The sequence below is a fragment of the Plantibacter sp. 2H11-2 genome, from assembly GCF_050031945.1.
Lineage (GTDB): Bacteria > Actinomycetota > Actinomycetes > Actinomycetales > Microbacteriaceae > Plantibacter > Plantibacter auratus.
Genome location: NZ_JBNBBL010000001.1, coordinates 400,972 through 514,582 on the forward strand (window position 1 = coordinate 400,972; position 113,611 = coordinate 514,582).

103 protein-coding genes, 3 tRNA genes, 1 other RNA gene and 2 riboswitches (2 of these 109 running past the window's edge) are annotated in these 113,611 nt (G+C 69.1%); of the genes, 40 read left to right on the forward strand and 67 right to left on the reverse strand.

The genetic code is table 11. The features are described from left to right. The 3 genes from ACQG07_RS01825 to ACQG07_RS01835 form a co-directional block, all read left to right on the forward strand. Positions 1-416, forward strand: partial view of a sugar phosphate isomerase/epimerase family protein gene (locus ACQG07_RS01825; RefSeq protein ID WP_241160861.1) — the 3' end only. Its footprint begins 418 nt before the window's first position; 416 of the gene's 834 nt are visible here — the last part of the coding sequence; the start codon falls outside the window, past its left edge; its stop codon occupies positions 414-416. A 4-nt stretch (positions 417-420) separates the two neighbouring features. After that, the gene (locus ACQG07_RS01830; RefSeq protein WP_079705603.1) at positions 421-609 is read left to right on the forward strand and encodes a hypothetical protein; all 189 of its coding nucleotides are present in this window, start codon (positions 421-423) and stop codon (positions 607-609) included. A 147-nt stretch (positions 610-756) separates the two neighbouring features. After that, a complete protein-coding gene (locus tag ACQG07_RS01835) occupies positions 757-1,326 on the forward strand; it encodes a hypothetical protein (RefSeq protein WP_426736993.1) in 570 nt (189 codons plus the stop codon). Positions 1,327-1,708: 382 nt separating this feature from the next. On the opposite strand, the gene ACQG07_RS01840 is transcribed toward ACQG07_RS01835, so the two are convergent. Then, positions 1,709-1,784, reverse strand: a tRNA-Lys gene (locus ACQG07_RS01840). A gap of 147 nt (positions 1,785-1,931) precedes the next feature. On the opposite strand from ACQG07_RS01840, the gene ACQG07_RS01845 reads away from it, so the two are divergent. Both ACQG07_RS01845 and ACQG07_RS01850 read left to right on the forward strand, forming a co-directional pair. Next, on the forward strand, positions 1,932-2,735 hold the full coding sequence (locus ACQG07_RS01845; RefSeq protein WP_274499708.1) for an inositol monophosphatase family protein: 804 nt from the start codon (positions 1,932-1,934) through the stop codon (positions 2,733-2,735). 63 nt (positions 2,736-2,798) lie between these two features. Continuing rightward, positions 2,799-3,782, forward strand: coding sequence for a DNA topoisomerase IB (locus ACQG07_RS01850; RefSeq protein WP_192018166.1), 984 nt, complete (start codon positions 2,799-2,801; stop codon positions 3,780-3,782). Here the strand turns inward: ACQG07_RS01850 and ACQG07_RS01855 are convergent. From ACQG07_RS01855 to prfB, 12 genes are all read right to left on the reverse strand, one after another. Beyond that, the gene (locus ACQG07_RS01855; RefSeq protein WP_138946774.1) at positions 3,779-4,147 is read right to left on the reverse strand and encodes a hypothetical protein; all 369 of its coding nucleotides are present in this window, start codon (positions 4,145-4,147) and stop codon (positions 3,779-3,781) included. The genes ACQG07_RS01850 and ACQG07_RS01855 overlap by 4 nt on opposite strands. Before the next feature lie 15 nt (positions 4,148-4,162). After that, positions 4,163-4,540, reverse strand: coding sequence for a monovalent cation/H(+) antiporter subunit G (mnhG, locus tag ACQG07_RS01860; RefSeq protein ID WP_285027589.1), 378 nt, complete (start codon positions 4,538-4,540; stop codon positions 4,163-4,165). Continuing rightward, positions 4,537-4,800: a monovalent cation/H+ antiporter complex subunit F gene (locus ACQG07_RS01865; RefSeq protein ID WP_064296237.1), complete on the reverse strand. Its 264-nt coding sequence runs from the start codon at positions 4,798-4,800 to the stop codon at positions 4,537-4,539. The genes mnhG and ACQG07_RS01865 overlap by 4 nt, the downstream gene beginning before the upstream one ends. Further along, on the reverse strand, positions 4,800-5,369 hold the full coding sequence (locus ACQG07_RS01870; protein WP_274499707.1) for a Na+/H+ antiporter subunit E: 570 nt from the start codon (positions 5,367-5,369) through the stop codon (positions 4,800-4,802). The genes ACQG07_RS01865 and ACQG07_RS01870 overlap by 1 nt, the downstream gene beginning before the upstream one ends. Beyond that, entirely contained in the window at positions 5,369-6,937 is a 1,569-nt protein-coding gene (locus tag ACQG07_RS01875) for a Na+/H+ antiporter subunit D (RefSeq protein WP_079705597.1), read from the reverse strand. Before ACQG07_RS01875 ends, ACQG07_RS01870 begins: the two co-directional genes overlap by 1 nt. Continuing rightward, positions 6,934-7,413 (reverse strand): NADH-quinone oxidoreductase subunit K, encoded by a 480-nt coding sequence (locus ACQG07_RS01880; RefSeq protein ID WP_079705596.1) that lies wholly within the window; start codon positions 7,411-7,413, stop codon positions 6,934-6,936. Before ACQG07_RS01880 ends, ACQG07_RS01875 begins: the two co-directional genes overlap by 4 nt. Further along, a complete protein-coding gene (locus ACQG07_RS01885) occupies positions 7,410-10,340 on the reverse strand; it encodes a Na+/H+ antiporter subunit A (RefSeq protein WP_426736994.1) in 2,931 nt (976 codons plus the stop codon). The genes ACQG07_RS01880 and ACQG07_RS01885 overlap by 4 nt, the downstream gene beginning before the upstream one ends. A 137-nt stretch (positions 10,341-10,477) precedes the next feature. Next, positions 10,478-10,846, reverse strand: a transfer-messenger RNA (tmRNA) gene (ssrA, locus tag ACQG07_RS01890). Between the two features lie 137 nt (positions 10,847-10,983). Then, positions 10,984-11,460, reverse strand: a complete 477-nt coding sequence (gene smpB / locus ACQG07_RS01895; RefSeq protein WP_056007115.1) for an SsrA-binding protein SmpB — start codon at positions 11,458-11,460, stop codon at positions 10,984-10,986. A gap of 111 nt (positions 11,461-11,571) precedes the next feature. Beyond that, complete coding sequence (gene ftsX / locus ACQG07_RS01900; RefSeq protein WP_064296231.1) at positions 11,572-12,486, reverse strand: permease-like cell division protein FtsX; 915 nt, start codon at positions 12,484-12,486, stop codon at positions 11,572-11,574. After that, a complete protein-coding gene (gene ftsE / locus ACQG07_RS01905) occupies positions 12,483-13,793 on the reverse strand; it encodes a cell division ATP-binding protein FtsE (protein ID WP_426736995.1) in 1,311 nt (436 codons plus the stop codon). The genes ftsX and ftsE overlap by 4 nt, the downstream gene beginning before the upstream one ends. A gap of 99 nt (positions 13,794-13,892) precedes the next feature. Next, positions 13,893-15,002, reverse strand: coding sequence for a peptide chain release factor 2 (gene prfB, locus ACQG07_RS01910; RefSeq protein ID WP_079705593.1), 1,110 nt, complete (start codon positions 15,000-15,002; stop codon positions 13,893-13,895). A 46-nt stretch (positions 15,003-15,048) separates the two neighbouring features. Here prfB and ACQG07_RS01915 point away from each other — a divergent pair, with 46 nt between their 5' ends. Beyond that, positions 15,049-16,317, forward strand: coding sequence for an MFS transporter (locus ACQG07_RS01915; RefSeq protein WP_426736996.1), 1,269 nt, complete (start codon positions 15,049-15,051; stop codon positions 16,315-16,317). 22 nt (positions 16,318-16,339) lie between these two features. Here the strand turns inward: ACQG07_RS01915 and ACQG07_RS01920 are convergent, their stop codons facing one another. From ACQG07_RS01920 to ACQG07_RS01950, 7 genes are read right to left on the reverse strand one after another with little or no spacing between them, the layout of a single operon-like run. Next, positions 16,340-16,744: a hypothetical protein gene (locus ACQG07_RS01920; protein ID WP_426736997.1), complete on the reverse strand. Its 405-nt coding sequence runs from the start codon at positions 16,742-16,744 to the stop codon at positions 16,340-16,342. A 53-nt stretch (positions 16,745-16,797) separates the two neighbouring features. After that, positions 16,798-17,286: a TadE family protein gene (locus ACQG07_RS01925; protein WP_426736998.1), complete on the reverse strand. Its 489-nt coding sequence runs from the start codon at positions 17,284-17,286 to the stop codon at positions 16,798-16,800. Further along, a complete protein-coding gene (locus ACQG07_RS01930) occupies positions 17,261-17,686 on the reverse strand; it encodes a TadE family protein (protein ID WP_426736999.1) in 426 nt (141 codons plus the stop codon). The genes ACQG07_RS01925 and ACQG07_RS01930 overlap by 26 nt, the downstream gene beginning before the upstream one ends. Beyond that, on the reverse strand, positions 17,670-17,864 hold the full coding sequence (locus ACQG07_RS01935) for a hypothetical protein (RefSeq protein WP_426737000.1): 195 nt from the start codon (positions 17,862-17,864) through the stop codon (positions 17,670-17,672). Before ACQG07_RS01935 ends, ACQG07_RS01930 begins: the two co-directional genes overlap by 17 nt. A gap of 13 nt (positions 17,865-17,877) precedes the next feature. Continuing rightward, the gene (locus tag ACQG07_RS01940; RefSeq protein ID WP_426737001.1) at positions 17,878-18,816 is read right to left on the reverse strand and encodes a type II secretion system F family protein; all 939 of its coding nucleotides are present in this window, start codon (positions 18,814-18,816) and stop codon (positions 17,878-17,880) included. After that, on the reverse strand, positions 18,813-19,682 hold the full coding sequence (locus ACQG07_RS01945; protein ID WP_426737002.1) for a type II secretion system F family protein: 870 nt from the start codon (positions 19,680-19,682) through the stop codon (positions 18,813-18,815). The genes ACQG07_RS01940 and ACQG07_RS01945 overlap by 4 nt, the downstream gene beginning before the upstream one ends. Beyond that, positions 19,679-20,908 carry a CpaF family protein gene (locus ACQG07_RS01950; RefSeq protein ID WP_426737003.1) on the reverse strand — a complete coding sequence of 410 codons (1,230 nt, stop codon included), beginning with the start codon at positions 20,906-20,908 and terminating at the stop codon, positions 19,679-19,681. The genes ACQG07_RS01945 and ACQG07_RS01950 overlap by 4 nt, the downstream gene beginning before the upstream one ends. A 96-nt stretch (positions 20,909-21,004) precedes the next feature. On the opposite strand from ACQG07_RS01950, the gene ACQG07_RS01955 reads away from it, so the two are divergent. Next, positions 21,005-21,397 (forward strand): ribonuclease inhibitor, encoded by a 393-nt coding sequence (locus ACQG07_RS01955; protein ID WP_426737004.1) that lies wholly within the window; start codon positions 21,005-21,007, stop codon positions 21,395-21,397. 39 nt (positions 21,398-21,436) lie between these two features. On the opposite strand, the gene ACQG07_RS01960 is transcribed toward ACQG07_RS01955, so the two are convergent. Then, positions 21,437-21,709 carry a DUF2277 domain-containing protein gene (locus ACQG07_RS01960; RefSeq protein WP_159878298.1) on the reverse strand — a complete coding sequence of 91 codons (273 nt, stop codon included), beginning with the start codon at positions 21,707-21,709 and terminating at the stop codon, positions 21,437-21,439. Between the two features lie 107 nt (positions 21,710-21,816). Between ACQG07_RS01960 and ACQG07_RS01965 the strand changes: the two genes are divergently transcribed. After that, positions 21,817-22,560: an NAD(P)H-hydrate epimerase gene (locus ACQG07_RS01965; RefSeq protein ID WP_426737005.1), complete on the forward strand. Its 744-nt coding sequence runs from the start codon at positions 21,817-21,819 to the stop codon at positions 22,558-22,560. A 68-nt stretch (positions 22,561-22,628) separates the two neighbouring features. On the opposite strand, the gene ACQG07_RS01970 is transcribed toward ACQG07_RS01965, so the two are convergent. After that, positions 22,629-24,542 carry an anthranilate synthase family protein gene (locus ACQG07_RS01970; RefSeq protein ID WP_426737006.1) on the reverse strand — a complete coding sequence of 638 codons (1,914 nt, stop codon included), beginning with the start codon at positions 24,540-24,542 and terminating at the stop codon, positions 22,629-22,631. Between the two features lie 243 nt (positions 24,543-24,785). Here ACQG07_RS01970 and ACQG07_RS01975 point away from each other — a divergent pair. Further along, positions 24,786-24,867 (forward strand) — tRNA-Leu (locus ACQG07_RS01975). Positions 24,868-24,919: 52 nt separating this feature from the next. Then, positions 24,920-25,666: a DedA family protein gene (locus ACQG07_RS01980; RefSeq protein WP_085510558.1), complete on the forward strand. Its 747-nt coding sequence runs from the start codon at positions 24,920-24,922 to the stop codon at positions 25,664-25,666. Positions 25,667-25,721: 55 nt separating this feature from the next. Here the strand turns inward: ACQG07_RS01980 and ACQG07_RS01985 are convergent, their stop codons facing one another. The 4 genes from ACQG07_RS01985 to murI form a co-directional block, all read right to left on the reverse strand. Then, entirely contained in the window at positions 25,722-26,633 is a 912-nt protein-coding gene (locus ACQG07_RS01985) for a cation diffusion facilitator family transporter (RefSeq protein ID WP_086473624.1), read from the reverse strand. A 77-nt stretch (positions 26,634-26,710) separates the two neighbouring features. After that, positions 26,711-27,346 (reverse strand): RdgB/HAM1 family non-canonical purine NTP pyrophosphatase, encoded by a 636-nt coding sequence (gene rdgB / locus ACQG07_RS01990; RefSeq protein ID WP_274499685.1) that lies wholly within the window; start codon positions 27,344-27,346, stop codon positions 26,711-26,713. Next, positions 27,346-28,080, reverse strand: a complete 735-nt coding sequence (gene rph, locus ACQG07_RS01995; RefSeq protein WP_064296204.1) for a ribonuclease PH — start codon at positions 28,078-28,080, stop codon at positions 27,346-27,348. The genes rdgB and rph overlap by 1 nt, the downstream gene beginning before the upstream one ends. Beyond that, complete coding sequence (gene murI, locus ACQG07_RS02000) at positions 28,073-28,918, reverse strand: glutamate racemase (protein ID WP_071260977.1); 846 nt, start codon at positions 28,916-28,918, stop codon at positions 28,073-28,075. Before murI ends, rph begins: the two co-directional genes overlap by 8 nt. Positions 28,919-29,005: 87 nt before the next feature. Here murI and ACQG07_RS02005 point away from each other — a divergent pair, with 87 nt between their 5' ends. Beyond that, positions 29,006-30,334 carry a nicotinate phosphoribosyltransferase gene (locus tag ACQG07_RS02005; protein ID WP_274499684.1) on the forward strand — a complete coding sequence of 443 codons (1,329 nt, stop codon included), beginning with the start codon at positions 29,006-29,008 and terminating at the stop codon, positions 30,332-30,334. Between the two features lie 43 nt (positions 30,335-30,377). Here the strand turns inward: ACQG07_RS02005 and ACQG07_RS02010 are convergent, their stop codons facing one another. From ACQG07_RS02010 to ACQG07_RS02020, 3 genes are all read right to left on the reverse strand, one after another. Next, entirely contained in the window at positions 30,378-30,653 is a 276-nt protein-coding gene (locus ACQG07_RS02010; RefSeq protein WP_064296346.1) for a DUF3039 domain-containing protein, read from the reverse strand. Between the two features lie 95 nt (positions 30,654-30,748). Next, on the reverse strand, positions 30,749-32,320 hold the full coding sequence (locus tag ACQG07_RS02015; protein ID WP_192005207.1) for a hypothetical protein: 1,572 nt from the start codon (positions 32,318-32,320) through the stop codon (positions 30,749-30,751). Beyond that, positions 32,296-33,498: an ATP-binding cassette domain-containing protein gene (locus ACQG07_RS02020; RefSeq protein ID WP_426737008.1), complete on the reverse strand. Its 1,203-nt coding sequence runs from the start codon at positions 33,496-33,498 to the stop codon at positions 32,296-32,298. Before ACQG07_RS02020 ends, ACQG07_RS02015 begins: the two co-directional genes overlap by 25 nt. On the opposite strand from ACQG07_RS02020, the gene ACQG07_RS02025 reads away from it, so the two are divergent. The 6 genes from ACQG07_RS02025 (at position 33,488) to ACQG07_RS02050 (ending at position 39,200) form a co-directional block, all read left to right on the forward strand. Beyond that, entirely contained in the window at positions 33,488-33,949 is a 462-nt protein-coding gene (locus ACQG07_RS02025; RefSeq protein WP_426737009.1) for a hypothetical protein, read from the forward strand. The two genes, ACQG07_RS02020 and ACQG07_RS02025, sit on opposite strands and share 11 nt — an antisense overlap. Positions 33,950-34,348: 399 nt before the next feature. Then, entirely contained in the window at positions 34,349-35,041 is a 693-nt protein-coding gene (locus ACQG07_RS02030; protein WP_064296200.1) for an NTP transferase domain-containing protein, read from the forward strand. Between the two features lie 117 nt (positions 35,042-35,158). After that, positions 35,159-35,926, forward strand: a complete 768-nt coding sequence (locus ACQG07_RS02035) for an ABC transporter permease (RefSeq protein ID WP_079705574.1) — start codon at positions 35,159-35,161, stop codon at positions 35,924-35,926. Then, positions 35,926-36,684, forward strand: coding sequence for an ABC transporter ATP-binding protein (locus ACQG07_RS02040; protein ID WP_426737010.1), 759 nt, complete (start codon positions 35,926-35,928; stop codon positions 36,682-36,684). The genes ACQG07_RS02035 and ACQG07_RS02040 overlap by 1 nt, the downstream gene beginning before the upstream one ends. Before the next feature lie 74 nt (positions 36,685-36,758). Continuing rightward, positions 36,759-37,640, forward strand: a complete 882-nt coding sequence (locus ACQG07_RS02045) for a hypothetical protein (protein ID WP_124769034.1) — start codon at positions 36,759-36,761, stop codon at positions 37,638-37,640. A gap of 84 nt (positions 37,641-37,724) precedes the next feature. Further along, on the forward strand, positions 37,725-39,200 hold the full coding sequence (locus tag ACQG07_RS02050; RefSeq protein ID WP_411558151.1) for a glycosyltransferase: 1,476 nt from the start codon (positions 37,725-37,727) through the stop codon (positions 39,198-39,200). Here the strand turns inward: ACQG07_RS02050 and ACQG07_RS02055 are convergent. From ACQG07_RS02055 to ACQG07_RS02080, 6 genes are all read right to left on the reverse strand, one after another. Then, complete coding sequence (locus tag ACQG07_RS02055; protein ID WP_426737011.1) at positions 39,121-40,329, reverse strand: acyltransferase family protein; 1,209 nt, start codon at positions 40,327-40,329, stop codon at positions 39,121-39,123. The genes ACQG07_RS02050 and ACQG07_RS02055 overlap by 80 nt on opposite strands. A gap of 53 nt (positions 40,330-40,382) precedes the next feature. After that, positions 40,383-41,684, reverse strand: coding sequence for a CDP-glycerol glycerophosphotransferase family protein (locus ACQG07_RS02060; RefSeq protein WP_274499680.1), 1,302 nt, complete (start codon positions 41,682-41,684; stop codon positions 40,383-40,385). A gap of 68 nt (positions 41,685-41,752) precedes the next feature. Beyond that, positions 41,753-42,637, reverse strand: a complete 885-nt coding sequence (locus tag ACQG07_RS02065) for a glycosyltransferase family 2 protein (protein WP_079705568.1) — start codon at positions 42,635-42,637, stop codon at positions 41,753-41,755. Next, complete coding sequence (locus ACQG07_RS02070; RefSeq protein ID WP_426737013.1) at positions 42,637-43,464, reverse strand: CDP-alcohol phosphatidyltransferase family protein; 828 nt, start codon at positions 43,462-43,464, stop codon at positions 42,637-42,639. The genes ACQG07_RS02065 and ACQG07_RS02070 overlap by 1 nt, the downstream gene beginning before the upstream one ends. Then, a complete protein-coding gene (locus ACQG07_RS02075) occupies positions 43,465-44,532 on the reverse strand; it encodes a glycosyltransferase family 2 protein (RefSeq protein ID WP_079705566.1) in 1,068 nt (355 codons plus the stop codon). A gap of 121 nt (positions 44,533-44,653) precedes the next feature. Further along, positions 44,654-46,315, reverse strand: a complete 1,662-nt coding sequence (locus ACQG07_RS02080) for a trypsin-like peptidase domain-containing protein (RefSeq protein WP_426737014.1) — start codon at positions 46,313-46,315, stop codon at positions 44,654-44,656. A gap of 158 nt (positions 46,316-46,473) precedes the next feature. On the opposite strand from ACQG07_RS02080, the gene ACQG07_RS02085 reads away from it, so the two are divergent. After that, positions 46,474-47,670, forward strand: a complete 1,197-nt coding sequence (locus ACQG07_RS02085; RefSeq protein WP_426737015.1) for an aminotransferase class I/II-fold pyridoxal phosphate-dependent enzyme — start codon at positions 46,474-46,476, stop codon at positions 47,668-47,670. A gap of 62 nt (positions 47,671-47,732) precedes the next feature. Here ACQG07_RS02085 and ACQG07_RS02090 read toward each other — a convergent pair whose 3' ends face one another. The 4 genes from ACQG07_RS02090 to ACQG07_RS02105 all read right to left on the reverse strand — a co-directional run bounded on the left by ACQG07_RS02090 (position 47,733) and on the right by ACQG07_RS02105 (position 51,946). Continuing rightward, complete coding sequence (locus ACQG07_RS02090) at positions 47,733-48,629, reverse strand: glycine betaine ABC transporter substrate-binding protein (RefSeq protein ID WP_079705563.1); 897 nt, start codon at positions 48,627-48,629, stop codon at positions 47,733-47,735. 71 nt (positions 48,630-48,700) lie between these two features. After that, the gene (locus tag ACQG07_RS02095; protein WP_426737016.1) at positions 48,701-49,708 is read right to left on the reverse strand and encodes an ABC transporter permease; all 1,008 of its coding nucleotides are present in this window, start codon (positions 49,706-49,708) and stop codon (positions 48,701-48,703) included. Then, complete coding sequence (locus ACQG07_RS02100) at positions 49,705-51,066, reverse strand: quaternary amine ABC transporter ATP-binding protein (RefSeq protein WP_079705561.1); 1,362 nt, start codon at positions 51,064-51,066, stop codon at positions 49,705-49,707. The genes ACQG07_RS02095 and ACQG07_RS02100 overlap by 4 nt, the downstream gene beginning before the upstream one ends. 397 nt (positions 51,067-51,463) lie before the next feature. Beyond that, positions 51,464-51,946, reverse strand: coding sequence for an Lrp/AsnC family transcriptional regulator (locus ACQG07_RS02105; RefSeq protein ID WP_079705560.1), 483 nt, complete (start codon positions 51,944-51,946; stop codon positions 51,464-51,466). 169 nt (positions 51,947-52,115) lie between these two features. Between ACQG07_RS02105 and ald the strand changes: the two genes are divergently transcribed. Beyond that, positions 52,116-53,219, forward strand: a complete 1,104-nt coding sequence (gene ald, locus ACQG07_RS02110; protein WP_426737017.1) for an alanine dehydrogenase — start codon at positions 52,116-52,118, stop codon at positions 53,217-53,219. A gap of 83 nt (positions 53,220-53,302) precedes the next feature. Here the strand turns inward: ald and ACQG07_RS02115 are convergent. From ACQG07_RS02115 to ACQG07_RS02125, 3 genes are all read right to left on the reverse strand, one after another. Beyond that, positions 53,303-53,376 (reverse strand) — tRNA-Met (locus ACQG07_RS02115). 144 nt (positions 53,377-53,520) lie between these two features. Then, positions 53,521-56,445, reverse strand: a complete 2,925-nt coding sequence (locus ACQG07_RS02120; RefSeq protein ID WP_124769026.1) for a UPF0182 family protein — start codon at positions 56,443-56,445, stop codon at positions 53,521-53,523. Positions 56,446-56,516: 71 nt separating this feature from the next. Next, complete coding sequence (locus ACQG07_RS02125; protein WP_426737018.1) at positions 56,517-57,647, reverse strand: YlbL family protein; 1,131 nt, start codon at positions 57,645-57,647, stop codon at positions 56,517-56,519. A 165-nt stretch (positions 57,648-57,812) separates the two neighbouring features. On the opposite strand from ACQG07_RS02125, the gene ACQG07_RS02130 reads away from it, so the two are divergent. After that, complete coding sequence (locus ACQG07_RS02130; protein WP_082916189.1) at positions 57,813-59,165, forward strand: zinc-dependent metalloprotease; 1,353 nt, start codon at positions 57,813-57,815, stop codon at positions 59,163-59,165. An 87-nt stretch (positions 59,166-59,252) separates the two neighbouring features. After that, on the forward strand, positions 59,253-60,122 hold the full coding sequence (locus ACQG07_RS02135) for a TOMM precursor leader peptide-binding protein (protein WP_137241948.1): 870 nt from the start codon (positions 59,253-59,255) through the stop codon (positions 60,120-60,122). On the opposite strand, the gene ACQG07_RS02140 is transcribed toward ACQG07_RS02135, so the two are convergent. Both ACQG07_RS02140 and nudC read right to left on the reverse strand, forming a co-directional pair. Further along, entirely contained in the window at positions 60,010-61,743 is a 1,734-nt protein-coding gene (locus tag ACQG07_RS02140) for an ATP-dependent helicase (protein ID WP_192005220.1), read from the reverse strand. The two genes, ACQG07_RS02135 and ACQG07_RS02140, sit on opposite strands and share 113 nt — an antisense overlap. Before the next feature lie 25 nt (positions 61,744-61,768). Next, positions 61,769-62,707 (reverse strand): NAD(+) diphosphatase, encoded by a 939-nt coding sequence (gene nudC, locus ACQG07_RS02145; protein ID WP_079705555.1) that lies wholly within the window; start codon positions 62,705-62,707, stop codon positions 61,769-61,771. 63 nt (positions 62,708-62,770) lie between these two features. On the opposite strand from nudC, the gene ACQG07_RS02150 reads away from it, so the two are divergent. After that, the gene (locus ACQG07_RS02150) at positions 62,771-64,030 is read left to right on the forward strand and encodes a phosphotransferase (RefSeq protein ID WP_229938656.1); all 1,260 of its coding nucleotides are present in this window, start codon (positions 62,771-62,773) and stop codon (positions 64,028-64,030) included. Here the strand turns inward: ACQG07_RS02150 and ACQG07_RS02155 are convergent. Then, positions 63,940-67,215, reverse strand: a complete 3,276-nt coding sequence (locus tag ACQG07_RS02155) for an ATP-dependent DNA helicase (RefSeq protein ID WP_426737019.1) — start codon at positions 67,213-67,215, stop codon at positions 63,940-63,942. The genes ACQG07_RS02150 and ACQG07_RS02155 overlap by 91 nt on opposite strands. Beyond that, positions 67,212-70,397 carry a PD-(D/E)XK nuclease family protein gene (locus tag ACQG07_RS02160; RefSeq protein WP_426737020.1) on the reverse strand — a complete coding sequence of 1,062 codons (3,186 nt, stop codon included), beginning with the start codon at positions 70,395-70,397 and terminating at the stop codon, positions 67,212-67,214. The genes ACQG07_RS02155 and ACQG07_RS02160 overlap by 4 nt, the downstream gene beginning before the upstream one ends. Positions 70,398-70,538: 141 nt before the next feature. Between ACQG07_RS02160 and ACQG07_RS02165 the strand changes: the two genes are divergently transcribed. Next, entirely contained in the window at positions 70,539-70,763 is a 225-nt protein-coding gene (locus ACQG07_RS02165) for a DUF3107 domain-containing protein (RefSeq protein ID WP_064296179.1), read from the forward strand. 2 nt (positions 70,764-70,765) lie between these two features. Beyond that, a complete protein-coding gene (locus ACQG07_RS02170) occupies positions 70,766-71,065 on the forward strand; it encodes a hypothetical protein (RefSeq protein WP_079705552.1) in 300 nt (99 codons plus the stop codon). A 75-nt stretch (positions 71,066-71,140) separates the two neighbouring features. Here the strand turns inward: ACQG07_RS02170 and ACQG07_RS02175 are convergent, their stop codons facing one another. Continuing rightward, positions 71,141-71,860 carry a ferritin-like fold-containing protein gene (locus ACQG07_RS02175; protein WP_079705551.1) on the reverse strand — a complete coding sequence of 240 codons (720 nt, stop codon included), beginning with the start codon at positions 71,858-71,860 and terminating at the stop codon, positions 71,141-71,143. 136 nt (positions 71,861-71,996) lie between these two features. Between ACQG07_RS02175 and ACQG07_RS02180 the strand changes: the two genes are divergently transcribed. Further along, positions 71,997-73,529: a DEAD/DEAH box helicase gene (locus ACQG07_RS02180; RefSeq protein ID WP_426737021.1), complete on the forward strand. Its 1,533-nt coding sequence runs from the start codon at positions 71,997-71,999 to the stop codon at positions 73,527-73,529. A gap of 237 nt (positions 73,530-73,766) precedes the next feature. Here ACQG07_RS02180 and ACQG07_RS02185 read toward each other — a convergent pair whose 3' ends face one another. Next, a complete protein-coding gene (locus tag ACQG07_RS02185; RefSeq protein ID WP_426737337.1) occupies positions 73,767-74,621 on the reverse strand; it encodes a PHP domain-containing protein in 855 nt (284 codons plus the stop codon). Between the two features lie 82 nt (positions 74,622-74,703). Between ACQG07_RS02185 and ACQG07_RS02190 the strand changes: the two genes are divergently transcribed. Beyond that, entirely contained in the window at positions 74,704-75,741 is a 1,038-nt protein-coding gene (locus tag ACQG07_RS02190) for an endonuclease/exonuclease/phosphatase family protein (protein ID WP_274499669.1), read from the forward strand. Positions 75,742-75,782: 41 nt separating this feature from the next. Next, positions 75,783-77,180 carry an aminopeptidase P family protein gene (locus tag ACQG07_RS02195; RefSeq protein WP_274499668.1) on the forward strand — a complete coding sequence of 466 codons (1,398 nt, stop codon included), beginning with the start codon at positions 75,783-75,785 and terminating at the stop codon, positions 77,178-77,180. Between the two features lie 42 nt (positions 77,181-77,222). Here the strand turns inward: ACQG07_RS02195 and ACQG07_RS02200 are convergent, their stop codons facing one another. Beyond that, positions 77,223-77,726, reverse strand: coding sequence for a general stress protein (locus tag ACQG07_RS02200; RefSeq protein ID WP_079705546.1), 504 nt, complete (start codon positions 77,724-77,726; stop codon positions 77,223-77,225). A 68-nt stretch (positions 77,727-77,794) separates the two neighbouring features. On the opposite strand from ACQG07_RS02200, the gene ACQG07_RS02205 reads away from it, so the two are divergent. Genes ACQG07_RS02205 through ACQG07_RS02215 form a run of 3 tightly spaced genes read left to right on the forward strand, consistent with a single transcriptional unit; the run spans position 77,795 to position 80,796 of the window. Further along, positions 77,795-79,108 (forward strand): magnesium transporter MgtE N-terminal domain-containing protein, encoded by a 1,314-nt coding sequence (locus ACQG07_RS02205; RefSeq protein ID WP_079705545.1) that lies wholly within the window; start codon positions 77,795-77,797, stop codon positions 79,106-79,108. Further along, positions 79,086-79,628, forward strand: coding sequence for a DUF1003 domain-containing protein (locus ACQG07_RS02210; RefSeq protein WP_071261025.1), 543 nt, complete (start codon positions 79,086-79,088; stop codon positions 79,626-79,628). Before ACQG07_RS02205 ends, ACQG07_RS02210 begins: the two co-directional genes overlap by 23 nt. Then, positions 79,621-80,796 carry an Mrp/NBP35 family ATP-binding protein gene (locus ACQG07_RS02215; protein ID WP_426737022.1) on the forward strand — a complete coding sequence of 392 codons (1,176 nt, stop codon included), beginning with the start codon at positions 79,621-79,623 and terminating at the stop codon, positions 80,794-80,796. The genes ACQG07_RS02210 and ACQG07_RS02215 overlap by 8 nt, the downstream gene beginning before the upstream one ends. 35 nt (positions 80,797-80,831) lie before the next feature. Here the strand turns inward: ACQG07_RS02215 and ACQG07_RS02220 are convergent, their stop codons facing one another. Beyond that, the gene (locus ACQG07_RS02220; protein WP_079705542.1) at positions 80,832-81,272 is read right to left on the reverse strand and encodes a Sec-independent protein translocase TatB; all 441 of its coding nucleotides are present in this window, start codon (positions 81,270-81,272) and stop codon (positions 80,832-80,834) included. 71 nt (positions 81,273-81,343) lie between these two features. Here ACQG07_RS02220 and ACQG07_RS02225 point away from each other — a divergent pair, with 71 nt between their 5' ends. Beyond that, positions 81,344-81,976: an O-methyltransferase gene (locus ACQG07_RS02225; protein WP_064296167.1), complete on the forward strand. Its 633-nt coding sequence runs from the start codon at positions 81,344-81,346 to the stop codon at positions 81,974-81,976. Positions 81,977-82,068: 92 nt separating this feature from the next. Here the strand turns inward: ACQG07_RS02225 and ACQG07_RS02230 are convergent, their stop codons facing one another. From ACQG07_RS02230 to dapE, 3 genes are all read right to left on the reverse strand, one after another. Beyond that, a complete protein-coding gene (locus ACQG07_RS02230; protein WP_079002123.1) occupies positions 82,069-82,242 on the reverse strand; it encodes a DUF3117 domain-containing protein in 174 nt (57 codons plus the stop codon). Positions 82,243-82,345: 103 nt separating this feature from the next. After that, positions 82,346-83,569, reverse strand: coding sequence for a hypothetical protein (locus ACQG07_RS02235; protein WP_426737023.1), 1,224 nt, complete (start codon positions 83,567-83,569; stop codon positions 82,346-82,348). Next, complete coding sequence (gene dapE / locus ACQG07_RS02240; RefSeq protein ID WP_086473657.1) at positions 83,559-84,656, reverse strand: succinyl-diaminopimelate desuccinylase; 1,098 nt, start codon at positions 84,654-84,656, stop codon at positions 83,559-83,561. The genes ACQG07_RS02235 and dapE overlap by 11 nt, the downstream gene beginning before the upstream one ends. 51 nt (positions 84,657-84,707) lie before the next feature. On the opposite strand from dapE, the gene dapD reads away from it, so the two are divergent. Further along, positions 84,708-85,685 (forward strand): 2,3,4,5-tetrahydropyridine-2,6-dicarboxylate N-succinyltransferase, encoded by a 978-nt coding sequence (dapD, locus tag ACQG07_RS02245; RefSeq protein ID WP_426737024.1) that lies wholly within the window; start codon positions 84,708-84,710, stop codon positions 85,683-85,685. 83 nt (positions 85,686-85,768) lie between these two features. On the opposite strand, the gene ACQG07_RS02250 is transcribed toward dapD, so the two are convergent. The 4 genes from ACQG07_RS02250 to ACQG07_RS02265 all read right to left on the reverse strand — a co-directional run bounded on the left by ACQG07_RS02250 (position 85,769) and on the right by ACQG07_RS02265 (position 89,230). Beyond that, positions 85,769-87,028: a citrate synthase gene (locus ACQG07_RS02250; protein ID WP_064296340.1), complete on the reverse strand. Its 1,260-nt coding sequence runs from the start codon at positions 87,026-87,028 to the stop codon at positions 85,769-85,771. A 179-nt stretch (positions 87,029-87,207) separates the two neighbouring features. Further along, complete coding sequence (gene dapC, locus ACQG07_RS02255; protein WP_426737025.1) at positions 87,208-88,329, reverse strand: succinyldiaminopimelate transaminase; 1,122 nt, start codon at positions 88,327-88,329, stop codon at positions 87,208-87,210. Between the two features lie 4 nt (positions 88,330-88,333). Beyond that, positions 88,334-88,657: a ferredoxin gene (gene fdxA / locus ACQG07_RS02260; RefSeq protein WP_079705538.1), complete on the reverse strand. Its 324-nt coding sequence runs from the start codon at positions 88,655-88,657 to the stop codon at positions 88,334-88,336. A 39-nt stretch (positions 88,658-88,696) separates the two neighbouring features. Further along, positions 88,697-89,230 carry a hypothetical protein gene (locus ACQG07_RS02265; RefSeq protein WP_274499662.1) on the reverse strand — a complete coding sequence of 178 codons (534 nt, stop codon included), beginning with the start codon at positions 89,228-89,230 and terminating at the stop codon, positions 88,697-88,699. 203 nt (positions 89,231-89,433) lie between these two features. Between ACQG07_RS02265 and efeU the strand changes: the two genes are divergently transcribed. The 3 genes from efeU (at position 89,434) to efeB (ending at position 93,026) form a co-directional block, all read left to right on the forward strand. After that, positions 89,434-90,282: an iron uptake transporter permease EfeU gene (gene efeU / locus ACQG07_RS02270; RefSeq protein ID WP_085510519.1), complete on the forward strand. Its 849-nt coding sequence runs from the start codon at positions 89,434-89,436 to the stop codon at positions 90,280-90,282. Positions 90,283-90,336: 54 nt separating this feature from the next. After that, a complete protein-coding gene (gene efeO / locus ACQG07_RS02275) occupies positions 90,337-91,548 on the forward strand; it encodes an iron uptake system protein EfeO (RefSeq protein ID WP_426737026.1) in 1,212 nt (403 codons plus the stop codon). 113 nt (positions 91,549-91,661) lie between these two features. Further along, positions 91,662-93,026: an iron uptake transporter deferrochelatase/peroxidase subunit gene (efeB, locus tag ACQG07_RS02280; protein WP_426737027.1), complete on the forward strand. Its 1,365-nt coding sequence runs from the start codon at positions 91,662-91,664 to the stop codon at positions 93,024-93,026. 45 nt (positions 93,027-93,071) lie between these two features. On the opposite strand, the gene ACQG07_RS02285 is transcribed toward efeB, so the two are convergent. The 3 genes from ACQG07_RS02285 to ACQG07_RS02295 form a co-directional block, all read right to left on the reverse strand. Then, complete coding sequence (locus ACQG07_RS02285; RefSeq protein ID WP_121289998.1) at positions 93,072-93,503, reverse strand: hypothetical protein; 432 nt, start codon at positions 93,501-93,503, stop codon at positions 93,072-93,074. Positions 93,504-93,574: 71 nt separating this feature from the next. Next, positions 93,575-95,482 (reverse strand): translational GTPase TypA, encoded by a 1,908-nt coding sequence (gene typA, locus ACQG07_RS02290; protein WP_056007297.1) that lies wholly within the window; start codon positions 95,480-95,482, stop codon positions 93,575-93,577. Between the two features lie 161 nt (positions 95,483-95,643). Beyond that, positions 95,644-97,368 (reverse strand): ABC transporter family substrate-binding protein, encoded by a 1,725-nt coding sequence (locus ACQG07_RS02295; RefSeq protein WP_426737028.1) that lies wholly within the window; start codon positions 97,366-97,368, stop codon positions 95,644-95,646. 296 nt (positions 97,369-97,664) lie between these two features. Between ACQG07_RS02295 and ACQG07_RS02300 the strand changes: the two genes are divergently transcribed. From ACQG07_RS02300 to ACQG07_RS02315, 4 genes are read left to right on the forward strand one after another with little or no spacing between them, the layout of a single operon-like run. Then, a complete protein-coding gene (locus ACQG07_RS02300; protein WP_079705532.1) occupies positions 97,665-98,648 on the forward strand; it encodes an ABC transporter permease in 984 nt (327 codons plus the stop codon). Positions 98,649-98,652: 4 nt separating this feature from the next. After that, positions 98,653-99,576 (forward strand): ABC transporter permease, encoded by a 924-nt coding sequence (locus ACQG07_RS02305; RefSeq protein WP_079705531.1) that lies wholly within the window; start codon positions 98,653-98,655, stop codon positions 99,574-99,576. Next, entirely contained in the window at positions 99,569-101,674 is a 2,106-nt protein-coding gene (locus tag ACQG07_RS02310) for an ABC transporter ATP-binding protein (protein ID WP_202939683.1), read from the forward strand. Before ACQG07_RS02305 ends, ACQG07_RS02310 begins: the two co-directional genes overlap by 8 nt. A gap of 47 nt (positions 101,675-101,721) precedes the next feature. Continuing rightward, complete coding sequence (locus tag ACQG07_RS02315) at positions 101,722-102,339, forward strand: hypothetical protein (RefSeq protein WP_192005234.1); 618 nt, start codon at positions 101,722-101,724, stop codon at positions 102,337-102,339. A gap of 82 nt (positions 102,340-102,421) precedes the next feature. Here ACQG07_RS02315 and ACQG07_RS02320 read toward each other — a convergent pair whose 3' ends face one another. The 4 genes from ACQG07_RS02320 to ACQG07_RS02335 all read right to left on the reverse strand — a co-directional run bounded on the left by ACQG07_RS02320 (position 102,422) and on the right by ACQG07_RS02335 (position 107,731). Then, positions 102,422-104,146 (reverse strand): dipeptide ABC transporter ATP-binding protein, encoded by a 1,725-nt coding sequence (locus ACQG07_RS02320; protein ID WP_079705528.1) that lies wholly within the window; start codon positions 104,144-104,146, stop codon positions 102,422-102,424. An 11-nt stretch (positions 104,147-104,157) separates the two neighbouring features. Further along, positions 104,158-105,126, reverse strand: coding sequence for an ABC transporter permease (locus tag ACQG07_RS02325; RefSeq protein ID WP_064296417.1), 969 nt, complete (start codon positions 105,124-105,126; stop codon positions 104,158-104,160). Further along, on the reverse strand, positions 105,116-106,045 hold the full coding sequence (locus tag ACQG07_RS02330; RefSeq protein WP_064296418.1) for an ABC transporter permease: 930 nt from the start codon (positions 106,043-106,045) through the stop codon (positions 105,116-105,118). The genes ACQG07_RS02325 and ACQG07_RS02330 overlap by 11 nt, the downstream gene beginning before the upstream one ends. Positions 106,046-106,120: 75 nt before the next feature. Next, positions 106,121-107,731, reverse strand: a complete 1,611-nt coding sequence (locus ACQG07_RS02335) for a peptide ABC transporter substrate-binding protein (RefSeq protein WP_241160856.1) — start codon at positions 107,729-107,731, stop codon at positions 106,121-106,123. Positions 107,732-108,067: 336 nt separating this feature from the next. Between ACQG07_RS02335 and ACQG07_RS02340 the strand changes: the two genes are divergently transcribed. After that, entirely contained in the window at positions 108,068-108,880 is an 813-nt protein-coding gene (locus tag ACQG07_RS02340) for a CPBP family intramembrane glutamic endopeptidase (protein WP_426737029.1), read from the forward strand. 75 nt (positions 108,881-108,955) lie between these two features. Here ACQG07_RS02340 and gcvP read toward each other — a convergent pair whose 3' ends face one another. Genes gcvP through gcvT form a run of 3 tightly spaced genes read right to left on the reverse strand, consistent with a single transcriptional unit; the run spans position 108,956 to position 113,379 of the window. Continuing rightward, positions 108,956-111,877, reverse strand: coding sequence for an aminomethyl-transferring glycine dehydrogenase (gcvP, locus tag ACQG07_RS02345; RefSeq protein ID WP_426737030.1), 2,922 nt, complete (start codon positions 111,875-111,877; stop codon positions 108,956-108,958). Next, a complete protein-coding gene (gcvH, locus tag ACQG07_RS02350) occupies positions 111,877-112,251 on the reverse strand; it encodes a glycine cleavage system protein GcvH (RefSeq protein ID WP_064296422.1) in 375 nt (124 codons plus the stop codon). The genes gcvP and gcvH overlap by 1 nt, the downstream gene beginning before the upstream one ends. Positions 112,252-112,254: 3 nt before the next feature. Beyond that, positions 112,255-113,379: a glycine cleavage system aminomethyltransferase GcvT gene (gene gcvT, locus ACQG07_RS02355; protein WP_426737031.1), complete on the reverse strand. Its 1,125-nt coding sequence runs from the start codon at positions 113,377-113,379 to the stop codon at positions 112,255-112,257. Positions 113,380-113,435: 56 nt separating this feature from the next. Further along, positions 113,436-113,539, reverse strand: a riboswitch (glycine riboswitch). A 1-nt stretch (position 113,540) separates the two neighbouring features. Further along, positions 113,541-113,611: riboswitch (glycine riboswitch) on the reverse strand (it continues 15 nt past the right edge of the window).

Below are 113,611 nucleotides of genomic sequence, written 5' to 3' on the forward strand. Positions count from 1 at the left end.
TCGCCTTCGGCTACGACCCGGCCCCGCTCGCCTGCGCCGCCCTGACGCTCGACTTCTCCCATGCGGCCCTCGCGGGTGAGGACTCGCTCGAGATCGCGACCCGCTACGGCGGCCGCCTCCGCCACGTGCACCTGTGCGACGGGACCGCACCGTCGCCGCGGGGTGCCTTCCTCGACGAGCACCTCCTCCCGGGCGACGGTGAGCAGCCGGTCGCCGAGGTCCTCGAGCTGCTGCGCGCGGCGGACTGGTCGGGAAGCATCGTCGCGGAGGTGCACCTGCCCGCGACCGGCGGCGACGCGCTCCGCCTCAGCCAGCTGCGCGCCTCACTGGCCTTCGCGAAGCGTGCATTCGCTAGCACAGGCGAGAACCCGAAGGAAAGCCCGGATGCGGGGGGCCTCCCCTACCGGCTAGCGTGAAGTCATGCGCAAATTCCTCTTCAACGGCAGCATGATCTCCACGGTCTTCGGCGGAATCTCCGCTCTCCAGGCGACCCGACAGGGACCGCGGGACTGGAAGCTCGCCCTCCTCTGGGTGAGCTGGGGCATCTCGCTCGCCCTCGCGATCAGCTCGGTGCTCGACGACAGCAAGCAGGCGGAGATCGGCCGCTGAGGTCACACCACCGCGCTACCACGACCGCCCGGAAAACCCGAGAATTGGGGCGCTCACCCGCGTGTCTCCGCGTCGTTCCGCGCCTCGTGATCGACAATGAAGGCAGTCCAGCCTCACGGATGATCCGCTTTCGATGAAGGGCCCGCCATGTTCGGTCGCCGACGCCACGCAGCACCAGTCTCCGCATCGAAGCTGACCGAGAAGCAGCTGTTCGACCTCGTCCACGCTCGACTGGCGAGCGAACTCGGCGCCAACGGCGCCTGGGTGCTGTCGCGCCGCACCCCGAGCTCCGGCGATGAGATCTTCCACGAGGTGTACGCCCAGCAGCTCGCCCACGACATCGCTACGGACATCGACCTCGAGCAGGCTGCGGTGACGGTCCGTGCCGAGGCCGCTCCGGCGCGCGGATGGCGGTTGTGGTCTCGTGGCCAGGAAGAAGCCGCAGTGGATGTCGCCGACGAGGTCGAGACCGTCGAGGTCATCGAGCCGACCGTCGCCGAGGAACCTGCCGCCCTCACCGAGACGATCGACGCGCCGTCCGAGGCGCATGCCGATGACGACCACCCCGAGGCGGCGGCTGACGAAACTGAGCCGACGCTCGTCGAGCGAACCCTCCTCGAGCCGCAGCACTACCCCATCACCGTCTGGGCCGAACCCGAGTTCATCGACGCGAGTCTCGTCAACCCGGTGCCGGCGCGCCGCAGCTCGGTCGCCTGACCGGCCACGCACGTCGACAACGGCCGTCCACTCCGGTGGGCGGCCGTTTCGTCGTACCAGGCCGTTGAGCGGGCATGACGCCCCATCGAACCCGAATCGATGAGGCGTCACGGCGCTGGTGGGCACGAATGCCCGACCGTCGCTCTGCTCCGCACGGTGGGGTGACCACGCGGAGGCTTTCGTCGGCAAGGGTAGGACCCGATCCCGCCATGCTGCCGACCCTTCCAGGGTCTCATGCCTGCGCTCTACTCGGTTCCGATGACGCGAATCGGACGGGAGCTGTCGCGAAACGTCACCGGAGCGTTTCGTCGGGCCGCAAGCTCGAACGCGAGTCGAGCCGAAACGCAGAACGGCCCCGTCCGAAGACGAGGCCGTTCTGGTGTGGTGCACCCCCCCGGACTTGAACCGGGAACCCACTGATTAAGAGTCAGTTGCTCTGCCAATTGAGCTAGAGGTGCGTGGTTTCGGAGTGTTCCGAACCGAGATATGACACTAGCACCCAACTGGGCCGAGTGCGAAATCGAGCCGGTCGGCGTGTCGCGGAGGCACGTCGCCGGCCCCTCGAGCGTCGTTCGATCAGGCCCGCGCGACCCTATCCTGGAGAGGTGACCGAACCCGTGACCGCCTCCCCCGCCGACCTCGATCTCGCGCTCCGGCTCGCCGACGCGGCCGACCGCATCGCGATGGACCGCTTCGAGGCTCGCGACCTCGAAGTGTCCACCAAGCCGGACCGCTCGCACGTCACCGACGCCGACCTCGCCGTCGAACGCGCCATCCGCGGCATTCTCGAGACCGAGCGCCCGGACGACGGCGTGTTCGGCGAGGAGTACGGCGCGCAAGGCCCGACGGATCGACAGTGGATCATCGACCCGATCGACGGGACGGCGAACTTCCTCCGCGGTGTCTCGAACTGGGCGACGCTCATCTCCCTCGCCGTCGACGGCGTGCCTGTCGTCGGCGTCGTGAGCGCACCCGCCATGCACGCCCGCTGGTGGGGTGCCATCGGACACGGCGCGTGGGGCGTCCGGTTCGGCGAGACCACCCCGCGCCGGCTGTCCGTCTCGGGGGTCTCCGACCTCGCCGACGCGTCCTTCAGCTTCCAGAGCATCGCGCAGTGGGCCTCGGTCGGGCGGATCCCCCAGCTGCTGGCCCTGTGCGGCTCCCTGTGGCGCGATCGGGCCATCGGGGACATGTGGCCCTACATGCTCCTCGCCGAGGGCTCGATCGACGCCGTGGCCGAATTCGGCGTGCAGGAGTACGACCTGGGCGCCCACGTGCCGATCGTCCTCGAGGCCGGCGGTCGCTTCACGGACATCGACGGCATCGAGACCATCTCCACGCGGAGCTCCCTCGCGACGAACGGGCGCCTGCACGACGCCTTCCTCGCCGAGCTGCCACCCGTCGGCTGACACGAGCGCACGGCACCGCGCAAGCCCGCCGAGCGGGATCCGGCCGCGTCGTACGCTGGGCGGATGGTACGACTGAGGCGCAGCGACGTGAACGGACAGGGCATCCGACGGGTTCGATCCGGGCGCGGTTTCAGCTATCGGTTGCCGGACGGTTCACTCCTCGACGATCAGGAGATCCGGGCCCGGATCGACGGCCTGGTGGTCCCTCCCGCGTGGAACGAGGTCTGGATCACCCCCTATGCGAACGGGCACATCCAGGCGACCGGGATCGATGCGGCCGGGCGACGGCAGTACCTCTATCACCCGTCGTGGCGCGAGCGTCAGGACCGCAGCAAGTTCGACCGAGCCCTGGCCCTCGCCGAGGCGCTCCCTGCCGCGCGAGGTCGGGTCACCCGGGACCTCCGGCTCGAGGGGTACCCGCTCGCACGGGTGTCGGCCGGCGCGTTCCGCATGCTCGATACCGGCTCCCTGCGCGTGGGCGGTGAGCAGTACGCGGAGGCCAACGGCAGTCACGGCTTGTCGACCCTCGAGGGTGCGCACGCTCGCGTGAGCGGCGACACCGTCGCGCTGAAGTTCCCGGCGAAGAGCGGACAGCCCTGGGAGTCCGACATCGTCGACGCCGACCTGGCCTCGCTCATCCGCTCCTTGAAGCGCCGTGGACCGCACGCCCGCCTCCTGGCCTGGAAGGACGGGAACCGGTGGCGCCACCTCCAGGCGAGCCAGATCAATGACTACGTCCGGGCGCAGACGAACGGCGAGTTCACCGCGAAGGACTTCCGGACGCTGCACGGCACCGTCGCGGCCGCGGAGAGCCTGGCGAAGGCCGGACCCGTGCAGAGCAAAACAGCACGCTCGAAGGTCCTCGCACAGGCCATGCGCGACGCCGCAGCGGTCCTCGGCAACACCCCGGCGATCGCGAAGTCCAGCTACGTCGACCCACGGGTCGTCGATCGCTACACGCACGGCGAGACGATCCCACCGGACGGTCGCGGCTCACCGGAGACGGCGCTCCGTGTCCTGCTCGTGGGGACGGACGACCCGTCCTAGCCGTGGTCCTGGTCGTGAGGCTCGGTGCCCGCGTCGCGGGACGCCCCGTTCCCCGCGAGGTGCCCCTCGACCTCGGACTCCGGGATGAGCTGCAGCCCTCGCGGGGTGTGCGATGAATCCGAGAGGACCTCGAGCCACGCACGGTTGAGTTCCGGCGGACGGCTCCCGAAGAAGCGGAACTGCAGTGGGATGCTCGGGGACAACCAGAGCGAGCGTCGTCCCGAACCGTGTTCGGGATCGTTCGCCCAGCTGAGGAAGAAGCTCTCCTGCCGGCGCAGCTTCGCCCCGATGACGGCCTTCAGGTGCGCGAGCGCGCGGTCTTCGATCTCGTACTCGTCGCCGGACCCGTAGATGAGCATTCCCATGGGGACATTGTGCCGCTATTCGGGCGTGTGGCCGGGATGTCGTTCCTCGCCGAGTTCTTCGCGTCCCGCGAGCTCGTCGCGGACGAGGATGGCCTCGTCGAAGTTGCCGCTCCGGTAGGCCGCCCGGGCGACCATGTGTGCGGAGATCGGCGCGGTGAGGCTCTGGAACACGATGATCGCGATCGCGATCGTGATGGTCCCGACCGTCGGGCTCGAGACGGCGACGTCCGCCATGATCGCGATGAGTCCGAGGATCTGCGGCTTGGTCGCCGCGTGCAGGCGGGACAACACGTCGGGGAAGCGCAGGAGGCCGACGCCGGCGGCGAAGCACATGATCGCCCCGACGAGCACGAGGGCTCCGGTGACGATGTCGCGGATCAGCTCGCCGGTCATGCGTCGTCCTGCTTCGACATGAAGCGCGCGACGCTGACCGAGCCGACGATCGCGAACATCGCGAGCGCCAGGAGGACCGGCAGGCCGTCCGTGTGACGGTTGATCGCCATCTCGGCCCCGATCGCGCACATGACGGTGGCGACGAGCACGTCGGAGGCGATCACGCGGTCGAGGAGGCTCGGCCCGCGGATGATCCGGTAGACCGCGGCGAGGGCCGCGGCACCGAACAGCACGGAGACGATGATGATCACGACGAGCATCACTGCCCCCTTCCGATCGAGACGTGGTCATGGTCGTGGCGGAGGGCGTCCGCCTCGGCGCGGGAACCGATCGCGAGGATGAGCCGTCGCTCCGTTCCGAGGACCTCGGCGACGACCTCGTCGATGTCGGCGTCGTCATGCACGTTCAACGCGTGCAGGTAGAGCGTCGAGGCCGTGCGGTCGAGGTCGACCACGATCGAGCCTGGGACGATCGAGACCGCCTCGGCCGTCCAGCTCATGATGAGGTCGGAGGTCGTCCGCAGACGGACCGCGATCACCGCGTTACTGGAGTGGAACCTCGGCTTGAGGACGAGCCACGCGATCTCCGCACTCGCCCGCACGATGTCGACGAGGAGCTTGCCCAGGAAGATCGCGGTCCGCCAGAGGTTGATGCGGCCGCTCAGCTCGACGGCCGGCAGGTAGAACAGGAACGACACCAGCAACGCGACCCCGAGGCCGGTCACGAGGGTGAGCAGGTCGAACATCCCCCAGAGGAGACACCAGAGCAGGATGAGTCCGGCCAGGAGGAGGGCCTGGCTGAACAGTGCGCGACGACGTGACGGTTGCATTACTTCAGGTGCTCCGTTCCGTCGGGGAAGACCGCGGTGATGTAGTTGTCCGGGTCCTCGATGTTCTCAGCGGCCCGCGTGGCCAGTCCGAAGAGCGGCCCCGCGAAGACCGTCAGGGCGAGGGTCAACGCGACCATGCCGGTCGTGGCACCGATCATCGGGCGCGAGATGGTCTTGGTGTCGACCGACCCCGAGTCCTCGGGGCTCTCCGCGAGCTGGTCGAGCAACGGCGAGGAGTATCCGGCGACCTCGTCCTTCCCACGCCAGAAGCCCATGTTCCACACGCGCGCCAGGGCGTACAGGGTCAGGAGCGAGGTCGCGGCTCCGGCGGCGATGAGGATGTACGACAGCGGGTCGCCCAGGGCGACACCCGCCTGGAACAGCCCGATCTTGCCGAGGAAGCCCGAGAACGGCGGGATGCCGCCGAGGTTCATCGCTCCGATGAAGAAGAGCACGCCGACGATCGGCGAGGCCTTCAGGATCCCGCCGAGGCGGGAGATGGAGGTCGTCCCGCCGATCCGCTCGACGAGACCGGTGGTGAGGAACAGCGTGGTCTGGACGACGATGTGGTGGACGATGTAGTAGATCGTCGCGGCGGTCCCGGCGACCCCGCCGACGGCGATGCCGAAGATCATGTAGCCGATATGGCTCACCAGAGTGAACGACAACAGTCGTTTGATGTCGGCCTGGGCGACCGCGCCGAAGATGCCGATGAGCAGGGTCAGGAAGGCGATGACCATCAACGGTGTCGCCAGCGGCACGTCCTTGAAGATGAGCGTGTCGGTCCGGATGATCGCGTACACACCGACCTTCGTCAGCAGGCCGGCGAAGACCGCCGTGACCGGCGCCGGCGCGGTCGGGTAGGAGTCGGGCAGCCAGAACGACAGCGGGAACACCGCCGCCTTCACCGCGAACCCGAGCAGCAGTGCGGCGCAGAGGATCGCCTGCACCTCCATCGGCAGGTCGCGCACGCGGTCTGCCACAAGGGCGATCGTCACCGTGCCCGTCGCGCCGTAGATGAGGGCGATCGCGGCGACGAAGAGCAGCGACGACATGAGGCTGATGACGATGTAGGTGACGCCGGCGCGGATCCGTGCTCCGGTGCCGCCCAGGGTGAGGAGCACGTAGCTGGAGGCGAGGAGCATCTCGAAGCCGACGTACATGTTGAAGAGGTCGCCCGCGACGAAGGCGTCGAACAGCCCGGCCGCCAGGACCAGGTAGGTCGGGTGGAAGATCGACACCGGCGTCTCGCGGTCGCCGTCGACGATGCCCTGACCGATGGCGAAGATGAGGACGCCCAGCAGCATCAGGGCCGCGACGAGCAGCATGATCGCCGACAGCCGGTCGACGACGAGCACGATGCCCCACGGCGGGGACCAGCCGCCCAGCTCCACGACGATCGTGCCGCTCTGGTCGACTGCCGCGAGCAGGATCGCGCTGATCACGGTCACCGCGGTGAGCGCGACGACGCTGATCGCCACCTGCGTCTTGCGGCGGTTGCGGAACATGAGCGCGATCGCCGAGCCGATCAGCGGGATCATGACCACGAGCGGGACGAGTGCGTTCATTCGCCTGCCCCCTTCCTGGTCGTGTGACTGTCGTCGCCGTGCTCGTTGCTCTCGTCGAGGACCCGTTGGATGGCCTCGTCGTCCAGGTCGACCTGGTTGAAGACCGCCTCCGTCGCCGCCTCGGTGTCGTCGGCGTGCTCATCGCTGAGGGTGTCACCCTCGTCGCCGAGCTGTGCCAACCACCAGGTCCGGTAGATGAGCGCCAGGATGAAGGCGGTCACACCGAAGTTGATGACGATGGCCGTGAGCATGAGCACCTGCGGCACCGGATCGACCATGCGGTCGTCGGAGGCGGTGCCCGTGACGAGCGGTGCGGTGCCGCTCGGGCCGCTCATGATCAGGATGAGGAGGTTCGTCGCGTTGCCGACGAGCACGAACCCGATGAGGAACCTGGTGAGGCTCCGCTCGAGCATGACGTACACCCCGGTGCCGTACATGACGGCCATCAGGACGACGAGGGTCAGTGAGGCGCTCATTGCTCGGCCTCACTCGCCGAGAACTCGTCCGTACTCTGCTCGTCGATGTCGGCTTCCTCCTGTTGACGGTCGACTTCGGCCCCGAGGCTGCGCAGGATGTCGAGCGCCAGTCCGACGACGACGAGGTAGACGCCGATGTCGAAGATGCTGGACGTGCCGAACGAGAGGTGTCCGAGGATCGGGACGTCGGCCGAGAAGTACGCGGACTGGAGCGCCTCACCGCCGAAGAACAGGGAACCGACGGCCGTCCCCACAGCGAGCAGCAGTCCGACGCCGAGCACCTTGCCCGCATCGATCGGCACGGCTTCGCCGAGCTCGTAGCGTCCGCCGGCGAGATACCGCATCACAAGCGCGAGGCCGGCGAGCAGACCGCCGGCGAAGCCACCGCCCGGCTCGTTGTGGCCGACGAAGAGCAGGAACACGGAGACGACGATCGCCGGGTGGAAGAGGAGCCGCACGAGGACTTCGAGGAGGATCGAACGGTTCGCCTCGGCGATCGCCCGGCCACCGATGAGCCATGAGTGCCGCCCCACCGCGTCGCGAGGTGCTTCCATCTCGCTGTCCGCGAGGTGGGGGTCCGACACGACCTGGGATCGGAGGCCCGGGATCCGTCGACGCCGCGCACCGCTGAGGCGCGGGACCTCGGCGCCCCGCTGTGAGACGAAGAGCAGGCTCGCGATGCCGGTGGCCACCACGACGAGCACGGAGATCTCGCCCATGGTGTCCCAGGCCCGGATGTCGACGAGCATGACGTTGACGATGTTCTTGCCGTGGCCCTCCTCGACGGCGAGCCTGGGCAGCTCGGTCGCGATGCTCTCGGCCTGTCGGGCGCCCAGGGCGATGATCCCGATGAGCCCCATGACCAGGCCGGTCAGCGTGCCGATGACGACCCGACGGACGTGGTGGACCGGGGCGTTGCGCTGGGCGATCTTGGCCGGGAGTCGGCGGAGCACGAGGACGAACACCACGATCGTGATCGTCTCGACGAGGGCCTGGGTCAGCGCGAGGTCGGGAGCGCCGTGCAGGGCGAACAGCGCGACGAGCCCGAACCCGGTGACGCCGACGAGCAGCACGGCGGCCATGCGCTGCTTCGCCCGGGCGGCCGCGATCGCCGCGGTCGCCATGATGAAGGCGATGGCCACCTGGGCGGGGTAGTCCCACAGCCGGATCTCACTCGGCCAGGCGCGCCCGAGGAGGGCGATCGTGCCGAGGGTCAGGACGAAGACCACGAGGATGGTGGACAGGTACTGGACGAGCCCGCCGCGCTGGGCGAACAGGGTGACCTTCGCGGAGAGCCGGTCGATGCCCTGGGTCGCCGCCCAGTACCCCTTCGAGGAGTCGATGAGGGGTGGCAGGCGGTCCTGCAGACGCGCGACCGGGAGCCTCCAGCGGAAGAGCAGCAGACCGAGCAGCACGACGACGGCCGAGATGCCGAGCGCCGGCTCGAGGCCGTGCCAGAGCGCGAGGTGGTAGTCGCCCTCCCCCACGGAGTCCGCGTAGGGCGCGAGCACCGTATCGATGGGCTTCGTCGCGAAGCCGAGAGCGATGGTCGCGACGGCGAGGATGCCCGGCGCGATCATGATCGTTCCGGATTTGGCATGCAGTTCGGTCGGCGCGGCGCCGCGCCGGTCTCCGAAGGCGCCCCAGAGGAACCGGGCGCTGTACGCGACGGTCAACACGGACCCGACGGCGGTCCCGATGATCGCGACCCAACCCCACACGTCGCCCTCGAGCGCGCCCTCCAGCAGCGAGGTGAAGACGGCCTCCTTCGCGACGAACCCGAAGAGCGGTGGGATGCCGGCCATCGACGCGACCGCGATCGCCGCGATGACGGCGAGCACCGGCGTCTGACGCCCGAGACCGGAGAGATGCCTCCAGTCACGCGTCCCAGCGCGGTGGTCGATGATGCCGACGACGAGGAAGAGCGCCGCCTTGTAGATGGCGTGGGCGAGCAGAAGCGCGACGGCGGCCAGGGCCGAATCGCGGGTGCCGTACCCCGAGATGACCATGAGGAATCCGAGTTGGCTCACCGTCCCGTAGGCCAGGACCAGCTTGAGGTCGTACTGACGCAGCGACCGCCAGGCACCGGCGACCATGGTGAGGACGCCCAGGCCGACGAGCATCGCGTCCCAACCCGGGGTGTCGGCGTAACCGGGAGCGAGTCTCGCGACGAGGTATATCCCGGCCTTCACCATCGCCGCAGCGTGCAGATATGCGCTCACGGGCGTCGGTGCGGCCATCGCGGCCGGCAGCCAGAAGTGGAACGGCACGAGCGCCGACTTCGAGATCGCGCCGACGAGGATGAGGAGGATGGCGACGGTGGTCGCGGGGCCGGTCAGACCCTGCTCGACGATCGAGGCGAGCGAGGTGCTCTGCGCCTGCACGGAGATCATGATGACGCCCACGAGCATGACGAGCCCGCCGAAGGTCGTCACCAGGAGCGCCTGGAGCGCGGCACCGCGACTCTCCTTGCGATCGGTGTAGTGCCCGATGAGCAGGTAGGAGAGCACACTCGTGATCTCCCAGAACATGAACATGACGATGATGTCGTCGGCGGTCACGAGACCGAACATCGTGCCGGCGAAGGCGAAGAGGAGCGCGGCGAAGCGACCGAGGCCGGGCTCGGTCGAGGAGAAGTAGCGGCCGCAGTAGAGCAATACGAGAGCACCGACGCCGGTGACCACGAGGGACAGCAGCCAGGCGAGCGTGTCCATCCGGAACGAGAGCGCGATGCTCAGTTGCGGGATCCACTCGATCGTCTCGACGACCGTGCCGCCGGCCGTGACCGTGCCGGTTTGGAAGAGCGTCCAGACGAATGCCGCCGCGGGCATACACGCGATGACGTAGAAGACCTTCGTCGACAGCACTCGAGTGAGTGTGGGCGTGGCGACGGCGATCGCAGCAAAAACAAGCAGGATTGTCGCCATGCAGGTCTCCCGGGTGGTGGCGGCCTCTGGACTCCCAGGCTAGCAGCCCGTCGGTACCCCTCCGACCCCAGGAACGACGACAGGCCCCCGCCGAAGCGGGGGCCTGTCGTCGACTCGGCAGCGTGTGACAACGTCCGGAGTGGAGATGGGGGGAATTGAACCCCCGTCCACTGCTGTGATTCTGCGCCTTCTACGGGCGTATCCCTTAATGCGTTCTACTCGGCCCCGACCATTGACAAGGGCATCTTGGTCGACGGGCCCAGCCGAAGAAAAGTCCCGGATGACGTCGCGGCTCCGTCATCCAGCAAGTCCCCTAGATGACGCCAGGATCCGAGACGGGGACACGCTCGGTCTGACGGACTATCGGGCTCGCTTAAGCAGCGAGGGCGAAGTCAGTGCGCTTAGAGTTGGCACTTGTTGTTTTGCAGAGATCGTTAACGAGATAACCCTGCATCCTCGACCCGCTTCTCGCAGTTTCGCAGGCAATGTCGAAACCGATCATCCCCATGGACTCAGCGCCTCGGAGTACGAGGCGAAGAGGGTCGTTGTCACACGCTGTCGAATTGTCAATCCACCGCGAGCGGTGGACGAGCACCTTGCGGTGCAGCTTTCAAGTGTACCGCGCCGAGGTGGCGCCTGTCACCTATTCGCCGAGACGGTTCCTGGTGGCCATCGCACGCGCGGCCTCACGGGTGTCCTGCTTCTCGCGCAGGGCATGCCGCTTGTCGTATTCCTTCTTGCCCTTCGCCACGGCGATCTCCACCTTGGCCTTGCCGTCCTTGAAGTAGATCTTCAACGGCACGAGGGTGAAACCACCGGGGGCGATCTTGTGGGCGATCTTGTCGATCTGCTCGCGGTGCAGCAGCAGCTTGCGCTTGCGCCGCGGCGGGTGGTTCGTCCACGTGCCCTGGCCGTACTCGGGGATGTGTACCGCGTCGAGCCACGCCTCACGGCGGTCGATGAAGGCGTACCCGTCGACGAGCGACGCCCGCCCGGCTCGCAGCGACTTCACCTCGGTACCCGTCAAGACCATGCCGGCCTCGTAGGTGTCCTCGATCGTGTAGTCGTGGCGGGCCTTGCGGTTCGTGGCCACGACGTTCTCGCCCCGTTCCCTCGGCACGGTGTACTCCTGACGTTCTGGTTCGGATCCATCGGAACGGACCGGCCGCGATCGCGGCAGCCTGTCAGTCTAACGCAGAGCGAGCGGTGCGGTGGCCGCACTGCCTCCCCGCTAGACCTTGAGGTACCGCGAGATCGCGAAGTTGGCCGAGATCGCCGCCAACAGCACGCCGACGAGCAGCAGGATCGGGAGGACCACGAAGGCGTCACCGAGATCGACGAAGTTGACGTACCGCATGCGGTCCGCCAGGTATCCCTGGACGAACACCTGGACGATGGTGATCACCGCCCCGGCCGCGAGGATGGAGCCGATGAGCGCGGCGAACACACCCTCGAGGATGAACGGTGTCTGGATGAACCGGTTCGATGCACCGACCAATCGCATGATGCCGAGTTCTCGGCGTCTCGAGTACGCCGACAATCGGATGGTCGTCGCGATCAGCAGGGCTGCGGCGACCAGCATGAGTGCTGCGATCCCGATCGCCGTGTAACTGGCGATGTTCAGGACCGAGAAGATCTGGTCGAGGTACTGGCGTTGATCCGTCACCTGCTCCACGCCCGCGACGCCGGAGAACGCCTCGACGAGCACGTCGGACTGCGAGGCGTCCTTCATGTTCACCCAGAAGGTCTCGGGCAGCTGGTCCGCCGTGACGAACTGTGCGATGTCGTTGCCCTTGAACTGCTCTTGGAAGTTCGTGAACGCCTGCGCCTGGTCCTCGAAGTAGAACTTGTCCACGAAGGGCGCGAGGGTCGACGACTCCAGGGCGCTCTGGACGGCGGCGCGCTGCTCCTCGGTCGCGGCGCCGGCGGCGCAGGTGTCGCCCGCGCTGTCGGCGGTGCAGAGGTAGATCGCGACCTGTGCGCGGTCGTACCAGTAGTTCTTCATCTGGCCGATCTGCATCTGCAGCAGGACGGCCGTACCGACGAAGGTGAGCGAGATGAACGTCACGAGCACGACGGAGACGACCATCGAGACGTTGCGACGCAGGCCGTTCCAGACCTCGGACCAGATCAGTGCGAGTCTCACTTGGTCGGCCCCACGTTCTGCTCTCCGTCTTCAGTGCCGCGCGCCGCGGCACGCAGGCCGAGCCGCTCGGCGAGCGACAGGTGTTCGACCTCGATCGGGTCGATCTCGTTGCGTGCCGGAAGCCCGATGGGGCCTGTGGCGTTGCTCAGGCGTTGCGGAGGCGCGACCTCCGGGACCGCAGCAGCCGGTGGCACGGCGGGCTCCGATTCCGGCGTCGTCGACTCGGCCTCGGGCGCTTCCGGGTTCGATTCCTCGGCTCGCATCACCGGCGTCTCAGGCTCGGCGACAGGTGCTACGGCCGGTTCCTGGATCGGCGTCGAGCCGGACACCCGGGTGACGACCTCGTCGGTGTCGGCCCGCGGCATGGTCTCGCGCGAGACCGCGGCAGGCGCGGTCGGTGTCGCTGGAGCGGTCGGCGTGGCGGCGGTGGCGGCGACCGCGGCTGCGGCCACGGCACTCGTCGTGGGCTCGGAGCTGGCAGCGACGGACGACGTCGTGGTCGTCACCGGAACCGAGGAGGTCTCGACGGCGGGCGCGACCGGGGTCGAGGCCGTAGCGGGAGCGGTCTGTGCCGACGGGACGGCAGCCTTGGAGGATCCTCTGACGAGACCCGGGATGGCCGCAGTCGTGCCGTATCCACCGTGGCGTTCGTCACGGACGATCTGGCCGTCCTGCAGCTCGATCACACGACGCTGCATCTGGTCGACGAAGCCGGCCTCGTGCGTGGCCATGACGACCGTCGTCCCACCGGCGTTGATGCGCTCCAGCAACTGCATGATGCCGGCGCTGGTGGCGGGGTCGAGGTTACCGGTCGGTTCGTCGGCGAGCAGGATCTGCGGCTTGTTGACGATCGCGCGGGCGATGGCGACGCGCTGCTGCTCACCACCGGAAAGCTCGTGCGGCAGGCGCTGCGCCTTGCCGTCGAGTCCGACCATCTTGAGGACGTCGGGGACGGCCTCCTGGACGAAGCCGCGCGACTTGCCGATCACCTGGAGGGTGAAGGCGACGTTCTGGTAGACCGTCTTGCTCGGCAGCAGTCGGAAGTCCTGGAACACGACCCCGAGGCTGCGCCGGAAGTACGGCACCTTGCGGTTCGAGATGGAACCGAGGTCGTGGCCGAGCACATGAATCTTGCCCTTGCTCGGCTTGTCCTCCTTGAGCATCAGGCGGAGGCAGCTCGACTTCCCCGACCCCGAGGCACCGACGAGGAAGATGAACTCTCCCCGCAGGATCTCGAAATCGACGTCGTTGAGCGCGGGACGCGAGGTTCCCGGATACTTCTTGGAGATGTGATCAAACCGAATCATGGCTCCTTGAGCTTAAGGAGCGACCTGCCGATTACGGGCAGGACACGCCCGCGATCCGTACCCTGTACGAGGGCTGGGCGAACACTATGCCGCGCTGCGCTACTCCGGCTTCGACATCGACCGCCAGCGGATACCCGCGGCGATGAACCCGTCGAGATCGCCGTCGAACACCGCTGCGGGGTTCCCCTGCTCGTGCTCCGTGCGTAGGTCCTTGACCATCTGGTACGGCGCGAGCACGTAGGAACGCATCTGGTCGCCCCAGCTCGCCGTGATGGTGCCGGCCAGCTCCTTCTTCGTCGCGGCCTCCTGCTCCTTCTGGATGAGGAGGAGTCGCGACTGGAGCACGCGCATCGCCGCGGCGCGGTTCTGGATCTGGCTCTTCTCGTTCTGCATCGAGACGACCGTGCCGGTCGGCAGGTGGGTGATGCGAACGGCGGAGTCGGTCGTGTTGACCGACTGTCCCCCGGGGCCGCTGGACCGGAAGACGTCGACACGGATGTCCGACTCCGGGATCTCGACGATCTCCGTCTCCTCCATGAGCGGGATGACCTCGACGGCGGCGAAGCTCGTCTGACGCTTGCCGGCGGCACCGAAGGGGCTCATGCGCACCAGACGGTGCGTGCCCGCCTCGACGCTCAACGTGCCGAAGGCGTACGGTGCGTCGACCTCGAAGGTGGCCGACTTGATGCCGGCCTCCTCCGCGTAGCTCGTGTCCATGACGGTGACCGGGTACTTGTGCTGCTCGGCCCACCGCAGGTACATGCGGAACAGCATGTCGGCGAAGTCGGCGGCGTCCACACCGCCGGCACCGGCGCGGATGGTGACGACGGCGGGGCGCGGGTCGTACTCGCCGCTCAGCAGCGTCTGCACCTCGAGGTCGCCGAGCACCTTCTGCAGGCTGATGAGCTCCTGGCGCGCCTCTTCGGCCGACTCCTCGTCCTGGGCGTCGGTCGCGAGTTCGATGAGCACCTCGAGGTCGTCGAGCCGGTTCGCGATGCTGGTGATGCGGGCGAGTTCGGACTGACGGTGACTGAGGGCGCTCGTCACCTTCTGCGCGTTCGTCGTGTCGTCCCAGAGATCCTGGGCACCCGCCTGCTCGCTCAGCGTCGCGATCTCGGCTTCGAGACGGTCGACGTCGACGACGGTGCGGATGTCGTCGAAGGTCGAGCGGAGGGTACTGATCTGTGTGGAGAGGTCCAAGTCAAACATTTGGCTTCAGCCTACCGCGCAGGGCCGCGGGCGTACGATCGAGAGGATGACTTCCGACGAACGCCCGTTCCAGCTGCGCTCCGTGGCCGTCTCGGTCTTCCTCCCCACACTGTTGTTCTCGATCGGTGAAGGCGCCATCATCCCGATCATCCCGGCCGTCGCCGGGAACCTGGGGGCGACGCTCGCCGTCGCCGGAGTCATCTCCTCGCTCATCATGCTCGGCGAACTCGTCGGCGACGTCCCGTCCGGATGGATCGTCAGTCGGATCGGCGAACGCTTCGCGATGATGTGGGCGGCGCTGCTCGCGGTCGTCGGGGTCGCGACGGCTGCCATCTCCCCCAATCCGTTCGTCCTCGCCCTGGGCATCTTCTGTATCGGGCTCGCGACCGCCGTGTTCGGTCTGGCACGGCACGCGTTCATGACGACGTACGTGCCGATGCGGTACCGGGCGAGGGCGCTCTCCTCCCTCGGCGGTGTCTTCCGCGCCGGCACGTTCATCGGACCGTTCCTGGCCGCAGGCGTCATCCACCTCACCGGGACGTCGCAGGCGGCGTTCTGGGTGATGGTGATCTGCTGTGCCGGGTCGGCGGTCACCCTGCTCGTCCTCCCCGACCCGGCGGAGATGTTCGGGCGACCGCCGTCGACGCGCACCGTCGACGGCGAGGAGCGCACCGAGGGTGAGGAGCTCGCGTCCGAGGAGTCGAGCGGCCTCATCGCTTCGATCCGCGCGCACGGCGCCGTCCTCACCCGGATGGGCACCACCGCCGCGCTCGTCGGCGCCCTGCGGTCGTGTCGGGCGGTCCTGCTCCCCCTGTGGGCCGTGAGCATCGGCGTCTCGGAGACGGACACGGCGCTCATCATCGGCGTCGTCGGCGCGGTGGAGTTCGCCCTCTTCTACGCCAGCGGTCAGGTCATGGACCGTTGGGGACGGATCTGGACCGCCGTCCCGTCGATGATCGGGCTGGGCTCCGGGTTCATCGTCCTGGCCTTCACGCACGACCTCGATGAGGCGCGAGTCTGGTTCATCGCCGTCGCGCTCGTGCTGGCACTGTCCAACGGGCTCGGTAGCGGCATCCTCATGACCCTCGGCTCCGACCTCGCGCCACCGGACCGTCCCGCGCCGTTCCTCGGCGCCTATCGCTTCCTGGGCGACGCGGGCACCGCCGCTGCTCCCCTGGCGATGTCCGGGATCACCGCGGCTGCGTCGATCTCCCTCGCCGCCGGCACCATCGGCGGCGTTGGGCTCATCGGCGCGTTCCTCCTCTTCCGGTTCATCCCCCGCTTCATCGATCGCGGCACCCGCCCCTTCCCCTGATCGTCGGGAGGCCCGTCCGCCGTTACCAGAAGACACTGCGAGCACTCGCGGTCGCCTCGATCCGGAGGCCCTGCGGGACGAACAGCGTCAGCATCGGTGGCCGCCAATCCGACGCCAGCGAGACCTCCGCGCTCCGGCCGTCCGGGGTCCGTGCCGCGACGATCTCGACGCCGGTGAGCGCACCCGCACCGCCGGTGATGAGGTCGTCGCGTGCACTCGAACGGACCGAGTGGTCATCGAGGGCGGGTCGGAAGGTCCCGTCGGGCTGGATCGTGACGTCGTCGATGGAGAAGGACTCCGCGGCGGTCGCGGCCAGGCGGTCGGCGAGGTCGAGGAGCCGCTTGTGCTCCACGTATAGAGATGTGGCAGCGCTCCCGACGAGGACCAAGGCGAGCGCCACGACGGCGAATCCGATGGTCAGGAGCATGGTGGACCCGTCCTCCTCTCCGACGTCCAGATGTCGTCGTCCGCCCGGCTCCCTCATTCCGCCTCGCCGAACCGGTCATCGAACCGCGAGATCGGTGCCGTGGCGGTGCCGGTCACGGGGACCGCGGCCTGGACGCCGATGATCTCGGGTATCAGCGGCAGGACGACGAGGATGTCGACGGTGACGGTTACGGCACCGCCGCGCTGCCCGCATGGGAGACCGGCTGGTGTGCAGTCGAGCGTGACGGACGACTGGGACCGGTCGAGCCCGAAGTCGTCGAGCGCGAGTGCGAGCGAGTCCTCGACGCGGTCGCGACCCGTGGCGTCGTCGTCGGCCCGCGCGTAGAGTTTCGCCGCCTGCGCTGCGGCCCCGCCGGCCGCGAGCACTGCCGCCTGCACCTCGGCGAGCGCGACGATGAGATAGACGACGGGCACGAGGAGGACCAGACCGACGGTGATGAACTCGAGGGAGGCCGATCCGTCGTCGTCCCGTGCGGTCGATCGGTGACGCAGCTCATCACTCGAGTGTCTCGAGGACCGCATGACCCTCCACCTCCAAGACGCCGGGCAGTCCGATCAAGCCCACGACCGGAAGCGGTGCGCGAACGGTCACGGTGACGATGCCGGCTCCGCGATGTTCGGCCAGCGTCGTGCTGACGTCACCCGTGTAGCCCTCCCCCACGGCGACGGCGATGAGCTGGCGTGCTCGGTCGGCGCCGTCGACCAGCTCGGTGTCGGCCAGTGCGCCGAACCGGGCACCCTCCGCCGCCGCGTCGATGAGCGTGTTCCGGACGTGGAGGGCGAGCGCGAGCTGGACCACGGACATCATCAGGACGGTGAGGATCGCTCCGACGAACACGAACTCGGCGACGGCTGATCCGTCCTCGCCGCGCACGAGCCTCGTCCGCCATCCGCCGATCTCGGGCTCAGATGCCGGAGACACGATCGATGGCCTGTTCGAACACCTGCGTGAGTGCCGGGCCGGCGACACCCCAGATGAGGAGGACGAGCCCGGCCGTCATGAGGGTGATGAGGACCCAGCCGGGGACGTCGCCGCGCTCCTCGGCGAGGAGGGAACGACTCCGGTGGAGCGTGCGATCGAGGAAGGAGGGGGAGGACATGTGGAACCTTTCGTCAGAAGCCGGTCCGGAGCACGAAGACTCCGGGGAAGACGGCGATGATGATGGACAGGGGCAGGATCAGGAAGACGAGGGGCACGAGCATCGCGACCTCCTTCTTCCCGGCGGATTCGAGGAGACGGCGTTTGGCGGTGTCGCGTCCGTCGTGTGCGTGATCGAGGAGCACAGCTGCGACCGGTGTGCCGCGTTCGAGCGCACCGAGGATCTGGTCGACGCATCGCGACAGCATCGGCATCGCGAGTCGTGCCTCGAACTGCCGGAGTGCGGTGGCGAACGGGATACCGGTGGAGACGTCCGCCATCACCCGGCGGAACTCCCTACCGAGCTCCCCGCTGGACCCGATGCGCGCCACGCGGTCCATCGCATCCGTGATCGCTTCGCCCGCCGCGAGACTCAGGCTGAGGAACTCGAGCACCGTCGGCAGCTCCTCTTCGATCCGCGCGAGGCGGCGACTGGCGGCGAGCGCCAGCAGTTGGTCGCGGAGGACGATTCCGGCCACCGCCCCGACCGCGGGAAGCGGTGCTGCGAACGGGAGCGGGAGCCGACCGTTGCTGAAGGAGAACACGGCGAGCGCCGCGGCGACCGCGAAGCCGCCGAGCCCCCAGAGGAGTTGCAGCAGTCGGTACCGTTCGAGCGTCGGTCCCCCGGCTTGGCCCAATCGACGGATGACGAGTTCCTGATCGGCGCCGACCAGCCCGAGCGACCATCGAACGGCGCGGAGGACCGGGACCAGCAGGGTCCCGAGGACCGGTAGCGGGTCGGTCGAGCGGCGCGCGGCTTGCGAGCGGGCGTCGCTGGAGAGGTCGGCGACATAGGGGGCGATGCGGCCCGCGAGCCGTGGTCGCCCGAGTGCCGGCAGGAGCATCGCGAGCGCCCAAAGGCCGACCCCGAGGATCGCTCCGAGGCTGACGGCCCACGCTCCGTCTGCACTCACCGGAACCACCGTCGTTCGGGCTGGAGGCGTCCGACACGGAGCATCGCCTGGTAGGCGAGAGCGGAGACCACGACGCCGGCGATGATCAGGACCGCTCCCTCCCGGGAGTTGTAGGCGGCCGAGGCCTCCGGCCGGGACGACAGGAGCAGGAGGATCGCCCAGGGTGCCGCGACGCCCAGCCTGGCGGCGTTCACCACCCAGGACTGTCGCGCCTCGGCCTCGGCTCGGATGGCCGACTCCTCACGGAGCCCCGCGGACAGCGCTCGGAGCACCGCCGGCAGTTCCGTGCCTCCCACGTCGCGGGCCATGCGCACCGTCTCGAGGATGCGGTCGGCGACCGGGTCTGCGAGCGAGGTCTTCAGGTCGTCGATGCCGTCGGCGAAGCGGCCGGCAGCACGGTAGTCGGCGCTGAACGCGGCGAACGCCGGGCGGAGCGGTGCGGGTCCGACGGTGTCGAGCGCGGCCACCGCGTCCGGGAGCGAGAGCCCTGATCGGATCGCGGACAACAGGTGGTCCACGACATCCGGCCACAGTCCCCGCTGCAGGCGACGTCGAGAGGTGGCGCGGGCCCGGAGCACGATCACCGGGGCGACGAGTCCGGCGACGGCGACGACGGCGCTCAACGGCAGGACACGGCAGAGCGCCTGGACCACCGCGCCGGAGACGAGACCGGCGAGGACGGAGACCACGATGGCGGCCGCCCAGTACCGACCGGGCAGACCGGCCAGGATCAGGAGTTCGCGGAGCGCAGCGACCGGCCTCCACCGCTCCAGGGTGTCGCGCAGCGGCTCCGGGTCCGGCCACCACCAGGGTGCGACGGTGAGGAGGAGGCCTGCGGCGAGGACCGCTCCGACGACGAGACTCATCGCTCGCCGACGGCGAGGATCGAGGCGAGCGAGATCCCGGCCGCACGATACTTCGCGTCGTTCAACGGGAAGCGACCGGTGGCGCGGAGCTCTCCGTCTCGCTGCTCGAAGAGGGTGGAGGCCTCGATCGTGTGGGACTCCCCGCTCCCGCCGACCGCGATGATCTCCGCCACCCGTCGGCGTCCGGCTCGGTCGAGCTCGCAGTGCACGACGAGGTCGACACATGATGCGACGGCCGGGCGCACGAACCCCGAGTCGATGTTCCGGCCCGCCAGCAGTGGCAGCGTGCAGAGCTTGCCGATCGCGTCGCGCGCGGAGTTCGCGTGGATACTGCAGAGCCCGGGCAATCCGCTGTTGAGGGCGATCAGGAGGTCGAGGCTCTCCGCCTCCCGGACCTCGCCGACGACGATGCGGTCCGGCCGCATCCGAAGCGCCTCCTTGATGAGCCGTCGGAGGGTGATCTCTCCCGTGCCCTCGAGGCTGGCCTGCCGGCACTGCATCGCGACGACGTCGCGGTTGCCCGGCGCGAGCTCGAAGGTCTCCTCGACGGTGACGATGCGGAGGGCTGGGTCCAGCGCGGCGATGAGGGCGCCGAGCATCGTGGTCTTGCCTGCCTGGGTCGCGCCCGACACGAGCAGGTTCGCCCCCGCGGTCATGCTCGCGCGCAGGAACTCGGCGGCCTGATAGCTGATCGACCCTGCGGCCACCAGCTGACCGAGATCACGGATCCGTGCGGAGAACTTGCGGATGTTGATGGACATGTGCCGACGCGTGACGTCGGGGATGACGACGTGCAAGCGCGAGCCGTCCGGAAGGGACGCGTCGACGAATGGGTTCGCGAGATCGACCCGTCGACCGGTGGCACGCAGCATCCGCTCCACGAGGTCGCGGACATCACCCTCGCCGAGGACCACGTCCGTCAGCTCCGACACCCCACCACGGGCGACGAACACCTTCGTCGGCTCGTTGATCCAGATCTCCTCGACACTCGGATCCTCGAGCAGCGGCTGGATCGCCCCGAACCCCGTCACCGCGGCGAGCACCTCGCTCGTCATCCCGTGCTCATCGTCGATGAGCGGCGTCGTGTCGTTCAACGCCCGCTCGTTGTATCGACGCACCTCCTCACGGGCGATCCGCCCCGCTCCCCCACGCCGACCCGGCTCCCCAAACTCCTCACGCACCCGGTCACGCACGCGCGCCGTGATGATCTCCGCCGCTGTCCCCATGCCGCCATCCTGACGAACACCGGCCACACCCCGCAGAAGTTATCCACAGCACCCTCCACTCGACGCCTCCCCGACCGGTCACTAGGCTCGGGGACCGTGCCGACCACCTTCCGCATCGACGGCTCCCGCATCCACGACATCTCCTCGTTCTACGAGGTGATGAACGAGCTCGTGATGCAGGACGAGGACTGGGATCTGGGTCCGAGCCTCGACGCCCTCGACGACGTCCTCTACGGCGGGATCGGCTCGCTCCGCGATCTCGACGACGTGCACTTCGTCTGGGCGGAGCATGACGCGAGCCGCACCGCACTCGGCGTCACGGCGACCCGCGCCTGGTTGCAGGAGAAGCTCGAGCGGGGTGCACCGTTCGACACGGCCCGGATCACCGCGCAGCTCGACGACCTCGACGCCGGCCGCGGCAAGACCTACTTCGACCTCCTCCTCGAGGTCTTCGCCGGCCACCCGGATATCCGTCTCGAACTCGCCTGACCAGGTCGGGACCCGGCGGTCGCGCTCGACCCGTCGCGCTCAGACCGTGGCGAACCGCTTCGCCGAGCGCTCCTTCGCCTTCTGCGCCTCGACCTCGCGGTCCTTCGGCGGGGCGGTCGTCACGAGGTCTTCGAGCAGATGGCGGGTGATGTGGGCGATCTCCGCGACCGCTCGATCGAACGCCTCAGCGTTCGCCTGGGACGGCTTCGTCGACCCGCTGATCTTCCGCACGTACTGGAGCGCCGCGGCCTCGACCTCGTCATCGGTCGCGGCCGGCTCGAAATTGTGAAGGGTGTGGATGTTCCGGCACATGCAGGCATGGTAGCCCCGGCGCACGCCAGGAGCCAGAGGTGATTCGGGAGCTGGCGCCGCGCCGCAACCGCTTGCGGCGGTCGACACGAGCCGGAAGAGTGGGCGCCATGATCAACGGCTACACCGCAGACCAGGTCCGAGCCGCAGAGGCACCACTCTTGGACGCAGGGGAACCACTCATGGCGCGAGCCGCCCACGGACTCGCCGAAGAACTGCGGACGGTCCTCGCCGATCGCGCTGAGGGCCTCGAGGGCGAGGCACCCGACGTCTGGAAGATCCTGCTGCTCGTCGGCTCAGGCGACAACGGCGGTGATGCCCTCTTCGCGGCGGCGGAGCTCGCCGGCACGACCGGTCCGGACGACGTCCCGCTCGACCTCGTCGTGGCCAGGACGGGTGACCACGCCCACGAGGCGGGCTACGCCGCGGCGGTCGAGGCCGGTGTCCGCTTCCTCATGAACTCCCCCGCCGAACCGGACGACACCGCCGACGAGGCCAAGGGCGCCGCGATCGTCGTCGATGCCGTGTTCGGCATCGGGGCAAGCCGGAACCCCACCCTGCGCGGTGCGCCGAAGGCGATCGTCGAGGCGGTCCTCCCAGTCGTGCAGAACTCCGACGGACCGACGGTCGTCGCCGTGGACGTCCCGAGCGGCATCGACCCCGACGAGGGAAGCGTCCCCGAGGGTGCCGTCCTCCCGGCGGAGGTCACGGTCACCTTCGGCGCGGTGAAGGCCGGGCTCCTCATCCCGCCCGGCTCGGCCTACGCCGGCGACGTCCGCCTCATCGACATCGGTCTCGGGCCGCAGCTGGCCGACGTCACGCCGTTCACGACGCTCGACCAGGCGGACGCCTGACCGACTGCTCAGCCCGGCCCGTCGCCTGGGCGATCGGCAACACCGACCACCCAGGCGGTGCCTGACGCTCAGGAGCCGACGGCAGCAGCCGATCGCCCTGATGCGACACCCGCGAGCGCGTGGCCCGCGAGCGACCCGAGGGTTCGGAGTCCGTCGCGCGACAGCACCGACTCGAGGTGCCCCTGGACCGACGCGAACCCGCGACCACGCATCGCGAACACGTCGCCGGACGCCGCATCGGCGGCGATCTCGACCCCACCGACCGGAGCCTCACCCGCCAGCCGTGCGGTGAAGGTGTTGTAGAACCCGATCAGCGACTGCTCACCGAAGAGGTCGAGGTCGAGCTGCAGCCCCTGTCGTGGCGCGTCGAGGCGTTCGATCGGCAGCCCGAGCTGGATCGCCAGCACTTGATGGCTCAGGCAGACGGCGAGCAGTGGCGCTCCGGCGGCGAGGCGCGCTGACACGATCTCGTGCATCCGGCGGACCCGCGGGTCGGCGAGGTCGAGCGGGTCGCCCGGACCCGGGCCGGCGACGAGCAGGTCGACGTCCACGAGCGCGTCGGCCACCGCCGACCAGTGCTCAACGCTGACGGTCATCCCGAAGTGGCGCAGCTGGTGGGCGAGCATCGCGGTGAACTCGTCCTCGGCGTCGACGATGACCGCGGTACGACCCGACAACGAACCGACGGGCGCCGGGTGCTGCGGCTGCAACCAGAAGGACGCCAACCGCTCGTTCCGCGCTCGGAGCGCGTCCTGCACACCGGGTTCCGCCGCGAGGTCGACGGTCGGGCCGAGCTCGGCGGGTGCCATGACGCCGAGCGCGGTCAGCACGCCGGCCGCCTTCGCCGCCGTCTCGGCGACCTCCGACTCGGGATCCGAGTGACGGACGAGCGTCGCACCGGCGGGCACGCGGACGAGGCCGGCGTCGTCGACATAGGCGGTGCGGATGAGGATCGGTGCGTCGAGTTCGTAGTCGCCGTCGCCCACGGGGGTGAACAGCGCGAGCACCCCGGAGTAGTAGCCGCGCGCGTTCCGCTCATGGCGGGCGATGACCGAGCACGCGTTCTGCATGGGCGAGCCGGTGACGGTTGGTGCGAACATCGTCAACCGCAAGACCTCGCGGACGTCGAGTTCGCTCGTCCCGGCGAGCAGGTACTCGGTGTGGGTGAGGCGCGACATCTGCTTGACGTAGGGGCCGAGGATGCGTCCACCGGAGGCGCACACCCGGCTCATCATCTTCATCTCCTCGTCGACGACCATGAAGAGCTCTTCCGTCTCCTTGACGTCGCCGAGGAACGCGCGGAAGTCGTCGCCGGTCGCGCCGGAGCGCGGGTGGCGGAAAGTGCCGCTGATGGGGTTCATGGTGACGGTGCGTTCACCGGTCGACGCGTCGCGGGCGACCGCGACGTGGCGCTCGGGCGTCGCACCGGCCATCGAGACGCCCGGCGTGTGCACGGCGAAGGTCCAGTAGGCACCGGTCTCCCCCGACAGGAGCGCCCGCAACCAGGCGAGGACGGCGCGCTCGGCCGGCACCTCGGTCGTCGCGGTGAACTCGCGGCGGATGACGAAGTTGGCGCCCTCGCCGCGTCCGATCTCGTCCTCGATGACGCGGCGCACGATCGACGCGTAGTCCTCGTCGGAGACGTCGAACCCGCCGTCGACCAGCGGGACCGCGTCGGCGGGGAGTCGGTCGAGCAGCTCGTCGAGTGTCACCGTCTCGCGCTCGCTCACCACGAGGCAGTGCAGCGGAGCGCCGTCGTCCATCGCGGCGAAGCCTCGCTCGCGCACCTGGCGGTAGGGCACGAGCGTGAGGACCTCGGGCTGGTGGTCGTCGCCGGCGGATCCGAGCGGGATGTCGGCGAGCGACTCGACGTCGACGACGTCGCCCGTGTAGAGGTCGACGGTGTCGCTGCCGTGTCGGCGGAGCACCGCGAACGGGAAGTCGGGGCCGGCGTGCAGCACGCGGTGGAGCAGGGTGGTCATGGTGGTGTCCTCAGGCTGGGACCGATCCGACAGGGCCTCCGAACGAGAACGACCGCCCTGTCAGGCGGTCGAGTCGTCGTGTGTGCACGTGCGCGGTCCGCCTAGGAGGCGGGCCACCAGCTCGTTGCACACGTCGTTCGCATGGAGCCGAGCATACACGGGCCGACCCGGGCTCCGCTGGCCGCGGCTCCTCCCCCGAAGCTCAGGACGTTCCCGACCTCGCTCCCGTAGACTGAGCGGGCCGCGGGAGTGGTGGAATTGGCAGACACGCAGGATTTAGGTTCCTGTGCTTTCGAGCGTGAGGGTTCAAGTCCCTTCTCCCGCACGCGACATCGTCGTACGCCGTTCCATCCCTCCCCCTACAGCAGGAGCTCCGCATGGTCCACACCGCCCTCATCCCCTGGCTCGACCCGGAGGGCATCATCACGGCCGTCGGTCCCTGGGCCCTCGTCGTGGTCTGCGCGATCGTCTTCGCCGAGACCGGCCTCCTCGTCGGATTCCTGCTCCCCGGCGACACCCTGCTCGTCATCACCGGCCTCCTCGCGTTCGGCTCCGCCCGCGTCATCGAGATCGACATCTGGTGGGTCTGCCTCGCGATCGGGTTCGCCGCGTTCCTCGGTGGCGAGGTCGGATACCTCATCGGGCACAAACTCGGGCCGAAGGTGTTCGAACGCAAGGAGTCCGGCCTCTTCAGCATCAAGAACGTCGAACGGACGAACGCCTTCTTCGAGCGCTTCGGCGCCCTCGCGGTCATCCTGGCGCGCTTCGTGCCGATCGTCCGGACCTTCGCCCCGGTCGCGGCAGGCATCGGCCACATGAACTATAAGAAGTACTCGCTCTACAACCTCATCGGCGCGCTCATCTGGGGCGCCGGGCTCACCTTCTTCGGCTACCTGCTCGGGTACATCCCCCCGGTCGCCACCTTCGTGCAGAACTACATCGACGTCATCCTCATCGGAGCCGTCGTCCTCACCCTCATCCCGACCACCTGGCACTACATCCAGTCCAGCCGGAAGGCGAAGGCGCTGCAGGGCACCATCACCGAGGAGGAGCGTCGGGCCGCGGCTTCGAAGCTCGCCGACCAGGACGTCTTCAAGCGCGACCGCGGGAACGACACGGTCTGATCACCGTCGGCGCCGCTCGCACGAGCGGTCGTGACAGCCGGGCCCGCCCCGCACGTCAGCGGTGGTGCGATTCCTCGTGCGAGGCGTGTTCCTCGGGTTCTAGCTGGAACGTCGAGTGCTCGACGTCGAAGTGGTCGTGGAGGCACGAACCGAGACGGTCGAGCAGCTCCCCCGTGCCACCATCGGCGAACACCTCCTGCTCGACGACGACGTGTGCTGAGAAGACCGGCTGTCCGGACGTGATCTGCCAGACGTGGACGTCGTGGACGGCGACGACACCGTCGGTGCCGAGCAGGTGGTCCCTGATCTCCTGCACGTCCGTGTCGGACGGTGCGGACTCGCTGAGGACGTGGACGACGTCGCGGAGCAACGACCACGCCCGCGGCACGATCATCGCGGCGATCGCGAGCGACGCGATGGCATCGGCCTGAGCGAAACCCGTCACCATGATGACCACCGCGGCGATGATCACGGCGATCGAACCGAGGAGGTCGCCGAGGACCTCGAGGTACGCACCGCGCATGTTGATCGACGTGTCACGGCCGCCGCGCAGCACCTGCAGGGCGGCGAGGTTCGCTACGAGACCGATGACGGCGACGATCAACATCGGAAGGCTCTTGACCTCCGCGTCCGCCGGCTCGACGAGGCGGGACACCCCCTCGATGAGGACCGACACCGCGACGGCGATCAGGATGAGCGCGTTGATGAGCGCGCCGAACACCTCCGCGCGCTGATACCCGAAGGTCTGGCGGTCGGTGGCCGGTCGGGCGGCGACGATCGTGGCGACGAGCGCGATGATCAGCCCGGTGAGGTCGGACAGCATGTGCCCGGCGTCGGCGAGGAGGGACAGCGAACCGCTCACCCAGGCGCCGACGAGTTCGACCACGAGGACGGTCGCGATGATGGCGATCGCCACCGCGAGTCTCCTGCGGTTGGCGGTACCGGCGTGTGCGTGATCGTGACCCATGATGCATCAACCGTAGGAGCTTCCCAGCGCCCGCGGAAGGGTTCATGCCGAGATAGGAATGGTCCTGAGTATCATGCTCAGCTGGCGGTCGACGCGGCCCCTTCGGGCACGAGTCGCTGCAGCACCGGGACGAGTGCTCGGAAGGCGAGCGCGCGGTGGCTCAGCTCGTTCTTCTCCGTCGGTGACAGCTCCGCCGCCGTCCGTTGCTCACCGTCCGGGATGAACGCCGGGTCGTACCCGAAGCCGTTGGTCCCGCTCGGCTCCGTCGCGAGGGCTCCGCGCCAGGTGCCGACGGCGACGTGCTCGAACGGCTCCGTCCCATGGATCCCCGGTGGCACCACGAGGGCGAGGTGGCAGGCGAACCAGGCGGCACGGTGCTCCGCGTGCACGTCCTGCAACTGGTCGAGGAGCAGGGCGAGGTTCGCGGTCGAGTCGTGCTGCGAGCCGGCCCAGCGCGCCGAGAAGATACCCGGCGATCCACCCAGGATCTCGACGCCGATGCCGGAGTCGTCGGCGAGCGCGATGGAGCCGGTGTGGGCGGCGGCGACCCGCGCCTTGATCAACGCGTTCTCGCTGAAGGTCGTGCCGTCCTCGACGGGCTCCGGGCCGTCGTAGGCGAGGACCGTGATCCCGGGGACGTCGCGGCTGACGAGCCGCTGGAACTCCTCGACCTTGTGCTGGTTGTGCGTCGCGAGGACGATCTCGACGCTCATCAGCGTCCGAGGGCCTCGAACTGGATGGCCTTGAGTGACGCCGCGCCCCCGACGGCGAGGTCGAGCAGGGAGTCGAGCTCGCGACGGTCGAACGGGGCGCCCTCGGCCGTCCCCTGCACTTCGACGAACGATCCGCCGCCGGTGACGACGACGTTCATGTCGGTCTCGGCGCGCACATCCTCGACGTAGGCGAGGTCGAGCATGGGTACACCGTCGATGATCCCGACCGAGACGGCCGAGACGCTGTCGGTGAGGGGCGATGCCTTCTGCGAGATGAACTTCTTGCCGCGCGCCCACTCGATCGCGTCGGCGAGGGCGACGTAGGCGCCGGTGATCGCTGCCGTGCGGGTGCCACCGTCCGCCTGCAGGACGTCGCAGTCGATGACGATCGTGTTCTCGCCGAGGGCCTTGGTGTCGATCACGGCGCGGAGGCTCCGACCGATGAGTCGCGAGATCTCGTGGGTACGACCGCCGATCTTGCCCTTCACCGCTTCACGGTCCATCCGCTCGTTGGTGGAACGGGGCAGCATCGCGTACTCCGCGGTGACCCAGCCGCGACCCTTGCCGTTCAGCCAGCGCGGCACGCCGTTGGTGAACGAGGCCGTGCAGAGCACCTTCGTCCGGCCGAAGCTGATGAGTGCCGAACCCTCGGCCTGCTCGCTCCAGCCGCGCTCGATCGTGATGGGACGCAGCTGGTCGTTGGTGCGGCCGTCGGCGCGCGCGATGTCACTCATGGATGTGCTCCTCGAACTGGTGGGATGGAAGGTCGATGACGCCGGTCTGGACGAGCGAGACGGTGGAGATCTCCCGGCCCATCAGACGGTTGGCGAGGGCGATGAAGTCGTCGGCACTGCTCCCGGTCGCCTCGTACCGGTGGGTGGCAGGTTCGCTGCTGTCGCGCAGCAGGTCACGGGTGACGAGCACGCGGTAGACGTCGTTCGCGGTCTCGGTGTCGCTCGAGACGAGCGACACCTGCGGACCCATCACGTAGCTGATCGCGCCCTTGAGGAAGGGGTAGTGGGTGCATCCGAGGACGACGGTGTCGACGCCGGCGTGCCGGAGCGGGGCCAGGTACTCCTCCGCGGCCTCGAGGAGGTCGGGGCCGGTCGTGACGCCGGCCTCCACGAACTCCACGAAGCGAGGGCAGGCCTGGCCGAACACCGTCAGCTCGGGATTGACCTCGAAGAGGTCCTGATACGCCCGCGAGTTGATCGTGCCCTCGGTCCCGATGACGCCGATGCGTCCGTTCCTCGTGCTCCGGACCGCGGTCCGCACAGCGGGCTGGATCACCTCGACCACGGGGACCGAGTAGCGTTCGCGTGCATCGCGGAGCATCGCCGCCGATGCGGTGTTGCAGGCGATCACCAGCATCTTCACGCCCTGGTCGACGAGCGAGTCGAGGACCTCGAGCGAGTAGCGCCGCACGTCGGCGATGGGCTTCGGGCCGTAGGGCGAGTGGGCCGTGTCGCCGATGTAGATCACGGACTCGGCGGGGAGCTGGTCACTGACCGCTCTCGCCACCGTGAGTCCGCCGACGCCGGAGTCGAAGATGCCGATGGGTGCGTCGTTCACGATGACCCAGCCTACCGCCCCTGCCGATGGACGTCGCGGACCGACCGATCACCACGTTCCGAGCACGCTCGCGGCTAGGCTGAACGGGTGCACGAGTCCTCAGCTCTCCTCACCGACCGATACGAACTCACGATGCTGGACGCCGCCCTCCACCGCGGCACCGCGGATCGGGAGTGCCTGTTCGAGCTGTTCGCCAGACGCCTCTCCGGCGGCCGCCGCTACGGCGTCGTGGCCGGCACGGGCCGGTTCCTCGAACTGCTCAAGCACTTCCGCTTCGGTGAATCGGAACTCGAGTGGCTGCGCGACGAGGGCGTCGTCAGCACGACGGCGCTCGACTGGCTCGCCGACTACCGCTTCTCGGGATCGATCTGGGGCTACCGCGAGGGCGAGGTCTTCTTCCCCGGTTCGCCGATCCTGGTCGTGGAGGGCACGTTCGCCGAAGCAGTCATCCTCGAGACCCTGGCGCTCAGCGTGTTCAACTACGACAGCGCCGTCGCCACGGCCGCCTCGCGCATGACCTCAGCGGCGGGCAGCCGCCCCCTGGCCGAGATGGGCTCCCGTCGGACGGGCGAGCGGTCGGCCATCGCCGCAGCCCGGGCAGCGTACATCGCCGGCTTCAGCGCCACCTCGAACCTCGAGGCCGGACGCAGCTGGGGCATCCCGACGATGGGGACGGCCGCGCACTCCTTCACGCTCCTGCACGACTCCGAAGAGGACGCCTTCCGAGCCCAGATCGACACGATGGGCGCCGGGACCACGCTGCTCGTCGACACCTACGACATCGAGGAGGCCGTGCGACTCGGCGTACGCCTCGCCGGCCCGGAACTGGGAGCCGTACGCATCGACTCCGGTGATCTGCCGATCGTCGTCGACCAGGTCCGCCGCCTCCTCGACGAGCTCGGCGCCACGTCGACCCGCATCACGGTCACCAACGACCTCGACGAGCACGCCGTCGCGGCCCTGGCCGCGTCCCCGGTCGACTCCTACGGCGTCGGCACTTCCGTGGTCACCGGCTCCGGCTCCCCCGCCATGGGCATGGTCTACAAGCTCGTGGCGCACCGCGACGACCAGGGCGACTGGATCAGCGTCGCGAAGAAGTCGGCCGAGAAGGCGACCGTCGGCGGCCGCAAGACCGCTGCCCGCGCCTACGACCGGCACGGGGTCGCCCGCGAGGAGCGCATCTACCTCGGCGACGGTCCTGCGGGCGAACACGAGGGTGCGGCCGACGCCGCCTCGGAACGCCCCCTGATGGTCCAGCTCGTCGAAGGCGGACTCGTGGACGAGCAGTACCTCGGCGCCGCGGGGACGCGTCAGGCGAGGGAACACCGGGCACAGGCGGTGGCGGAACTGCCACCCCGGGCCGTCAGCCTCACCCGCGGCGACCCGGTGCTTCCGACCGTCTACCTCGAAGGCTGACCGTGGCGACGCGTTTCAGCGTCGGCCGCGGTGCGCTCCAGCGTCAGTCGCGGAGGAGCTTCTCGTAGATCTCCTTACAGGCCGGGCAGATCGGGAATTTCTCGGGGTCGCGACCCGGCGTCCACTTCTTGCCGCAGAGCGCCTTCACCGGCTTGCCGCTCAACGCCGATTCGAGGATCTTCTCCTTCTTGACGTAATGCGAGAACCGCTCGTGATCGCCGGGCTCGATGTTCTCGCTCTCGATCAGCTCCTCGAGCTCACGATCCATGATCGCCGTGCTCCCACCGTCGGGCGTGCCACCGGGATCGATCGTGCTCATCTGCTGCTTCGTGCTGTCATGCTGCGCCATGGCTCCATGGTACCGCCGGACGGCACCCGGGTCTCCTGCGGGCCGATCCGGTCGCGGGCGGCCGGTCAGTGCGAGCTGGCGAAGCCGACGATCTCGGGGCTGCGACGGTCGAAGACGCGACCGCCGGCGAAGATCCCGATCGCGAGCACCAGGATGCCCGTACCCGCACCGACCGCGAGTGCCCCGAAGTTCCAGTTCGGCTCACCGGTGAGCCCGAGCACGGCCAACCAGCCGGCGGGAATCGTGAGCAGGACCGTACCGAGCAGGCTCAGGAACTGCGCGGACATGCCGCTGCTGCCCGGGACCTGCGGCTGCTGGAACGGGCTGTCGCCGGGAAGTGACGTCGGGTACGGGAACCGCGCGGACACGAAGCTCGCGATACCGGCACCGCTGAACAACAGGCACGTGCTCACCCCGATCATCGACGGCAGGGCGTCCCAGTCGCCGTAGAACAGGATGCTCAGCGTCGAGCCGACCGCGATGAGCGGGATGCCGATGAGGAGCACCGGGAAGAGCCGGCCGATCCGATCCGATCGTCCGCGGACCCCCGAGGCGACGTGCAGCCAGACCGCGGTCGAATCGAAGGCGAGGTCGTTGTGCAGGAGCCAGCCGAGGAACCAGCACACGACCGGGAGTGGGACGAGTGCGAGGACGTTCATCGGGATGCCGGCGACGAGCATGGGCACGAAGAAGATGAAAGGCGCGATCGGGATGATCACGAGGGAGACGAGGTACCGTGGGTCGCGCAGCCAGTAGGTCATGCTGCGGGCGGCGATGGCTCCGGACGGGGAACCGGGGAGCAGGTCGAACCAGCCCAGACCGGTGCTGTCGCGGCCCGTCCCCAGGCGTTCCGGCGCCACGAGCAGTCGGGCGACGAACGCCTGCCAGGCGAACCAGAGCAGGGCGATGGTCGCCGCGGTGAGCAGCAGCTTGACGATCGCCGGCGCGATGCCACCGAGTGCGGCATCACCGGGGAACGACCAGACGGCGCCGAGCGGGGTCCAACTGAGGATGTCGGCGACCCGGCCGAGGACGGCGAATCCGTCGCGCTGCCAGTCCACGGTGGTGAGGGCGATGATCGCCGGGGCCACGGCGATGATGAGCACCAGCCCGAGGACACCCATGACCTCCTTGGCGCGACGCGTCGAGAGGAGGCTCGCGGAGATCGAGGTGGCGATCCGGGCCAGGAGCGCGCAGAGCAGCACACCGAGGACGGCGGAGACCACGGCGAGGACGGCGGGCAACGGCGACCGCGACCAGGTGACCACCGACGAGGCCGCGAGGACGGCGAGGACGAGCGACGGCACCGACACGAGCGCCGCCACGAGCAAGCCGGCCGACAGGGTGCGGTTGGGCAGCCCGAAGAGGGAGAACGCCCGAGGATCCAGCTGATCGTCCACACCGAAGACGAGCGGAAGGATGATGAACCCCAGGACGACGGCCGATCCGGCCAGCACGAGCAGGTTGCGGGTGACCTCTGGATCGCCACCGCGCAGCGCGACGAGACCGGTGCTCGCGAGCACGACGATCCACACGCCGACCGCGATCGCGAGGACGAGCCCGACCAGTCGCCAGGGGCTGCGGCGGAACGCGTTGAGCGTCAGCTGCAGTTTCAGTCGGAGAAGCTGTGCAACCATTCCATTCCCTCTGCCGACTTGCGGCCCCCGGCGAGCTCGACGAACCGCTCCTCGAGCGTGCCCGTTCCGCGCACCTCGTCGACGGACCCGGCGGCCAGCACCTTGCCCTGCACGATGATGGCCACGTGATCGCACACGCGCTGAATGAAGTCCATGCCGTGGCTCGAGAGCACGACGGTTCCGCCGTTGGCGACGTACCGCTGGAGGATCTCGATGACGTTCGCCGCGGAGACCGGGTCGACCGATTCGAACGGCTCGTCGAGGATGAGGAGCCGCGGCGAATGGATGAGTGCGGCTGCCAGCGCGATCTTCTTCGTCATGCCCGCCGAGTAGTCGGAGACGAGACGACCGAGCGCGTCGTCCAGACCGAAGGCACGGGCCAGATCGGCGGTCCGCGACTTGACGGTCGCGGGGTCGAGCCCCCGCAGGACGCCGGAGTAGTACAGGAGCTGGCTGCCGGTCAGGCGGTCGAAGAGCCGAAGCCGGTCGGGCAGCACACCGATCGCCCGCTTGGCCTCGGCGGGATCCTGCCAGACGTCGACGCCCTGGACGGTGATGGACCCTGCGTCGGGACGGAGGAGACCCGTGACCATGGACAGCGTGGTGGTCTTGCCGGCCCCGTTGGGCCCGACGATGCCGTAGAAGGAGCCGCGGCGGACCTCGAGGTCGACGCCGTCGACCGCGACCGTGTCGCCGAACTGCTTGACGAGTCCCGAGATCGACAGGACGACGGGATGTGCGTCGTCGTCGGCAGCCTCGGTGCGCTGCGCCGTCGTCGCTGCGGGCGACGAGGTGGCGGCGGACGGCGGGGTCGCCGCGGGACGACCGACAGGACGCTTGGGGGCTGCCGCCGGAGCGACGACCTCCTCCTGCGGAGGCGCCACCGACACGGACTCCGACGGTGCCGGCGTCGTCTGCGGAGCCGTGTCGTCCGCAGCCTGCTCGGCGGTGGATGAAGCGCTCACCGGGGTCGTGGTCTGCGTGTGGTCGGGCCGAGGCTCGTCGACGATGATCCGGTCGGCGACCTCGGGGGACGGCTGCTCGGACGGCGCCGACGTCGTCGCCCGGTCGACCGACCCCGGTGCGCTGACCTCGTCGAGGACGCCGGCGACCGCGGCTGCCGTCTGTTCGGTCTGCTTCGCGGCGCTGGTGCGCGCCGGTGTGCGCTTGGCCGGCATCCGGGCCGTCGTGGACTTCGTCGTCGAGGTCCGGGCGGTGGTCGTCTTGGCGCCTGCGGCCTTGGTCGCCGGCTTCGCGGCTGCGGGGCGCGCCGTCGTCGACCTGGGCGCCTTCGGGGCGGTGGTCGTCTCGGCCGACTCAGTGCCCTCCGCACCACCGGCTGCAGCAGCCGACTTCGCGGGCGTGCGCTTCGCGGCGGTGGTGCGCGCCGTCGTCGACTTGGTGCCCGTGGTCTTCGCCGTCGAGGTCCGAGCGGTCGTCGAGCGTGCCGTGGTCGCCTTCGGTGCTGGTGTGGTCGCGTCCCCGGACTCGCCCGAGGTCTCGCTCGCCGACGTGGTGCGGGTGCGGGGCGTGCTCGGCCGCTTCGCCGGGGCCTTCGCCGTTCCGGAAGCCCGAGGCGTGGTCGAGCGGGGTGCGCGCTTCGGTGCCGTCGGCGTCGCAGCGCCCTGATCGTCGGAAGGGGTCGTCGGCGCAGGTGCACCAGCGGCGTCGGCGGGGTTCGGCGTGCCCGGACTCGTCGACGTGCCGTCGGCAGGCGCGGGCTGCTGAGCGGGATCTGGCGGAGTCGTGGAAGTCACCAAGCAAACCTACCAACAGCGGCGGCCGCAGCGGACAGCGGAGTCTCAGGATGAACGGTTGACACATCTCCCCCAAGCTGTGTAAACGCCGGGTGGTCGATCACAAAACGACAACGGACCCTGGGAACCCCTGACAGACGGAGTTCACCGCGGCTAGCCTGTATTTTGGCATAACGGAGTGTCTTTCAATGCACGTCTTGGTTAATCCTCGGTGAATCGTCCACAGCATCGTGGCACCGCGTGATTCCATACCCACACTGAGGAGAACAACGTGACCACCCAGGTAGTGATCCTTGCCGCAGGGATGGGCAGCCGTCTCGGCCGCTCGCTCCCCAAGCCCCTGACCGAGCTCAGCGACGGCCGCACCATCATGCAGCAGCAGTTCGACAACATCCACCACGCGTTCGGAGCGAGCGCCAAGGTGACGATCGTCGTCGGCTACAAGCTCGAGCACATCATCGAGGCCTTCCCCGACGCCTCCTTCGTCTACAACGAGCAGTACGACCAGACCAACACCTCGAAGAGCCTCATGCGCGCCCTCGCGGCGTCTCAGGCCGGCGGCGTGCTCTGGATGAACGGCGACGTCGTCTTCGACCCGGCCGTCCTCGACCGCGCTGCCGCGATGATCGCCAAGGACCGTTCGTTCGTGACCGTCAACACCTCCAAGGTGTCCGACGAAGAGGTCAAGTACACGACGAGCGCCGAGGGATACATCAAGGAGCTCTCGAAGACCGTCGTCGGCGGGCTGGGCGAGGCCGTGGGCATCAACTACATCTCGTCGCAGGACAAGACGATGCTGCACCGCTACCTGACCAAGGTCGGCGACCAGGACTACTTCGAGCGCGGCATCGAGCTCGCCATCGAGCGCGAAGGCATGCTCGTCGAGCCGGTCGACATCTCCGACCTCTACGCGGTCGAGGTCGACTTCGCCGAGGACCTCGAGCGCGCGAACCTCTTCGTCTGAGGGCCCCGTCCACATCGCACACGAACGCCGTCCCGACGCTGAGCGTCGCGGGCGGCGTTCCTGCGTCGCCTCGATAAGGTTGGTCCCGTGAGTTCTTCTGCTGAAACGCGGCCAAGGATGTCGCGTTCGGCGAGGTATCGCCACGCGCTCTGGATCCTGACCGTCCGAGACCTGCGTGTGCGCTACTCGACGAGCGCGCTCGGCTACGTGTGGTCCATCCTCGACCCCCTCGTCATGAGCGGGATCTACTGGTTCGTCTTCACGCAGGTGTTCCGGCGCGACGTCGGCGAGGAACCGTACATCGTGTTCCTCCTCGCCGCCCTGCTGCCATGGATGTGGTTCACCGGATCGGTGTCCGACAGCACGCGCGCCTTCCTGCGCGAGGCGAAGCTCGTGCGTTCGACGACGATCCCCCGGACCATCTGGGTGAACCGGATCGTGCTGTCGAAGGGCATCGAGTTCCTAGCGGCGCTCCCGGTCCTCGCAGCCTTCGCGATCTTCAGCGGCGCGCAGGTGAACCTCGACATCGTGCTGTTCCCGCTCGCCATCGTCATCCAAGCCGTCCTGACCATCGGGCTCTGCCTGATCGTCGCTCCGCTCGTTGTGTTCTTCCGCGATCTCGAGCGAGCCGTCAAGCTCATCCTGCGGTTCATGTTCTACGCGACGCCGATCATCTACAGCACGACGGCGCTGCCCGACAAGATCGAGCCCTTCGCGGCGTTCAACCCGCTCAGCGGCATCTTCGCGCTGTACCGTTCCGCGTTCTTCCCACAGGAACTCAACTGGCACCTCGTGGGCGTGTCCGCCGCCATGTCGGCGGTCATCCTCGCGGTCGGTCTCCTCGTCTTCAAGCGCTGCGAGCGCTCCGTGCTGAAGGAGATCTGATGCCCACAGGTAACGCAACCGCCGGTCGACCGGCGATCTCGGTCGCCGACGCAGGCATCCGGTTCCGGCGCAACCGTGGCGGTCGGCGGAGCTTCAAGGACCTCTTCGCCGGTCGCGACCGTCGCTCGAAGCCGGGCGAGTTCTGGCCCCTGCGCCACGTCTCCTTCGATGTCGCCCCCGGCGAGGCGATCGGCGTCGTCGGCCGGAACGGTCAAGGCAAGTCGACGCTGCTCAAGCTCGTCGCCGGTGTCGTCCTGCCCGACGAGGGCACCGTCGGTGTGCGCGAAGGCGTCGCGCCGCTCATCGAGATCACCGGTGGCTTCGTCAACGACCTGACGGTCCGCGACAACGTGCACCTGACGGCCGGCCTCCACGGCATGTCGCGCCGCGAGATCGACGGGCGTTTCGACGACATCATCGCGTTCGCCGAGATCGCCGACTTCATCGACACCCCGTACAAGCACCTCTCGAGCGGGATGAAGGTCCGCATCGCCTTCGCGGTGATCGCGCAGCTCGAAGAGCCGATCATCCTCGTCGACGAGGTCCTCGCCGTCGGCGACCGGGCGTTCCGCGAGAAGTGCTATCGGCGTATCGAGGAACTCCTCGAGGGCGGGCGGACCCTGTTCTTCGTCTCGCACAACGAGAAGGACCTCAGGCGGTTCTGCACGAGGGGGCTCTACCTCGACAAGGGGGCGCTCGTACTCGACGCCCCGATCGACGACGTGCTCGACCGCTACAACGCCGACTACAACAGCTGAAGCCCGCCAGCAAGCGTCAGTCGACCCGCAGCGGGTCGACGTAGACTGGCCGCCCCGCCCACGAGGAGGTCGTCATGACCGGACCGCAGCAGGGACCCGTTCCGGGTCCCGCCCAGTTCCCCACCGCCGCAGCACAGCAGCCCATGCTGCCCGAGCCGGGATGGGTGCGGGCGCTCGATCGACTGCTCTGGGTCCAGCGACCGGTGGTCGTGGCGCACATCCGGTCGATCCGGCGGATGTACCCGAACGCGACGGCCGACCAGCTCATCCGCGTCCTGGAGCGCCGGTACCTCACGACGGTGACGACGACGGGAGCCGCCGTCGGCGCGACCGCTGTGGTCCCGGCGATCGGGACGGCGACGACCCTTGCGCTCTCCGGTGTCGAGACGGCGGGGTTCCTCGAGGCGACCGCCCTGTTCGCCCAGTCGGTCACCGAGGTCCACGGCATCGCCCTGGCGGATCCGATGCGATCCCGCGCGCTCGTCATGACCATGATGCTCGGCAAGGCCGGAACCGATCTCCTGCGCAACTTCGGATCCCAGGCGGCCGGCAAGGGAGTCCCGCGGCAGGCGTTCTGGGGCCAGACGATCACCCAGGGTCTGCCGTCGATGATCGTGGGTCCCGTCGCCGACCAGCTGCGGGTGCGCTTCGTGAAGCACTTCGCGGCGAGCGGCAGCGCCGGTGTCATCGGCAAGGCGCTCCCCTTCGGCGTCGGAGCGGCCGTCGGCGGTATCGGCAACCACATGCTCGGCCGACAGGTCGTCCGTGCCGCGCGCCAGGCGTTCGGACCGGCGCCGTTCGTCGTCCCACTCGACCTCGAGCCGCGGATGCGGGCCGTCTCCGGCCGGTCGGGCCTCGGGAAGATCCGCGACCAGGTGTTCCGACGCCGGAAGCACCTGGCCATCGAGTCAGGCGGCGATGCGGCCGTCGGCGACGGGTCCGAGCAGCGCCCCTGACCACCCGAGGCGAGCTCCGGATCACTCCCGACCGGGCCGCCCGGGATGCGGCATCCCTCCAGGTCCATCGCGTACCGTCGGAGGGTGAGACTTCCTTTCCTGCGCCGCCCCCAGAAGCCGTTCCCGGAAGGTCGCCACTTCGCGGTGACCTGGGGCCTGTCGGACGACTTCGGCGGCATGACCGAGGCGATGCTCCAGCGCTCCCGCGCGTTCATCAGACTGGCCGACACCCCGGTCGACGTCCTCACCTTCGACCACCGACCGGACTACCCCGAGTTGGCGTCACGGCTGCGCACGCGCGGAGACCTGATCGACGGACTCCGGGTCGTCAACCTCTGGGACTGGCTGCGTGACAACCCTCTGCCGGGTGGGTCCCTCGACCTGGCGCGCCACGGGTTCACCCCGCTCCCCCTGGACGACGTCGGCACGGAACGACGCCGCGGTGACGCCGTCCTCAGCCGCGAGCGACACGACGACGCGGGTCAGATCCTGCAGGTGGACGTCTACCGACCGGACGGCACCCTGCTCCTGTCCGACCGCCGCGACACGCGTGAACAGGGTGTGAAGGGCGGCCGCTCGGTCGTCCTCTGCGACGAGCTGGGTCGTCCCGTCCGCTCCTGGGGACGCATCTGGTCCCTGTACCGCGCCTGGTTCGACGCGCTCACCGCGGGCGGGCCGGCCTGGATGATCGTCGACAGCAAGACCATCGCCCCGTTCGTCCTGAGCTACCGGAAGCGCAATGTCGTCACCGCGCACGTCGTGCACGCCTCGCACCTCCAGGGCACGGAACGGCCACACGGTCGGCTGCGGGAGTCGCGGCGAGCGGTGTTCGAGGCGCTCGACGACTTCGACCTCGTCGCGCTCCTCAGTGATCGGCAGCTCGCGGACGTGACGACCATGCTCGGCGAGCACGCCTCGCTCAGTGTCATCCCGAACTCGCGCGAACTCGTCGCCCCGGAGGTCGCACGCGCTCCTCGGCCTCGCAGCCGCGGGATGTTCCTCGGCTCGCTCACGGCCCGGAAGCGGCCGGCGCACGCGATCCGCGCCGTCCTCGCCGCCACGTCCACGGACGGGCCTCCCCCGACGCTCGACGTGTACGGCGGCGGTGAGCTGCTCGACGAACTGCAGTCACTCCTCATCGCCGAAGACCCGGAGCACCGTGTCGTCCTCCACGGCTACGACCGCTCCGCCAGGCAGCAGCTCGGCTCGGGTTCGTTCCTCGTCATGACCTCGACCTCGGAGGGCTTCCCGCTCGTGCTCATCGAGGCGATGGCAGCCGGATGTCTTCCCATCGTGGTCGACGTGCCCTACGGGCCGGCCGACATCGTCCGCGACGGTTGGAACGGGTTCCTCGTGCCGTCCGCGGAACCGGCCGTCGTGTCGGCCGCCATCGAGCGCCTGCTCGCCCTTCCTGAAACCGAGGTCGACGCGATGCGTCGCAACGCGAGAACGACCGCGGAGCAGTACGACGACGAAGCCGTCACCCGTCGGTGGGCTCAGGAGTTGCACGCGGCCGCTCGTCGGAAGAAGCGGAACGCGCTCGTCCCTCGCGTCGGCTGAGCATCCGGGAGCGCACCGCCGCGACCCCCGTCTGCACCCCTCGGCCGACGCGGCGCGCCAGGCCGTGGGACGGACGCTCGACGAGCTGGAAGAACCCGGCGGCGATCAGCAGGCTGAGTGGCACGCCCACGATGCCGACCAGCCACCAGCGCTCGTCGCCGAACAGGAAGGCGAGCGTGGCCAGGATCGGGGCGTGCACGAGGTACAGGCTGAACGACACCTTGCCGAGCCAGAGGACGGGCGGGGTCTCGAGGAGCCGCCGGGCGAACGGGCTTCCGATGGCGACGACGATGAGGCCGGCCGCGCCCACGCCCGACAGGCCCCAGAGCGCCTGGCCCAGGGTCGAGGAGGACTCGACGTACGGTCGGGAGAGCCAGCTCGCGACGAGCAGGAGCGCGGAGCCGGCCGTCAGCATCGCCCACTGCAGGGGGCGGGACCGATCCGCCGCCCAGGCGCGGAGGTCGTCGAGTCTGACGGCGATCAGCGTGCCGATGAAGAAGGCCGGCAGGTACACGGCGGCGTCCATCCCGGCGACCCGCCCGAGCACCATGACCACGGCCATCAGTGCGGCGATCGGCCACGCCCAGCGACGCAGCAGCCGAGCGAGCAGGACGGCGACCGGGAGGAGGAGGGTGAAGATCAGCTCCCAGCGCAGCGACCACAGGGTGTTCACCAGGTCGTAGCTCACCGGCGTCAGGGTCGCCTCCGTCAGGAGGTGCAGGGGGTCGACGCTCGTCGCGTTCGCATTCGCGATCCACTCACCGGTGGTCACCGAGGCGGGATCCCTCGGGATGAGCAGGATGAGTGCGGCGGCGAACAGCAGCGATCCCCACACGGGGAGGTAGAGCCGCACGAACCGCGCGGCGAAGAACCCCGGCCAGCTCGCGCCGCCTCGCAACAGCGGGAGCGCGACGACGAGACCACTCAGGACGAAGAACACCTGCACCGCCTCGGTGCCGGCGAAGAGCAGCTTCAATGGTGTCTCGGTCGCGATGTCCCAGGCGGGCTCCGAGATCCGGCCCGTCGCGAAGGGTCGTGCGAGCAACGACACGTGGTAGAGCACCACGACGACGCTGGCGACACCGCGGACTCCGTCGAGGGAGGCCAGTCGCCCGGAGGACGGATTCACCTGCCCGACCCTACGCGGTTCTCCTGGGCGCGGACTCAACGGCTCAGGGCGCCTCAGGCGCGTCCTTCGTCGTCGTCATCCTCGTCTTCGTCCTCATCATCCTCATGCTCGTCGAGCTCCGGCCGGCCATCGGCGTGCGCGAGGGCGAACCGTTCCCATTCCGACATCAGATGCTCGATGGCGCTGTGGAACCTCGCCGTCGTCACCCCGGGCGTCGTGTCGCCGAAGTAGTACTCGACCCAGTGCTGCAGTCGCGCGACCGTCTCGGGATCGCCGAGGAGTCGGTCGACTCCGTCGACGATGTCCGCGGCGTCCGAGGCATCGAGCCATTCGCACGCCGAGAGGTACCCTCCGGTGTCGATCTCCGCCTCCGGGTTCACGGGACGGGTGATCATGAGCGGCTTCCCGCTCGCGAGGCGGTCGTAGACCATCGCGGAGATGTCGACGATCGCCGCGTCCGCTGCCGCCAGCTGCCACCCGAGGTCGGCACCCGTGTCGACGACGTGCTGGGCCGAGGCGTCCGCTCGGTTCGCCTCGTGGAGCGCGGCCATGATCTCGCGGTTCGCGCTCGCGTAGGCCGGATCGACGACACCGCTCCTCGGGTGCGGGCGGTACACCACGCGGTGCCGCCCGGTCGCGATGAGTGCTCGGACGAGGGCCACGCCGTGGCTCGCGATCGAGCCGTATGCCGCAGCCGCGCGGTCGCCCTCCCAGGTGGGCGCGTACAGGACCACGGTCCGCTCATCGGGCGTGTAGGGCAGTTCGCCCGAGTAGTGGTCGGCCTGCGGGCGGCCGATCATGATCGCGCGCTTGTCGAAGTCGTAGTCCCAGAGCACCCGCTCCAGCCGGTTCCTCGCCGCTTGGCCGGCGATGAGGCTGTAGTCGTAGGCCTTGAACTGGTTCGTGGTCATGTACATCTTGTCGCTCTCGCCATGGTTGACGAAGACGTGCCAGCGGGAGCCGTAGCGGAACATCTGGAAGTTCTTGGCGTTCTGGTTGACGTACAGCACGACGCGGATGTCCTGTTCGGCCAGCGTGCGCTCGAGGGCGACGACCGTCCGGACGTAGGCCGTCGGGATCGGCGACTCCTCGAACAACTTCGCCGCAGCCGTCGCACCGCGGCTGAGGATGAGGACGGGCCACTGCTTCGACAGTTCGGCGAGGGGCCGGTACCACTGCCGGATCTGGTACATGTTGACGGCACCGTCCGCGAAGTACACGGCCACCTTGTAGCGCCCCGGCTCGATCACGGGAGCCGCCTGCATCTGCGCCGCGAGGACGGCTCTGGCCCGCCGGTTGGCGAGCAGGTCCTTGGCGAGCGTGATGGCACGACGACCGTCTCTGATCAGTCCCATGTCAGCTCCAGCATCCGTCAAGCGTAACGACGCCAGGTCACGGTGGGATCACGACGGGTGCCCGCCGCTCAGATGACGGGAGGTCGTCCTGCGCGCGTCATCCGCCAGACCGTCCGCCAGCGCAGTGGACGACGTTCGCCGGGGTCCGTCCGCCAGCCCTCGCGCCAGCCACCGAACCAGGGACGGAGTGCCTCCGGCTTCCGCCACCACCGGATCACCTGGATCGCGGTCCAGGAGCCCACGTACAGCGGGATGAGCGGCACCGGGAGGTTCCGCCGCGCGAGCCAGACCCGGTTCCGCGCGTTGAGCCGGTAGTAGGCGGTATGCCTCGTCGGTTCGGTCACCGGGTGGTTCGCTTCGAGGGACGCCTCGTACCAGGCTCGCCTCCCCTGGTCCCAGACCCGCCAGGCGAGCTCGATGCCCTCATGCGCGTAGAAGAACGGATCTGCCCATCCACCGACGGCGTCGAATACCGACCGCGGCAACAGGACGGCCGCTTCGAGGCAGGAGAACACGGCGCTCGAATGCCCGGGGTCCTTGTCGCGGGTGCGCGGCACCCAGCGGGACGGCGTCGCTGCACCGTCCGCGTCGGCGAGCCGGGGCTGGATGAGGCCGATGGAGCGGTCCGCGTCGAGCATCGCAATGGCGTCGCGGAGGAACGTGGTGGACGGGATGGTCGCGTCGTCGTCGAGGAAGAAGACGAACTCCCCCTGCACGGCGTCGGCACCACGGTTGCGGCCGGCCGGGATCCCGAGGTTCTCCGACAGGGCCAGGCCTCGAGCGCCGTGCGGAAGTCCGGTCGGCTGCCAGCCGTTGCCGACCACGACCACGTCGAGCTCCACCGCTTGCTGGGCGAGCACGCTCTCCACGGCTGCGGTGAGTTCGACCGGGCGGGTCCCCTGCGTCAAGACCACGACGCCGACGGAGCGCGTGACCGGGATCGGGCCGGACATCACGCGTGGAGCCGCTTCGACGAGACGATCGCGATGAAATGCCCGACGAGCGTCAGGAACGCGAGCGGAACGAGGATCGCGAGCACCCAGCGCATCGCCTCGGCGTCGCCGACGAACAGGCCGACCACGGAAGCGGCGAAGATCACCATGGTGAGCTCGACCGAGTGGAACAGCCGGTGGAACGGGAGGAACCGCGCCACCGTCCGTGCCGTCGCGAGCAGTCCCCCACGCGGCGCCGACTCCTCGGTCGAGTAGGTGAGTTTCGGCGCCCCGAACCCGGCGCGGGCGACCCGCACCATGTCGTTCAGCGCCTTGTTGAGGACGACGAACAGCGCGAGTGCGAATCCGAGGGTGATCCAGACGAGGTCTTCGGGCGCATCGACCGGCCACGCGGCGGCACGGACGCCGAGGGCGATCGCGATGAGCGACTCGGTGGAGTAGTGGCCGACGGAGTCCAGGAACGCACCGGCCGGACTCGACGTCCGCCGCCAGCGCGCGACCTCGCCGTCGCAGCAGTCGACGAGCATCTGCGTCTGGCCGAGCACGAGCGCGAGGGCCGCGCCCCCGAATCCGGGGATGAGGAGCGCGGCGGCCGTGGCCCAGCCGGTCAGGATCATCAGACCCGTCACGCCGTTCGCGCTGATGCTCGTGCGCAGCAGCAACCACGTGACGTACGGCGACAGGTCTCGCAGGTAGAGGTCGGCCGTCCAGTGCTCGGCGTTCTTCCGCGCGCGGACCTCCGGCGGTTGCGCCACGGCACGGAGCTCGGCGATCGTCCGCGGGGGCGTGAGCCTCGGACCGGTTCCGGCCGTGCTGGGATCCGACATCTAGACCGCCTTCGGTGGATTGCGCAGCGCGGAGATGCCCTTCGCGAGCGAGCCGTAGCCGAGCACGAACCCCGTGCCCCAGCAGAAGTGGATGCACGGCAGAACGGCGAGCATCCAGAGGCTCGTGCGTACCCCGTCCCGCCCGGTGACGACGATGCTCGCGAGCAGCACGATGGCCGCATAGGCGATGGGGGCCGCGAACCCGAGGAGCAGCCACGGCGTCGCCCCCGCACCCAGCTGGACCAGGCCTCCGAGCCCGAGCAGCGTGCCGAGCACGATACCGAGCACCAGGACCGGCGGCGCGAAGTAACGGAGCGTGCCGCGGGTGGGGAAGCTCCGGCTGAGCTCGCCGCGCCAGAGTCCGGTGGAGAAGAACTGCCGCGCCAGGGCGCGCATGCTCGCACGCGGGCGGTAGACGACGCGCAACGCGGGCGTGAACCAGACGAGGCCGCCGGCCTGCTTGATCCGGCGGTTGAGCTCCCAGTCCTGTCCGCGTTTGATGCGCTCGTCGAACATGCCCACCCGCATGAGCATCTCGCGGTCGAAGACCCCGAGGTAGACGGTGTCGGCAGGCCCCTCTCGACCGCCGACGTGGTGGGGTGTGCCACCGAGCCCGACGCGCGAGCCGTACGCCCGCGCCACCGCCGTCTCGAAGCTCGTGCGCCCCTGGGCGTCCATGATGCCGCCCACGTTCTGCGCCCCCGTGCGGAGCATGGTCTCGACCGCGAGTCGCGCGTAGTCGTCGGGCAGCTCCGAGTGGGCGTCGACCCGGATGACGATCGGATGCGTCGACGCGGCGATCGCCAGGTTGAGCCCGGCCGGGGTCGACCCAACGCGGTTCTCCAGCACGTGGATGCGCGGGTCGGCCGCCTGGAGCTCTCGGACGAGCTCGGTCGTGCCGTCGATGCTCGGCCCGACGGCGATCGTGATCTCCACGTCGCCGGCGTAGTCCTGCGCCAGGAGGCTGTCGACGGCTGCCCGGACGTGGCGGACGTCGTTCAACACCGGCATCACGTAGGAGACTCCGGGCGACGACGGTGCGTCGGCCTGGCCTGTGTCGTTCGACATGGGGGTTCACTCCGTGTTTCGTTCGATCGAGCCTAGCAGCCGGTCGTCGGGGTGGCCCGGACGCGGAGGACGCCCACACGGTGGCCGTGCGGGCGTCCTCCGGGGCCTGACGCCCCGGGTGTCAGAGCGCGAGCTCGCCGAGCGTGACCTCGGCGGTCTGCGAGTCGTTGCCGCGGGTGAAGGTGAGCTTCGCCGTCGCCCCCGCCGCGAGCGCTCGCACCTGCGCGGTGAGGTCGTTCGCACCCGTGACCGGGACGCCGTTGAACTCGGTGACGATGTCCCCGGACTTCAGACCCGCGGCCTGCGCGGCGCCGTTGTCGGTGACCTTGTCGATGAGCGCGCCGGCGACCGTGCTCTTGGCGTCGCTCGAGGCGTCCTTCACGGTCGCGCCGAGCAGGCCGTGGGTCGCCTTGCCCGTCTTGATGATCTCGTCGGAGACGCGCTTGGCGATGTTCGCCGGGATGGCGAAGCCGACACCGATGCTGCCGCTCTGCGACGACGAGTCGGTGCTTCCGGCGCTCGCGATCGCGACGTTGACCCCGATGAGCTTGCCGGTGCCATCGACGAGCGCGCCACCCGAGTTGCCGGGGTTGATCGCCGCGTCGGTCTGGATGACCGCGATGGAGATCGAGGAGGTGGGCGCGGTCGGGGTGGTCTGCCCCGGCACGTCGAAGTTCCACGGGCTCTGGTTGTCGCCGTTCGAGTCGCCGGACCCGCCGTCGTCACTCGATCCGGAGTCCGGAACGGCGGAGGAGGCGACGGTGATGCTCCGGTTGAGGGCGCTGACGATGCCGTCGGTGACGGTCCCCGCCAGTCCGAGCGGCGCACCGATCGCGACGGCCGTCTCGCCGACGTTGAGCTTGTCGGAGTTCGCGAACTCCATCGGGCTGAGATCCGAGGCGTCCTCGAGCTTGATGACAGCGAGGTCGTAGATCGGGTCCGTGCCGACGATCTTGGCGTTGTACAGCTTGCCGTTCGCATCGGTGACCCGGATGGTCGGGTCGGCGACCTGGCCGTCCAGAGTGACCACGTGCGTGTTCGTCAGGACGTAACCGTCCTTGCTGAGGATGATCCCCGAACCGGTACCGGCGCTCTGCCCGCCCTGGACCGAGAGGGTCACGACGCTCGGCCCGGCCGTCGCGGCGATGGCCGTGGTCAGGCTCACGTCGGCGTCGTCGTTGATGGTGAACGCCTTCGAGCCAGCCTCGTTGCTCGAGACACTCGACTTCGTCGCGTTCGTGACCCAGAGCGTCGCCCCGGCGCCGGACGCTCCTCCGATGAGGGCGCCGACGGCGAGCATCGCGACCATGCCCGCGAGCGGGCGGTTGGTCTTCTTCGTCCGCGCTGCCGGTGGCGTCGGGACGCCGGGGTGCTGCCCGGTCGGCTGCTGGGCGTACGGGGACGCACCGTAGGGACCGTGCTGCTGACCGGGCTGCGGCTGGGCCGTGGGCTGCTGGCCGGTGGGCTGCTGGTACGCGGCGTACGGGTTCGGCTGCTGCTGACGGGAGAAGGCTGCGGACGGGTGCTGCGGCGCCTGCTGGTACGGCGAGCCCTGCTGGGCCGCGCCGTACGGCTGCTGCGTCGGCTGACCGGCGGGCGGTGCGACCGGTGGCATCGCGGTCGGGGGCGGGAAGTACGCTCCTGAGGTCGACGGCCGTGCTTCGCTCGCGGGAGGCACTGTGCCGCCCGCCTGCTCAGCGGGTGCGGACTGCGGCGCGGTCTCACCGTTCGGGGTGGACTGGGGGTGTTCGGCGGGCTGCTGTCCGTCTGCGGTGTCGGTCATGGCGATTCTGCTCCTTCCAAGCGCAGTCAGCTTCCCGTGCTGAGCTGAGTGTTTCATTCGCGCCCGCTGTGCGCCGGCTAGGGCTTCGCCGCAAGGACCTGCGCACGGTGTCCTAGATTGGGAGCGGCCCGCGCCCGCGGCCACGGAGGGAGATCGACATGGTGGTTGACGGACCCTGGCGGCGCACCGCCGAAGGCGCCGGCCTCGTCGACGAGGACGGACACGTCTCGTCGACGATCTTCGCGGAGATGAGCGCGCTCGCGATGCAGACCGGAGCCGTCAACCTCGGCCAGGGGTTCCCCGACGAGGACGGGCCCGAGGCGGTCCTCGCCGAGGCGGTCGCGGCGATCGAGCGCGGCGAGAACCAGTACCCACCCGGCCCGGGCACCCTCGACCTCCGCACCGCGATCAGCGAGCATCAGCGACGGTTCTACGGTCTCCAGCCCGACCCGCAGGGAGAGGTGCTCGTCACCGCCGGAGCGACCGAGGCGCTCGCCGCGACCCTGCTCGCCCTCGTCGAGCACGGCGACGAGGTCGTGACCTTCGAGCCGTTCTACGACGCGTACGGCGGACTCATCGCCCTCGCCGGTGGCCGGCACCGGACGGTCAAGCTGCGCGCCCCCGACTTCCAGCCGGACCCGGACGAGCTCCGCGCCGCCGTCACCGATCGGACCAGGGTCATCCTGGTCAACACGCCGCACAACCCGACCGGCACCGTCCTCGACCGGGCGACGCTCGACCTGGTCGCCGAGTTGGCGGAGCGCCACGATGCGATCATCGTGACCGACGAGGTCTACGAGCACCTGACCTTCGACGTCCGGCACGTCCCCATCGCGACGTTGCCGGGTGCCGCCGGACGCACACTCACGATCTCGTCCGGAGGCAAGACCTTCAGCACGACCGGGTGGAAGATCGGCTGGTTGAGCGGACCCCGAGAACTCGTCTCGGCCGTCTCGACGGTCAAGCAGTACCTCAGTTACGTCAACGGCGCACCGTTCCAGCCGGCGATGGCGACCGGACTCCGACTGCCCGACGCCGCGTTCACGGCCATCGCCGACGGCCTGCGCGGCAAGCGGGATCTCCTGAGCGCGGGCCTCTCCGCCGCCGGTTTCGACACCTTCCGGCCGGACGGCACCTACTTCATCGTGGCCGATGCGGCACCGTTGGGCTTCGACGATGCTGCGGCGTTCTGCCGGGCACTGCCCGAGCTCGCCGGCGTCGTGGCGGTGCCGCTGTCGGCGTTCTGTCTCGACCGGCACGACCCGGACTACGCGTCGCTGGTCCGGTTCGCGTTCTGCAAACGCGTCGAGGTGCTGGAGCGGGCCGTCGACGGCCTCGCCCGACTCCGCAGCTGACGCTCCGATGCACACGACGACGGGCACCGGATCGCTCCGGTGCCCGTCGTCTCATCGATCCGCTACTTGGTGAGCGAGTCCACGTACTCCTGGTTGTCGCTGATCCACTGCTTGACGACCGGCGCGTAGTCCTTCGAGTCACCCTCGTTGAACATCGCGTTCTCGAGCGAGAACAGTCGCTCCGAGTCGAAGTCGAAGTCCTTCAGCCACCCGGCGAGCGTCGGGTACTCGTCCGCGAAGTCGGCCTTGCCGAAGCTGTGGATGCCTTCGGCATCCCCGAGGGCGCCCTTCGGGTCCTCGAGGTCCTTGATCGGGAACGCGTCGTAGGCCCAGTGCGGACGCCACAGCGTGACGGCGATGTTCTCGCCGGCGTCGGTCGCGGCCTTCAGCTCCGAGAGCATCGCCGGGGTGCCCGAGGTCAGGAACTCCCAGTCGTCGAGGCCGTACTCGGGGATGACCTTGTCCTGGGTGGCCTCGGTCAGTCCGGCACCGGGGTCGATGCCGACGAGCCGGCTGTCGAAGAGGTCCGCGTTGGCCGCGAGGTCCTCGAGCGAGTCGACCGGGGCGTCCTCGTTGACGGCGATCGTGAGCTTGGCGTCGGTGTTCCAGGCGCCGAGGTCGACGACGTCGTCACCGAACTTCTCGATGTAGCTCGCGTGCGTGGTCGGCAGCCAGACGTCGAGCGTCAGGTCGTAGTCACCGGTGCTGAGGCCCGAGAACACCGGGGCGGGCTCCGCCTCCTCGAGGGTGACGTCGTAGCCCTGCTCCTCGAGCACGGCCTTCCACAGCTCGGAGGCCGCGATGCCCTCGTCCCAGCCGCTGAACACGGCGATGGTCACCGCCTGCTTGTCGCCGTTCTCGAGCGTCTCGTCCGAGGCGCCCGCGGAGCAGCCGGAGATGGCGAGCGTCGCCGCCGCCCCCGCTGCGATGGTGGTTGCGATCTTGGTGCGGTACTGCATGTTCGATGATTCCTTTCGTCCCGCGTGACGCGGGGATCGGTGTCGTCGGATGGAAGCTGTGTGCCGGTGGGTCACCGCACGGCGGTCGGCGACTCGGCGGGAGTGCGCTGCTCATCACCTGAGGCGGTGCTGTCGGTCGTCGTGGTGCTCGAGGCAGGCGCCGGTCGGATCCCGCCGGGCGAGGACGGGGCAGCCTTCGTGCGCTTCCCGCGCTGCTTGCGACCGCCGCCGAGGGAAGCCGTGAGGCGGTCAAGGAAGATCGCCAGGATGACGACCGACAGGCCCGCTTCGGAGCCGAGCTGGATGTCGATCCGGGAGAGGCTCTTGACGACGTCGCCACCCAGACCGCCGGCGCCGACCATGCCGGCGATGACGACCATGGAGAGCGAGAGCATGATGACCTGGTTGACTCCGGCCATGATGTTCGGCATCGCGAGCGGCAGCTGGATCTGGCGGAGGATCCGCCACGAGGAAGCACCGAACGCGTTGCCGGCCTCGACGACCTCGCGGTCGACGTTGCGGATCCCGAGTTCCGTGAGACGGACGGCCGGGGCCAGCGCGAAGACGATCGTCGCGACGATGCCCGGGACGACGCCGATGCGGAACAGGATGAGCGCGGGGATGAGGTAGACGAACGCAGGAGTCGTCTGCATGAAGTCGAGCAACGGCCGGATGATCGACGACGCGACCTTCGAGCGGGCTGCCAGGATGCCGAGCGGGATCCCGATCACGATGGCGATGAGTCCGGCCACGAGCACGAGCGAGAGCGAGTCCATCGCGTTGTCCCACTGCTCGACGCCGACGATGATCAACAGCCCGACCGCGGAGCCGACGGCGAACACCGGGCCCCGTGCGACGAAGGCCAGCAGGGCGGCGACGATGATGATCACCCAGAACGGCGGACCGCTGAGCACGAGGTCGACGCCGTCGTACAGCCCCTGGAAGACGCTCCGGATGACGTCGAAGACGGGCTGGAAGACGTCGGTGATGAAGTCGACGAAGGCTTCGACCCACGCACCGATCTCGGGGCGGGTGATGGCGTCCAGGAACCCGGACGAGTGGAGACGGATGCCGTTCATCGGACACTCCCTTCCGGCAGGATCGCTGCCGGTTCGGCGGCGCTGGTCTCGATCGACGAGGTCACGTCGTCGGGGTGCTGCGGGTCCTCCGCGGTCGACCGCAGGGTCGCCGTGATGAGCTCGACGGGCACCGTCGCCGGCGGCCCGACGAGGCTGATCTCGTCCGTGTTGGTCGGGACGTTGCCGACGGCGGCGAGCAGGGTCACCCGCGGGACGACGCCGAGCAGGCGCGTCCGCTCGTCCACGACCGCGACGGGCAGGGCACTCTCGACGGCGGACTCGAAGAGGTCGACGAGCGCCGCCTCCGGCGAGACCGTGGCGAGGTCGGCGGTGATGACGCTGCCGAGCTCGTGGTCGCCCGCACGGACGAGACGCAGCACGTCCTTGTCGCGGACGACGCCGAGGAGCTGCCGACCCGGACCGACCACGAAGGCGGTCGAGGTCTGCAGGTCGCGCATGATGCGCAGGGCAGCCCTGGGTCCGGCGGATGCAGAGACGACGGAGCGCGCGGGTTCCATCACGCCACCGGCGGTCAGGACGCGGGCGCGGTCGACGTCCTGGACGAACTGGGCGACGTAGTCGTTCGCCGGGTCGGTCAGGATGTCGTTCGGGGTGCCGACCTGGACGATCCGGCCGTCGCGCATGACGGCGATCCGGTCGCCGAGGAACATCGCTTCGTTGAGGTCGTGGGTGATGAATACGATGGTCTTGCCGAGCTCAGCCTGCAGCTCGACGAGCTGCTCCTGCATCTCGCGGCGGATGAGGGGATCGAGCGCGGAGAACGCCTCGTCCATGAGGAGGATGTCGGTGTCCGAGGCGAGTGCGCGGGCGAGGCCGACGCGCTGCTGCATCCCGCCTGAGAGCTGGCCCGGGAGCTTGTCCTCCCAGCCTGCGAGCCCGACGCGCTCGACGACGGCCTGGGCCCGCTCGCGTCGTTCAGCGGCCGGCACACCCTTCACCTCGAGTCCGTAGGCGGCGTTCTCGAGCACCGTGCGGTGCGGCAGCAGGGCGAAGTGCTGGAAGACCATCGAGATGTTGTCCTGTCGGACCGCACGCAGCTGCTTCGAGGACACCCCCGAGATCGGCTTCCCGGCGATGGTCACGGTGCCCGCCGTCGGCTCGAGCAGGCCGTTGAGCATCCGGATCAGCGTCGACTTGCCCGAGCCGGAGAGGCCCATCACGACGAAGATCTCGCCCTGCTTCACCTCGAACGAGGCGTCGATGACGGCTGCGGTGGTCCCGCCGGAGGCGAGTTCGTCACGCGAGGCACCGGCCTGCAGGCGTTTCACGGCTTCCTTCGGCTTCCTGCCGAAGACCTTGTACAGTCCCGTCGCGGAGACGGCAATCGTTTCGGTCATGTGTTCTCCTGGAAGCGCACGCGGAACCGCGGTGCGCTCTTCCTGTCGATCGTCAGGCCGGGTCGAACGGCTCTCGATCCGCCCCATCGGCGCACTGATGGACAGCGCGCGGGCTCGGATCACGTGGGGCGACAACGGCTACCGCGTGGCGTTCGACCGTACGTCCAGCACGCCGTCACGGGGCGACAGGGGGCGGGACGCGGTTACGTAGGTCAGCCCTTGCGGGCCGTCGACAACGCTAACGAAACTCACAGCTGCTGGCTAATCGACGATCCCCCAAAAGGCGGACATCGCGCACGGCCTCCATGGCAAAACCGAACATGGTCAGGGTTTTCCGCCCGAGTCCTTCGTTATGCGTTCGTGACCTTCGCCCGGCCGGTACAGCCGCGGATCACCCTCACTCCCCCACCGCGACGCCGATGAACGAGTGATCGAACACCAGGCTCGTGCGGGTCGAGGCGACCGTCGGATCGGCCGACAGGTGCTCGACGACGAAGTCGCGGATGTGGGCGCTGTCCCGGGCCGCGAGATGGATGACGAAGTCCTCGGAGCCGCCGAGGAAGAACACCTGCACGACCTCCGGGAGCTGTCGGATGCCGGCGCTGAACTCGGCGATACGGGCGCGAGCCCCCGCCCTGATGTTGACGCTGATGAGCGCCTCGAGACCGAGCCCGACCGCGACCGGATCGATACGCGCCGAGAACCCCGTGATCACGCCGCGGTCGACGAGCGACCGCACTCGGGCGACACACGTCGAGGGGGCGATGCCGACGAGCTCCGCCATGCGGGCGTTCGTCATGCGTGCGTTCTCCTGCAGGAGCCGCAGGAGTGCGTGGTCGACGTCGTCGAGGTCCGCGCGTCCGTGCAGATTATTCGTCATCCTGCGCCCACTCTCCTGTTCAGCCGAATCATCATCAAGTTCAGACACGAATTCCGCAAAAACTGCGGTGTTCATTTGGCTGAAACGCAGCAACCTCAGAATAGTCCCACACCGTCCACCGACGAGCGGGAGAGCCGAGCCTTGGCCCAGCCTGCGAGAGGAACCAGCCATGCGAATCGGCATCCCCACGGAGATCAAGAACAACGAGAACCGGGTCGCGGCGACGCCCGGCGGCGTCCACGAACTCGTCCGACACGGCCATGAGGTCGTCGTCCAGGCGGGCGCCGGCCTCGGGTCCGGCAATCTCGACGAGGCGTATCGTGCCGCCGGCGCGACCATCGCCACCGACGCGGCCTCCGTCTGGGCGGCGGGCGACCTCCTACTCAAGGTGAAGGAGCCCGTCGCCGCCGAGTACGACTTCCTGCGGGCCGACCAGACGCTCTTCACCTACCTCCACCTCGCGGCGGACCGTCCGCTCACCGACGCCCTGATCGCCTCTGGGACCACCGCGATCGCCTATGAGACCGTGCAGCTACCCAACCGCTCCCTCCCGCTCCTGCAGCCCATGAGCGAGGTCGCAGGACGACTGTCCACGCAAGTCGGCGCCTACCACCTCATGCGCGCCACCGGTGGACGAGGGATCCTGCTGGGCGGCGTGCCCGGAACCCCCAAGGCGAAGGTCGTCGTCATCGGCGGCGGGGTCGCCGGCGAGCACGCCGCGGCCAACGCGCTCGGCATGCAGGCGGACGTCACGATCATCGACATCTCCATCCCTCGCCTGCGCGAGCTGGAGAACCGCTTCAGCGGGCAGATCCAGACCAGGCCGTCATCGGCATACGAGATCGCGGAGCAGCTCCGCGACGCCGACCTCGTCATCGGCTCGGTGCTCATCCCCGGGGCCCAGGCCCCGAAGCTCGTCACCGACGCCATGGTGGCGGACATGAAGCCCGGCTCGGTGCTCGTCGACATCGCGATCGACCAGGGCGGATGTTTCGAGGGCTCCCGACCGACGACGCACGACGACCCCACGTTCCGTGTCCACGACAGCCTCTACTACTGCGTGGCCAACATGCCCGGCGCCGTCCCGGAGACCTCGACGCGCGCGCTGACCAACGCCACCCTCCGGTACGCACTCGCCATCGCCGACCAGGGCACGGGAGCAGCGGTGGCGGCCGACGCAGCGCTCCGCGCGGGCGTCAACATCCACGCGGGTGCGGTCACCAACGCCGGCGTGGCCGCGGCGTTCGGCCTCCCCGTCGCGACGATGAGCTGACCCACCGCCCGCCGACCGCGGGCGATCATCCCCGGAAACGACGAAATCCCGGTCTCGAGGAGACCGGGATTTCATCTTTTCTGTTGCAGGGGCAGGATTTGAACCTACGACCTCTGGGTTATGAGCCCAGCGAGCTACCGAACTGCTCCACCCTGCGGCACAAGAGATAAAGCTAGCATGCATTCTGAGGGCGTGCAAATCGCGTGCTGCTGAGCACTCCGATTCCGGCCGAATCCCTCCTCCTGGAACGCCGAACGGCGCCGCCCGTCAGGGCGACGCCGTTCGGATTGCAGGCTCGGAATCAGCCGTTCAGCAGTGCCAGCGCCTGCGCCAGCGCGTCGGAGATCTTCTTGTCCGCCACCCCGTAGGCAGCCCAGTCACCGCTCGCCATGGCCGCGTCCTTCTCGACCATCGCGGCCTTCGCCTGGTCGAGCAGCGTCTTGATCTGCGCGTCCACCGTCGGGTCACCCGTGCTCGGGGTCGAGCCCGTGTCGGTTCCGCCGCCGGTGTCCGTGCCGTCCGTCGGGGGCGTCGTGCTGTCGCCCGGGACGTTCGTGTCACCCGCATCCGCACCCGAGTCGCCGCCGAACAGGACGTCGAGCGCCTCGTCCAGCGTGTCTTCGAAGGCGATCTGGTCGCCGAAGGCGACGAGCACCTTCTGCAGGAGCGGGAAGCTCGTGTCGCCGGTGGACTTCACGTAGACCGGCTGCACGTAGAGCAGACCGCCACCGACCGGCACGGTCAGCAGGTTGCCGTTCAGCACCTCGGTCTGACCCTGCTTCAGGATGTTGATCTGGCTCGACACGCTCGGATCGGAGTCGAAGGTGTTCTGCACCTGGCCGGGGCCCGGTACGGTGTCGTCCTTCGGCAGGGTCAACAGCCTGATCTTGCCGTAGTCGGAGCTCCGCTTGCCGTCCTCGGCGCCGGCGTTCGCATCGACCGCGAGGTAGCCCGTCAGCACGTTCCGCGACTGCTCACCGCCCTGACGCGGGATGAACGTGGAGTACAGGGAGAAGGACGGCGCGTCCTGCTCGGGCAGCTGCATCGTCAGGTAGTACGGCGGCTGGTACTTCTTCTCGGTGTCGGTCGACTGCGGGTCGTTGGGGGTGACCCACGCGTCCTCGCTCGAGTAGAACGAACCGGCGTTGGTGACGTGGTACTGGCCGAGCACCGAACGCTGGACCTTGAAGAGGTCGGCCGGATACCGGACGTGGCTCATGAGATCGCCGGACATGTCCGACATCGGCTTGACCGTCGATGGGAACACCTTCTGCCAGGTCTTGAGGATCGGATCCTGGTCGTCCCAGCTGTAGAGCGTCACCTTGCCGTCGTACGCGTTGACGGTCGCCTTCACCGAGTTCCGGATGTAGTTGACGTCGTCGAGCGCGTAGTTCTGCGCCGGCGTGACCGAGTCGGAGATCGTGTCGGACAGGCTCACGGTCTTCGAGTAGGGGTAGCTGGCGCTCGTCGTGTAGCCGTCGACGATCCAGACGATCTGACCGTCCACCACGGACGGGTAGGGGTCGGAGTCGAGCGTCAGGTAGGGAGCGACCTTCTGGACCCGGGTGAGCGGGTCGCGGTCGTAGAGGATCTGCGACTGGCTGTTCACGGAGTCGGAGAGGAAGATCTGCTCCGACTGGAACTTGAGCGCGTAGACGAGCTTCTTGAAGACGTTGTCGAGCTTGGGCCCGCCATCACCGTCGAAGGTCGTGTAGGTCTGCGACTCACCCTGGGTGCCCGACGGGTAGTCGAGCTCCACCGGGTCCGCGCCCTTGGGAGCGCCGACGATGGAGTAGTCCGGCGACTGCTCACCGAAGTACACGCGCGGTTCGAAGTCGCCGAGCGCGCCGGTGGTGGGGATGCCCGACTCGAGGAAGACCGGCTCACCGGAGGCCGAGCGCTGGTTGCCGTACGCGGCGACCAGACCGTACCCGTGGGTGTACACGACGGTGTTGTTGATCCACGACTGCGAGTTGTCGAGGCCGGCGACGTTCAGCTCGCGGACCGCGACGACGGCGTCCTGGGTCTTGCCGTCGATGTTGTAGCGGTCGACGTCGAGCTGCTTGTCGAAGGAGTAGAACTGCTTGAACTGCTCGAGCTGCGCGACCGAGGCGCTCACGAGCGACGGGTCGATGATCCGGATGTTCGCCGTGGTCTCGGCGTCCTGACGGAGCGCTCCGGGGGTCGCGTCGGTGGTGGCCGCGTACTCCTCCTCCTCGACGTCGGCGATCCCGTAGGCGTCGCGGGTCATGTCGATGTTCCGCTTGATGTACGGCGTCTCGAGGCTCTTCGCGTTCGGCTCCACCTGGAAACGCTGGACGATCCACGGGTAGAGGCTGCCGACGATGAGGGACGCGACGATGAGCAGCGCGGTACCGACGAGCGGCAGACGCCAGCGGCCGGTGAACGCGGTGACGACGAACAGGACGGCGACCATGAGCGCGATCCCGGCGAGGATGACCCGACCGGGGATGGTCGCGGCGACATCGGTGTACGAGGCACCGGTGATGAGCGTGCCCGTGTCGTTCAGCGTCGTGTACTGGTCGAGCCAGAGGCTGACGGCCTGCAGGATCAGGTACAGCGCGGCGAGCACCGAGATCTGCACGCGGGCCGCCATGGAGATCCAGACCTCACGGCTGACCACCCGGATGCCTCCGTAGAGGTAGGTGACGACGGCGGTTGCGATGAGGGCGATCAGGACGACCGCCGAGGAGAAGGCGACCACGGCCTGGAAGAACGGCAGGTCGAAGAGGTAGAACGACACGTCGAGGTTGAACTGCGGGTCCTTGGTGCCGGACGGGGTGCCGTTCATCCACAGCAGCACCAGCTGCCAGCGCGAAGCTGCGGCGACACCGCCGAAGAGCCCGAAGAGCGCCGGGATGCCGTAGGTCGCGAGTCGGCGGAGCGGCTCGACCACCTGCTGGTAGCGGTCGACCTGCGAGCTGAGCTTCGCGTAGACCGGACGGGTCCGGTAGGCGATCTCGATGGCCAGCCAGACGGGCAGGGCCATCCCCACGAACCCGACGAGGAACATGGCGATCGCCGCGATCCACTGCGTGGTCAGGACCTCGGTGAAGCCGAGCTGTTGGAACCACAGCAGATCGGCGTAGAACCCCGAGAACACGAAGAACCCGATGAGGAGCGCGGCGATGATCGCCACCGTGATCGCGATCGGGGCGCGTCGGCGCTGAGTGGACAGGGGCTTCTCTGCTGCTGCGGATGTCACGTGTGGCCTCTTCAGATAGGGGTCGTCCCACCCATCCTAAAGCGGCCGGGCTGGGAGAGCGCCCGAAGTGGTCAACCGGCCGAGCAGGTGGGCAGCTTGCTCGTGTCGGCGCCGTCCGCGATGGCCTTGAGCGCTGTGAGCGAATCGTCGAGGGTCTTCACCGCGAAGACCGTCAAGCCGTCCGGGACGTGTCCGGCGACCTCGTCGCAGTTGCTCTCCGGCGCCAGGAACCACTCGGCCCCGGCGTCCTTCGCACCGAACAGCTTCTGCCGGATGCCTCCGATCGCGCCGACGTTCCCGTCGGCGTCGATCGTCCCGGTACCGGCGACGTCCTTCCCGCCGTTGAGCTCGCCCGGGGTGAGCAGGTCGATCATGCCGAGTGCGAACATCATGCCGGCGCTCGGGCCGCCGACGTTGTCGAGCTGGATGGTGATGTCGACGGGGAGGTCGTAGGTGGTCTTGGTACCGATGCCGATCACGGTCGAGGTCGTCCCGTCGGACGCGGTCGCGGTCGTCGGCGTGATCTCGACGGTGCTCGCCGCTCCCCCACGCACGATGTCGAGCGAGACCGGTTTGTCCGTACCGTTGGCGTTGATCGCGTCCCGCAGGCCGGCCAGGCCGGTCACCGGCGTGCCGTCGACCGCGACGATCTCGTCGTCGAGCCGGAGCACCCCCTGCGCGGGCGCACCCTCCGCGATCTGTGCCACCACGATGTGCTCGGGAACCTCGTACCCGAGCTCGCGCAACGCCGCCGCGACCGAGTCCTGCTGCGAGTCGACCATGAGGGTCGCGTTCTGCTCGTCGCGCTGCTCGGTCGTGACGCCGGGCGGGAAGTAGAGGTCCATCGGCACGACGGCGCGGCTCGGGTCGAACCAGGCCGAGACGATGTCGAGCCAGCCCGGGCTCCGTTGCGGATTCCCGACCAGCTGGACCGTCAACATGTCGAGCGTGCCGCCGGTGTCGTAGGTCTGCTCGTCGTGGACCTCGATGAGCGGGACGTCGCCGTCGTCACCCTCGGTCGTACCCAGCACGTTGAACACGGGACCCGGCTGTTCGATGACGTACGGCGCGGGAACCGCCGACAGCACGCCGAGGAGGACGAGCGAGAGGCTGAGCACGATCCAACCGAACCGAGCGCGACGATTGCGACCCTGACCGGTCGGCGCCGAAGCGGTGGGAGCCTCATCGGCGAAGAGCGACATGCAAGCCTTCCGGAGTGTTCGCGGTGGGCGGAAACCCGACCAACCATACCCCGGCGATTCTTCAGCGAGGTGCGACTAGCGTAGAAGGCCCAGCACCGAGCTATCTGAGAGGCGGCTGACGTGCCAGAGGATTCCGACAAGAGTCCGGAGGACGAGTTCCGCGACATGCTCCGCGAGCTCCTCTCCGGCAACGGTTCGTTCGACCCGAGCCAGCTCGCCGGCGCCGCCGGCCTTCCCAGCGATCCGGCCAGTCTCGCCGCGCTCATGTCGCAGCTCCAGGGCGCACTCCGCTCCGGTGGCGACGGCATCAACTGGGACACCTCGCTCCAGCAGGCGAAGACCATCGCCGGAGACGGCTCCCAGGACACGACGCCCGAGCAGCGTGCGGCGTTCGAGCAGGCGTTCCACATCGCCTCCCTGTGGCTCGCCGACGTCACCGACGTGGCCGAGCTGTCGAGCGAACCGGCCCTGTACACGAGGACGCGCTGGGCCACGAAGACGATGCCGTTCTGGACGCAGCTCGCCGAGCCGGTGGCCACGAACATCGCGAACGCCCTGACCGGCGTGCTCACGGAACGCGCGCCCGAGGAGCTGTCGAGCATGATCGCGAACGCCGGACAGCTCGTCCGCGGCATCGGCGGCACGCTCTTCGCGATGCAGCTCGGACAGGTCGTCGGTCAGCTCTCCAAGGAGGTCGTCTCCGGCGGCGACATCGGCATCCCACTGCTCGACGACAACGAGGCCGCCCTGGTGCCCCAGAACGTCGCCGACTTCGGCGAGGGTCTCGACATCCCGGCGGATCAGGTCCAGATCTACCTCGCGGTCCGTGAACTCGCGCACGCACGACTCTTCCGCCACGCCCGCTGGCTCCGCCTGCACCTCATCTCCTCGATCACCGACTTCGCACGCGGCATCCGGATCGACACCGAGCGACTCGAGGAGCTCGCCGAGAGCTTCGACCCGTCGAACCCGGAGGAACTCCGGGAGGCCATGACGAGCGGTGCGCTCATCCCCGCCCGAACCGAGGCGCAGGACGCGAGCCTCGCCCGACTCGAGACGACGCTCGCCCTCATCGAGGGCTGGGTCGACGTGGTCACAGCGGCAGCCACCGAGCGTCTCCCCCGCTCCGCGGCCATCGCGGAGACCGTCCGCCGACGCCGCGCCGCCGGTGGGCCGGCCGAACAGGCCTTGGGCGCGCTCGTGGGACTCGAGCTGCGACCCCGCCGGCTGCGCGAGGCTGCGCAGATGTGGCAGCAGGTCACCGACGCCGTCGGTACCGCGCAGCGCGACGCCCTGTGGTCGCACCCCGACCTCGTGCCGACCGCAGCCGACATCGACGCCCCGGAGGCGCTCATCGCGCGCCTCGAAGCTGAGGCCAGGGGTGAGCGTCCCGAGCAGGACGAGATGGATCTCGCGCTCGAAGACCTCCTCCGTGGCGAGGAACGCGGCGACCAGCACGACGACGAGCCCGGTTCGGAGCCCTCCGGCCCGAACGGTGCCGGCGGCCCCCCGGTCTGATCCACGGCGACGCTCCACAGCTCGTCCTTCCGGGCGGGCTGTGGAGAGTGCCGACGCGACCGGTCGTCGACCCGCCATCATCGATGGATGACGACGCGCCTCGATCCCAGGAGACCGCTGCTCTGGCGAACCCCGCACAGCCTGCAGGTGGGAGTCGATGAAGCGGTCGTGCTCGACAGCGTCCGGACCGAGACCGAGCAGGTCGTCGCGGCACTGCGTGCCGGCTTCCCGGCTCTGGTCGAACGACGACTCGCGGACGCCTTCGACATCCCAGCCCACGAGATCGATCGCGTCCTCTCGACGCTCGACCCGGTGATCGAGCACGGCGGCCCCACCTCCGGCCCCGCCGTGACGCACCGGGTCGTCGTGGACGGCGCGAGCCTGGCGGCCGAGCTCCTCCGACGCCTCCTCTCCGAGCAGGAGGCGGTCGCACTCCTGCCACCGGAGTCCGGGTCGACCGGAGCCGGGTCGCACCCTGGCCGGGTCGACGTCGCCGTCCTCGTCGCCGACTTCGTCATCCCGCCGAGTCGGTACACGCGGTGGCTGCGCGACGACGTCCCGCACCTGCCGGTCGTGTTCAGCGATCGTGTCGTCCGGATCGGGCCGTTCGTGACACCCGGCTCAGGGCCGTGCCTGCACTGCGTCGAGCTGCACCGCACCGACGACGATCCGGCCTGGCCGGCCGTCGCCTCCCAGCTTCTCGGGCACCGCTCGCCACTCGACACCCAGCTCCTCGGTGCGGAGGTCGCGACCCGCGTGACCCGTCTGGTGCTCCGACACCTCGACGCGTCCCAGCCCATCCTCGCGAGCACCCAGCTGGTGGTCGACGCCGCGACCGGTGGGGTCAGGCGCCGCGTCGTCCGGGAGCACTCGAGGTGCGCATGCCGAGCTCTGCCAGGAATCGCGACGGCTCGCGACGACCACCGCGTTGCTGCGTCTCGGACCAGGACAGGTTGAGCAGCCGCTTGGCGCGCGTGATGCCGACGTAGAGGAGCCTCCGTTCCTCGTCCGCCTGCTCGAACTGTTTCGCGTAGGAGATCGGCAGATAGCCCTCGGAGAGCCCGATGAGGTGCACGGCCTCCCACTCGAGGCCCTTCGCCGAGTGCAGGGTCGCCAGCGTGACCGCCTCGACCGTCGGCTCGTGCTGCGCGGCCTGCCGCAGTTGCAGCTCATCCGTGAAGGCGCGGAACGAGGTCCCCTCCGGCGCCTGGTCGACGAGCCCCATGATCGCGTTGAGCGACTCCCAGCGGTCGCGCACCGCGCCGCCGCCGTCGGGCGGGTCCTGGCTCCAGCCGAGCGACCGGAGCACGTCGCTCACGGACTTGAACAGGGGCTCACCGCTGATCGAGACGGAGGCAGCGCGGAGCTGGAGCAGGGCCTGCCGTACCTCGGGCAGCTCGAAGAAGCGCTTGGAGCCGTGCATGACATAGGGGATGCCGGCTTCGCCGAGGGCCGTCTCCAACGCCGCCGCCTGGACGTTGATCCGGTAGAGCACGGCGATCTCCGAGGCCGGGACGCCCGCCTGCAGCTGCACGAGGATCTCCGAGGCGACGCCTCTCGCCTCGGACAGCTCGTTCGGGTACTGCCGCAGGCCGACCGCCGGCGTCTCAGGGCGTGCGGTCTGGGTGCCCTCGTCATCGCGTGCGGTGGCCGCTGAGAGGTGCAACGCCCCCGGGCGCCCCCGCATGAGCGTGTTCGCCGCGGCCACGACCGGCGGGGCGGAGCGGTAGTTGCGCTCGAGCCGGACGACCGTGGCGTCGTGGTACCTGGTCGGGAAGTCGAGCAGGTAGTCGGAACGGGCACCGGCGAAGGAGTAGATGGTCTGGCTCGCGTCGCCGACGACGCACACGTCCCGTCGACCGCCCAGCCAGAGTTCGAGGAGTCGGTGCTGCAGCGGCGAGACGTCCTGGTACTCGTCCACGACGAAGAAGCGGTACTGCTCGTGCACCTGCATGGCGACGGCGGGCTCGGTCTCTATCATGCCGGCGCAGGCGAGCAGGACGTCCTCGAAGTCGATGCGTCGGCGCTCGTCCTTCAACTGCTCGTAGGTCTCCTGGAGCGAGACGACCTGCTCGAGGGACAGCTTGGCCGGCAGCGGCCGGTTCGACGCCGCATACTGCTCGAGGGTCAGGCCGGACACCTTGCGCCATTCGATCTCGCCCGCCACGTCGCGCAGGGTCGCGGTGTCGACCCGCAACCGGAGCCGTTCGGCTGCGTGCCCGAGCACCCGGCCCTTGCTCTCGACGAGCGCGGGCACCTGACCGCCGACGACCTGGGGCCAGAAGAAGTTCAGCTGCGAGAGCGCGGAGGCGTGGAAGGTCCTGGCCGAGACGCCCTCGGCTCCGAGCGCCCGGAGCCGACCACGCAGTTCAGCAGCGGCGCGGCTGGTGAAGGTGAGCGCCATGACGCGCGACGCCGTGTAGGTCCCGGTCGCGACCCCGTAGGCGATGCGATGGGTGATCGCGCGGGTCTTGCCGGTGCCTGCGCCGGCGAGCATGCACACGGGTCCGCGGAGCGCCTCCGCTGCGACGGCCTGGTCGGGGTCGAGTCCGGCCAGCAGTTCGGCCGGACTGCTCATCGGGGCCCCTCGGTGGTGCCGCGCCTCATCGAGACCAGGATCCGCGAAGCCACTCGTCGATCACGGCTCGTGCGATCGACGACGGTCCGGGGAGGATGACGTCGGTGGCCGGGTCCTCGAGTTCCTCCCGCGTGAACCACCGGAGGTCGAGGATCTCCTGGCCGTCCGGGACGAGCGCCTCCGGATCCTGATCCTCCGCGAGCGGGGCGACGAAGCCGAGCATGAGCGAGCGCGGGAACGGCCACGGCTGCGAACCGAGGTAGACGGGAGTGCCGAGACGCATCCCCGACTCCTCGAAGATCTCGCGGGCGACGGCTTGCTCGAGAGACTCGCCGGCATCGACGTAGCCGGCCAGCAGTGAATACCGGTTGTGCTCCCACATCGCGTTCGACCCGAGCAATATCCGTCCCTGAGGATCGACGACCGCGACGATGACCGCGGGATCCATACGCGGGAAGAGTTCGTTGCCGTCGACCGGGCAGTGCCGTGCCCAACCGGCGTTGCGGACGGTGGTCGGCGAGCCGCAGTGCGCACAGAACGGCTCGGCTCGGTGCCAGCCGGCGATCGCCAGCGACGTCGCCAGGATCCCGACGTCGCGGTCGGACAGCCGGTGTCCGCTCCGGCGGAGGTCGAACCAGCGGTCCTCATCCTCGGTGATCGCGTCGGCATCGGCGTCGGCGAGGACCCACAGCAGGATGTCGGTGCCCGGTGGGGTTTCCGGGGTGTCCTCGACGGTGCTTCCGAGGTAGACCATGAGCTCCGGCTCGGGCAGGTCCGAGGGATCCAGGAGGTCGAGCGCGTCGCCGGTCACGAGTGCGCGCCGGCCGCGGAGGACGACGGCTCGGGCGTTCGGATCGACCCGCAGTCCGTCGAGCACGTCCGGTCGTGAACGGAGCTCGCCGTGACGGTCGAGTCCGCCTCTCGCAAGCGGTAGACCGGCGAGTGCGCGAACCTGAATCGTCATGGACAACCTCTCTGAGGGCGTGGCGAGCGCGGCTCACCGGGACGGCCCCGTACCCTGGATGTCATGGCCAGATCCCATCTCACTCTAGCCGCGTTGGCCACCTCGGCCGTCGCCGACCTCCAGGTCCGCGGGTCCGGCGCGCACACCGCCGGCGGCGAGGGGAACTACGACGCGGCCCGTCTCGTGACGGCCGACGGACGCGAGCTCATCGTGCGCATCCCGACCTCACAGCAGGCCGAGACGGAGCAGTCCGCGGACCTCATCGCCCTTCGCGCACTCACGCCCGGTATCCGCAGCAGGTTGCCCTTCGACGCCCCGACCGTCGTGGGCCAACTGCCCGTCGACGGCACTCGCGCCGTGGTGCTCGACTTCGTGGCCGGCAGTCACCTCGACCCGACCGCGCTCGGCCGCGACGAGGTCCTCTCCGACTCGCTCGGTGCCGCGGTCGCCGCGATCCACTCCCTCCCGACGGCCTTCATCGCGGAAGCGGGCCTCCCGCTGCTGTCCACCGAGCTCATCCGGGCGGACGCGCACCGCATCGTGTCCCGCGCCGCCGAGACGAGGCTCCTCCCGACCGCCGTCCGCGAGCGCTGGCAGGCGGCCGTCGAGGACCACTCGCTCTGGCAGTTCCAGCCCACCGTCATCCACGGATCCCTCGCCGCCGACCGCGTGCTCGTCATCCGTCAGGACGGACATGGACTCGTCAACGGCGTCATCGAGTGGGGCTCGCTGCGCGTCGGCGACCCGGCCCTCGACCTCCACTGGATCGCGACGCTCGGCGCGACCGGCGAGCAGGCCTTGTCCGCCTACGCGGCCTCGTGCTCCCGCGGACCCGACCGCTTCGTCACGCTCCGCGCCCGCCTCTACGCGGAACTCGAGATCGCCCGCTGGCTCCTGCACGGTCGCGACAGCCACGACGAGACCATCGTCGAGGACGCCGTCGCAATGCTCGACGGACTCGTCGACCGCGTGCTCGGCGACGTGACGGATCCCCTCGGCACCTCGACCGGACCCGTCCTCGACGTCGACGAGGTCGAAGACATGCTCGACCGCACACCGATCGGCTCGTCCTCCCCCGGCATCGCCATGCAGACCGACACCTATGACCGGTCAGAGCTCGAGCGCGCCCTCGGCCGCGATCCCGGCGGCTCGGACGATGACGACACCGACGACGGTGAGGCCGACGACGATCGCGACCACGCCGGAACCGACGCGGACGCGAACGCCACGGATCAGATCGACACCTCGTCGTTCGAGCTCTGGGACTCGGCGGCCTCCCCGAAGGACCGCTCCCACTCCGACAGGAGCTCCTCCTCCGAGTAGAGGCGTTCCGGCCGGAGCTGCACGTCGTGGCTCACGTAGTAGAGCACGGCGTCGATGCGCTCGGGGTCGACCTCCCGGTGGTGCGCGTACGCCAGACGGTAGAGCGCGAGCTGGAACGAGGCGTTCCGCACGTCCTCCGGCGTCGTGGGTACCGCGCCGGTCTTCCAGTCGACGATCTCGAACCGGTCCCCGCGCTCGAACACGGCGTCGAGCTTGCAGACCACCACCCGTCCGGTGTCGCCGAGCGGCACGTGGATCTCGGTCTCGACCTCGATCGGTCGGACGGCCGCCCATTCCGAGGCGAGGAACCGCTCGGTGAGCTCGTCGAACCCGATCCCCTCCGACGCGTCCGGCCCCGGGCGTTCGACGTCGAGCTCCTCGGGGGGCGCGTCGACCAGCTCCTGCAATCCGAAGCGTCCGTAGTGCGCCTCGACCCACGAATGGAACCGGGTGCCGAGACGGGTCTGCCGGTAGGGCCGCTGCGGGACGGGGCGACGCAGACGTTCGAGTGCGGCCTCCGGTTCCGTGACGAACTCCTTGAACTTGGACGCGGGGATGCGCACGGGGAGTTCACCGCGCGCGGTCGTCGTCGCGGCACGGCGTCGTTCCTCGAGGAGCAGCGTCAGCTCGTTCTCAAGGGGACCGAGGGTCGCCAGCAGCTCGGCCTCGGGCCGTCCGCGCCGCTGGTCGACCTCGGCCGCCGCCCGCTCGACGACACTCCGACGCGCGCCGAGCGGATCGAGTGGCCAGTCGAGGACCGCAGCACCGGAGTCGACCGGGTTCTCCTCGAAGGCGGAGGCTGCGGGGAGCGGTGCGATGACGCCCGCCGCGGCCAGCTCCAGGAGGTAGGTGCTCGCAGCACGGGGCCGCTTGCGATCGCCCGACCAGAACGAGCCGGTGAGCAGGAGGTCGTGCTTGGCGCGGGTCACCGCCACATACGCGAGCCGGCGTTCCTCGTCGAGCGCGCGTTCGCCGAGCGCCTCCGAGAAGGCGAGCTGAGCGTCGACGACCTCCTTCCGCGTCTCGGCCGTCCGCCAGGCGAACTCCGGCAGCTCCGCCGCGTCGCCTCGGAAGTCGTACGGCAGCGTCCCGAGACGCACCCAACCTTTGCCGTCCTTCGGTTTGGCTGGCAGTTCGTCGACCACGAGCCGCGGGATCGCGACATGATCCCACTCGAGGCCCTTCGAACCGTGGATGGTGAGCAGTTGGACCGCACCCTGGTCGGGTGCGTCGCTCGCCGGTCCGAGGTCGTCTCGGGCGAGCGAGCGGTCGATCCACGCCAGCAGGCTGCCGAGCGTCACCTGCTCCTCCGCCTGGATGAACGAGATCACCTCGTCGTGGAAGGCCTGCAGTCTGGCCGGAGCGCGCGCCGCGGAGCCGGTCGACTCGTTCGCGACGACCTCGATGTCGAGCCGCAACTCGCGCTCGACCGCTCTGACGAGATCGGGGAGGCCGCTGCCCGCACGACGCCGCAGGGAGGCGAACACCAGTCCGGCCTCCCGGAGACGCGAACGCGCCTCGTCGGTGAAGCCTGCGGCGAGGCCCGCCGGCACGCGGTCCGCGGCGATGAAGTCGAGCGCGTCGATGATCGACCGCCCGTCGTCGTCGGCGACCGACTCACGGAGCCGGGCGGCCAGTTCGGCGTCGTACCGCTTCGTCTTCCAGTCGATGGCCTGCAGGTACCGGGCCACCTCCACGAGGTGTCCGAGGTCGTGGACGCCGATCCGCCAGCGAGGCCCGCTCAAGAGTCTGATGAGCGAGGACCCGGCACCGGGATCGTGGATGACCCGCAGTGCCGCCGTCACGTCGACGATCTCCGGCGAGGAGAGCAGACCGCCGAGGCCGAGGATGTGGTGGGGGACGCCGAGCGCCGCGAGGCCGTCGGCGAACTCCTGCATCGGTCGACGCGCCCGGAACAGGATCGCGGCCGAACCGGCCGGATCTCCCCCGCGTTCGGCGAGCAAGCGGTCTGCGCACCACTCGGCGACCACCCGGATCTCCTCGGCACCGGTCTCGGGGAACTCGACGGCGAGGGAGCCGGCCCCGGCGCCGGGCTTCGGCTCGAGGTCGAGGACTCGCAGCTTCCCCGCCGTCTGCGCCTGCTGCTGCAACGGGCGGACGAGGACGTTCGCGGCTTCGAGGACCGTGCGGTCGTTCCGCCAACTCGTGGACAAGTTGAACTGGGTGGCGGCGACCTCCCGACCGAAGTCGCGGGAGAACCGCGCGAGGTTCGCCGCGCTCGCGCCGCGCCAGCCGTAGATGGACTGGTGCGGGTCGCCGACCGCCATGACGGGGTGGTCGGCGAACAGGGTCGACAGCAGTCTGGTCTGCACGACCGAGGTGTCCTGGTACTCGTCGAGCAGGACGACGCCCGCGCGATCACGTGCGACGGCGGCGACCTTCGGTGAACGTTCGCAGGCGGCGAGGGCGAGGGCGACCTGGTCGGAGAACTCCACGAGTCCCTGCCGGCGCTTCTCGTCGGCGTACCGGTGCGCGAGGTCGAGCAGGACCGGCAGGGCACCCACGACCTCGACGGCCTGGTCGATCTGCGCGTAGGCACCGCGACCACCGTCGGGGAGCTCGCCGATGCCGACGAACCGTTCCACGAAGCCGAGCAGCTCCTCGATGGTGCCGTCGATCTCGGCGAGCTCATGGCTCAGCGAGAGGACGAGCTCGGCCACCTGGTCGACGGACTTACCGAGGGTCGCGAGCCGTTCGTCTCCGTGCCGGACCACGACGCGCCTCGCGAGTCGCCAGGCGGACGCCTCCGACAGCAGCACGGACTCGGGCTCACGGCCCACCAGGAGGGCGTTGTCGCGGAACAGGGCGTTCGCATAGGCGTTGTAGGTGGACACCTCGGGACGGTCGAAGAGCGCGTCGGCCGCGGGATCCAGGATCCCGATGTCCTGCAGGGCCGCGATCCGCTTGCCAATCCGCGCCGCCAGCTCGCCCGCGGCCTTCCTGGTGAAGGTGAGCCCCAGGATCCCGTCGACGCTCACGTGCCGGTTGGCGAGCAGCCACACGACGCGTGACGCCATGGTCTCGGTCTTCCCGCTCCCGGCACCGGCGACGACGAGCACGGGCGCCATGGGGGCCTCGATGACCTCGACCTGCTGCGTCGTCGGTTGTGGGAGGCCGAGCAGGCCGGCGAGCATCTCGGCCGAGTAGGTCTCCTCCGTGCTCACGAGCTCACCGCCGGGATGACGTGGATGGCGCACTCGCCGAACGCGAACGGGTCGTGGCAGTGGGTCCCGACACGGGCCTCGAACACCGCGCCCGCCATGCCGACCGCGTCCGCCAGAACACGCTCGCGGAAGCGCTCGAGGGCTTCGTCGTCGAAGGCGGGCTGGGCCGGGTCGTAGTACTCCTTGCGCTTCGTGCCGGCCGACACGACGATGAGCTTCGCGCCACCGCTCAGCAGCCCCTCCGTACCGGTGATCGCACCGGACGCCAGCGCGAGCTGGTAGGCACCGAGCTGCGCCATTTCGGCGACCTCCCGGTCCTGTCTGGGCGCCGAGCCGCCGGTCTTGAGGTCGGCGATCACGACGCGTCGAGTCCCGTCGGCGTCGGGCACGAGTTCGACGCGGTCGATCGAGCCGCCGAGCACGGCCGCGCCGCCCAATTCACCGATGGGGATGCGGAGGCTGAACCGGCTCTCGTTGCCGATCGAGGTGACTCCTGCGCGCTCCGCGTCGTGGAGGTACGCGGACAGCCGATGGACGAGTTCCGCCGCACGCCGTTTCGTCGCCGCGCCCTCCCAGTCCGCTTCGAAGTGGAGTTCGTCCCAGCGGTCCTCCACCGCCGCCCAGAGCGCGGCCTCGTCGGAGGACTCCGCGTGTTCGAGCGCGGCATGCACGATCGTGCCGAGACCGGAGGCGAACCCGGAGGCACCGCCGCCCAGTCGGGCGATCGCCCAGTGCAGCGGGCACTCCTCGAAGGCCTCCATGCGGGACGGGGAGACCGGCAGCTCCTCGACGGCGGGGTCGTGCAGCGGTGCCGTCGAGCTCGGTGCGGCCACGCCGTACCACTCCTCGGTCGGAGCGCCGGGGACTCCCGCTGTCGCGAGGATGGCCAGGGCCGAGGCGGACGCGGCACGCTCGGCCGGGTCCGCGGGGCGGATCCGGCGGGTGAGCGAGCGACGCAGGGTGCCGACGAGCCCCCGGAGCGACAGGGGTGACAGGGATGCCCGGTGCGGATCGGGTTCTGGGAGCAGCGTGAGGAACGGGCTCGCCTGGTGGTCGTCGTCGACGACCGCGACCACCATGAGCGACCGGTGCGCACGAGAGGTCGCCTGGGCGAAGAGTCGGAGCTCGTCATGGAGGACCGCGCGTCGTGCGTCCGCCGTCGCGGTGGCCGTGCCCTCCAGCAGCTCCACGAGCTCCGAAGCGCCGAGCAGTGAGTCGCGGACCCGCAGGTTGGGCCACACGCCGTCCTGCATGCCGGCGACGACGACCGTGTCGAACGCGGTCCCGACCAGTGCGGCGGGCGTCGCGATCGTGACCGCCTCCCGGCGGCCCGTCGGCGCGAGGGAGTCGTCGCCGACCGTCTGTTCGAGCAGGCGGTCGAGGAAGACGGAGGCCGGGGTGTCGGGCTCCGCCTCGACGAAGGTACGTGCCGCATCGGCCAGCTGGGTGATCGCGTCGAGGTCGCGGTTCGCCTCCTCGGCGGCCTGACCGCTGCCCTTCGACAGCGAGACCCAGGGGCGCTCGAGCCTGCTCCGCGACCAGAGGCCGTAGACGAGCTCCTCGGCCGAAGCGCCCGCCGCCGCCTGCGCGCTCGCCTCGGCAAGGCTGTCGGCGAGTGAGCGGGCGCGGGCGGCGGAGGGCGTCTCGAGTCCGATGAGTGCACCGGGGACGGCGAACGCCTCCTCCAGCAGGCGGTCCGCGCTGCGGTCGAGGCCCTCAGCGAGATCCGCGTGGCGGAGCGCGGCCCGGAGTCGCCTGACCCCGATCGAGTCCAGTCCGCCGAGCGCACTGTGGAGGAGTTCGGTCACGACCTCGGCGTCGAGCGGCGTCCGTCCGAGCGCCACCGACATGGCGAGGAGGACCGACCTGACGAACGGGTGGTCGCGCAGCGGTGCTCCGCCCGTGCTCGCCCGGGTGGGCACCTCGAGGGAGGACAAGCCCCGTTCGATCGCCGGGATCAGCCCGCCGCTGCGGACGACCACCGCCATGTCGGCCCACGCGACGCCGTCGAGGACGTGGCGCTCGCGGAGGAAGGGCGCGATGACCGCGATCTGCTCGGCCGGGGAACCGGCCGCCACGGTGACGACGGAGTGTTCGGGCGTCTCCGCGTCATCGACCGGTGATGCGGCCGTGCGGTGGAGTCCGGCACCGGCCGTGCCGATGCGCTCGGCGACGCCGCGGACCGTCGCCCGGATGTCCGGTGTCCCGCGGTGGACCTGCCCGAGGACGAGCGTGTCCACCGGGCGACCGAGCACCTCGGCGAACCGCCCGAGGGCGTCGGCTCGGGCACCGTGGAAGGCACCCGTCGTGAGGTCGGGGTCGCCGAACGCGACGATCGTGACCCCGTGTCGGGCGAGCGCGGCGAACAGCTGCAGGACGCCGTGGGTCGCCTCCTGGGCGTCGTCCACGAAGACCACCCGCAGGCTGCCGAGCACGCCCGTTCCCGGTTCCTGTTCGTCGAGGAGCCGGACGGCGCGGGCGAGGGCCGCCGCGGGCGTGAGGTGTCCGCGCCAGTCGTCGGCGAGGAACCCCTCGATGAAGCCCGCGGACGCGACCCACTCCGGACGCCCGTGCTCCGTACCGAGCCGACGCAGCTCGGCAGGCGCGACGTCGTGTTCGACGCTGCGTTCCATGAGGTTCCGGAGCTCGGTGCGGAACCCCTGCAGGCGCCTGACCTCGGGACCGAGCTCCGCGGGCCACAGCGGACCGGTCGCGTCCTGTTCGTCGCCGAGGAGTCGCTCGGCGATGGTCTGGTCCTGCTCGCCGCCCGTCAGCAACCGCGGTCGTCCTGAACCGGCGAACGCCCCGGAGCCCGCGATGACCTCGAGCGCGAGGGAGATGGCGGTGCGCGCCAGGGATCCGGGTGTGGCGCGCGCGACCCGTGCCTCGAGGCGGTCGCGGAGGACCTGCGCCGATGACCGGGAGGAGGCGATGACGAGCACCTCGTCGGTGCGCAGACCGCGCGAGTGCACGCGTTCCGCGACCGCTTCGATGAGCGTCGTGGTCTTGCCCGTGCCGGGAGCCCCGAGCACGACGGCGGACCGGTCGTCCGCGAGCCGCAGCACGGCCTCCTGCGAGTCGTCGAGCCGGACGCCCGTGCCGACAGCCGGGTTGCCGATGGGCGCGCGGTCCGCGTCACGGACCGCACCCGTCGGATCGTCGGAGGCGTCGGGAACCTTCATGGTCCGCACGTTACCGGAGCCTCCCGACATCGCCGCGACGGCCGACCGGCGTTCCGCTGTTCGCTGACAGCAGCCGACCCGCGCCGGTCGGAGGACCACGACTCCCGTAGTCTTGCCCTACGCAACCGAAAGGCACTCAAGGTGGAAATTCGCATCGGAATCCTCAACAGCCCTCGCGAGATCGGCTTCGAGACCTCGCAGCCGGCGTCGGAGATCGAGCAGGCGGTCAAGACCGCGCTCGAGACGGACGCCAAGCTGCTCGCGCTCAAGGACGACAAGGGCACCAGCTACCTCATCCCGACCGCGGGCATCGGCTACGTCGAGCTCGGAACCGAGGAATCCCGCCGCATCGGATTCGTCGGCTGACCATGGAACTCCTCTTCGTCGTGCTCGGCGGTGCCATCCTCGGTCTCGCCGTCCGCTACCTCTTGCCCGGCCGCGACCAGCACGGGGCCGCGCTCATCCCGGCGGTCGCGACGCTCGTCGCCGCCGTCGTCTGGGTCGCGGCGACGTGGGCAGGCATGGCGTGGGACGGCGGCTGGATCTGGGTGCTCGCCTTCGGCGCGTCCGTCGTCGTGAGTGTGGTGGTCGACCTCGTTCTCGTCCGCGTCCGCACCTCGTCGGACGAGGCGATGCTGACCCGCTTGCAGCAGGGCGTCGCCGCCTGACCCGAGGCGCTCGATCGATCGACGCCGTCGCTCCACCCGGAGCGGCGGCGTCGTCGTGTCGGAGGGGACGACCGGTCAGGCCGTGAGCCCGAGCGCGTCCATCCGTCTGGTGTGGTTCGCGATGAGCTCCGTATAGACCGGTTCGACCCGGGCGTCGTCCGGCAGCGCCTTGCTCTCGGTCACGAGGGCGGACCTGGCGACGAGCATGGTGTCGCCGAGCAACCGACGGCCCCACATCGCGAGCGTCGAAGCGCGCTCGGGGTGCGTTGCGATCACCCGGTGCAGGATCCCGACGAGCGGGTCCTCCTCCGGACCGGGGGCGACGATCGCGGCCAGGTCGCGTGCGTCCGCCCCGTCCAGGCCGCGCGCGAGCTGCGCGAAGAACTCGTCGAGGAAGCCCCGCGCCACGAGGACGCCCAGCAGGAGTTCGTCCCAGGTGCCGGTGCGCAGGATCGCCTGGAACTCGTCCCGCGTGCGTGCATAGGGTTCGAGCACGGCGCCCGGGTCGTCGCTCGTCCGGCGGAGCCACGCGAGTAGCGCCTGGTGCTTGCGCAGCGCCGTGGCAGCGGCCTCGGCGACGGTCTCCCGGTCGGCGTCGTTTGGAGCGTGCTCGACCGCGAACGACAGGGTCATGAAGAACCCGAGCTGCAGCTGCGCCACCTGACCGAGGTAGTCCGCGGTGCTGGGCGCGAGCTCGTGGAGGTCGACGCGGGTCGCCTGAACGGCGTCCTCCCGCGAGCGCAGACGAGGCGTCTGGGTGCCGGGACGCCGACGTCGTGCAAACCAACGAGCCATGCGACCACCCTATCCGCAGCGCGCCGATCGCCGTGTTCCGCGCGCCCAGCGGCCTCTCGGGACGTCCCGGGTAGAATAGCCGTGCCCCGGCGTCGGATCGGGGCCCTACACCTGTGTGCAATCGAAGGTGTAGACCATGACTGCACTGACAGGTATCTCCGTGACTTTCTCTGATCTCGGTGTCGACCAGGACATCGTCGACGCCCTCACGACCAAGGGCATCATCGAACCATTCCCCATCCAGGAGCAGACGATCCCCCTCGGGCTCGCCGGCCAGGACATCATCGGCCAGGCCAAGACGGGCACGGGCAAGACCTTCGGGTTCGGCATCCCGATCGTCCAGCGCCTCGGCCTCGACCCGGCTCCCGGCGTCAAGACCCTCGTCGTCGTCCCGACCCGTGAGCTCGCCGTCCAGGTGTCCGAGGACATCGAGATCCTCATCTCGAACCGGTCGACGACGCTCGTCTCCATCTACGGCGGCAAGGCCTACGAGGGGCAGATCGAGCAGCTGAAGGCCGGCGCCCAGATCGTCGTCGGCACGCCCGGCCGTCTCATCGACCTCAACAACCAGCGCCTCCTCGACCTCTCTGGCATCACCGAGATGGTGCTCGACGAGGCCGACAAGATGCTCGACCTCGGCTTCCTCGCCGACATCGAGAAACTCTTCTCCAAGACTCCCGCCGCGCGTCACACGATGCTGTTCTCGGCGACCATGCCCGGTCCGATCGTGGCCCTGGCCCGCCGCTTCATGAGCAAGCCGATCCACATCCGGGCGAGCGACCCCGACGAGGGGCTCACGCAGGCCAACATCAAGCACCTCATCTACCGCGCACACTCGCTCGACAAGGACGAGGTGATCTCGCGCATCCTGCAGGCCGAGGGTCGCGGCAAGACCGTGATCTTCACGCGGACCAAGCGTGCCGCCGCGAAGCTCGTCGAGGAACTGACCGACCGCGGGTTCAACGCCGCGGCGGTGCACGGCGACCTGAACCAGGAGCAGCGCGAGCGGGCGATGGCGTCGTTCAAGGCCGGCAAGCGCGACGTCCTGATCGCCACCGACGTCGCCGCCCGCGGCATCGACGTCGACGACGTCACCCACGTCATCAACCACACGATCCCCGAGGACGAGAAGACATACCTCCACCGCGTCGGCCGTACCGGTCGCGCCGGGAAGACGGGTATCGCCGTCACGTTCGTCGACTGGGACGACCTCCACAAGTGGGCGCTCATCAACCGCGCCCTCGAGTTCGGTCAGCCGGAACCGACGGAGACCTACTCCTCGAGCCCGCACCTGTTCACCGACCTCGGGATCGCGGAGGGCACGAAGGGCCGGCTGAAGCCCGCCAAGGCCGTCGAGCCCGCCCCGCGGCGCGAGGGTTCGCGGAGCGCAGGCGGACGCGACGGTTCACGGACCAGCGGCGGTCGCGGTGGTGAGCGCGGCGGACGCGGAGGCGACCGCACGCAGCCGACCAGCACCCGGCTCGAGTCCCAGCCGAGCACCCGCGCCCACTCGCGGACGCACGACGCCGCCTCGACCGACACCGTCGACCGCAGCGCGCCCGCAGCAGGCACCCACGACGGCCACGGTCCGGAGCACCGCGACGGCAACAGCGCTCCCCGCCGTCGGAGCCGGACGCGCCGCACCGCTCCCCCGGCTCCCACGGCGTAGGTCCGCCACGCAGAACGCCCGCACCCTTCCGGATGCGGGCGTTCTGCATGTCGCGAGCGCTGCGCTCGACACGGTTGGTGACCGAAGGATACCGGTCCCTGAGCCTGTCGAAGGGCGCTCCGACCGGCGTCCCTTCACATCCGCTGCGCCCCCGTGGGCACTTCGACAAGCTCAGTGACCGGGAGAAGTACACCCGGTCCCTGAGCGCGTCGAAGGGCACTCCGGACGCGCCGCAGATCAGTCGGGCAGGACGGGTGCCGAGCCGGTGGCCTCGGCCACGATGCGTCGGACCACTTCGATGTCCGTGGTGTTCTCGCCGAGGCGGTTCGGCTTCCCGGTTCCGTGATAATCGCTCGAACCGGTCGCGACGAGGCCCAGCTCGGAGGCGATCCGCCGCACGACGACCTTCCCCTCCTCGGTGTTCTCGCGATGCTCGATCTCGAGCCCGAACAGGCCCGCGTCAGCGAGTTCACGGAAGTACGGCTCGGGCAGCATCCGGTCGCGGCCGGCCGGGACCGGGTGGGCGATCACGGGGACCCCGCCGGCTGCACGGACGAGCTTGACTGCGGTGAGCGGGTCGGGCGCGTAGTGCGGCGCGTAGTACCCGGTGCGCGGATGCAGGATGCCGTCGAACGCTTCACCACGGTCGGCCACGATCCCGAGGGCGACGAGGGCGTCGGCGATGTGGGGCCGTCCGACGGTCGCACCTTCGCGGGTCTGCGCGAGGACGTCCGCCCAGGACAGCGGGTAGTCGCCACCGATGCGTGCCACGATGCCTTCGGCCCGCCGGAGCCGGGACTCCCGGATCTTCGCGGTCTCCTGGAGCAGGTCGCCGTTCAACGGATCGATGAGGTACGCGAGCAGGTGCACGCTCCGCCACTCGTAGCGGGTGCTCAGTTCCATTCCGGGGAGCAGGGTGATGCCCTGGCGGCGCGACTCGACGGCCGCCTCGGCCCAACCGGCGGTGGAGTCGTGGTCGGTGAGGGCGATCGTGCCGAGCCCCGCGGCACCGGCAGCGCGCATCAGCTGCGTCGGCGTCTCCGTGCCGTCCGAGACGCTCGAGTGCGTGTGCAGATCGGCGGGGCCGTGCATGTCTCGAGCGCTCACCACGCTTCCACCCTAGTCGCAGGTCCTGCCCCGAGGACTCCCAGACCGCTCGCCTACGCTGACGCGGGTGCTGAAGACCGTCGGTGGCGTCATCGCGGCCGTGCTCGCGATCGCGACCACGGCCCTGCTCGCCGTCGCCGTCCTCCCCGGGCTGTTCGGTCTCGAGCAGGCCCAGGTCGTCGTCCAACTGAGCGCGTTCCGCCTCCTCGTGGCGATCGCCGCCGCGGGCGGCGCCCTGCTCTGCCTCGTGACGGCGATCCTCGTCCGGGGGTCCCGCCGCGTGCTCCCCGCCATCCTGGCGGTCGTCCTCGCCGCGGTCTCGGTCACCGGCGCCGTCGTCACGGCCAACCGCGGAATCGACGACCAGATGGTCGCCGGAGAGGCGACCGACCTCGCGGATCAGGTCACGGTCCTCGCCTGGAACACCCTCGGCGACGCCGTCGACCCCGGGACGATCGCGGCGATCGCGGTGCGTGAGGGCGCCGACGTCGTCTCCCTGCCGGAGACCTCGTCCGACACCGCGGCGGTCGTCGCCGCCGCGATGACCGCCGCCGGACGGCCGATGGTTGCGCATTCGACCGACGCCGACGCAGGAGGGACGAGCCTCCTCATCAGCACCGGACTCGGCGAGTACGCGGTCCGTGCACCGACGGCGACCGGCCCGACCGCCATCGAGCGCTCGGAGACCCTCATCGCCGATCCGGTCCTCGGTCGCGGACCGACCCTCGTCGCCGTCCACACCACGGCCCCGCTGCCGAGTCGGCTCGACGACTGGCGCGCGGAACTCGCCGATCTCGCCGGCCGCTGCACCGACGACGCGGACGTGATCATGGCCGGTGACTTCAACGCGACGCTCGACCACCTCGCCGGGTTGCGCGGCGTCGGCGACCTCGGCGCGTGCCACGACGCCGCCGCGGCCGACGCGGCAGCCGGGCTCGGTACCTGGCCGACCGAGCTCCCGGCGGTCCTCGGCGCGCCGATCGACCACGTCATGGCGACACCGGGATGGGTCACGGTGTCGGCTCACGTGCTGACCGACGTCGACGGCACGGGCAGCGATCACCGGCCCGTGGTCGCGACGCTGCTCCCCCGCACGGCGAGCTGAGCGTCGGGTGCCTGTCGCGACCGCAGTGCGACAATGGAGGCATGGCGACTTCCGCAGACACATCCAGTTCGAACACCGTCCAGACCGAGGCGACCTCCAACCGGGCGGCCGCCTGGTCCGAGGGCTTCCGCGCCTTCATCGGCACCGGGTGGGCAGACCGCCCAGAGGTCCTGCCGGAGCCGCGGGAGACCGCCGGCCTCGCAGCGGCTCGTCGTGAACGCCTCTCGGCCCAGTTCCCCGGTCAGCGTCTCGTCCTCCCCGCGGGCGGGATGAAGCAACGGTCGAACGACACCGACTACCTGTACCGGGCGCACTCCGCCTTCTCGTACTACACCGGCTGGGCGGCCGACACCGAGCCCGACAGCGTCCTCGTGCTCGATCCCGAGGAGTCCGGCCACACCGCGACCCTGTACTTCCGCGAGCGAGCGGGCCGCGACACCGACGAGTTCTACACGAACGCCGCGATCGGCGAGTTCTGGATCGGTGCGCGTCCGTCGCTCGCCCAGGTGGCTGCCGACCTCGCGATCGCGACCGCCGACCTCTCGGCGTTCACCGCCGACGCCGCCGATCTCACGGTCGACGTCGACGACACCCTGACCCGCGCCGTGTCCGAGATGCGCCTCGTGAAGGACGCCTACGAGATCGCGCAGATGCGTCTCGCCGTCGACGCGACCGCGCGCGGCTTCGACGACGTCGTCGCCGAACTCCCGAAGGTCCTCGCGCACGAGCGCGGCGAGCGCATCGTCGAGGGCGTCTTCGCCGGGCGGGCTCGCGCCGACGGGAACGGCGTCGGGTACGAGACCATCGCCGCTGCCGGACCGCACGCCTGCATCCTCCATTGGACGCGCAACGACGGACGGGTCGTCCCGGGCGACCTCATCCTCATCGACGCCGGCGTCGAGCTCGACAGCTACTACACCGCCGACATCACCCGCACGATCCCGGTGTCCGGCACGTTCACCGAGGTCCAGCGCCGGGTCTACGAGGCCGTCCGTGAGGCGGCCGACGAGGCCTTCGCCATCGTCCGCCCCGGCATCCGGTTCCGCGAGGTGCACGCGGCCGCGATGGCGGTCATCGCGCGCAAGACCGCCGAGTGGGGCCTGCTCCCCGTGACCGCCGAGGAAGCGCTCCTGAAGGAGAACGAGCAGCACCGGCGGTACATGGTGCACGGGACGAGCCACCACCTCGGCACCGACGTGCACGACTGCGCCCAGGCCCGCCGCGAGATGTACGCCGACGCCGAGATCGAGCCCGGCATGGTCTTCACCATCGAGCCCGGCCTCTACTTCCAGGTCGACGACCTCACGGTCCCCGAGGAGTACCGCGGCATCGGCGTCCGGATCGAGGACGACATCCTTGTCACCGAGGACGGCGCGGAGAACCTGTCGGCCGGCATCCCGCGCACCGCGGACGAGGTCGAGGCCTGGCTCGCGCGCTGAGCCCGTCCGCCGGGCGACGGCTCGGAGCCTGACGCGGCTGGATCAGCCCGCGTCGGTCTCCGGGCCGCGCTCCAGGAGGTTTCGTGCGCGGTTCGCGAGCTCGCCGCCGACGATGAGGTCGTAGCGCGTCGCCACGACGAGCGTGGCCGAGGTGTACTCCTGTCGCTTGCGGGTCACCGAGTACGACACGATGCCGAACAGCATGCCGAACGCAGCACCCATGAGCACCGCGGCACCGAGCAGCATGAGGTTCGTCTCGGGGTTGAAGATGACGAGGACGAGCCCGAGGAACAGTCCGAGCCAGGCACCGCTGACCGCACCGGCTCCCGCAGCACGGCCGTAGCTGAGGCGACCGGTGACGCGTTCGACGCTCTTGAGATCACTGCCGACGATCGAGATCTCCTTGACCGGGAAATCGGTGTGGGCGAGCGACGAGATCGCGGCCTGCGCGGACTCGTAGCTCTCGTAGCTGGCCACCGTCTCGCCTCGCGGGATGACGCCGAGCGCCGGGGCGCCCTTCCGGCCGAATTGTCGCGGATCACTCATGCCTCCATCCTCTCACCCCGCCCGGAGCGGGCACTCCAGGCCGACCACCGGCGGGTAGGTTAGTAGTCGTGAGTGCAACCAGAGTGTTCGTCGCCAGGCTCGCCGGGTGCACCGTCTTCGACCCCGCGGGCGATCGTGTCGGCAAGGTCAGGGACGTGCTCGTCGTCTACCGCACCGGCAAACCCCCGCGGGTCGTCGGCCTCATCGTCGAGATCCCCGGCAAACGCCGTGTGTTCGTGTCGATCGGCCGCGTGACGAGCATCGGCGCCGGGCAGATCATCACCACGGGACTCATCAACGTCCGCCGGTTCGAGCAGCGCGGTGGCGAGGTGCGCGTGATCGCCGAACTCTTCGGCCGACGCGTCGTCTTCCGCGCCACCGGCGAGGAGGCGACGATCGAGGACGTCGCCATCGAGGAGCAGGGCCCCGGCGAGTGGCAGGTGTCGCAGCTGTTCGTCCGCCGCCCGAAGACCACCGCCTCCCCCTTCGTGAAGGGCCCGACGACCTTCGCCACCTGGAACGAGCTGCGCGAGGAGCAGGAGCTCGGCGAGGCCCAGTCCGCCGAGCAGCTCATCGCGACCTACGCCGACCTGAAACCGGCCGACCTCGCGAACACGCTCCTCGACCTCCCGCGCGACCGGATGATCGAGGTCGCGGAGGAGCTGTCGGACGACCGCCTCGCGGACGTGCTCGAGGAGATGCCCGAGACGGACCAGGTGCAGATCCTCGCCCAGCTCGACGACGACCGCGCAGCCGACGTCCTCGATCAGATGCAGCCGGACGACGCGGCCGACCTCATCGCCCAGCTCCCCGAGGACCGCGGTGAGCACCTCCTCGAGCTCATGGAGCCGGAGGAGGCGGAGGACGTCCGCATGCTGCTCCGGTTCGACCCGGAGACCGCTGGTGGCCTCATGACGACCGAGCCGATCATCCTCTCCGCCGACGCCACCGTGGCGGAGGCCCTCGCGTCGATCCGACGCTCCGAGCTGGCGCCGGCGCTGGCAGCCGGCGTCTGCATCACCCTGCCGCCGTACGAGTCGCCGACGGGACGCTTCCTCGGGATGGTGCACTTCCAGCGCATGCTCCGGTACCCACCGCACGAGCGCCTCGGGACCCTGCTCGATCAGAGCCTCGATCCGGTGGGCGTGCGGACCTCCGCCGCCGAGGTCTCGCGGATCCTCGCGAGCTACAACCTCGTCCAGGTGCCCGTCGTCGACGAACAGCACCGGCTCCTGGGGGTCGTGACGATCGACGACGTCCTCGACTACCTGCTCCCGGACGACTGGCGCAGCATCGACGAGAACGATGAACTCCCGGCGTCGGAACAGCGGCTCGGATCGAACGGAAGGAGGGCAGGTCGTGGCACGAGCTCCCCGCAATGAGGTCCGGCTCGACGCTCCGAAGGGGCTTCGGAGTTCCGTCCGTTCCATCCGCCGCGCCCCGGCCTCGCGCGACCGCTTCGGCCGGTTCACCGAGTGGATCGCCCGGGCGATGGGCACGCCGTGGTTCCTCCTCGGCCTCACCCTCTTCGTCATCCTGTGGATCGCGTGGAACACCTACGGTCCACTCGCCCTCCGGTTCGACTCCGTCGACATCGGCTTCGTCGCCCTGACCCTCGTGCTGTCGCTCCAGGCCTCGTATGCGGCGCCGCTGATCCTGCTCGCCCAGAACCGACAGGACGACCGCGACCGCGTGCAGATCGAGCAGGACCGTCAGCGGTCCGAACGCAACCTCGCCGACACCGAGTACCTCGCCCGTGAGGTCGTCGCCCTGCGACTGGCCCTCAAGGACATGGCGTCGAAGGACTTCATCCGCGCCGAGCTGCGCTCCCTCCTCGAGGAACTCGATCGGGATCGCACCGACCAGCCCGAACACGACGGGCCCGAGCGTCGGCGTGGCTGACGCCGGCGCGGCTGACATCGGCCTCGCCGAGCGGATCAGGACCGCGCTCGCCCGAGTCATCGACCCGGAGATCCGCAAACCGATCACCGAACTCGACATGGTCGGCCCGATCACGGTGGACGACACCGGTGCCGCCGACGTCACCATCAAGCTCACGATCGTCGGCTGCCCGGCAGCGGCGAGCATCGAGCGCGACGTGCGTGAGGCCACCGCGGCGACCCCCGGGGTGACGAGCGTCGCGGTCGACGTCCAGGTGATGACGACGGCGGAGCGTCAGGCACTCACGGAGCGCCTGCGTGGCGGCCGCAGCGCCCGCGGCATCCCGTTCGGCCCGGACTCACTGACCCGCGTGTACGCCGTCACAAGCGGCAAGGGCGGTGTCGGGAAGTCGACGGTGACCGCGAACCTGGCCGTCGCACTCGCCGCCAGTGGCCTGCGGGTCGGCCTGGTCGACGCGGACGTCCACGGGTTCTCCATCCCGGGGCTCCTCGGACTGGTCGAGAACGGCTTGGCCGTCAAACCGACGCAGGTCGGCGACATGATCCTGCCGCCCGTCGCCCACGGTGTGAAGGTCGTCTCGATCGGCATGTTCATCGACGCACCGACGGACGGCACCACCGCCGTCGCCGTCGCCTGGCGCGGACCGATGCTCCACCGCACCATCCAGCAGTTCCTGACCGACGTGTTCTTCGGCGACCTCGACGTGCTGCTCCTCGACCTCCCGCCCGGCACCGGGGACGTCGCCATCTCCATCGGCCAGCTGCTCCCCCACGCCGAGGTGCTCGTCGTCACGACACCGCAGCCGGCCGCCGCCGAGGTGGCCGAGCGCAGCGGCGTGGTGGCGCGCCAGACCGGGCAGCGCGTCCACGGCGTCATCGAGAACATGGCGGGTCTTCCCCAGCCCGACGGCAGTGTCCTGCAGCTGTTCGGCTCAGGGGGTGGCGAGGCGCTCGCAGAACGGCTGTCGATCGGCCAGGACGCCCCGGTACCGCTCCTCGCCTCGGTCCCGCTCAGCGTTCCGCTTCGGGAGGGCGGGGACGCCGGGCTGCCGATCGTCCTCTCGGATCCGACGGATCCCGCGGCTGCCGAGATCCTCCGGCTGGCCGGTCAGCTCGCGGCGAGACCGCGTGGCCTCGCCGGTCGTCGTCTCGGCGTCAGCACGAGCTGAGCCGTCCGGGTCGGACGTGTGCGACCGAAGCGGACTCAGGTGGCTTCGAGGTCGAACGGGGGCGCGGCGGTCTCTCCGGCGGCGAGTCGGCGCAGGCGCTCGTCGGTCGCTGCCTGGATCGACTTCGGCTTCTCGAGCGACGGAACGGCGGCAGCGGCGGCCGCGGCTGCGGGAGCCGCGTCGAGCGGAGCGGTCGTCGCGACCGTCGGCGTCACCGGAGGCTCGTCGTCGAGGAGCGCCTCGCGGATGATGCGTCTCGGATCGTACTGACGCGGGTCGAGCTTCTTCCAGTCGACCTCGTCGAACTCCGGCCCCATCTCCTCGCGCATCCGGTCCTTGGCGCCGGAGGCGAGGTCTCGGAGGGTGCGGACGAGTCGCGCCAGCTGGGAGGCGTAGTACGGCAGCCGTTCCGGACCCAGCAGGAACACGGCGATGACCCCGATGATGAGGAGTTTGTCGAAGGTCAGACCGAACACGACATCAGACTACCGCGCGAGCCTCAGCTGTCGGAGCAGTTGCAGGCCATACGCTGGGATCCGGAGGCAAGGTGTCAGAACACAATCTCAATTGGAAGTACGCGGGCGACGTCGTCGTCGAGAGCGCGGCGATGCTCACGGCGCGCGCTCACGCGCACGAACTGGGTGTCGAACCGATCTCTCCCGCGATCGGCGCGCAGATCGCGGTGGTGGCCGCGGCCACCCGCGCGGAGTCCATCGTCGAGGTGGGGACCGGCACCGGCGTCTCCGGGCTCTGGCTGCTCCGCGGTGCCACGAGCGCGGTGCTGACGTCCATCGACACCGAGATCGTGCACCAGCAGCAGGCACGCGCGGCGTTCACGGAGGCCGGCATCACGACCAATCGCATCCGCCTCATCACCGGCAGCGCGCTCGACGTCCTGCCGCGGATGAACGAGAACTCCTACGACCTCGTCCTCGTCGACGGCGACCCGGGATCGGTCATCGAGTACGTCGAGCACGGACTCCGTCTGGTGCGTCCCGGCGGCACCGTGCTCGTCCCGCATGCGCTCTGGCGAGGCCGCGTGGCCGATCCGGCTCAGCGGGACGAGACCACAGGACTCTTCCGCTCGCTCGTCCAGGAGATCTCCGCGTCCGACGCGGTCGTCAGCGCCCTGTCCCCCGCCGGCGACGGCCTCCTGCAGATCACCAAACCGAACCTCTGAGCCCTCCGCACGACGACGAACCGGCCGCCATCCTGACTCTGAGAGCAGTGATGACGGCCGGTTCTCGGCTCATGCGGTGTCGGTGACGGGGATCAGCCCGCGCTCACCACACCCGCGAGTGCATCATGCAGTTCTTGAGCCTCTGCGTCGTTGACCGACACGACGAGACGCCCTCCCCCTTCAAGAGGCACTCGCACGATGATGAGCCGACCCTCCTTCACGGCCTCCATTGGCCCGTCTCCGGTGCGTGGCTTCATTGCGGCCATGCGAGTCCCCTCTCGTTATTCGACTGACCCCCATTATCTCGTATCACGGGGGCTCGTGATAATCCTGAGCGCGGCGAGGCGCAGGATGACGCCGGATCCGCGCTCAGGGAATGGTCCAATACGCGTTCGCGAGGCCGTACATGACGAAGATCCAACACCATTGCAACGCCAGCGAGACGATGACGACGCCACCGCGATACCAACGGTTCCGTGGGGCGGCGACTGCACCGAGGAGCGGGAAGACCGGCACGAGCAGCCGGAAGACACTCGTCTGCGGGAAGAACACCGCGAAGAGGTAGAGGAGGTAGGACCCCACCCACAACCGGAGGTCGGCACCGAGCCGGCGCACCGGCGGGAGGAACAGGAGCACGACGGAGCCGACGAAGATCGCGGCGACGACGGCGATGCCCGGACCATCCCCGAACCAGAACTGGCCGCCCTGGATCCAGGCGGAGAACGGGACGAGGGGCTGCTCCCCGATGAAGGCGGCCCGCCACGCCAGCTCCGTCTCGAGGTACGCCTCCGGCGTCCCGGTGACGAGACCGGCGATGACCATCCACGCGAATCCGGCTACGGCGGCGAGGGCCCCGCCCGCGAGGATGAGGACGACCTCCCGGCGCGCGAGCGGGTCGCGGTGACGGGTGACGATCCGCACGATGAGATGGAGGCCCAGCAGGAGCGAGAAGGCCAGGACTCCGGGGCGGGTGAACGCCATGACCGGGATGACCGCGAGGAGCCAGCCGTACCGGCGCGTCACGAGCACGAGCAGTGCGAGCGTCAGCAGCAGCAGGAACATCGATTCCGCGTAGGCGACCTGGAACAGGGCGCTGAGCGGGGCGATGCAGAACAGTACGACGGCGAACATCGCCCGTTCGTCGCCGAGGCGGATGCGCAGGAGCCGGTGGAACAGCAGGGCCGCCCCCAAGCCGCAGCACAGCGAGACGATCACAGCCATGACCGGCCACGGCAGGAAGGTGACGACCGAGAGCGCCTTCACGACCCCCGGATAGACCGGCATGAACGCCCACGCGTTCTCCGCGACCCGGCCGGCGTCGTCGAGCGGCAGCTGGGTCGGGTAGCCGTACGTCGCGATCCACCAGTACCACTGTCCGTCCCAGCCGGCGGCGAGCGTGCCGAGCGAGGGGAACGCGCCGAACCGGGAGTCCGGCGCCTGCAGCAGACTCGCGACCGCGAACATCGCGGTCGTCACCAGGCGGGACAGCACGTACACGATGGTGATCCGCCCCCACCAGGGCAGGCGGGCCCAGCGCCGGAGCATCGACGGCCGCTCCTCGACCTCGGTCGAGTGGGCCGCGTCAGCGACCATCGGGCCCGGTCAGCCAGGCGCGGAGCCCGCGCTCGCAGTCCTCGATGTGCGCGAGCGGGACGCGCTCGTCGTCGGCATGGGCGAGGAGCGGGTCACCCGGTCCGTAGTTGACGGCGGGGACGCCGAGTGCGGAGAAGCGCGCGACGTCCGTCCAGCCGTACTTCGGGGCCGGTGTGCCGCCGACCGCGGCCAGGAAGTCCTGGGCGATCGGCGCGTCGAGCCCGGGACGAGCACCCTCCGCGACGTCCGTCTGCACCACCTCGAAGCCGGAGAAGAGCTCCTCGAGGTGGGCGAGCGCCTCGGCACCCGTCCGGCTCGGAGCGAAGCGGTAGTTCACCTCGACGGTGACGAGGTCGGGGATCACGTTCCCGGCGACGCCGCCGGTGATCCCGACCGCGTTGACGCCCTCCCGGTAGACGAGCCCGTCGACCTCGACCTCCCGGGGCGTGTACGAGGCGAGCGTCGCGAGGACCGGGGAGATCGCGTGGATCGCGTTGACGCCGACCCAGCTCCTGGCCGCGTGCGAGCGCTTACCGTGGGCGCTCACGTGGACGCGCAGCGTTCCGTTGCAGCCACCCTCGACGCCGGCGTTGCTCGGCTCGCCGAGGATCGCGAAGTCACCGACGAAGAGGTCGGGACGGTTCCGCGCGAGACGCCCGAGGCCGTTGAGGTCGGATGCGACCTCCTCGTTGTCGTACCACATCCAGGTGATGTCGACGATGGGATCGGTGAGCTCAGCCGCGAGCTTCAGCTGGACCGCGACGCCGCCCTTCATGTCGACCGTCCCTCGACCCCAGAGCACCGCCTCGCCGTCGCGCTCCTCGAACCGGGTCGGGACGTTTCCGTTGATCGGGACGGTGTCGATGTGGCCGGCGATGATGACCCGCTGTGCACGTCCGAGCGAAGTGGAAGCGACCACCGTGTCGCCGTCGCGCACGATCGTCAGGTGCTCGAGACCCTCGAGCGACGCCTCGATCGCGTCGGCGATGCGGGCTTCATCCCCCGAGACGGAGGCGATGTCGCACAGCTGCTGGGTGAGTTCCACCGAGGAGACGGACAGGTCGAGTACGGGGACTTCGGCTGGCATGGCACCAGTGTATTGGCCGTCGACCTGAGTGTTGGCCGGTACCCTGGAGCCATGACCGCTGCGCCTGCCGAGACCCCTGTTCCGACTCACGCCTGGGGCTCCGGCCTCGCGACCATCGCCGCCGACGGCACCGTGCTCGACACCTGGTTCCCCGAGCCCTCGCTCGGACGGATCCCCGAGGGCCGCGACCGCTGGATCGCCCCCGCAGACCTCGAGGCCCTCGCGACCGACGACGAGCGCCGGGCCGTCCGCATCGACATCGTCACGGTCGAGATCGAGCTGCAGGCCGCTCCGCAGAGCACCCCGGACGCCTACCTGCGGCTGCACCTGCTCAGCCACCTGCTCGTCCAGCCGAACACGATCTCGCTCGACGGTGTCTTCGCGCACCTCCCCATCGTCGTCTGGACCAACGCCGGCCCCGTCCACCCCGCGGACTTCGACCGCCTCCGACCGTCGCTCCTCCGCGCCGGCATCCACGCGACCGGCATCGACAAGTTCCCGAGACTCCTCGACTACGTGACGCCCGACAAGGTCCGGATCGCCGACGCCTCGCGCGTCCGGCTCGGCGCCCACCTGGCACCGGGCACCACCGTCATGCACGAGGGCTTCGTCAACTTCAACGCCGGGACCCTCGGCGCGTCGATGGTCGAAGGACGCATCTCGCAGGGCGTCGTCGTCGGTGACGGCAGCGACATCGGGGGTGGTGCGTCGATCATGGGGACGCTCTCCGGCGGCGGGACGCAGCGGGTGGCGATCGGTCAGCGCGCCCTCCTCGGCGCCAACTCCGGCATCGGCATCTCGATCGGCGACGACTCGGTGGTCGAGGCGGGTCTCTACGTGACCGCGGGCACCAAGGTCGTCCTCGCGGGTGCTGCGGCCACGGCCGAAGGCGCGCCGCGCACGTTCAAGGCGGTCGAGCTGTCGGGTGTCCCGAACCTCCTGTTCCGTCGGAACTCACTCACCGGTGCCGTCGAGGTGCTCCCCCGCTCGGGCTCGGGCGTCGAGCTGAACGCGGCACTGCACGCCTGACCCGGCCTCCCGGGACGCAGAACGGCCCCGCATCCGAGGTGGATGCGGGGCCGTTCTGTGCGCCGCGGACGCGCGCGACGGGACTAGCGCGTCGGGAAGGGACGCTCGGGCGAACCCGTGTACAGCTGCTGCGGGCGCCCGATCTTGGTCTGCGGGTCGAGGTTCATCTCACGCCAGTGGGCGATCCACCCGGGCAGGCGTCCGATGGCGAAGAGCACCGTGAACATCCGCGTCGGGAAGCCCATCGCCTTGTAGATGACGCCGGTGTAGAAGTCGACGTTCGGGTAGAGCTTGCGCTCCTTGAAGTAGTCGTCCTCCAGGGCGATCTGCTCGAGCTCCTGAGCCAGGTCGAGCAGCGGGTCGTTGATGCCGAGCGCCCGGAGCACCTCGCCGGCGCTCTCCTTGACGAGCTTGGCGCGCGGGTCGTAGTTCTTGTAGACGCGGTGCCCGAAGCCCATGAGCTTCACGCCGTCTTCTTTGTTCTTCACGCGGTCGACGAAGCGCTGCACGCCCTCGCCGGACTCCTGGATCCGGCCGAGCATCTGCAGGACAGCCTCGTTCGCGCCACCGTGCAGCGGACCCGACAGGGCGTTGATACCGGCGGACACGGAGGCGTAGAGATTCGCTCCGGTGGAGCCGACGAGGCGGACCGTGGAGGTCGAGGCGTTCTGCTCGTGGTCCTCGTGCAGGATGAGCAGGAGGTCGAGCGCCTTCGACAGGACGGGATCGATCTCGTACGGCTCTGCGAGGTTGCCGAAGTTCAGCTTGAGGAAGTTGTCGACGAAGCTCAACGAGTTGTCGGGGTAGAGGAACGCCTGCCCGACCGACTTCTTGTGCGCATAGGCGGCGATCACCGGGAGCTTCGCGAGCATACGGACCGTCGTGAGCTCGACGTGGTCGGGATCGTGCGGATTGGCGTCCGACTCGTAGTAGGTCGACATGGCCTGCAGGGCGCTCGACAGGACGGCCATCGGGTGCGCCGTGTGCGGGAGCGCCGAGAAGAACCGCTTGAGGTCCTCGTGGAGGAGCGTGTGGCGCCGGATCTTCTCGTCGAATCCGCCGAGTTCGTCGGCAGTCGGGAGCTCTCCGTGGATGAGCAGCCAGGCGACCTCGAGGAAGGTCGACTGCTTGGCGAGCTGCTCGATCGGGTAGCCGCGGTAGCGCAGGATGCCCTGGTCGCCGTCGATGTACGTGATCGCCGACTTGGTCGCCGCGGTGTTGACGAACCCGTAGTCGAGCGTGGTCAGGCCGGTCTGCCGCGTGAGCGAGGAGATGTCGATACTCGACGCGCCCTGGGCTGACTGGTGGATCGGGAATTCGGCCGTTCCGCCGGGGTAGTTCAGGGTGACCTGCTGCGTCTCGGTGGAAGCCTGTTTCTCGACGTCGCCCACGGCGCCTCCTCATATCTTTGTGCGATAGGGACTCGACATCGCCCTCCGATACGACGGCGTGTCACATACAGCCTAATCGGCTTCGGACCCTACTGCTGTTTCCCACAGTGATCCGGCGACTTCCTTGGAGTTCACCCCGAAATCGGGCGGAGTCCCCGAAGTCGGGCCGCGGCGGCCGCGATGCGCTCGTCGGTAGCGGTCAGGGAGAGCCGCACGTGTTGCGGTCCGGCCTCGCCGTAGAACACCCCTGGACCCGCCAGGACACCGATCGACGCCAGGCGGTCGATACTCACCCAGGCGTCCTGGCCTTCGGTGATCCACAGGTACAGTCCCGCCTCGCTGCGGTCGACCCGGAACCCGGCCTCGCGGACGGCCGGGAGCAGCACCTCGCGTCGGGCGCGGTACCGGGCCTTCTGCTCCGCCACGTGGGCGTCGTCGCCGAGCGCCGCGACCATGGCGGCCTGCAGCGGGGCCGGCAGCATGAGACCCGCGTGCTTCCGGACGGTGACCAGCCGACGCACCAGGCGCTCGTCGCCCGCGAGGAACGCGGCACGGTAGCCGGCCAGGTTGGACTGCTTGCTCAGGGAGTAGATCGCGAGGACACCCTCGGTGTCGCCGTCGGTCACGCGTGGATCGAGCACGGACGGGGTCGGGGCGTCGGACCATTCCCCCTCCCAGCCGAGTTCCGCGTAGCATTCATCGCCCACGAGGACGGCGCCGAGTTCGCGGGCTCTGGCTCGGGCTGCGCGCAGCTCGTCGACCGACAGGACACGACCGTCGGGGTTGCCTGGGGAGTTCAGCCACACCAGCCGGGTGCTCTCCGGCCATTCGGCGGGGTCGTCGGAGGCGAGCGCCTCGGCTCCTGCGATCGCCGCGCCGACCGCGTACGTCGGATAGGCGGCCACCGGGTGGACCACGGTGTCGCCGGCGCCCAGGCCGAGGAGGAAGGCGAGCAGCGCGACGAGTTCCTTCGAGCCGATCGTCGGGAGGACGGCGTCGAGGCTGAGCCCCTCGACACCACGACGGCGCGCGAACCAGTCGACGATCGCCTGCCGGAGTTCGGGCGTGCCGACCGTGGTCGGGTACGCGTGTGCGTCCGTGGCCGCTCGGAGCGCATCCCGGATGAGGCCGGGAGTCGGATCGACCGGCGAACCGATCGAGAGGTCGACGATGCCGTCGGGGTGCCGACGGGCCTGCTCCGCATACGGGACCATGAGGTCCCACGGGTAGTCGGGCAGCGGCTGCAGTGCCACGCGACTACTCGTGGGCTTGTGGCGGCAGCGCGGCGATGAGCGGGTGGTCCGAGGGGATCACGCCGACCTTCGCGGCCCCACCCGGGGAACCGATCTCGTCGAAGAACTCGACATTGGCCTTGTAGTAGTCCGCCCACTCCTCGGGAAGGTCGTCCTCGTAGTAGATGGCCTCCACCGGGCAGACCGGCTCGCACGCACCGCAGTCGACGCATTCGTCGGGGTGGATGTAGAGCGACCGTTCACCCTCGTAGATGCAGTCGACGGGGCATTCGTCGATGCAGGCGCGGTCCTTCACATCGACGCACGGCAGGGCGATCACGTAGGTCACGGGCGGGTGGCTCCCTTCACGAGCACTGAGTTGTCCAGTCTACGCCTGCGGCGAGACGGGGAGCGGTTCGGGCGCCGGTCCCGCGGGACGGTCGTCGCGCGTGCGGGCGCGCTCCGGGAGCTTCGGCCACGCCACGACGAGGACGGCGATGAGACCGGGCGCGATGGTCCAGACGAGGCCCGAGACGCTCTGCGGGATGAGGACGGAGCCACCGGTGCTCTCGAGCAGCAGGATCCCGATCATGAGGATGACCCCGAGCGCCGCGGCCGACGCTGCGAGCCGGTCCCCCAGGACGATCCGGAGTCCGACCAGGAGCATGGCCACGCCGAGGACCCCGAGCACCAGGCCGACCGGGAGGGCGACACCGAGGACGGAGGGCGCCCAGGCGTGCGCGACCGTGCCGATCGCGCCGTACGCCAGACCGACGAGGAACGCGAGGACGATCCCGATCACCCGCGACGCCGTGGACTGCTCGTGCGATGCGTCCTGCTGCTGCGGTGTCGGCGGGAACCAGCGGTCGTCGCCGACCGTGCGGCCGTCTGGGAGGCTGGAGTCGGGGGCCGGATCGGTCATCCGCCGATTGTATCTGGACAGCCTCAGCATCAGGCGCTATGGTCGACGTCGGATAAGGTTAGCCTTACCCAACCGCGTTCCGAAGTCGCAGCGCCCCGCCCGGACCACGGTCCCCGCCCGGCGCGCCCTCGGATGCATCCCCACCCCGCAGACGACGGCCTCCCCCGGGCGACCGCCTGCTCGACGCCCGAAAGTCCGGTCACGTGCTCGCGAACTACCTCATCGGCCTCCGCGAAGGCCTCGAAGCCGGCCTCATCGTCGGCATCCTCGTCGCCTACCTGAACAAGCTCGGCCGCCGGGACGTCCTCCCCCGGTTGTGGCTCGGCGTCGCCGTCGCGATCGTCGTCTCGCTCGGCGTCGGTGCCATCCTCACCTGGGGGCCGTACGGGCTGAGCTTCCAGGCGCAGGAGATCCTCGGCGGCGGACTCTCCATCCTGGCCGTCGGGCTCGTCACCTGGATGATCTTCTGGATGGGGCGCAACGCCCGAGAGCTCAAGCACGACCTCGAGTCACGACTCGACGCCGCCGTCGCCGGATCGGCGGTCGGCATCGTCGTCCTCGGCTTCATCAGCGTCGGCCGCGAGGGCATCGAGACCGCCCTCTTCATCTGGGCGAGCGTCAATTCCGGCGAGAACGCCGTCGTCGGCTCGATCGGTGCACTCCTCGGCATCCTCACCTCCGTCGTCATCGCGTATCTCATCTACCGCGGATTCGTCCGGATCAACCTCGGGACCTTCTTCACGTGGACCGGCCTGTTCCTCGTCGTCGTGGCTGCCGGCGTCCTCGCCTACGGCGTCGGCGACCTCCAGGAGGCGGGCGTCATCCCCGGTTGGGGCAAGGCCGCCTTCGACCTGAGCGCCGTCGTCCCTCCGACGAGCTGGTACGGCACCGTCCTCGGCGGACTCTTCAACTTCACCCCCGCCCCGACCTGGGCGCAGTTCGGTGCGTGGCTGCTGTACCTGGTCGTCACACTCGTCTGCTTCATCCGGGTGTCGGGTCTCGGCCGTCGGCGCCCGACCTCCGTCACGAAACCGGTCACGACGAACGTCTGACCGGTCCCCGACCCACCGCGAACCAAGCACCAGCACCTTCCGACAGGAGTCTCCATGCAGCACCGCATCATCGCCGGCCTCGCCGGCGCGGGCGTCCTCGCCCTCGCCCTCACGGGATGCGTCCCGAACAAGACGGGAAGCGACGCACTCACCGTCGCCATCACCGACGACTCGTGCTCGGTGTCCGTCGCGAAGGCGACGGCCGGTGCCGTGACGTTCTCGATCACCAACAACGGCACCGACGTCAACGAGTTCGAGATCCTCGCCTCGGACAAGCTGCGCATCGTGGGCGAGAAGGAGAACGTGACGCCGGGCCAGACGGTGTCCTACGTCGCACAGCTGAACCCCGGCACGTACTACACGGCCTGCAAGTTCCAGCTCGTCGGCGCACCCGTCGGCCTCGCCGAATTCACCGTCACCGGTGAGAACGCGACCGTCTCGAAGGACGAGCAGGCGCTCACCGACCAGGCCGTGACGAACTACGTCGCCTACGTCAAGTCGCAGGTGGCCGAACTCGTGCCGCAGGTGAAGGCCTTCACCGACGCGTACGCCGCCGGCGACGACGAGACCGCCCGTCAGCTGTTCGCGACGACGCGCGTCTCGTACGAACGCATCGAGCCGACGGCCGAGGCGTTCGGCGACCTCGACCCGAAGATCGACTACCGCGAGGTCGACGCCGTGGCTGAAGGACTCGACTGGACCGGCTTCCACCGGATCGAGAAGGACCTCTGGCCACCGGCAGCCGACGCGCTGAACTCCGACGGCACGAGCGCGCTCACGGACTGGACGAAGTCGACGCCGGAACAGCGTCAGCAGTTCGCCACCGGACTCGTCGATGACGTGCAGCAACTGTTCGACCTCGTCTCCGAGAAGGACTTCACCGTGAGCCTCGGCGACATCTCGAACGGTGCCATCGGTCTCCTCGACGAAGTCGCCGTCGGCAAGATCTCCGGCGAGGAGGACTGGTGGTCCCACACCGACCTCTACGACTTCGCGGCCAACGTACAGGGAGCCGAGGTCGCGTTCGGCAACGTCAAGGACATCGCCGCGAGCAAGGGCGACGCGGGCACGAAGCTCGTCGGCCAGATCGAGACCGAGTTCACGGCGCTGCAGGACCTGCTCGCGAAATACGGCAGCCTCGACAGCGGCTTCGTGGGCTACGACACGGTCACCGAGGAGCAGCGCAAGGAGCTCTCCGACCAGGTGAACGCCCTCTCCGAGCCGCTGTCGCAGCTCACCCACACGGTGCTCGGCGTCGCCGAGTAGCACCGAACGGATCCACCGCCGCTTCCGCGGCGCGCCGGGCCGGAACCGCTCAGAGCATTCTGGGGGTTCCGGCCTTGCGGCCTTCCAGCCATCCCTGAATAGCATGAGGTCCGATGACCGAGCACACTCCCCCCACCACGCCTGCACCCGATTCCGGTTCGACGCCCACTGCGGCTGAGCTCGGCGCCGCGTCCGCACCACCGAGCGACCCGCCGCGGCGCGGGCTGTCGCGCCGGGCGCTGTTCGGCCTGGCCGGAGCGGGCGCCGCCGGGCTTGCGGCCGGAGCCGGGGCGACCGCGGCCATCACCGCCGCCGTCAGCGCCTCGGCGAGTGCCACGGGCGTCACGACGGTCTACCCGTTCAACGGGGCCCACCAGAGCGGAATCACGACGCCGGCGCAGGACCGCCTGCACTTCGCCGCGTACGACGTGTCGGCTGGGACCACCCGGGAGGAACTCATCGAGTTGCTCCAGGACTGGAGTGTCGCCGCGGCGCGCATGACGCAGGGGAAGGAGGTCGCCGACGGCGGTGCCGTCGACGGCTCCCCGCTCGCTCCCCCGGTCGACACCGGAGAAGCGCTCGGACTGCCCGCCAGCGGGCTCACGATCACCTTCGGGTTCGGACCCACGCTCTTCACCGCCGAGGACGGCACGGACCGGTTCGGCATCGCCGACCGGCGCCCGGCCGAGTTGGAGAAGCTCCCCCGCTTCACGGGCGACAACCTCCAGGCGGGCCTCACCGGCGGCGACCTCTGCATCCAGGCGTGCGCCGACGACCCGCAGGTCGCCGTGCACGCGATCCGCAATCTGAGCCGCATCGCGTTCGGACGCGCCTCCATCCGCTGGTCGCAGCTCGGCTTCGGTCGTACCTCCTCGACCTCCACCAGCCAGGTCACCCCGCGCAACCTGTTCGGCTTCAAAGACGGCACCGCGAACGTCAAGTCCGAGGAGACCAAGACGGTCGAGGAGCAGGTCTGGGTTCAGGACGGAGACAGCGCCGCCTGGCTGAGCGGTGGTTCCTACCTCGTGGTCCGGAAGATCCGCATGATCATCGAGACCTGGGACCGCGCGCAGCTCCAGGAGCAGGAGCGCGTCATCGGTCGTAGCAAGGGCGAGGGCGCACCGCTGTCGGGCGGTAAGGAGTTCACTGAGCCCGACTTCGACGCGGTCGGCGCAACGGATCAGCCGCTCATCGACAAGCACTCGCACGTGCGCCTGGCGCACCCGACCCAGCTCAAGGGCACGAAGCTCCTGCGACGCGGATACAACTTCGTCGACGGCAACGACGACCTCGGGCGGTTGAACGCCGGACTGTTCTTCATGTCGTACCAGCGATCGCCGAAGCAGTTCATCGACGTGCAGCGCGCGCTGGCCACCGATGCGCTCAACGAGTACATCAAGCACGTCGGGTCGGCGATCTTCGCGGTGCCGCCGGGCGCGAGCAAGGACGGCTGGGTCGGCGAGACGCTCTTCGCGTAGGACCTGCCCGGTCGCTGAGCCCCGGTCACTGAGCCTGTCGAAGTGCTACTTGACCGTCACCGTGTAGAGGATGCTGTCCGCCGAGGCGACGAGCTTCACGTCGTAGGCCGTCGTCGACAGCGTCACGATCGAACCGTCGCCGTTCGCGATCTCCCCGTCGACCGTGAAGCCCGCCGCGACGAGCGCGTCCTTGGCTGCGGTGGCGGCGTCGGTCGCCTGCACCGTGACGACGAAGGTGTCCTTGCCGTCGACCGTGCCACGTCCGCCGTTGACCGTGCCGTCGACCACCGGGACCGCGTCGACGGGGTATCCGTCCGGCAGCCCCTCGTCGAGGTTCACGTCGAAGTCGCCACCGGTGGCGTCGCGGATGCCCTGCTCGACGGAGTCCTTGACGGTGGACTCGATGACGCTGCACCCGGCGAGCGTCGGAGCGAGGACGAGAGCGGCCAGCAGGGCGAGGGAGGCGGGTCGGCGCATGCCCATCAGCTTAACGACCGGATGCCCGGTCTTCCTGAGAGGACCGGGCATCGGGTTGGAGCGGTTAGCGCCTACTCGGACTGCTTCTTGAGACGCGAGTAGCTGCGCTGGCGGGCCTGAGCGTCGAGCTCGACCTTGCGGATGCGCACGTGCTCGGGCGTGACCTCGACGCACTCGTCCTCGCGGGCGAACTCGAGGCTCTCCTCGAGCGTGAGGACGCGCGGCGGCGTCATCGACTCGAAGTTGTCGGCCGAAGACTGACGCATGTTGGTCAGCTTCTTCTCCTTGGTGATGTTGACGTCCATGTCGTCGTTGCGCGAGTTCTCACCGATGACCATGCCCTCGTAGACCTCTTCGGTCGGCTGCACGAAGAACGACATGCGCTCCTGCAGCGCGATGATCGCGAAGGGCGTGACCACGCCGGAGCGGTCGGCGACGATCGAGCCGTTATTGCGCGTCGTGATCGCGCCGGCCCACTCGCCGTATCCGTGTGCCAACGCGTTGGCGATACCCGTACCGCGCGTGGCGGTGAGGAACTCGGAGCGGAAACCGATGAGGCCGCGCGACGGGACGATGAACTCCATGCGGACCCAGCCGGTGCCGTGGTTCGCCATGTTCTCCATGCGGCCCTTGCGAGCGGCGAGGAGCTGGGTGATCGCGCCGAGGTGCTCCTCGGGAGCGTCGATGGTCAGGTGCTCGTACGGCTCGTGGACCTTGCCGTCGATACGCTTCGTGACCACCTGCGGCTTGCCGACGGTGAGCTCGTAGCCTTCGCGACGCATCTGCTCGACGAGGATGGCGAGCGCGAGCTCTCCACGGCCCTGGACCTCCCACGCGTCGGGTCGACCGATGTCGAGGACCTTGAGCGAGACGTTACCGATGAGCTCGCGGTCGAGGCGGTCCTTGACCATGCGCGCGGTGAGCTTGTGGCCCTTGACCTTGCCCATGAGCGGCGAGGTGTTGGTACCGATGGTCATCGAGATGGCCGGGTCGTCGACCGTGATGGCCGGCAGCGCGCGGACGTCCTCGGGGTCGGCCAGGGTGTCGCCGATCATGATGTCGGCGAAACCGGCGACGGCGACGATGTCGCCGGGGCCGGCGCTCTCGGCCGGGTAGCGGTCGAGGGCCTTCGTGATCATGAGCTCGGTGACGCGGACGTTGTGGACGTCGCCGTCGTGGCGGACCCAGGCGACCGTCTGGCCCTTCTTCAGCGTGCCGTTGAAGATGCGCAGGAGCGCGAGGCGACCGAGGAACGGCGAGGCGTCGAGGTTCGTGACGTGCGCCTGGAGCGGGTGCTCGTCGTCGTACTGCGGAGCCGGGATGTGCTCGAGGATGGCTGCGAACAGCGGCTCGAGGTCTTCACTGTCGGGCAGTTCGCCGTTGGCGGGCTTGTTGGACGACGCGCGGCCGGCCTTACCGGAGGCGTAGACGACCGGGACGTCGAGGACGGCGTCGAGGTCGAGGTCGGGGACGTCGTCGACCATGTCGCTGGCGAGACCGATGAGGAGGTCCTGGCTCTCGACGACGACCTCGTCGATGCGTGCGTCGGGGCGGTCGGTCTTGTTGACCAGGAGGATGACCGGCAGCTTGGCCTCGAGCGCCTTGCGGAGCACGAAGCGGGTCTGCGGCAGGGGGCCCTCGGACGCGTCGACGAGGAGGACGACGCCGTCGACCATGGACAGGCCGCGCTCGACCTCTCCACCGAAGTCGGCGTGGCCGGGGGTGTCGATGACGTTGATCGTGATCGGGCCGTCGGTGGCGTGTTCGCCCTTGTACGAGATCGCCGTGTTCTTGGCGAGGATGGTGATGCCCTTTTCGCGCTCGAGCTCATTCGAGTCCATGGCGCGTTCTTCGAGGTGGGCGTGTTCGGCGAAAGAGTTGGTCTGTCGCAGCATGGCGTCGACGAGGGTCGTCTTGCCGTGGTCAACGTGGGCCACGATCGCGACATTGCGCAGATCGGAACGAGTGGCGAGCGCCATAAAAGGGTGGCTTCCTTCAAGTGGATGGGATTCGGGCACGATGGTGCCGACGGACCATCATACCGCAGGAGTCCTGGCCGGGGGCTGAACGGCGACGGGCACCGGCGGTTTCCCGCCGATGCCCGTCGTCCTCAGGGTTCAGGAGGAACCCGTCGTGTCGCTTACTTCTTCCAGCCCACGTTCTTCCAGTCGATGGTCTCGAACTGGGTCGGCCCGTAGTTCACGAGGCCGGTCTTGACGCCGTAGGTGTACGGCACCGGGAACAGCGGGAGCGTGGTCGCGAGGGCGACGATCTTCTTGTCGATCTCCTTCGCGATCTCGAGGCGCTTGTCGGGGTCGAGTTCCGCGTTGGCGCTCGCCCAGAGGTCACCGAGCGAGTCGTCGGTGACGCCGGGGAAGTTCTGCCCGGAATCGGCCGGGTAGAAGATCGACTCGGTGCTGGAGATCGGGAAGGCGGTGCCCTGCCACGCGAAGCTCACGGCGTCGAAGTCGCGGGTCTCGGTGGTGACGTACTTCGTGAAGAAGTCGTCCGAGGGGACGGTGTCGATCTGGAGGTCGAAGCCCGACTCCTTCACCATGGCCTGCACCTGCTGCGACGTCTCGGCGGAGACCGGGTTGTCGGAGTCGATGACGTAGCGGACGGTCAGCTTCTGGCCGTCCTTCTCGCGGATGCCGTCGCTGCCTTCCTTCCAACCTGCGTCCTCGAGCTGCTTCTTGGCCGCGTCGATGTCGTAGCCGAGCACCTTGGAGGCGTCGTCCTCGTAGCCGTCCTGGCCCGGGAGGAAGATGAGGTTGTTCAGCAGGTCGGTCGGCGCGTCGATCGCGGCGAGGCGGGCCTCGGCGATGGTCTGACGGTTGATCGACTTGGCGAACGCCTGGCGGACCTCGGGGTCGCTGAGGACCTCGGACGTGCCGTTCAGCGTGATGTGGTTGTACGTGGTGCCGCGCGAACGCTGGATCTCGGCGTCGCTGCGCTTCTGAGCCGTCTGGTAGTTGTCGGCGTTGGAACCCACGCTGAAGACGTCGATCTCACTGTTGGAGAACGCCTGGGCGAGCCCCGCGCGGGAGATCTGCTTGAAGATGATGTTGTCGAGCTTCGGCTTGTCGCCCCACCACTTCGGGTTGGGCGCGAAGGTGACGACGGCACCGGTCTGGTCGATCTTGCTGACGATGTACGGGCCACCCGACACGTAGGTCGTGCCGTCGGCCGCGTACGGTCCGGTCGCCCAGAGGGTGTTGAACGACTCGGGCGTCGCGCCGAGCCACTTCGGCCAGATGTTGCCGAGGATGGACGGCCAGTCCGCGTTCTTGTTCTTGAACGTGATGAGGACGTCCTGCGGGCTGTCGCCGGCGGTGACGGACTCGATGTCCTTCCACACGTTCGTGGACGTGGGTGCGTACGACTCGTTCGCGCCGTTCAGGGACTGCCACGTCGCAGCGACGTCGTCGACGCTGATCGCGGTGCCGTCGGACCACACGGCGTCGGGGTTGATCTTGATCTCGACGACCTGCGGGTCCTCGCTCTTCAGCTCGACCGAGGTCGCGTAGTCGGGGTTCGCCTCCCAGGAGCCGTCTTCCTTGATCTTGACGAACGACGGCGTGTACAGGTTCGTGAGGAACTGGTCGTCGACCGTGCCGGCGTCGAGGTTGTTGAGGTTCCAGTTGGCCGGGATCGTGTCGACCGCGAGGTTGAGTGTGCCGCCCTGGGCGATCTGGTCGGCGTCGGCGCGCTCCCAGCCGGTGCCGGACAGCTCGGCGGGCTTCGACGTCGAGGCGCCACCGCCTGAACCGCCTCCGGTGCAAGCCGTCAATGCGAGGGCGACGATCGAGACGCCGGCGAGGATCATCCCGCCGCGCCGCTTCGATCCCTGTGTTCTGGAACTCATCGAGATCCACCTTTCGTGACGTGTAACTGCGCAACGCCGCACCGATGCGGAGCGGAAGGCGCGCAGGCCAATGTGGACCATCTTGCACCCGCTCCGGGGATCCCCCACAAGTGGGCACGAATTGTTACCGTTTCGATTTCTCGACGGTACGAGCCGGAAACATACGTTTCGTTTCCTGGGAACACGCGTCGTTTTCTGATTCCCGATGGTTCGGGGTTACAGTGTCTCCACCCCACGAGGGGAGCACAGCTGACGGGACGACGCGGTCCCGCACAACGACTTCGCAAGGCTGGTACATGATCGGGTTCATTGCACGGCGGTTGGTCAACTACCTGTTCCTCTCCGCCATCGCCACCATGCTGGGCTACGTGCTCGTGAGCATGACGCTCCAGCCCTCGGCCCGGTTCCTCGGGAAGAACCCTCCCATCCCGCAGTCCTCGATCGACGCGGCGCTCGACAAGATGGGCGTCAACCCGAAGGTGCCGCTGCTCGAACGCCTCTGGGACTGGGTCACCCAGCTCGTGACCACCGGGTCCCTCGGCGTCAGCACCCGCGGCACCCAGGTCACGGCCGACATCTTCGAGCGCTCGGGCACGAGCCTCCGACTCCTCGTCATCGGCACCATCCTGGGCGCGGTCATCGGCGTCGCCCTCGGCGTCTGGGGCGCCGTCCGGCAGTACCGGGCCAGCGACCAGATCATCACCTACGCCTCGTTCACCATCCTCGCGATGCCCGTCTTCGTCATCGGCGTCGTGCTCATGATCCTCGCGACGTCGCTCAACCAGGCGGTCGGCACGAACGTCATCAACTTCACCGGCGAGTACACCGCTGGCCTACAGGGCGGGTTCTGGACACAGTTCGGCGACCGGGCGATGCATCTGCTGCTGCCCACCATCACCCTCACCGTCGGCGCCGTCGCCTCGTACTCGCGGTACCAGCGCAGCGCCATGCTCGACGTGATGAGCGCCGACTACATCCGGACCGCCCGCTCGAAGGGCCGGACCCGCGGCTCCGCGATCATCCGACACGGCGTCCGCGTCGCGCTCATCCCGATGTCGACGTTCTTCGCCTACTCGTTCGGACTCATCCTCACCGGCGCGAGTGTGACGGAGAACGTCTTCAGCTGGCACGGCATGGGCGAGTACCTCCTCACGAGCGTCTCGAACTCGGACATCAACGCCGCCGCCGGAACGATCCTCTTCACCTCCATCCTCGTCCTGATCGCCGGAACCCTCTCCGACGTGATCTATGCGGCGCTCGACCCGAGAGTGCGGGTGTAACGACATGGCACTGACCGACCCATCGACCCTCACCGTCGGCGAACCCGAGACGATGCGGGATGCACCAAAGCGGCCGCAGTCCCGCGGACGCACGATCCTCCGGAAGGTGCTCGCCACGAAGCGCGCCCGCATCGGTGGAGGCGTCCTCCTCTTCATCATCCTCTGGGCCTTCATCGGCCCGCTGCTCTCCCCCTGGTCCTTCACCGACCAGGACGGCCTCGCCTTCAGCCAGCCGCCCTCGCTGTCGCACTGGTTCGGCACGAACAACATCGGCCAGGACGTGTACGCGCAGACCCTCGTCGGTCTGCAGAAGTCCATCGTCATCGGCCTGATCGTCGGCCCGGGGGCGGCGATCATCGCCGGACTCGTCGGGGCCATCGCCGGTTACGTCGGCGGTGTCTGGGACAAGGCGATCGTCTGGCTCATCGACCTGCTCCTCGTCATCCCCGGCTTCTTCCTCCTCGTGCTCCTCAGCCCGGCGTTCAAGTCGCTCTCCTGGCTCGCCCTCGTCGTCTTCCTCGTCCTGTTCGGCTGGATGGTGCTCGCCCGCGTCATCCGCGGGCAGACGATGTCGCTCCGCGAACGCGAGTACGTCAAGGCCGCGCGCTTCATGGGCGTCCCCGGGTTCACGATCATCCGTCGGCACATCATCCCGAACGTCGCGAGCCTCCTCATCATCGACGCGACGCTCGGCATCGGCGCGGCGATCCTGTCGGAGACGACGCTGAGCTTCTTCGGCTTCGGCGTCCAGGCACCCGACGTCTCGCTCGGCACTCTCCTCGCCGCCGGTGCGAGCGCCGCCGTGACGCGGCCCTGGCTGTTCGTCTTCCCCGCAGCGATCCTCGTCATCACCGTGCTCGCCTCGAGCCTCCTCGGCGACGCCCTCCGCGACGCCATCGACCCGACCTCAGGAGCCAACCGTGACTGACCCCCAGGCGACCGCGCCGCTCCTCAAGGTCGACGACCTCAGCGTCACCTTCCCCAACGCCGGCACGCCGGTGCACGCCGTCCGCGGTGTCTCCTACGAGGTGCGGCGAGGCGAGTTCCTCGGCATCGTCGGCGAGTCGGGCTCCGGTAAGAGCGTCTCCTCGATGGCCGTCATGGGGCTGCTCCCGACCAATGCGCAGGTGAGCGGCAGCATCCGCTACGACGGCGTCGAGCTGCTCGGCCAGTCTGACAAGGAACTGTCGAAGATCCGCGGGCGCGACATCGCCATGATCTTCCAGGATCCGCTCTCGGCCCTCACGCCCGTCTACACGATCGGTCAGCAGATCGCCGAGGGCCTCCGCCTCCACGACTCCGCGCTCTCGCAGCGCGCCGCCGAGACCCGGGCCGTCGAACTCCTGAAGATCGTCGGCATCCCGAACGCGGAGCGGCGTGCCAAGTCGTTCCCGCACGAGTTCTCCGGTGGCATGCGTCAGCGGGCCATGATCGCCATCGCCATCGCCAACGACCCGCAGCTGATCATCGCCGACGAGCCGACCACCGCGCTCGACGTCACCATCCAGGCGCAGATCCTCGAGGTGCTCCAGAAGGCGAAGGACATCACCGGCGCCGCCGTGGTGCTCATCACACACGACCTCGGTGTCGTCGCCGGCAACGCCGACCGGGTGGCCGTGATGTACGCGGGCCGCATCGTCGAGACGGCGCCCGTCGTCCCGCTGTTCCGCGAACCGCTCATGCCGTACACGATCGGTCTGTTGCGCTCCATGCCGAACATGGCGGCGAACCAACAGGAGCGACTCGTCCCACTCGAGGGACGCCCACCGCTGTTGACGACCGTGCCGACCGGCTGCCCCTTCGCCCCGCGCTGCCCGATCGCCGTGGCCGCCTGCCTCGAGGGTGAACCGGCGCTGCTCCCCGTCCTCGACGGTCCCGTCGAGGACCCGACGACCTCGGTCAACCACACCGCGGCGTGCATCCGCGCCGGCGAGATCGCCGACGGGTCGCTGCGGCGCCCAGAGATCTTCCCTCGGCCGGACGAGGTACCGGAGGAGCTCGTCGCCGAGGTCGCTCCGGAGACTGTCCTCGACGTCCGCGACCTGACCCGCGCCTTCCCGCTCACGAAGGGCGTCGTGTTCCGTCGCAACATCGGCACCGTCCGCGCGGTCGACGGGGTCTCGTTCAGCGTCCAGCGCGGACGCACCCTCGGCCTCGTCGGGGAGTCCGGCTGCGGGAAGACGACGACGATCATGGAGATCCTCGAACTCGCCAGGACGCAGGGCGGCAGCATCCACGTGAACGGGGTCGACACCGCGACGCTGTCGAAGCCCGACCGCCGGAAGCTGCGCAGCGACATCCAGGTGGTGTTCCAGGACCCGATGGCCTCGCTCGATCCGCGCATGACGATCGAGGACATCATCGGCGAACCGTTGACCGTCCACGGGGTCTCCCCCACCGAGATCCGCTCCCGCGTCGGTGCCATGCTCGAACTCGTCGGCCTGGAACCGTCCTTCGCCGGCCGGTACCCGCACGAGTTCTCGGGTGGCCAGCGACAGCGCATCGGCATCGCACGGGCGCTCGTCGTCGAACCGAAGATCCTCGTGCTCGACGAGCCGGTCTCCGCGCTCGACGTCTCCGTCCAGGCCGGCGTCATCAACCTGCTCGAAGACCTCAAGCAGCGGCTCGGACTCTCGTACCTGTTCGTCGCCCACGACCTCGCCGTCGTCCGGCACATCGCCGACGACGTGGCGGTCATGTACCTCGGGCGCATCGTCGAGTACGGACCCAGTGCCACGATCTTCGACGACCCGAAGCACCCGTACACGCAGGCGCTCCTCTCCGCGGTGCCGGTCCCGGACCCCGAGATCGAACGCAGCCGGCAGCGCATCCTGCTGAACGGCGACCTCCCCTCCCCCAGCGACGACCGGGTCGGCTGCAGTTTCCGGAGCCGCTGCCCGCTGTTCCAGCTGCTGCCGGCGGAGAAGCAGGCGGTCTGCGAACGCGACGATCCGCGAGAGCGCCCCGTCGACGGACGGCTCGTGGCGTGTCACCATGCGGAGAGCGACCGGCTCGTCACCGCCTGATCGAGCCGTGCGGCCCCGCGGGTCGGCGGCCTGGAAGGATGGTGGACGTGAACGAAGCGACGAACGCCGGCAATCGGACCACCCTGCGGAGCACGAGCGGCTTCTGGATCCTCGGGGTCACCGCCCTGCTCATGGTCTTCTTCATCATCGACGCCGTCGGCCGCGGGGCCTGGAACTTCGCGGTCCAGGCGCTCCCGTGGGAGCTCCTCGTCGTGTGGCTGGTCTACCTCGTCCTCGTCCGCCCCTGCATCGTCATCGAGCCGTCGCAGCTGACCATCGTGAACGTGGGGCGTCTCCACGACATCCCGTGGTCGCGCATGGAGGAGGCGACCAGCCGCTACCAGCTCACGGTGCTCCTCCGCGACGGTCGGAAGATCACGAGCTGGGGCGCGCCGAGCGCCGGTCTCGACCGCCCGTCGATGATCGGCGGACGCGCCGGACGACGCGGGGTCGACCACCAGGACCGCGCGGCGGGTGTCCGCCGACCCGGCCGCGCCGGCAACGAGGGTCCGACGGCCGTCGACCTCATCGACCGTGCGCACGAACGCTGGGGTCGGATCGACCCGAAGGACGACCGCCTCGCCACCTCGCGCTGGGACGTCGTCGCCCTCGGCGTCACGGCCGCACTCGTCCTCTGGGGCGTCGCCTCGGCGCTCCTCGGCTAGCGACCGGCGGACGCCTCCCGCAACGCCGAAGGGCGGTGCCACGGATCACTCCGCGGCACCGCCCTTCGACGTGGTGCGCCGGTTACAGCGCGAGCTCGATCCCGGCGCCGGGGATGGCGTCGAGGAGTTCGCGCGTGTACTGCTGCTTCGGGTTCTCGAAGACGTCGTCCGTGGTCGACGCCTCCACGATCTTCCCCTTCTGCATGACCGCGACGTTGTCGGCGATCACGCGCACGACCGCGAGGTCGTGGGTGATGAAGAGGTACGTCAGCTGCAGCTCCGACTGGAGGTCGGCGAGCAACTGCAGGATCTGCGCCTGGACGAGGACGTCGAGCGCGGACACCGCCTCGTCGAGGACGACGATCTCAGGCTTCAACGCGAGTGCGCGAGCGATCGCGATGCGCTGACGCTGTCCACCGGAGAGTTCGTTCGGGTACCGGGTCGCGACCGCCTGCGGCAGCGAGACCTGGTCGAGGAGCTCCAGCACGCGAGCACGGCGGGAGGCCTTGTCGCCCACCTTGTGCGTGACGAGCGGTTCAGCGATCGTGTTGCCGATGTTCCGCAGCGGGTCGAGGGAACCGTAGGGGTCCTGGAAGACCGGCTGCATCTTCCGGCGCAGCGCGAGGAGGCCCTTGCGATCGAGCCCCTCCATCGCCTTGCCACCGATGCGGATCTGGCCGGACGTCGGCGTCTCCAGCTGCAGGAGCAGCTTCGCCACGGTCGACTTGCCGGATCCGGACTCGCCGACGAGCGCCATGGTGGTGCCCCTCGGGATCTCGAACGAGACGCCGTCGACGGCCTTGAGCTCCCGCTCAGCCGCCTTCTGGCCACGGATGTTGTAGACCTTCTCGAGGTCCTTGACCACGATCGCGGCTTCCGCGTCCGGCTGGGCAGCCTGCGCTGCGGCGCGGTGCTCGGCGGCGACGATGAGGTCGATGCCCTCGGAGCCGGCGGGAGCCTCGTGGTCGAGGGTCTCGAGCGATCCGGTCGCCGACTGGATGCGACGCGACGCCAGGCTCGGCGCCGCTGCGACGAGCCGCTTCGTGTACGGGTGCACCGGGTTCTGCAGGATCTCAACCGACGGACCGGCCTCGACGATCTGCCCCTTGTACATGACGATGAGCTTCTCAGCGCGCTCGGCGGCGAGGCCGAGGTCGTGCGTGATGAAGAGCAGCGCCGTGCCGCTGTCGCGGGTCAGGCTCTCGAGGTGGTCGAGGATCTTCCGCTGGACCGTGACGTCGAGCGCCGAGGTCGGCTCGTCCGCGATGAGCAGCTTCGGGCTCGACGACAGACCGATACCGATGAGCACGCGCTGACGCATGCCACCGGAGAACTGGTGCGGGAACTGCTTCAGGCGACGGTCGGCGTCGGAGAGGCCGGCCTGCTGGAGCACCTCGATCGCCTTGGCGCGGACGGCCTTCTTGCCGTGGGCGATGCCGTTGGCACGGATGGCCTCCTCGACCTGGAAGCCGATGTTCCACACCGGGTTCAGGTTGGACATCGGGTCCTGCGGTACGAAACCGATCAGGCGTCCTCGGACGTCCTCGATCTCGTTGCGGGAGAGCTTCGAGAGGTCGCGCCCCTCGAAGAGGATCTCGCCCCCGCTGATCTTGCCGGTACCGGGCAGGAGGTTGATGATCGCGTGCGCGGTCGTCGACTTCCCGGATCCGGACTCACCGACGATCGCGACGGTCTCCCCGGGCATCATGGTGAACCCGGTCTTGCGGATGGCCTGGACCGTCCCGCTCTGGGTACGGAAGGTGACCTCGAGGTCCTTGACCTCGAGCAGCGGCTGCTGGGTGTTCATCTGGCTCGCGTTCAACGCAGGGCCCTCGCCTTCGGGTCGAGCGCGTCTCGCAGGACTTCGCCCATCATGATGAAGCTGAGCACGGTGAGCGACAGCGCGATCGACGGGTAGATCAGCACCTGCGGGGCCGTGCGGAGGTCACGCTGCGCCTGGCTGATGTCGTTGCCCCAGGACATGGTCTCGCTCCCGAGCCCCACGCCGAGGAAGGACAACGTCGCCTCGGCGACGATCGCGGACGCCAGCGAGATCGTGATGACGACGATCACCGGAGGGATCGCGTTCGGCAGCACGTGGCGCAGGAGGATCTTGAAGCGGGAGACACCCAGCGCGATGGACGCTTGGACGTAGTCCGCGTTCTTGACCCTGAGTACCTCCGCTCGAAGCACTCGGGCGACGGATGGCCAGGCGAACAGACCGATCGCCAAGGAGATCGTCCACACGCTCCGGTACTTCGCGAGCACCGACATGACGACGACGGCCGCGAGGATGTACGGGATGGAGAAGAAGATGTCGCCGATGCGGGACAGCACCGAGTCGACCCAACCGCCGTAGAAGCCGGCGAACGCGCCGAACACGATCCCGAGTGTGGCGGTGATGAGCGTCACGATGAGACCGACGGACAGCGACGTGGAGGTCCCGTAGATGACCCGCGCGAAGATGTCGCAGCCCTGCTTCGTGAACCCGAGGATGTGACCGGCCTCAGGCCCGCCGTTGCTGTTCTCGAGGAAGCACTGGTTGTTCGGGGGCGTCTGCGTGAAGAGGAAGGGGAACAGGCCCACGACCACGACGAGCAGGATGAGGACGGACGAGATCCAGAACATGGGACGACGGCGCATGAACGCCCACGCGTCGGTCCAGAGGTTGCTGACCTTCTCGTCGACCTTGACGGCGTCGATGACCGCGAGGGGGGTCTCTTCGAGCGGCGCGACGAAGTGATTCGGGGATCGCTTGATCGTCGGCTCCTGATCATTACTTGACATAGCGGATCCTTGGGTCGAGCACGGCGTAGAAGAGGTCGATGACGAGGTTGATGATGAGGTAGAACAACACCATCACCGTCACGAAGGACACCACGGTCGGGCCTTCTCCTCGGAGGATGGCCTGGTAGAGCGTGCGGCCGACACCGGGGACGTTGAAGATGCCCTCGGTCACCGTGGCGCCGACGATCAGCACACCGAAGTCCACCGCGAGGTAGGTCACGACCGGGATCAGCGAGTTGCGCAGGATGTGCACGGGGATGACCCGGCGACGGCTGAGGCCCTTCGAGTACGCCGTACGGACGAAGTCGAGCGACTGCGTCTCGATGACCGAGGACCGGGTCAACCGCACGATCTGCGCGAAGCTGATGGTGGCGAGGACCAGTGCGGGAAGTAAGAGGTCTTGTATCGGCGCGCCCGGGCCGACCGTCGGTCTGAACCACCCGAGCTGGATCCCGAACACGTACTGCGCGACGAACGCGATGACGAAGACGGGGAGCGAGATGAGGATCAGGCTGACCACGAGGAACGAGGCGTCGAAGATGCCGCCCTTGCGGATGCCGGAGATGAGACCGATCGTGATGCCGGCGACCATCTCGAAGAAGACGGCGATGACGGCGAGCCGCAGCGTGACCGGGAAGGCCTGCGCGAGGATCTCGCTGACCGGCTGCCCGGAGAAGGACGTTCCGAGGTCGCCGGTGAAGATACCGCCGAGGTACAGGAAGTACTGCACGATGAACGGCTTGTCGAGGTTGTACTCGGCGTTGAGTTGAGCGATCTGCGCGGCGCTCGGCGTCTTGTCGCCGAACAATGCGAGCACGGGATCACCGGGCAACGCGAAGACCATGAAATAGATGAGGAAGGTCGTGCCGAGCAGTACGGGGATAGCCTGCAGGACACGACGAAGAATGTAACCGCCCATGGTGTGGGACTCCTGAACTCGTGAAGCTGGGTGGGCCCGGAAGAACCGGACCCACCCAGCTATGCCGCTACAAGACTACTTGGTGATCTCGTAGTACAGCGGCACCGAGTTCCAACCGAACTCGACGTTCTGCACGCCTTCGCCGAAGCCGCCGCTCACGTTCTGGTACCAGAGCGGGATGGCCGGCAGGTCCTTGAAGAGGACCGCCTGGGCGTCCTGGAACTTCTTGTTCGCAGCGTCCAGGTCGGTCTCGGAGGAACCCTCGGAGAGGAGCTTGTCGAACTCGGGGCTGGAGTAGTCACCGTCGTTCGAGGAAGCACCGGTCGCGTAGAGCGGAGCGAGGAAGTTGTACAGACCCGGGTAGTCGGCCTGCCATCCGGAGCGGAACGCCGTCTCGATGGAGCGGTTGGTGATGCCGGCACGGAAGTCACCGAAGACGGCGACCGGGACGCCCGAGGACTCGATGCCCAGGACGTTCTTGATGCCGTTGGTCACTGCGTCGACCCAGGCCTGGTGCGGCCCGTCGGCGTTGTACGCGATCTGGAAGGAGCCGTCCCACGGGGAGATGGCGTCTGCCTCGGCCCAGAGTTCCTTGGCCTTCTTCTCGTTGTACTTGAGGACGTCGTTACCTTCGATGTCCTTCGAGTAGCCGTCGATGACCGGCGAGGTGAAGTCGGTCGCCGGCGTGCGGGTCCCGTTGAAGATGACCTTGGTGATCTCTTCACGGTTGATCGCGTACGAGATGGCCTGACGACGCAGCTGACCCTCTTCACCGCTGAAGTGCGGGAGGCGCGACGGGATCGTGAAGGACTGGAACACGGCGGCCGGCTGGTTGACCGCACGGTCGCCCAGGTCGTCCTGGTAGGTGGAGAGCGCGGAGTCCGGGATCTGGTCCAGGACGTCGAGGTTGCCGCTCAGCAGGTCGGCGTAGGCGCTGTCGAAGTCCTTGTAGAACGTGATGGTCAGGCCACCGTTCTTGGCTTCGCGGCCACCCTTGTACTCGTCGTTCTTGACGAGCTTGATCGACTCGTTGTGCTTCCACGCCTTGTCGCCGTCGACCTTGTACGGGCCGTTGCCGATCGGGTTCTGTCCGAACTCGTCCGTGACCTTGCCGGCCGCGTCGAACGCTGCAGCGGGCAGCGGGTAGAAGGCGGAGTAGCCCAGACGCAGCGGGAAGTCCGATGCAGGTGCGGACAGCTTCACCGTGAAGGTGGTGTCGTCCACGACGCTCAGGCCCGTCAGGGGCTGGCCGGTCTCGTTGTAGCCCTCGACGTCAGCGAAGAACGAGGCGTTCTTGCGGAGGTTGACGACGGCGTCCTGCCATGCCATGACGAACGAGTCAGCGGTGACGGGGTCGCCGTTGGTGAACTTCTGATCAGCCTTGATCTTGATCGTGAACGTGGTCGAGTCATCGGTGTCGATCGACTCGGCCAGGTCGTCGACCGGCTTGCCGTCGGCCGCGTAGTAGCGGAGGCCTGCGAAGACCTCGTCGATGATCTTTCCGCCACCGACCTCGTTGGTGTCGCTGGGGATGAGGCCCGACTCCGGCTCGGAGCCGTTGGTCGTGATGACGGATGATGCGCTGCTGGTGCTCTCGCTGCTGGAACCGCCACCGGAACAACCGGTGAGGACGAGAGCCCCTGCTGCGATGATGGCGGCGGCAGAGCCGAACCGACTGAACTTCACAGTTCCTCCTTGGGGAAAGGGCAAGCGAAAACAGCGCATCGTGTGCGCTGGATCGCTCTTTGAATACTCTGACGATAAGCAGAAGCAGGACGGCGAGCAAACTGGGACGCCAAACGTTACACAGCGGTAACCCAATCGCCGGATTGTTGCTCACGGATGCTTTTTCGTGCACGGATCCCGCCCACGACGCAACAGAACGATCATGATCGCAAAACTCGTGCAGTCACTTCGTCGTTCTGGATACGAATCGTAAGGCGTTCGTCTCCTGATATCCGCCGAGCGGACGCGCAGATGGTATGCGGTGCGCTCGGAGCCACCAGCCAGCAGAATGGACCGGTGAGCGAACAGAACACCACCGAGCGGGGACCGGACCTCCCCGAGGGCGCCGGAAACAACCGTCGGTGGTGGGAGATCGGCATCGTCCTCGCGCTGAGCCTCGGGGCGTCGGCGGTGTACTCGATCATCTCGCTCATCGCGAAGCTCACGGCGGGGCCACCGCTCTCCGATCAATCTGCGGCGATCAACACCACGCAGGCCACCCGGGAGTGGCTCGACTTCAGCTACCAGTTCCTCGGGCTCTTCTTCCAGCTCGCGCCGGTAGCCCTCGTCATCTACCTGCTCTGGCAGCCCGGACGCAGCGGCTTCGCGCGGATGGGACTCGACCTCCGCTCCCCCGGACGCGACCTCGGCCGCGGTCTGCTGCTCGTCGCCGCGATCGGTGTCCCAGGCATCGGTGTGTACGCGTTGGGCCGCGCACTCGGCGTCACGGTCGCGGTCTCGACGTTCCCCGACACCATGTACTGGTGGACGATCCCGATGCTCGTCTTCTCCGCCCTCCGCGCGGGCCTCCAGGAGGAGGTCATCATCATCGGCTACCTGTACACCAGGCTCCGCGAGATCGGGTGGGGGTGGTGGACGATCATCCTGTCGACCGCCGTCCTCCGCGGGAGCTACCACTTGTACCAGGGCATCGGACCGTTCTTCGGCAACGTCGCCATGGGGATCGCGTTCGGCTGGTGCTACAAGCGCTGGGGCCGGGTGATGCCGCTCGTCGTCGCGCACACGGTCATCGACATCATCTCGTTCGCGGGCTTCCCGCTCGCCGTCGCCTGGTGGCCGGAGATCTTCGCCGCGACGCCGTCCTCCTGACGACCCGTTCGCCCATCACGGGGCGGACGAGCACTCCCTCGCCCACGAATGGGCGAGGGAGGGCTCATGGACCGGCTAGGCGAAGGCCTCGGGCGGCGGGCAGGCGCACACGAGGTTGCGGTCGCCGTACGCCTGGTCGATGCGACGCACCGGCGGCCAGTACTTCGTGCGCACGAGCGTGTGTACGGGGTAGACGGCGAGCTCGCGCGAGTACGCGTGCGTCCACTCCCCCTCGATGACCGACTGGGCCGTGTGCGGCGCCCCGACGAGCGGGTTGTCGTCGGCAGGCCACTCGCCCGCCGCGACGGCGTCCGCTTCCGCCTTGATCGCGATCATCGCGTCGACGAAGCGGTCGACCTCGGTGAGGTCCTCGCTCTCCGTCGGCTCGACCATGAGCGTCCCCGCGACGGGGAACGACATCGTCGGCGCGTGGAACCCGTAGTCGACGAGACGCTTGGCCACGTCGTCGACGGAGATCCCGGTCGCCTCCTTGAGCGGACGGAGGTCGAGGATGCACTCGTGCGCCACGAGGTCGCTGTCGCCCGTGTACAGGACGGGATAGTGGTCGCTCAGTCGCGCAGCGATGTAGTTCGCCGCGAGCACCGCGGCCCCGGTCGCCTCGCGGAGCCCTTCCGAACCCATCATGCGGACGTACGCCCACGAGATCGGCAGAATGCTCGGGCTGCCGTAGGGAGCCGCCGAGATCGGACCGCCGTCGTGCACGACCGTCCCGCCGCCGAGCAGCGGGTGCTCGGCCCGCTGCGCCAGCGGGTGACCGGGCAGGAACGGCGCGAGGTGCGCCTTGGCGGCGACCGGCCCGACACCGGGGCCGCCACCGCCGTGCGGGATGCAGAACGTCTTGTGCAGGTTCAGGTGCGAGACGTCGCCGCCGAACTCACCGAACCGCGCGTACCCGAGCAGGGCGTTGAGGTTCGCGCCGTCGACGTAGACCTGACCGCCGGCGTCGTGCACGGCCTGGGTGATCGTCTTCACCTCGTGCTCGTACACGCCGTGGGTGGACGGGTAGGTGATCATGAGCGCGGCGAGGGACTCTGCGTTGGCCTCGATCTTCGACCGGAGGTCGTCGAGGTCGACGTTGCCCTGCTCGTCGCACGCGACGACGACGACACGCATGCCGGCGAGGACGGCCGAGGCCGCGTTCGTGCCGTGCGCGCTCGACGGGATGAGGCAGACCGTCCGCTGCTCGTCGCCGTTCGCGCGGTGGAAGCCGCGGATGGCGAGGAGACCGGCGAGCTCGCCCTGGCTGCCGGCGTTCGGCTGGAGCGACACGGAGTCGTACCCGGTGACCTCGGCCAGCCAGGTCTCGAGCTGGTCGACGAGTTCGAGCGAGCCTGCGACATCCTCGCGCGGGGCGAACGGGTGCAGCCCGGCGAACTCGGGCCAGGTGACGGCCTCCATCTCGGTGGCGGCGTTGAGCTTCATCGTGCACGAACCCAGCGGGATCATCCCCCGGTCGAGCGCGTAGTCGCGGTCGGCCAGCTGTTTGAGGTACCGCATCATGGCGGTCTCCGAGTGGTGCGTGTTGAACACCGGGTGCGTCAGATACTCGGTCTCGCGGGTGAGCGCGGCCGGGTACTCCGACACGGCGCTCGGACCGAACGCCGAGGCGGACGCCCCCTCGTCGAAGACGTATGCCGACGGCTCTCCGGCGTTGGCCGTCCCAGCGGTCGTGAGCACCTCGACGAGGGTCGGGACGACGCTCTCGACCGCGCTCACCTCGTCGAAGCTCATCGAGACGGTCGTCTCGTCGACGGCCCACAGCAGGAGGCCGCGGTCGTGCGCACCCGACACCACCGCTGCGCTGTCGGCGACGCGCACCTGCAGGGTGTCGAAGTAGTGCTCCGTGAGCACCTCGACACCCGCCGACCCCAGCAGACGGGCTGCACTCGCGGTGGTCGCGTGCACCGACTGCGCGATCCGCTTGAGCCCGTCGGGCCCGTGGTACACGGCGTACATCGCGGCCATGACCGCCAGCAGGACCTGGGCCGTGCAGATGTTGCTCGTGGCCTTCTCACGGCGGATGTGCTGCTCGCGCGTCTGCAGCGTGAGCCGGTAGGCGGGGTGACCCGCCGCGTCCTGGCTGACGCCGACGAGGCGACCGGGCATCTGGCGCTCGAGGCCCTTACGGACCGCGAGGTACCCAGCGTGCGGCCCGCCGAAGCCCATCGGCACGCCGAAGCGCTGGCTCGTCCCGACCGCGATGTCCGCGCCGAGGGAACCGGGCGAGGAGATGAGCGTGAGGGCGAGGAGATCGGCCGCGACGACCGACACGCCGCCGGCCGCCTTGACCGCCGCGATGATCGCCGACGGGTCCCACACGAGCCCGGAGGCACCGGGGTACTGCACGAAGACACCGAACGCCGCCGGGAGGTCCTCGGGCGAGGTGGTCGACAACGGCAGCTCGACGAGGTCGATGCCGACCGCTTCCGCGCGACTCCGGAGGAGCGCCTTCGTCTGCGGGTACGCGTCGGCGTCGACGATGAACGTCGCGTCGGCGAGCTTCGAGGCCCGTCGCGCGAGGAGCATGCCTTCGACGACCGCGGTGCTCTCGTCGAGCATCGAGGCGTTGGCCGTGTCGAGACCGGTGAGGTCGGCGACCATCGTCTGGAAGTTGATGAGCGCCTCGAGGCGGCCCTGCGAGATCTCGGGCTGGTACGGCGTGTAGGCCGTGTACCAGGAGGGGTTCTCGAGCACGTTCCGCTTGATGACCGCCGGTGTGATCGTGTCGAAGTAGCCGAGACCGATCAGGCTCCGGTTCACCGTGTTGCGGCCGGCGAGCTCACGGAGTTCGGCGAGCGCCGCGCGCTCGGTCGCGGCGTCGGGGATGCTCGACGAGGCGAGTTCGGCGGCCGTGATCGCGGACGGGACGGCCGCGGCGAGCAGAGCGTCGACGCTGTCGTACCCGACGGCGGCGAGCATCGTCGCCTGGGCGGCGGTGTCGGTTCCGATGTGCCGTTCTGCGAAGCGGTCCGCCATCACTCGCCCACCAGCGCGGCGTAGTCGTCCCAGCTGAGGAGCGTGTCGGGCAGCGCGTCGTAGCGCACCGAGACGAGCCAGCCGGCACCGAACGGGTCGCTGTTGACGAGCGACGGGTCGTCGACGACGGCGTCGTTGGCCTCGACGACCTCGCCGTCGAGTGGCGCGAAGAGCTCCCCGACGGACTTCGTGGACTCGATCTCGCCGACCACGGTGCTGGCCGAGAGCGCCGCGCCGACGGCGGGGAGGTCCACGAAGACGACGTCGCCGAGCTTCTCGGCGGCGTAGTCGGTGATCCCGATGACGGCGAGATCGCCCTCGACGCGGATCCACTCGTGCTCGGCGGTGTACTTGAGGGTGGTCTTGTCGGCCATGGGTTACTTCTCTCTCGAATAGAAGGGGAGCGTGGTGACGGTCGCGGGGATCCGCGTGCCGCGGACGTCGATGTCGAGCACGGTGCCCGGCTCGGCGTGGTCGGGGTGCACGTAGGCCATGGCGATCGGGTGTCCGAGGGTGGGCGACAGTGCCCCACTCGTCACCTCGCCGACGGTCGTGTCGCCGGCGAGGACACGGTAACCGGCACGACCGGCACGACGCCCCTCGGAGACGAGGGCGACGAGCACCGGTGCGTCGTCCGCCGGACCGGCCTCGACGGCGTCACGACCGATGAACGTGCCGTGCTTGCCGAGTGCGACGACGCGGCCGAGTCCGGCCTGCACGGGCAGCATGTCCGGACCGAGCTCGTGGCCGTACAACGGCATGCCGGCTTCGAGCCGGAGCGTGTCGCGACTGGCGAGCCCGGCGGGGACCAGTCCGAGCGGTGTCCCGGCGGCGACGATGGCGTTCCACAGCTCCACGGCGTCGGCCGCGTCGACGTACAGCTCGAACCCGTCCTCGCCGGTGTACCCGGTGCGCCCGATGAAGACCGTGCCGTTCTCGAAGGAGGCACCCGTCGCGCGGTAGTACTTCACCTCGTCGAGGGAGGGCAGTTCGTCCAGGATGTGGAGCCCCTCGGTCGCCTGGAGGATGGCGCGGGAGGCGGGCCCCTGGACGGCGATGAGCGCGATCTCGTCGCTGCGGTCCATGACGACCACGTGCTCGAACGCCGCGGCCCGCTCGGTGAGCGCTGCGACGACGGCGTCGTGGTTGCCCGCGTTCGCGACGACGAGGTACTCGTGCTCACCGTTGCGGTAGACGACGAGGTCGTCGATGATGCCGCCGGCCTCGTTCAGCAGCAGGGAGTACTTGGCCTGGAGCAGATCGATGGCGGACAGCTTGCCCGCGAGCGCCTGGTCGAGGAAGTCGGCGGCGTCGTCGCCCACGACCTGGATCTCGGCCATGTGGGAGATGTCGAAGATGCCGGCGGCGTTGCGCACGGCGTGGTGCTCGGCGAGGTCGCTCGAGTACCGCACGGGCATCTGCCATCCGGCGAAGTCCGTGAAGCTCGCGCCGGCGGCTTCGTGGACGGCATGGAGCGGGCTGGTTCGTTCGAGGTCGGTCACGAGTTCTCCGGGGTCGCGTGGTGCGCTGCGGACACCTGACGGTGCCCGTTGGGAACTCCCCCTCTGTCATTGGCCTGAGAGCTTCACGAGCGCCGCTGCTGCGGACACTGCTTTCACCGTCGGCGAGCGCACCACGAACGTGCGCTGCTTTCCAGAGTGGCCAGTCCGATGCGGTACAGGACCTGAGAGATTGGCGGGGAGGCTTGCTCCTTCGGTGCCGGCGTACCGGCTC

Excerpts from the sequence above, each read along its gene's own strand:
- ACQG07_RS01830 (WP_079705603.1), top strand. The coding sequence starts at position 421 with ATGCGCAAATTCCTCTTCAACGGCAGCATGATCTCCACGGTCTTCGGC.
- ACQG07_RS01835 (WP_426736993.1), top strand. The coding sequence starts at position 757 with ATGTTCGGTCGCCGACGCCACGCAGCACCAGTCTCCGCATCGAAGCTG.
- ACQG07_RS01850 (WP_192018166.1), top strand. The coding sequence starts at position 2,799 with ATGGTACGACTGAGGCGCAGCGACGTGAACGGACAGGGCATCCGACGG.
- ACQG07_RS01855 (WP_138946774.1), bottom strand. The coding sequence starts at position 4,147 with ATGGGAATGCTCATCTACGGGTCCGGCGACGAGTACGAGATCGAAGAC.
- mnhG (WP_285027589.1), bottom strand. The coding sequence starts at position 4,540 with ATGACCGGCGAGCTGATCCGCGACATCGTCACCGGAGCCCTCGTGCTC.
- ACQG07_RS01865 (WP_064296237.1), bottom strand. The coding sequence starts at position 4,800 with ATGCTCGTCGTGATCATCATCGTCTCCGTGCTGTTCGGTGCCGCGGCC.
- ACQG07_RS01870 (WP_274499707.1), bottom strand. The coding sequence starts at position 5,369 with ATGCAACCGTCACGTCGTCGCGCACTGTTCAGCCAGGCCCTCCTCCTG.
- ACQG07_RS01875 (WP_079705597.1), bottom strand. The coding sequence starts at position 6,937 with ATGAACGCACTCGTCCCGCTCGTGGTCATGATCCCGCTGATCGGCTCG.
- ACQG07_RS01880 (WP_079705596.1), bottom strand. The coding sequence starts at position 7,413 with ATGAGCGCCTCACTGACCCTCGTCGTCCTGATGGCCGTCATGTACGGC.
- ACQG07_RS01885 (WP_426736994.1), bottom strand. The coding sequence starts at position 10,340 with ATGGCGACAATCCTGCTTGTTTTTGCTGCGATCGCCGTCGCCACGCCC.
- ftsE (WP_426736995.1), bottom strand. The coding sequence starts at position 13,793 with ATGATTCGGTTTGATCACATCTCCAAGAAGTATCCGGGAACCTCGCGT.
- prfB (WP_079705593.1), bottom strand. The coding sequence starts at position 15,002 with ATGTTTGACTTGGACCTCTCCACACAGATCAGTACCCTCCGCTCGACC.
- ACQG07_RS01915 (WP_426736996.1), top strand. The coding sequence starts at position 15,049 with ATGACTTCCGACGAACGCCCGTTCCAGCTGCGCTCCGTGGCCGTCTCG.
- ACQG07_RS01920 (WP_426736997.1), bottom strand. The coding sequence starts at position 16,744 with ATGCTCCTGACCATCGGATTCGCCGTCGTGGCGCTCGCCTTGGTCCTC.
- ACQG07_RS01925 (WP_426736998.1), bottom strand. The coding sequence starts at position 17,286 with ATGCGGTCCTCGAGACACTCGAGTGATGAGCTGCGTCACCGATCGACC.
- ACQG07_RS01935 (WP_426737000.1), bottom strand. The coding sequence starts at position 17,864 with ATGTCCTCCCCCTCCTTCCTCGATCGCACGCTCCACCGGAGTCGTTCC.
- ACQG07_RS01945 (WP_426737002.1), bottom strand. The coding sequence starts at position 19,682 with ATGAGTCTCGTCGTCGGAGCGGTCCTCGCCGCAGGCCTCCTCCTCACC.
- ACQG07_RS01950 (WP_426737003.1), bottom strand. The coding sequence starts at position 20,908 with ATGGGGACAGCGGCGGAGATCATCACGGCGCGCGTGCGTGACCGGGTG.
- ACQG07_RS01960 (WP_159878298.1), bottom strand. The coding sequence starts at position 21,709 with ATGTGCCGGAACATCCACACCCTTCACAATTTCGAGCCGGCCGCGACC.
- ACQG07_RS01965 (WP_426737005.1), top strand. The coding sequence starts at position 21,817 with ATGATCAACGGCTACACCGCAGACCAGGTCCGAGCCGCAGAGGCACCA.
- ACQG07_RS01970 (WP_426737006.1), bottom strand. The coding sequence starts at position 24,542 with ATGACCACCCTGCTCCACCGCGTGCTGCACGCCGGCCCCGACTTCCCG.
- ACQG07_RS01980 (WP_085510558.1), top strand. The coding sequence starts at position 24,920 with ATGGTCCACACCGCCCTCATCCCCTGGCTCGACCCGGAGGGCATCATC.
- ACQG07_RS01985 (WP_086473624.1), bottom strand. The coding sequence starts at position 26,633 with ATGGGTCACGATCACGCACACGCCGGTACCGCCAACCGCAGGAGACTC.
- rdgB (WP_274499685.1), bottom strand. The coding sequence starts at position 27,346 with ATGAGCGTCGAGATCGTCCTCGCGACGCACAACCAGCACAAGGTCGAG.
- rph (WP_064296204.1), bottom strand. The coding sequence starts at position 28,080 with ATGAGTGACATCGCGCGCGCCGACGGCCGCACCAACGACCAGCTGCGT.
- ACQG07_RS02010 (WP_064296346.1), bottom strand. The coding sequence starts at position 30,653 with ATGAGCACGATCGATCCCGGTGGCACGCCCGACGGTGGGAGCACGGCG.
- ACQG07_RS02015 (WP_192005207.1), bottom strand. The coding sequence starts at position 32,320 with ATGGTTGCACAGCTTCTCCGACTGAAACTGCAGCTGACGCTCAACGCG.
- ACQG07_RS02020 (WP_426737008.1), bottom strand. The coding sequence starts at position 33,498 with ATGCCGGCCAAGCGCACACCGGCGCGCACCAGCGCCGCGAAGCAGACC.
- ACQG07_RS02035 (WP_079705574.1), top strand. The coding sequence starts at position 35,159 with ATGTCGCGTTCGGCGAGGTATCGCCACGCGCTCTGGATCCTGACCGTC.
- ACQG07_RS02040 (WP_426737010.1), top strand. The coding sequence starts at position 35,926 with ATGCCCACAGGTAACGCAACCGCCGGTCGACCGGCGATCTCGGTCGCC.
- ACQG07_RS02045 (WP_124769034.1), top strand. The coding sequence starts at position 36,759 with ATGACCGGACCGCAGCAGGGACCCGTTCCGGGTCCCGCCCAGTTCCCC.
- ACQG07_RS02060 (WP_274499680.1), bottom strand. The coding sequence starts at position 41,684 with ATGGGACTGATCAGAGACGGTCGTCGTGCCATCACGCTCGCCAAGGAC.
- ACQG07_RS02065 (WP_079705568.1), bottom strand. The coding sequence starts at position 42,637 with ATGTCCGGCCCGATCCCGGTCACGCGCTCCGTCGGCGTCGTGGTCTTG.
- ACQG07_RS02070 (WP_426737013.1), bottom strand. The coding sequence starts at position 43,464 with ATGTCGGATCCCAGCACGGCCGGAACCGGTCCGAGGCTCACGCCCCCG.
- ACQG07_RS02075 (WP_079705566.1), bottom strand. The coding sequence starts at position 44,532 with ATGTCGAACGACACAGGCCAGGCCGACGCACCGTCGTCGCCCGGAGTC.
- ACQG07_RS02080 (WP_426737014.1), bottom strand. The coding sequence starts at position 46,315 with ATGACCGACACCGCAGACGGACAGCAGCCCGCCGAACACCCCCAGTCC.
- ACQG07_RS02085 (WP_426737015.1), top strand. The coding sequence starts at position 46,474 with ATGGTGGTTGACGGACCCTGGCGGCGCACCGCCGAAGGCGCCGGCCTC.
- ACQG07_RS02090 (WP_079705563.1), bottom strand. The coding sequence starts at position 48,629 with ATGCAGTACCGCACCAAGATCGCAACCACCATCGCAGCGGGGGCGGCG.
- ACQG07_RS02095 (WP_426737016.1), bottom strand. The coding sequence starts at position 49,708 with ATGAACGGCATCCGTCTCCACTCGTCCGGGTTCCTGGACGCCATCACC.
- ACQG07_RS02100 (WP_079705561.1), bottom strand. The coding sequence starts at position 51,066 with ATGACCGAAACGATTGCCGTCTCCGCGACGGGACTGTACAAGGTCTTC.
- ACQG07_RS02105 (WP_079705560.1), bottom strand. The coding sequence starts at position 51,946 with ATGACGAATAATCTGCACGGACGCGCGGACCTCGACGACGTCGACCAC.
- ald (WP_426737017.1), top strand. The coding sequence starts at position 52,116 with ATGCGAATCGGCATCCCCACGGAGATCAAGAACAACGAGAACCGGGTC.
- ACQG07_RS02125 (WP_426737018.1), bottom strand. The coding sequence starts at position 57,647 with ATGTCGCTCTTCGCCGATGAGGCTCCCACCGCTTCGGCGCCGACCGGT.
- ACQG07_RS02130 (WP_082916189.1), top strand. The coding sequence starts at position 57,813 with ATGCTCCGCGAGCTCCTCTCCGGCAACGGTTCGTTCGACCCGAGCCAG.
- ACQG07_RS02135 (WP_137241948.1), top strand. The coding sequence starts at position 59,253 with ATGACGACGCGCCTCGATCCCAGGAGACCGCTGCTCTGGCGAACCCCG.
- ACQG07_RS02140 (WP_192005220.1), bottom strand. The coding sequence starts at position 61,743 with ATGAGCAGTCCGGCCGAACTGCTGGCCGGACTCGACCCCGACCAGGCC.
- nudC (WP_079705555.1), bottom strand. The coding sequence starts at position 62,707 with ATGACGATTCAGGTTCGCGCACTCGCCGGTCTACCGCTTGCGAGAGGC.
- ACQG07_RS02150 (WP_229938656.1), top strand. The coding sequence starts at position 62,771 with ATGGCCAGATCCCATCTCACTCTAGCCGCGTTGGCCACCTCGGCCGTC.
- ACQG07_RS02160 (WP_426737020.1), bottom strand. The coding sequence starts at position 70,397 with ATGAAGGTTCCCGACGCCTCCGACGATCCGACGGGTGCGGTCCGTGAC.
- ACQG07_RS02170 (WP_079705552.1), top strand. The coding sequence starts at position 70,766 with ATGGAACTCCTCTTCGTCGTGCTCGGCGGTGCCATCCTCGGTCTCGCC.
- ACQG07_RS02175 (WP_079705551.1), bottom strand. The coding sequence starts at position 71,860 with ATGGCTCGTTGGTTTGCACGACGTCGGCGTCCCGGCACCCAGACGCCT.
- ACQG07_RS02180 (WP_426737021.1), top strand. The coding sequence starts at position 71,997 with ATGACTGCACTGACAGGTATCTCCGTGACTTTCTCTGATCTCGGTGTC.
- ACQG07_RS02185 (WP_426737337.1), bottom strand. The coding sequence starts at position 74,621 with ATGCACGGCCCCGCCGATCTGCACACGCACTCGAGCGTCTCGGACGGC.
- ACQG07_RS02195 (WP_274499668.1), top strand. The coding sequence starts at position 75,783 with ATGGCGACTTCCGCAGACACATCCAGTTCGAACACCGTCCAGACCGAG.
- ACQG07_RS02200 (WP_079705546.1), bottom strand. The coding sequence starts at position 77,726 with ATGAGTGATCCGCGACAATTCGGCCGGAAGGGCGCCCCGGCGCTCGGC.
- ACQG07_RS02230 (WP_079002123.1), bottom strand. The coding sequence starts at position 82,242 with ATGGCCGCAATGAAGCCACGCACCGGAGACGGGCCAATGGAGGCCGTG.
- ACQG07_RS02235 (WP_426737023.1), bottom strand. The coding sequence starts at position 83,569 with ATGGTCGCTGACGCGGCCCACTCGACCGAGGTCGAGGAGCGGCCGTCG.
- dapE (WP_086473657.1), bottom strand. The coding sequence starts at position 84,656 with ATGCCAGCCGAAGTCCCCGTACTCGACCTGTCCGTCTCCTCGGTGGAA.
- dapD (WP_426737024.1), top strand. The coding sequence starts at position 84,708 with ATGACCGCTGCGCCTGCCGAGACCCCTGTTCCGACTCACGCCTGGGGC.
- ACQG07_RS02265 (WP_274499662.1), bottom strand. The coding sequence starts at position 89,230 with ATGACCGATCCGGCCCCCGACTCCAGCCTCCCAGACGGCCGCACGGTC.
- efeO (WP_426737026.1), top strand. The coding sequence starts at position 90,337 with ATGCAGCACCGCATCATCGCCGGCCTCGCCGGCGCGGGCGTCCTCGCC.
- efeB (WP_426737027.1), top strand. The coding sequence starts at position 91,662 with ATGACCGAGCACACTCCCCCCACCACGCCTGCACCCGATTCCGGTTCG.
- ACQG07_RS02285 (WP_121289998.1), bottom strand. The coding sequence starts at position 93,503 with ATGCGCCGACCCGCCTCCCTCGCCCTGCTGGCCGCTCTCGTCCTCGCT.
- typA (WP_056007297.1), bottom strand. The coding sequence starts at position 95,482 with ATGGCGCTCGCCACTCGTTCCGATCTGCGCAATGTCGCGATCGTGGCC.
- ACQG07_RS02295 (WP_426737028.1), bottom strand. The coding sequence starts at position 97,368 with ATGAGTTCCAGAACACAGGGATCGAAGCGGCGCGGCGGGATGATCCTC.
- ACQG07_RS02300 (WP_079705532.1), top strand. The coding sequence starts at position 97,665 with ATGATCGGGTTCATTGCACGGCGGTTGGTCAACTACCTGTTCCTCTCC.
- ACQG07_RS02305 (WP_079705531.1), top strand. The coding sequence starts at position 98,653 with ATGGCACTGACCGACCCATCGACCCTCACCGTCGGCGAACCCGAGACG.
- ACQG07_RS02320 (WP_079705528.1), bottom strand. The coding sequence starts at position 104,146 with ATGAACACCCAGCAGCCGCTGCTCGAGGTCAAGGACCTCGAGGTCACC.
- ACQG07_RS02325 (WP_064296417.1), bottom strand. The coding sequence starts at position 105,126 with ATGTCAAGTAATGATCAGGAGCCGACGATCAAGCGATCCCCGAATCAC.
- ACQG07_RS02330 (WP_064296418.1), bottom strand. The coding sequence starts at position 106,045 with ATGGGCGGTTACATTCTTCGTCGTGTCCTGCAGGCTATCCCCGTACTG.
- gcvP (WP_426737030.1), bottom strand. The coding sequence starts at position 111,877 with ATGGCGGACCGCTTCGCAGAACGGCACATCGGAACCGACACCGCCGCC.
- gcvH (WP_064296422.1), bottom strand. The coding sequence starts at position 112,251 with ATGGCCGACAAGACCACCCTCAAGTACACCGCCGAGCACGAGTGGATC.